At 42.7% G+C, this 115,343-nt stretch carries 93 protein-coding genes and 11 pseudogenes (2 of these 104 only partly in view); 58 read left to right on the top strand and 46 right to left on the bottom strand.

What is annotated here, in order from left to right:
- Nucleotides 1-780, bottom strand: partial view of a DUF4221 family protein gene (locus C825_RS04390; protein ID WP_010801543.1) — the 5' portion only. It extends 372 nt beyond the left edge of the window; 780 of the gene's 1,152 nt are visible here — the first part of the coding sequence; the start codon lies at nucleotides 778-780; the stop codon falls past the left edge of the window.
- A gap of 253 nt (nucleotides 781-1,033) precedes the next feature.
- Between C825_RS04390 and C825_RS04395 the strand changes: the two genes are divergently transcribed.
- The gene (locus tag C825_RS04395) at nucleotides 1,034-1,873 is read left to right on the top strand and encodes an Rpn family recombination-promoting nuclease/putative transposase (protein WP_010801544.1); all 840 of its coding nucleotides are present in this window, start codon (nucleotides 1,034-1,036) and stop codon (nucleotides 1,871-1,873) included.
- 128 nt (nucleotides 1,874-2,001) lie between these two features.
- On the opposite strand, the gene C825_RS04400 is transcribed toward C825_RS04395, so the two are convergent.
- The 3 genes from C825_RS04400 to C825_RS04410 all read right to left on the bottom strand — a co-directional run bounded on the left by C825_RS04400 (nucleotide 2,002) and on the right by C825_RS04410 (nucleotide 6,184).
- Nucleotides 2,002-3,144 carry a DUF4221 family protein gene (locus tag C825_RS04400; protein WP_010801545.1) on the bottom strand — a complete coding sequence of 381 codons (1,143 nt, stop codon included), beginning with the start codon at nucleotides 3,142-3,144 and terminating at the stop codon, nucleotides 2,002-2,004.
- 123 nt (nucleotides 3,145-3,267) lie between these two features.
- The gene (locus C825_RS04405; protein ID WP_010801546.1) at nucleotides 3,268-4,959 is read right to left on the bottom strand and encodes a right-handed parallel beta-helix repeat-containing protein; all 1,692 of its coding nucleotides are present in this window, start codon (nucleotides 4,957-4,959) and stop codon (nucleotides 3,268-3,270) included.
- Nucleotides 4,960-5,053: 94 nt separating this feature from the next.
- Nucleotides 5,054-6,184 (bottom strand): DUF4934 domain-containing protein, encoded by a 1,131-nt coding sequence (locus C825_RS04410; RefSeq protein WP_010801547.1) that lies wholly within the window; start codon nucleotides 6,182-6,184, stop codon nucleotides 5,054-5,056.
- 74 nt (nucleotides 6,185-6,258) lie between these two features.
- Here C825_RS04410 and C825_RS04415 point away from each other — a divergent pair, with 74 nt between their 5' ends.
- Together C825_RS04415 and C825_RS04420 are read left to right on the top strand one after the other, a co-directional pair.
- Nucleotides 6,259-7,137, top strand: coding sequence for an ion transporter (locus tag C825_RS04415; protein WP_007655588.1), 879 nt, complete (start codon nucleotides 6,259-6,261; stop codon nucleotides 7,135-7,137).
- A 53-nt stretch (nucleotides 7,138-7,190) separates the two neighbouring features.
- A complete protein-coding gene (locus C825_RS04420) occupies nucleotides 7,191-7,418 on the top strand; it encodes a hypothetical protein (protein ID WP_007655587.1) in 228 nt (75 codons plus the stop codon).
- On the opposite strand, the gene C825_RS27595 is transcribed toward C825_RS04420, so the two are convergent.
- A complete protein-coding gene (locus C825_RS27595) occupies nucleotides 7,407-7,535 on the bottom strand; it encodes a hypothetical protein (protein WP_010801548.1) in 129 nt (42 codons plus the stop codon). The genes C825_RS04420 and C825_RS27595 overlap by 12 nt on opposite strands.
- Nucleotides 7,536-7,700: 165 nt before the next feature.
- Between C825_RS27595 and C825_RS04425 the strand changes: the two genes are divergently transcribed.
- From C825_RS04425 to trpS, 9 genes and pseudogenes are all read left to right on the top strand, one after another.
- A complete protein-coding gene (locus C825_RS04425) occupies nucleotides 7,701-8,261 on the top strand; it encodes an RNA polymerase sigma-70 factor (RefSeq protein ID WP_010801549.1) in 561 nt (186 codons plus the stop codon).
- 66 nt (nucleotides 8,262-8,327) lie between these two features.
- Complete coding sequence (locus C825_RS04430) at nucleotides 8,328-9,320, top strand: FecR family protein (protein ID WP_010801550.1); 993 nt, start codon at nucleotides 8,328-8,330, stop codon at nucleotides 9,318-9,320.
- 156 nt (nucleotides 9,321-9,476) lie between these two features.
- Nucleotides 9,477-12,821: a TonB-dependent receptor gene (locus tag C825_RS04435; protein ID WP_010801551.1), complete on the top strand. Its 3,345-nt coding sequence runs from the start codon at nucleotides 9,477-9,479 to the stop codon at nucleotides 12,819-12,821.
- A gap of 12 nt (nucleotides 12,822-12,833) precedes the next feature.
- Nucleotides 12,834-14,375 (top strand): RagB/SusD family nutrient uptake outer membrane protein, encoded by a 1,542-nt coding sequence (locus tag C825_RS04440; protein WP_010801552.1) that lies wholly within the window; start codon nucleotides 12,834-12,836, stop codon nucleotides 14,373-14,375.
- Nucleotides 14,376-14,384: 9 nt separating this feature from the next.
- Nucleotides 14,385-15,926: a sulfatase family protein gene (locus C825_RS04445; RefSeq protein ID WP_010801553.1), complete on the top strand. Its 1,542-nt coding sequence runs from the start codon at nucleotides 14,385-14,387 to the stop codon at nucleotides 15,924-15,926.
- A gap of 217 nt (nucleotides 15,927-16,143) precedes the next feature.
- A complete protein-coding gene (locus C825_RS04450) occupies nucleotides 16,144-18,291 on the top strand; it encodes an alpha-L-fucosidase (RefSeq protein ID WP_010801554.1) in 2,148 nt (715 codons plus the stop codon).
- Between the two features lie 89 nt (nucleotides 18,292-18,380).
- Nucleotides 18,381-20,926, top strand: a pseudogene (locus tag C825_RS04455) (glycoside hydrolase family 95 protein).
- A 210-nt stretch (nucleotides 20,927-21,136) separates the two neighbouring features.
- Nucleotides 21,137-22,582 (top strand): sulfatase family protein, encoded by a 1,446-nt coding sequence (locus C825_RS04460; RefSeq protein WP_010801556.1) that lies wholly within the window; start codon nucleotides 21,137-21,139, stop codon nucleotides 22,580-22,582.
- A gap of 45 nt (nucleotides 22,583-22,627) precedes the next feature.
- The gene (gene trpS / locus C825_RS04465; protein WP_007655568.1) at nucleotides 22,628-23,683 is read left to right on the top strand and encodes a tryptophan--tRNA ligase; all 1,056 of its coding nucleotides are present in this window, start codon (nucleotides 22,628-22,630) and stop codon (nucleotides 23,681-23,683) included.
- 57 nt (nucleotides 23,684-23,740) lie between these two features.
- On the opposite strand, the gene C825_RS04470 is transcribed toward trpS, so the two are convergent.
- Both C825_RS04470 and C825_RS04475 read right to left on the bottom strand, forming a co-directional pair.
- Entirely contained in the window at nucleotides 23,741-24,088 is a 348-nt protein-coding gene (locus tag C825_RS04470; protein ID WP_010801557.1) for a HepT-like ribonuclease domain-containing protein, read from the bottom strand.
- Nucleotides 24,078-24,386: a nucleotidyltransferase family protein gene (locus tag C825_RS04475; protein ID WP_007655564.1), complete on the bottom strand. Its 309-nt coding sequence runs from the start codon at nucleotides 24,384-24,386 to the stop codon at nucleotides 24,078-24,080. Before C825_RS04475 ends, C825_RS04470 begins: the two co-directional genes overlap by 11 nt.
- A gap of 188 nt (nucleotides 24,387-24,574) precedes the next feature.
- On the opposite strand from C825_RS04475, the gene C825_RS04480 reads away from it, so the two are divergent.
- From C825_RS04480 to C825_RS04500, 5 genes are all read left to right on the top strand, one after another.
- On the top strand, nucleotides 24,575-25,093 hold the full coding sequence (locus tag C825_RS04480; RefSeq protein WP_044215195.1) for an RNA polymerase sigma-70 factor: 519 nt from the start codon (nucleotides 24,575-24,577) through the stop codon (nucleotides 25,091-25,093).
- Between the two features lie 100 nt (nucleotides 25,094-25,193).
- On the top strand, nucleotides 25,194-25,982 hold the full coding sequence (locus C825_RS04485; protein WP_010801559.1) for a porin family protein: 789 nt from the start codon (nucleotides 25,194-25,196) through the stop codon (nucleotides 25,980-25,982).
- A gap of 12 nt (nucleotides 25,983-25,994) precedes the next feature.
- A complete protein-coding gene (locus C825_RS04490; protein ID WP_010801560.1) occupies nucleotides 25,995-26,840 on the top strand; it encodes a FecR family protein in 846 nt (281 codons plus the stop codon).
- Nucleotides 26,841-26,847: 7 nt separating this feature from the next.
- Nucleotides 26,848-29,547, top strand: coding sequence for a TonB-dependent receptor (locus tag C825_RS04495; RefSeq protein ID WP_010801561.1), 2,700 nt, complete (start codon nucleotides 26,848-26,850; stop codon nucleotides 29,545-29,547).
- Between the two features lie 5 nt (nucleotides 29,548-29,552).
- Nucleotides 29,553-30,611, top strand: a complete 1,059-nt coding sequence (locus C825_RS04500) for a DUF4249 domain-containing protein (protein WP_010801562.1) — start codon at nucleotides 29,553-29,555, stop codon at nucleotides 30,609-30,611.
- 24 nt (nucleotides 30,612-30,635) lie between these two features.
- Here the strand turns inward: C825_RS04500 and C825_RS04505 are convergent, their stop codons facing one another.
- Together C825_RS04505 and C825_RS04510 are read right to left on the bottom strand one after the other, a co-directional pair.
- On the bottom strand, nucleotides 30,636-30,845 hold the full coding sequence (locus tag C825_RS04505) for a hypothetical protein (protein WP_007655555.1): 210 nt from the start codon (nucleotides 30,843-30,845) through the stop codon (nucleotides 30,636-30,638).
- Between the two features lie 18 nt (nucleotides 30,846-30,863).
- Nucleotides 30,864-31,346: a cold-shock protein gene (locus C825_RS04510; protein ID WP_007655554.1), complete on the bottom strand. Its 483-nt coding sequence runs from the start codon at nucleotides 31,344-31,346 to the stop codon at nucleotides 30,864-30,866.
- 226 nt (nucleotides 31,347-31,572) lie between these two features.
- Between C825_RS04510 and C825_RS04515 the strand changes: the two genes are divergently transcribed.
- Both C825_RS04515 and C825_RS04520 read left to right on the top strand, forming a co-directional pair.
- Entirely contained in the window at nucleotides 31,573-34,308 is a 2,736-nt protein-coding gene (locus C825_RS04515; RefSeq protein WP_010801563.1) for a TonB-dependent receptor, read from the top strand.
- 17 nt (nucleotides 34,309-34,325) lie between these two features.
- Nucleotides 34,326-35,345 carry a DUF4249 domain-containing protein gene (locus tag C825_RS04520; protein ID WP_228100134.1) on the top strand — a complete coding sequence of 340 codons (1,020 nt, stop codon included), beginning with the start codon at nucleotides 34,326-34,328 and terminating at the stop codon, nucleotides 35,343-35,345.
- Here the strand turns inward: C825_RS04520 and C825_RS04525 are convergent.
- From C825_RS04525 to C825_RS04590, 14 genes and pseudogenes are all read right to left on the bottom strand, one after another.
- Complete coding sequence (locus tag C825_RS04525; protein ID WP_010801565.1) at nucleotides 35,342-36,553, bottom strand: glycoside hydrolase family 130 protein; 1,212 nt, start codon at nucleotides 36,551-36,553, stop codon at nucleotides 35,342-35,344. The genes C825_RS04520 and C825_RS04525 overlap by 4 nt on opposite strands.
- A 59-nt stretch (nucleotides 36,554-36,612) precedes the next feature.
- Nucleotides 36,613-37,068 carry an HU family DNA-binding protein gene (locus tag C825_RS04530; protein ID WP_010801566.1) on the bottom strand — a complete coding sequence of 152 codons (456 nt, stop codon included), beginning with the start codon at nucleotides 37,066-37,068 and terminating at the stop codon, nucleotides 36,613-36,615.
- Nucleotides 37,069-37,189: 121 nt separating this feature from the next.
- On the bottom strand, nucleotides 37,190-38,989 hold the full coding sequence (locus C825_RS04535; protein ID WP_010801567.1) for an aryl-sulfate sulfotransferase: 1,800 nt from the start codon (nucleotides 38,987-38,989) through the stop codon (nucleotides 37,190-37,192).
- Between the two features lie 98 nt (nucleotides 38,990-39,087).
- Nucleotides 39,088-40,716, bottom strand: a complete 1,629-nt coding sequence (locus C825_RS04540; RefSeq protein ID WP_010801568.1) for a RagB/SusD family nutrient uptake outer membrane protein — start codon at nucleotides 40,714-40,716, stop codon at nucleotides 39,088-39,090.
- Between the two features lie 20 nt (nucleotides 40,717-40,736).
- A complete protein-coding gene (locus tag C825_RS04545; RefSeq protein ID WP_010801569.1) occupies nucleotides 40,737-43,760 on the bottom strand; it encodes a SusC/RagA family TonB-linked outer membrane protein in 3,024 nt (1,007 codons plus the stop codon).
- A gap of 46 nt (nucleotides 43,761-43,806) precedes the next feature.
- Nucleotides 43,807-44,217 carry a hypothetical protein gene (locus C825_RS04550; protein ID WP_010801570.1) on the bottom strand — a complete coding sequence of 137 codons (411 nt, stop codon included), beginning with the start codon at nucleotides 44,215-44,217 and terminating at the stop codon, nucleotides 43,807-43,809.
- 88 nt (nucleotides 44,218-44,305) lie between these two features.
- Nucleotides 44,306-45,334, bottom strand: a complete 1,029-nt coding sequence (locus C825_RS04555; protein WP_010801571.1) for a T9SS type A sorting domain-containing protein — start codon at nucleotides 45,332-45,334, stop codon at nucleotides 44,306-44,308.
- Nucleotides 45,335-45,621: 287 nt separating this feature from the next.
- Entirely contained in the window at nucleotides 45,622-45,930 is a 309-nt protein-coding gene (locus C825_RS04560) for a hypothetical protein (protein WP_007657317.1), read from the bottom strand.
- On the bottom strand, nucleotides 45,927-46,880 hold the full coding sequence (locus C825_RS04565) for an IS110 family RNA-guided transposase (RefSeq protein ID WP_010800681.1): 954 nt from the start codon (nucleotides 46,878-46,880) through the stop codon (nucleotides 45,927-45,929). The genes C825_RS04560 and C825_RS04565 overlap by 4 nt, the downstream gene beginning before the upstream one ends.
- A 110-nt stretch (nucleotides 46,881-46,990) precedes the next feature.
- Nucleotides 46,991-48,502 (bottom strand): glycoside hydrolase, encoded by a 1,512-nt coding sequence (locus tag C825_RS04570; RefSeq protein WP_010801572.1) that lies wholly within the window; start codon nucleotides 48,500-48,502, stop codon nucleotides 46,991-46,993.
- Nucleotides 48,503-48,887: 385 nt separating this feature from the next.
- The gene (locus C825_RS04575) at nucleotides 48,888-49,763 is read right to left on the bottom strand and encodes an AraC family transcriptional regulator (protein WP_007655540.1); all 876 of its coding nucleotides are present in this window, start codon (nucleotides 49,761-49,763) and stop codon (nucleotides 48,888-48,890) included.
- A gap of 80 nt (nucleotides 49,764-49,843) precedes the next feature.
- A pseudogene (locus C825_RS04580) lies at nucleotides 49,844-50,209 on the bottom strand (TolB-like translocation protein); the annotation flags it as partial.
- A 105-nt stretch (nucleotides 50,210-50,314) separates the two neighbouring features.
- Nucleotides 50,315-50,542 (bottom strand): annotated as a pseudogene (locus tag C825_RS04585) (DUF6057 family protein); the annotation flags it as partial.
- 2 nt (nucleotides 50,543-50,544) lie between these two features.
- Entirely contained in the window at nucleotides 50,545-51,588 is a 1,044-nt protein-coding gene (locus tag C825_RS04590) for an endonuclease/exonuclease/phosphatase family protein (RefSeq protein ID WP_010801574.1), read from the bottom strand.
- A 145-nt stretch (nucleotides 51,589-51,733) separates the two neighbouring features.
- Between C825_RS04590 and C825_RS04595 the strand changes: the two genes are divergently transcribed.
- Nucleotides 51,734-52,474, top strand: coding sequence for an SDR family NAD(P)-dependent oxidoreductase (locus C825_RS04595; protein WP_010801575.1), 741 nt, complete (start codon nucleotides 51,734-51,736; stop codon nucleotides 52,472-52,474).
- Between the two features lie 8 nt (nucleotides 52,475-52,482).
- On the opposite strand, the gene C825_RS04600 is transcribed toward C825_RS04595, so the two are convergent.
- Together C825_RS04600 and C825_RS04605 are read right to left on the bottom strand one after the other, a co-directional pair.
- Nucleotides 52,483-52,668, bottom strand: a complete 186-nt coding sequence (locus C825_RS04600; RefSeq protein ID WP_250690561.1) for a hypothetical protein — start codon at nucleotides 52,666-52,668, stop codon at nucleotides 52,483-52,485.
- Nucleotides 52,659-53,306 carry a hypothetical protein gene (locus C825_RS04605; RefSeq protein ID WP_250690562.1) on the bottom strand — a complete coding sequence of 216 codons (648 nt, stop codon included), beginning with the start codon at nucleotides 53,304-53,306 and terminating at the stop codon, nucleotides 52,659-52,661. Before C825_RS04605 ends, C825_RS04600 begins: the two co-directional genes overlap by 10 nt.
- Before the next feature lie 177 nt (nucleotides 53,307-53,483).
- On the opposite strand from C825_RS04605, the gene C825_RS04610 reads away from it, so the two are divergent.
- The 4 genes from C825_RS04610 (at nucleotide 53,484) to C825_RS04625 (ending at nucleotide 58,083) form a co-directional block, all read left to right on the top strand.
- Nucleotides 53,484-54,869: a S41 family peptidase gene (locus C825_RS04610; protein ID WP_044215208.1), complete on the top strand. Its 1,386-nt coding sequence runs from the start codon at nucleotides 53,484-53,486 to the stop codon at nucleotides 54,867-54,869.
- An 85-nt stretch (nucleotides 54,870-54,954) separates the two neighbouring features.
- A complete protein-coding gene (locus C825_RS04615; RefSeq protein WP_010801577.1) occupies nucleotides 54,955-55,503 on the top strand; it encodes an RNA polymerase sigma factor in 549 nt (182 codons plus the stop codon).
- On the top strand, nucleotides 55,487-56,776 hold the full coding sequence (locus C825_RS04620) for an outer membrane beta-barrel protein (RefSeq protein ID WP_228110493.1): 1,290 nt from the start codon (nucleotides 55,487-55,489) through the stop codon (nucleotides 56,774-56,776). Before C825_RS04615 ends, C825_RS04620 begins: the two co-directional genes overlap by 17 nt.
- A 41-nt stretch (nucleotides 56,777-56,817) precedes the next feature.
- The gene (locus tag C825_RS04625; RefSeq protein ID WP_010801579.1) at nucleotides 56,818-58,083 is read left to right on the top strand and encodes an LVIVD repeat-containing protein; all 1,266 of its coding nucleotides are present in this window, start codon (nucleotides 56,818-56,820) and stop codon (nucleotides 58,081-58,083) included.
- Between the two features lie 90 nt (nucleotides 58,084-58,173).
- Here the strand turns inward: C825_RS04625 and C825_RS04630 are convergent, their stop codons facing one another.
- The 8 genes from C825_RS04630 to C825_RS04665 form a co-directional block, all read right to left on the bottom strand.
- Nucleotides 58,174-60,705, bottom strand: a complete 2,532-nt coding sequence (locus C825_RS04630) for a glycosyl hydrolase family 95 catalytic domain-containing protein (RefSeq protein WP_010801580.1) — start codon at nucleotides 60,703-60,705, stop codon at nucleotides 58,174-58,176.
- A 9-nt stretch (nucleotides 60,706-60,714) separates the two neighbouring features.
- Nucleotides 60,715-61,128, bottom strand: coding sequence for a hypothetical protein (locus C825_RS04635; protein WP_010801581.1), 414 nt, complete (start codon nucleotides 61,126-61,128; stop codon nucleotides 60,715-60,717).
- 412 nt (nucleotides 61,129-61,540) lie between these two features.
- Nucleotides 61,541-63,454: a RagB/SusD family nutrient uptake outer membrane protein gene (locus C825_RS04640; protein ID WP_010801582.1), complete on the bottom strand. Its 1,914-nt coding sequence runs from the start codon at nucleotides 63,452-63,454 to the stop codon at nucleotides 61,541-61,543.
- A gap of 20 nt (nucleotides 63,455-63,474) precedes the next feature.
- Nucleotides 63,475-66,918, bottom strand: a complete 3,444-nt coding sequence (locus C825_RS04645) for a TonB-dependent receptor (protein WP_010801583.1) — start codon at nucleotides 66,916-66,918, stop codon at nucleotides 63,475-63,477.
- Nucleotides 66,919-67,301: 383 nt separating this feature from the next.
- On the bottom strand, nucleotides 67,302-67,610 hold the full coding sequence (locus C825_RS04650) for a hypothetical protein (protein ID WP_007657317.1): 309 nt from the start codon (nucleotides 67,608-67,610) through the stop codon (nucleotides 67,302-67,304).
- On the bottom strand, nucleotides 67,607-68,560 hold the full coding sequence (locus C825_RS04655) for an IS110 family RNA-guided transposase (protein WP_010800681.1): 954 nt from the start codon (nucleotides 68,558-68,560) through the stop codon (nucleotides 67,607-67,609). The genes C825_RS04650 and C825_RS04655 overlap by 4 nt, the downstream gene beginning before the upstream one ends.
- 101 nt (nucleotides 68,561-68,661) lie before the next feature.
- Nucleotides 68,662-69,831: a FecR family protein gene (locus tag C825_RS04660; protein ID WP_010801584.1), complete on the bottom strand. Its 1,170-nt coding sequence runs from the start codon at nucleotides 69,829-69,831 to the stop codon at nucleotides 68,662-68,664.
- A gap of 26 nt (nucleotides 69,832-69,857) precedes the next feature.
- Nucleotides 69,858-70,406 (bottom strand): RNA polymerase sigma-70 factor, encoded by a 549-nt coding sequence (locus C825_RS04665; protein WP_016213076.1) that lies wholly within the window; start codon nucleotides 70,404-70,406, stop codon nucleotides 69,858-69,860.
- A 414-nt stretch (nucleotides 70,407-70,820) separates the two neighbouring features.
- Here C825_RS04665 and fsa point away from each other — a divergent pair, with 414 nt between their 5' ends.
- The 4 genes from fsa to C825_RS04685 all read left to right on the top strand — a co-directional run bounded on the left by fsa (nucleotide 70,821) and on the right by C825_RS04685 (nucleotide 73,871).
- Complete coding sequence (gene fsa / locus C825_RS04670) at nucleotides 70,821-71,477, top strand: fructose-6-phosphate aldolase (protein WP_010801586.1); 657 nt, start codon at nucleotides 70,821-70,823, stop codon at nucleotides 71,475-71,477.
- Between the two features lie 313 nt (nucleotides 71,478-71,790).
- Nucleotides 71,791-72,699 (top strand): Rpn family recombination-promoting nuclease/putative transposase, encoded by a 909-nt coding sequence (locus tag C825_RS04675; RefSeq protein WP_010801587.1) that lies wholly within the window; start codon nucleotides 71,791-71,793, stop codon nucleotides 72,697-72,699.
- A 540-nt stretch (nucleotides 72,700-73,239) separates the two neighbouring features.
- Nucleotides 73,240-73,536, top strand: coding sequence for a helix-turn-helix domain-containing protein (locus C825_RS04680; RefSeq protein WP_010801588.1), 297 nt, complete (start codon nucleotides 73,240-73,242; stop codon nucleotides 73,534-73,536).
- Between the two features lie 5 nt (nucleotides 73,537-73,541).
- Nucleotides 73,542-73,871 (top strand): hypothetical protein, encoded by a 330-nt coding sequence (locus tag C825_RS04685; RefSeq protein WP_010801589.1) that lies wholly within the window; start codon nucleotides 73,542-73,544, stop codon nucleotides 73,869-73,871.
- Between the two features lie 389 nt (nucleotides 73,872-74,260).
- On the opposite strand, the gene C825_RS04690 is transcribed toward C825_RS04685, so the two are convergent.
- Both C825_RS04690 and C825_RS04695 read right to left on the bottom strand, forming a co-directional pair.
- Nucleotides 74,261-74,704 (bottom strand): radical SAM family protein, encoded by a 444-nt coding sequence (locus C825_RS04690; RefSeq protein ID WP_341461536.1) that lies wholly within the window; start codon nucleotides 74,702-74,704, stop codon nucleotides 74,261-74,263.
- Between the two features lie 314 nt (nucleotides 74,705-75,018).
- Complete coding sequence (locus C825_RS04695) at nucleotides 75,019-76,308, bottom strand: DUF3945 domain-containing protein (protein WP_010801591.1); 1,290 nt, start codon at nucleotides 76,306-76,308, stop codon at nucleotides 75,019-75,021.
- Between the two features lie 377 nt (nucleotides 76,309-76,685).
- Between C825_RS04695 and C825_RS04700 the strand changes: the two genes are divergently transcribed.
- The 5 genes from C825_RS04700 to C825_RS04720 are packed head-to-tail and all read left to right on the top strand — an operon-like array spanning nucleotide 76,686 to nucleotide 82,625.
- A complete protein-coding gene (locus C825_RS04700; protein ID WP_010801592.1) occupies nucleotides 76,686-77,951 on the top strand; it encodes a metallophosphoesterase family protein in 1,266 nt (421 codons plus the stop codon).
- 1 nt (nucleotide 77,952) lies between these two features.
- Complete coding sequence (locus tag C825_RS04705; protein WP_010801593.1) at nucleotides 77,953-78,894, top strand: hypothetical protein; 942 nt, start codon at nucleotides 77,953-77,955, stop codon at nucleotides 78,892-78,894.
- A gap of 1 nt (nucleotide 78,895) precedes the next feature.
- Nucleotides 78,896-79,801, top strand: a complete 906-nt coding sequence (locus C825_RS04710; RefSeq protein WP_010801594.1) for a TRAFAC clade GTPase domain-containing protein — start codon at nucleotides 78,896-78,898, stop codon at nucleotides 79,799-79,801.
- Entirely contained in the window at nucleotides 79,798-80,628 is an 831-nt protein-coding gene (locus C825_RS04715; protein ID WP_044215197.1) for a TRAFAC clade GTPase domain-containing protein, read from the top strand. Before C825_RS04710 ends, C825_RS04715 begins: the two co-directional genes overlap by 4 nt.
- A gap of 2 nt (nucleotides 80,629-80,630) precedes the next feature.
- Nucleotides 80,631-82,625 carry a GAP1-N1 domain-containing protein gene (locus C825_RS04720; RefSeq protein ID WP_010801596.1) on the top strand — a complete coding sequence of 665 codons (1,995 nt, stop codon included), beginning with the start codon at nucleotides 80,631-80,633 and terminating at the stop codon, nucleotides 82,623-82,625.
- Nucleotides 82,626-82,776: 151 nt separating this feature from the next.
- Here the strand turns inward: C825_RS04720 and mobC are convergent.
- From mobC to mobA, 3 genes and pseudogenes are all read right to left on the bottom strand, one after another.
- Nucleotides 82,777-84,783, bottom strand: a pseudogene (gene mobC, locus C825_RS04725) (conjugal transfer protein MobC).
- A gap of 47 nt (nucleotides 84,784-84,830) precedes the next feature.
- Entirely contained in the window at nucleotides 84,831-86,054 is a 1,224-nt protein-coding gene (mobB, locus tag C825_RS04730; protein WP_278836384.1) for a conjugal transfer protein MobB, read from the bottom strand.
- A 106-nt stretch (nucleotides 86,055-86,160) separates the two neighbouring features.
- Nucleotides 86,161-86,595, bottom strand: a pseudogene (gene mobA / locus C825_RS04735) (conjugal transfer protein MobA).
- 115 nt (nucleotides 86,596-86,710) lie between these two features.
- On the opposite strand from mobA, the gene C825_RS04740 reads away from it, so the two are divergent.
- The 23 genes and pseudogenes from C825_RS04740 (at nucleotide 86,711) to C825_RS04850 (ending at nucleotide 105,467) form a co-directional block, all read left to right on the top strand.
- A complete protein-coding gene (locus C825_RS04740; protein WP_025726208.1) occupies nucleotides 86,711-86,950 on the top strand; it encodes a hypothetical protein in 240 nt (79 codons plus the stop codon).
- Nucleotides 86,951-87,451: 501 nt separating this feature from the next.
- On the top strand, nucleotides 87,452-87,646 hold the full coding sequence (locus C825_RS04745) for a conjugal transfer protein TraA (protein ID WP_231501810.1): 195 nt from the start codon (nucleotides 87,452-87,454) through the stop codon (nucleotides 87,644-87,646).
- Nucleotides 87,647-87,709: 63 nt separating this feature from the next.
- Nucleotides 87,710-88,120: a ParA family protein gene (locus C825_RS04750; RefSeq protein WP_010801601.1), complete on the top strand. Its 411-nt coding sequence runs from the start codon at nucleotides 87,710-87,712 to the stop codon at nucleotides 88,118-88,120.
- A 2-nt stretch (nucleotides 88,121-88,122) separates the two neighbouring features.
- Nucleotides 88,123-88,617: a DUF3408 domain-containing protein gene (locus C825_RS04755; protein ID WP_010801602.1), complete on the top strand. Its 495-nt coding sequence runs from the start codon at nucleotides 88,123-88,125 to the stop codon at nucleotides 88,615-88,617.
- A gap of 3 nt (nucleotides 88,618-88,620) precedes the next feature.
- Nucleotides 88,621-89,559 (top strand): hypothetical protein, encoded by a 939-nt coding sequence (locus C825_RS04760; protein WP_010801603.1) that lies wholly within the window; start codon nucleotides 88,621-88,623, stop codon nucleotides 89,557-89,559.
- A gap of 474 nt (nucleotides 89,560-90,033) precedes the next feature.
- On the top strand, nucleotides 90,034-90,333 hold the full coding sequence (locus C825_RS04765) for a DUF4134 domain-containing protein (RefSeq protein WP_010801604.1): 300 nt from the start codon (nucleotides 90,034-90,036) through the stop codon (nucleotides 90,331-90,333).
- 23 nt (nucleotides 90,334-90,356) lie between these two features.
- Nucleotides 90,357-90,677: pseudogene (locus tag C825_RS04770) on the top strand (DUF4133 domain-containing protein).
- Nucleotides 90,678-90,682: 5 nt separating this feature from the next.
- Nucleotides 90,683-93,079: pseudogene (locus C825_RS04780) on the top strand (TraG family conjugative transposon ATPase).
- A gap of 568 nt (nucleotides 93,080-93,647) precedes the next feature.
- Nucleotides 93,648-95,471, top strand: coding sequence for a reverse transcriptase/maturase family protein (locus C825_RS04785; protein ID WP_005680466.1), 1,824 nt, complete (start codon nucleotides 93,648-93,650; stop codon nucleotides 95,469-95,471).
- A 244-nt stretch (nucleotides 95,472-95,715) separates the two neighbouring features.
- Nucleotides 95,716-95,847 (top strand): hypothetical protein, encoded by a 132-nt coding sequence (locus tag C825_RS27600; protein ID WP_010801608.1) that lies wholly within the window; start codon nucleotides 95,716-95,718, stop codon nucleotides 95,845-95,847.
- Nucleotides 95,848-96,123: a hypothetical protein gene (locus C825_RS04790; protein ID WP_010801609.1), complete on the top strand. Its 276-nt coding sequence runs from the start codon at nucleotides 95,848-95,850 to the stop codon at nucleotides 96,121-96,123. It begins immediately after the preceding gene.
- A gap of 4 nt (nucleotides 96,124-96,127) precedes the next feature.
- Nucleotides 96,128-96,325: pseudogene (locus C825_RS04795) on the top strand (DUF4141 domain-containing protein); the annotation flags it as partial.
- 638 nt (nucleotides 96,326-96,963) lie between these two features.
- Nucleotides 96,964-98,646 (top strand): group II intron reverse transcriptase/maturase, encoded by a 1,683-nt coding sequence (gene ltrA, locus C825_RS04800; protein ID WP_010801611.1) that lies wholly within the window; start codon nucleotides 96,964-96,966, stop codon nucleotides 98,644-98,646.
- 94 nt (nucleotides 98,647-98,740) lie between these two features.
- Nucleotides 98,741-99,172, top strand: a pseudogene (locus C825_RS04805) (DUF4141 domain-containing protein); the annotation flags it as partial.
- A 23-nt stretch (nucleotides 99,173-99,195) separates the two neighbouring features.
- Nucleotides 99,196-100,209 (top strand): conjugative transposon protein TraJ, encoded by a 1,014-nt coding sequence (gene traJ, locus C825_RS04810; RefSeq protein WP_007655455.1) that lies wholly within the window; start codon nucleotides 99,196-99,198, stop codon nucleotides 100,207-100,209.
- Nucleotides 100,210-100,237: 28 nt separating this feature from the next.
- Nucleotides 100,238-100,861, top strand: a pseudogene (gene traK, locus C825_RS04815) (conjugative transposon protein TraK).
- Nucleotides 100,851-101,141: a hypothetical protein gene (locus C825_RS04820; RefSeq protein ID WP_025726204.1), complete on the top strand. Its 291-nt coding sequence runs from the start codon at nucleotides 100,851-100,853 to the stop codon at nucleotides 101,139-101,141. The pseudogene traK and the gene C825_RS04820 overlap by 11 nt, the downstream one beginning before the upstream one ends.
- The gene (locus C825_RS04825) at nucleotides 101,125-101,976 is read left to right on the top strand and encodes a conjugative transposon protein TraM (protein ID WP_010801612.1); all 852 of its coding nucleotides are present in this window, start codon (nucleotides 101,125-101,127) and stop codon (nucleotides 101,974-101,976) included. The genes C825_RS04820 and C825_RS04825 overlap by 17 nt, the downstream gene beginning before the upstream one ends.
- Nucleotides 101,977-101,988: 12 nt before the next feature.
- Nucleotides 101,989-102,393: a conjugative transposon protein TraM gene (traM, locus tag C825_RS04830; protein ID WP_016213046.1), complete on the top strand. Its 405-nt coding sequence runs from the start codon at nucleotides 101,989-101,991 to the stop codon at nucleotides 102,391-102,393.
- 4 nt (nucleotides 102,394-102,397) lie between these two features.
- Nucleotides 102,398-103,297: a conjugative transposon protein TraN gene (traN, locus tag C825_RS04835; RefSeq protein WP_010801613.1), complete on the top strand. Its 900-nt coding sequence runs from the start codon at nucleotides 102,398-102,400 to the stop codon at nucleotides 103,295-103,297.
- 19 nt (nucleotides 103,298-103,316) lie between these two features.
- The gene (locus C825_RS04840) at nucleotides 103,317-103,910 is read left to right on the top strand and encodes a conjugal transfer protein TraO (protein WP_081615928.1); all 594 of its coding nucleotides are present in this window, start codon (nucleotides 103,317-103,319) and stop codon (nucleotides 103,908-103,910) included.
- A 26-nt stretch (nucleotides 103,911-103,936) separates the two neighbouring features.
- On the top strand, nucleotides 103,937-104,398 hold the full coding sequence (locus C825_RS04845; RefSeq protein WP_010801615.1) for a TraQ conjugal transfer family protein: 462 nt from the start codon (nucleotides 103,937-103,939) through the stop codon (nucleotides 104,396-104,398).
- A 157-nt stretch (nucleotides 104,399-104,555) separates the two neighbouring features.
- A complete protein-coding gene (locus tag C825_RS04850) occupies nucleotides 104,556-105,467 on the top strand; it encodes a M48 family metalloprotease (RefSeq protein ID WP_010801616.1) in 912 nt (303 codons plus the stop codon).
- Between the two features lie 21 nt (nucleotides 105,468-105,488).
- Here the strand turns inward: C825_RS04850 and C825_RS04855 are convergent, their stop codons facing one another.
- From C825_RS04855 to C825_RS04890, 8 genes and pseudogenes are all read right to left on the bottom strand, one after another.
- Nucleotides 105,489-105,950, bottom strand: a complete 462-nt coding sequence (locus tag C825_RS04855) for a hypothetical protein (protein ID WP_007655468.1) — start codon at nucleotides 105,948-105,950, stop codon at nucleotides 105,489-105,491.
- 368 nt (nucleotides 105,951-106,318) lie between these two features.
- Complete coding sequence (locus C825_RS04860) at nucleotides 106,319-106,558, bottom strand: hypothetical protein (RefSeq protein WP_025726198.1); 240 nt, start codon at nucleotides 106,556-106,558, stop codon at nucleotides 106,319-106,321.
- 122 nt (nucleotides 106,559-106,680) lie between these two features.
- The gene (locus tag C825_RS04865; RefSeq protein ID WP_010801617.1) at nucleotides 106,681-106,905 is read right to left on the bottom strand and encodes a hypothetical protein; all 225 of its coding nucleotides are present in this window, start codon (nucleotides 106,903-106,905) and stop codon (nucleotides 106,681-106,683) included.
- Nucleotides 106,906-106,987: 82 nt separating this feature from the next.
- Nucleotides 106,988-108,891 (bottom strand): annotated as a pseudogene (locus C825_RS04870) (ParB/RepB/Spo0J family partition protein).
- A 26-nt stretch (nucleotides 108,892-108,917) separates the two neighbouring features.
- Nucleotides 108,918-109,508 (bottom strand): hypothetical protein, encoded by a 591-nt coding sequence (locus C825_RS04875; protein WP_010801619.1) that lies wholly within the window; start codon nucleotides 109,506-109,508, stop codon nucleotides 108,918-108,920.
- A gap of 64 nt (nucleotides 109,509-109,572) precedes the next feature.
- The gene (locus C825_RS04880; protein ID WP_010801620.1) at nucleotides 109,573-110,586 is read right to left on the bottom strand and encodes a hypothetical protein; all 1,014 of its coding nucleotides are present in this window, start codon (nucleotides 110,584-110,586) and stop codon (nucleotides 109,573-109,575) included.
- A 33-nt stretch (nucleotides 110,587-110,619) separates the two neighbouring features.
- Nucleotides 110,620-110,913, bottom strand: a complete 294-nt coding sequence (locus C825_RS04885) for a hypothetical protein (RefSeq protein ID WP_007655476.1) — start codon at nucleotides 110,911-110,913, stop codon at nucleotides 110,620-110,622.
- Nucleotides 110,914-111,796: 883 nt separating this feature from the next.
- Nucleotides 111,797-113,548 (bottom strand): AraC family transcriptional regulator, encoded by a 1,752-nt coding sequence (locus tag C825_RS04890; protein ID WP_010801622.1) that lies wholly within the window; start codon nucleotides 113,546-113,548, stop codon nucleotides 111,797-111,799.
- A gap of 450 nt (nucleotides 113,549-113,998) precedes the next feature.
- On the opposite strand from C825_RS04890, the gene C825_RS04895 reads away from it, so the two are divergent.
- Both C825_RS04895 and C825_RS04900 read left to right on the top strand, forming a co-directional pair.
- Nucleotides 113,999-115,144: a hypothetical protein gene (locus tag C825_RS04895; protein ID WP_010801623.1), complete on the top strand. Its 1,146-nt coding sequence runs from the start codon at nucleotides 113,999-114,001 to the stop codon at nucleotides 115,142-115,144.
- Nucleotides 115,145-115,159: 15 nt separating this feature from the next.
- A protein-coding gene (locus C825_RS04900; RefSeq protein ID WP_010801624.1) for a hypothetical protein crosses the window boundary here: on the top strand, nucleotides 115,160-115,343 show its beginning. Its footprint extends 602 nt past the window's final position; 184 of the gene's 786 nt are visible here — the first part of the coding sequence; its start codon is at nucleotides 115,160-115,162; its stop codon lies beyond the right edge, outside the window.

Consider the following 115,343-nt stretch of genomic DNA (forward strand, 5'->3'; position numbering starts at 1 on the left):
GTTTATATATCGGCTTTTGCATGGATATTCTTTGAATGTCTTGTTGTCGTTGGTGACATGAATAGAGTTACTGATGAAAAAGGAATAGACAAAATTTGTTCCGTCATAGTCTCTGCTGCATGTGAAGATACCGTTTTCATTTTTTGCTTCCCACAATCTGGGATAGGTAAGTGGCAGAGTTTTCGTTTGTTTTGTTTGCATATTGACTTTTATACATAATGGATATTTCTCAAGATCGTCTCCGCTATAATGTTTGTCGGAAAACTTTAAAGCCTGATATAAATAGATAGAGGAATCCTGTAGGATCATAGGTGTGTAAACTTTGGACGTAGGAGGGTGGGCGAGAGCCATTTGAGTGTCGGTTATCAGGTCATATTTATCCAGAATTTTTCCGGATTTATTAATCTTAGATATTTTGAATTGATTAAATATCAGGATATTGTCGAGATCGATAACTGTGTGACCGATGAAGCGTCCGACTGCATCGGGACCTTCCATGGCTATTTTGATCTTGTGGGATAGTTTGCAGGAATCGAGCCGATAAAAGTTTAGTTCATTGGTTTGTTCATTTTCATAACTCAGATAGGGAATCCCTTCAGGAGTAATGTAAGAAAACATGGACATGCTATAGCAACTTGTATTATCATCTATCGGGATGACGATACGTTTTTCTCCCGGTTGGAGTGAATAGGAATTACTTTTGTTTGTATTTTCGTGGCAGGAAGAAAGCACAAGACATACCGTATGGATTAGCAACAGGTATTTTAATATGTTTTTCATACAAGTCCCGATTTAGAATGTTTGATATTGTAAATATAGAGACAATTACGAGATGTTCGTAGTTTTGACGGGGAATTCTGATTTTTTAAGAACTGTTTTGAATTTATAATATGGTTAACTATTTATCAGATAGTTCAATTTTTTCTTACATCTGAGTCAAATAATCCCTTTCTCCGTTTGGAATAAATAAAATATTGCCTACATTTGTCCCGTTACCTGTTATTAGGTAATAAACAACTAAAACTATTGACTTATGGAAAAGTATGTGAACATCATGCTCGACAAGGCTTTTAAAACCGTGTTTGGTGAAAAGCAAGTAGCAATCGACTTTATCAATGCCACGCTCGAGGGCGAACGTCAGGTGAAAGACCTGACCTATCTCGATAAAGAAATCCAACCGGAAGTAATAGAACAGCGCACGGTGATCTTCGACCTCCTTTGTGAAGATGTGGACGGGAGTAAATTTATACTCGAAATGCAGAATTGTCCCCAACATTATTTCTTTAACCGCGGATTTTATTACATTTGTCGACTAGTCTCCCGTCAGGGAGAGAGCGGAGCTGACTGGAAGTATAGTTTGCTTCCGGTATATGGCATCTACCTGTTGAACTTTAGTCTGCCAGAATTTCAGAGTTGGCGCACCGATGTGGTGCTGGCCAATGAGGCGACAGGTAAAACTTTTGGCGAGGTCAAACTGAAACAGATTTATCTGTCGTTCGATCTGTTCAATCTAAGAGAAGAGGAATGCAAAACGCCTCTTGAAAATATGGTTTATATATTGAAGAATATGAATTTATTTGATATGTCTCCGTTTAAGGAGAAAAACGATGCCTTCAAGCGCCTGCTCGACGTGGCAAACCTGAATGCAATGACTCCTCACGAACGGGCAGTTTACGATGAGAACCTGAAGATTTATCGCGACTGGCGCAATACACTGGAATATGCGGTGGAAGAGGCTGAAATGAAAGGTTTGAAAAAAGGAAAAGCAGAAGAACAACGCCAGATTGCTGCAAATTTTAAAAAGCAGGGAGTTAATGTCGAAACGATCGCTCAATGTACCGGTCTGTCTGTCGAAGAAATAGATGAATTGTAGTTTATTTATGCGATATTGAATCAACAAAGTGCTCCGAATCCTCGGAACATTTTGTTGATTGCTTGTTTTAGTTATTATCAGTTTTGAACTATTGCAATGCTGATCTGTGTCATCTGTGCGCCATTGCTTTATATTTGTGGCTTGAATATAACTAGTTGAAAAGCTTCAAAGTCTTTATTTTCATCCAGTAGGTTGTCTTCAGTAATAAACAAGCCATTATCCAAGACTCCCCAACTGTTATAATGGGTATATATGTTATTTTCCAATTTGGTTTCGGAAGTGATGCGGAAGTTTTTATCGAAGCTGGTTAGATATAATTCCTTGCTGTCAGATAAGGTTCTAAAAGGAGTGGTAGAGATGTTCTCTGCTTTGTCGAGATGCAATCGGTAATAGATGTTTTTATAAGGATCATGCTGGATTTCAAAGAAATGAATATTTTCTATGTGATGCTTACTGGCATCTTTCATATCGTAAGGCATGGTTAACTCAGACGCCAGGTTGGGTGTGTATCGGCTCTTTCCTCCAAAAGCTGTTTCTTTGTCGGTCTCGATGTTGATCCGGTATATATTCGAACTGATAGGGAAATTATATAAGATATCCTGATCGGTATAAGTGACATTCGGGAATTGTTTGAATCCGAATCTTTTTCCGGCGAATTTTTCTGTTTCAGATCCTTTTAGTTCAAAGGTTTTGAATGTGCCTGAATTGAGGGAATACTCATAAACGATATAGGTGGCGCTCTCTTCTGTGGGGGTAACGGTCAGGTAGAAAACTGAGTTTCTTTGCGGGTGGTAGAATAATTTGATTGTCGCCATAGAGAAATTAGTCTCGACCATGATGAATCCCCCTTCCGGAAACGGGAGTTCATATTTCCCTTTCACTTCTCCTTCGTTGTTAACCAGATACAGGAATCCCTGGCTGTAAAGCCATAAGCTGTCTTCTTGATGAACATATAGTCCGGATACATTTTTTAGAATTCCGTTTTCTCCTTCCTTATTCAATGGGAGATGCGATATGCTCTGGTCGTTGAGATTGAAAATATCCAGCGAGTGCATGGGACTGTTGTAAGCATAAACTAAATTGTTTTCATTTTCCTGAAAGCATGAAATGACTTGATATGAAGTCAAGGTCTTATCATCTATCGGTATATTAATCTCTTCTTTTTCAAAAGAAATCGCTTTACCATATTGTGATTCGATTAATCTGTCTTGTGATTTTGCACAAGACAAAAACAGGCATATAAGGAGGAAACTTGTTAGTATTTCTTTCATGTTTGTTTTTGTGGTAAATATAATTCTTTTCTGATTATAAATTCTTGTAAATTATCTATTAGTCAGCCTGATTGTTGTCGGTAAATCGGTTCAGCAGTTGGTGCTTCGCCGGGTCTTTCACCGTTATTGAACGATATTTCCTTCCATGAAAACATTTTCGCAATCCTGTGTCTTTATCAGATTCGATATTTCGGCAGGAGTTGGCGACAGGAACAGGTTGTCCGTGATTTTTAATCCGTCGACTGATTTGGCGAAGATAGCGTTTGTGCCTGTCAATTGGAAACGGTTGTTCGTTATGGCGATGTTGCGGTGAACATAGCCTTCGTTGCGGTCGTTTTCCGGAGAAATGAGGATGACCGGTCCGCCGCATTCCATGAAATTGTTGTTGCGGATGGTTACATCGCGTACCATACCTGATTCGAACCAACTGCGGGCATCGTCGGCTATCAGGATACCACTCATTTGCATACGGAAGAAGGTGTTGTTCTCTATCAATACCTTGCGACGGGTGGAAACAAGGATTCCGCGTGTCGGTATGCGGGCAAAATAGTTATTGCGAATGAGGACTTCCGGTGTATAGGTTACGTTTTCAACGACCAGTTCTTTTTTATCCCGGATCGTTTGAGGGATATTCCTGTCGAGGGTTATGAGTATTTCCCGTTCGTTTTTCATTTCCGCCTTTTTTACCTTTGCCGGTGCAAGGCTCATCAGCGAATGGGCATCGATAAATTCGATCTGGTTGCCGGGAAGGAACGATTGGAAGCCATATGTCTGCGGGTGCATGTATTTTACTGATACCTGGTTGGGGGCCGGGTAGCCGGTGACAGCCAGGTGGGTTCCGTGTATATTGATTGGATCGTCGTGCGCTCCGAGGAAACGGGAGTTTTCGATCGTGATCTTACCTTTGCAGCCTGACATCTGTACGAAATCGGCAAAACCGGCACTGGTACGTCCGCTTCCGGCCTCCGGTTCGAATGTCAGATTCCGGTAAGTGATATTTTCTGTCATTTGCCCGACAATTCCGAAGTTACCCAGGAATGCCAGATGTACTCCTTCCAGTGTGACGTTTTTACTGTATTGGATAAGTCCGCAAGCCTGGTCACGGATACCGTCACGCATCTGGAATACCGTACCTTGTTTGGCCTGTGGCGGGGTGTCATATACGAAACGGAGTAGGTTGGTGTCCAGCTCTATTGCCTTGCGAAGGCCGGAAAGCGGCGACCAGCTACGCCAGGTTATATCTTTTTCTTTGTCATAGCTTTGGGCGATACCTCCGGATAGTTCCCAGTTGTCACCGACAAAAGCAAAATGCCCGTCTTTAACAGTGTAGCGTGATTGCGGGTGGATGCGTACGGTCATAAAGTTTTCGCCTACTTCCGTAACGGTCAGTTCCGGGACGGTGGGGTCGGAAGCTGTAACGGTAAAGTCCCGTAGAGTGATATTTTCGCACTGGTCGATTACGAAGCTGGTCATTTCGCCATGGGTGACGAAGCGGGCTCCCTGACCGTCTATTGTCACGTTTTTCAGGTCTTTCAACCACAAACCGATATGTTTTGTCTGATCGGGGTTTTCTTTTTCGGAGGCTGTATTGGAGATATGGTAAAGGATCTGTGACGAACTTTCGCGATGGAGGTTATAATCTGCATTTTGCAGTTTGATGACAACCGCTTTCCCGTTATAACTCCGGGCCTGTTCGATTGCTGCCTGGATTTTCTTTGTCATATCTCCGTTTTCCGGGGCAATCCGGATTACATGTTGTGCGTTTGCTATGAATCCCGAAAAGAGACATAGTGCAATAAGGATCGTTTTTTTCATGGTGTAATTAAGAATTTAGAATAATAAATTGACGCAAAAGTAAGAAATAATGCGTCAATATTGTCGGATTACTGCTGGTTTTACGAATAGAACATTATTTAAAATAGTATTTTACCAGACAGAGATTATCGTCTTCCTGTAAATTTTTTACTTTACTGAACTCTTCCGGCGGAAGAATATTATGCAATGTCCCGATCTCCTCCGGTGATACGATGCAGATCATATATTCATCGGTGAAAAGACTTGTTTTCTTGACCTTTGCGCCTCCTTCCAGCGTGTCGAAAACAAAGGATTTTCCATCTTTTTTACGGTAGAAAACATTGCGCCATTTATCTATGTTCCAGGTGTTCAGGACTGTGTAATAATAGTCTTTGTTTTGAAACTGTCGGAAGAAAAAGTAGGGAACTTCGTGTGAATCTACCAGTTGAGGAAATACATTGGGATCTTCTTTTATTCTTTCCTTAAAGGGGTCAAGGTTGATATTGCCGGAACCGAAGTCCCATTTATATGCTAATTCTACGGCCTCTTTCGTGAACCGGTATACCTCATTGGAATATTGAGTGGAAAAGTAATTTTCATTGTTATATTTGTAAAAAACATCGATGCACATGTTGGTCATAAAATTGTCATCTGTCGTTTTCCAGAAACCGCCGGCTATTTCCTCTGTGTTTGTATCATAGAATGTGATTAAGTTTTCTGTCGGATCGCCCGCTGTTGTCAGAGTCCAGTAAGCAATCAGCCCTTTGTCGATTTCTATCATATCCGTTTGCCCTCCGCCTCCTGGCAGCAGGTGCCTTTTTATGAATTGTCCGTCTGTTGTATAAGTATATATAGCTCCCATCGGACTTAACATATGAATAAGGTTCTCTTCCGGATTGACAATGACTTCATAGATCATATTATATTCACCCGGACCGTTACCGGTCTTATCTATTTTAGATAGAAATTTGCCTTGTTTATCAAAACAGAAAAGTATCCCCATCTCCCTGTCATCATCGAGAATATAATATTTGTTATCAGCTTCGATAACTCGTCCGATCGTTTTGAGCAGGCATTGTTCGTTTGTTTCCAAAGGGATCACTTCTATCTTTTTGAACAGGGTGGAGGCTACCAGGTCTTTGGGTGAGAGTTCTACCTGCAAAATTTTCTGTTCCGTTTTGCTGTTTTGTTTGTTACAAGAGAGTAGTAACATACAGAGAAGTGATATGAAAAAGTATTTATTCATGGCAGTACTTGATTTTATTCATTGGGCCAATGTAAGTAATATTTTTTATTTTTGTATTCAAACACGGGGTTATTATGGAAGAGAAGAAAACAGGTCTTTGGAAGGCTCTTACAAATAAGATAAATACCTTTCTTCACAATAAAGAGTTGAAGGAGAAATTGTATGTGATCATTTTTGAATCGGATACGCCGAAAGGGAAGTTATTCGATGTCTTTCTGATCGGTTTTATCATTATGAGTGTTCTGGTGGTCATCCTGGAGAGTGTGGTCACTTTTTCCGACCATTTCAGGCTGGCGCTTCAGATACTGGAATATGTGTTCACTGCTTTTTTTACTTTCGAGTATCTGGTGCGTATTTATTGTTCGCCGAAGCCGAAGAAATATATTTTCAGCTTTTTCGGTATTGTCGATTTGCTGGCAACCTTGCCGTTGTATCTGGGATTCCTTTTTACCAGTGCACGTTATTTACTTATTATCCGGACATTCCGCCTGATCCGCGTTTTTCGTGTGTTCAAGCTGTTTAACTTTCTGGAGGAGGGGAATTTACTGTTGGTATCCCTGCGGTTGAGTAGCCGGAAGATTTTTGTTTTCTTCTTTTTTGTACTGATCCTGGTGACTTCGATCGGTACGATCATGTTTATGGTGGAAGGTACGCAACCGGATACTCAATTCAATAATATTCCCAACTGTATTTACTGGGCGATTGTAACCATGACGACCGTGGGGTATGGAGATATAACCCCTGTGACTCCTGTCGGCCGTTTTATCTCGGCTTGTGTGATGCTGATCGGTTATACGATCATTGCTGTGCCTACGGGTATCGTTTCTGCCACGATGATCAAGGAACACCGGCGGCGGAGCGAATTGAGATGCCCCCATTGTTTCCGCACGGGACACGAGGAAGAAGCTAAATACTGTAAATACTGTGGTGGAAAGTTAGATGAGTTTTCATGATTTTTTCTATATTTGCGCTCTAAGAAGGGGGAAGGAATATGAAAAAAGTATCTATGAAAACACTACTGGCTACTATTGTGGCCGCATTATTTATTACACTGTTTTTTGTTGGCGGAGTGTATTGCTTATATACTCAGGTAGCAGATCCGGCTTTGTTTATCGTCGCTTTAGGGAGTGCCTGGGCGGTTTCGTTATGGTTGTTATTGTCTACTGTTTTCAGTAAAAGACGGAAAGGGTCTGTTTCTTTTCATTTTCATGACAGGAGTCTGTTAGTCTTTTGAGCTGTTGTTAATATCTTTCCAGGTATCTTTTACAACATACCATATTACACATACGATCATAACCAGCATGATCGCACTGCCGCCTACACTGATGACTGTTTTTATGTATTGATCCATTTTTTCCGGTGTTAGATTTATAAATGTTGTTATTTGATTGGCTAAAGATAGGAATAAGAATATCAATAATTTGAGTTTTGTCGAAAGAATGATGCTGTGTCCGGTAAATTTACGTTTTATATCGTAAGATATTATCTGTTCTTAAATAATATCTATATTTGCGATATGATGGAGGTCGATCGGGAATCTGAATATCTGGAAAAATTGGGGCAGGGGGATCATAAGTCCTTTGATGCCCTGTTTATGTTGTACCATCCGCGGGTAAAGAACTTTCTCAAAGGTTTCATTAAGGATGAGGAAGAGGCGTGCGATATGGCTCAGGATATTTTCTTCAAGGTCTGGACAAACCGGGAAAGCATTTCTAAGGTCAGTTCCCTGAAAGCTTATTTATTTCGTATGGCTCGTAATATGGTCTACGATTATTATGAACACAGCCTTGTAAAAGAGTCTTACGAACAGAAATTACAATCTTCATCCTCTGCTTATACCGACCTGATAGAAGAGGATATCTATGCAAAAGAATTATCGATACTGATCGATATTGCCATCGAACAAATGCCGGAGCAACGCCGGCGTATTTTTAAGATGAGCCGGAAAGAAGGGTTATCGAATGAAGAAATTTCACAGAAGTTGCAAATTAATAAACGGACTGTTGAAAACCATGTGACTCAGGCGTTGGCGGACCTTCGTGAAGTCGTGCGCGGAGCTTTTTTATTACTTTTTTGAAAAAAATCTCTTTTGGACTGTGTGTGCCTGCTCCTTGTCCCGTCTTCAATATAAACAGGGGATAAAATGGCGAATAAAACGATACATACATTAATCACTAAATTCTTCGGAAATGATCTTCCGGATGCAATCCAGATGTCTTTCCGGAAGTGGTTTGTCGGCGGAACCCATCAGCAGGAAAAGGAAGAGGCAATGCGGGAACTTTGGGAACAGGTTCCGGCAGAAGCAGACGGTCGGACTGTACAGGAACTGGACAGGTTACGTTATCGTATGGAAGCAGTTGGCCGTCCGGTTGTTAAGCGATCTATATATCAACAGGTTCTCCGGATTGCCGCCATATTGCTGTTACCTCTGATCGGTGCCGCCAGTGCCTGGTTTGTGATGCAGGGCGAGCCGAAGGTTATAGAGCCGGAATGGACGGAATGTTTTGTGCCGAACGGCGAGAGAAAGCATATTACTTTATCGGACGGTTCTGTGGTATGGTTGAATTCAGGATCGCTATTGGTATATGCCGCAAAGTTTGAAGGTAGCAAACGAGCTATTTACTTGAATGGGGAAGCGAGCTTCAATGTGGCTAAAGATCCGGAAAAACCTTTCATTGTAAAGACAAGCCATATGGATGTGGAGGCGCTGGGGACGGTATTTAATGTAGAGGCTTATTCGGATTCGGAATTGACCGTTGCGACACTGGAGGAAGGGAAAGTTCGTGTAAGTACTGACCTAACAGCAGATAAACCGATCATTCTTCATCCGGACGAACAGGTTGTATATAACAGTTTGTTGCGGACCGTTTCCAAAGAGGTTGTCGATGCCGGCAAAATCATGCAGTGGAAACACGGATACCTCACCTTTCAGGGGGCTTCGTTCGATTATATCGTGAAGACGATAGAAAGGCGTTTCGATGTGACGATCAATTATGAGACCGGCAAATTTGCAGGACGTAGTTTCACAATGAAATTCCGGCCGGATGAAGGCTTGAACCAGGTACTGGATATTCTGAAAGAAATGGTGAACGGATTAAATTACAGGATTAAAGATAATGTGATATACATAAACTAAAAAACGGAGGATACATTATGAAAAAAAGAACCCGGGAAGACGACGCCAATCAGAACTCCCCGGATTTGAAATCGTGGTGAACACCAATTAATAAATCGCCTGAAACAGGTGGTAAATAATATAGTATTCAACTTTAAAATCTAATTTTACAAAGGTATGGAAATAAACCTGAAAACACAATGGAATAAACTGAATAGTTTGTTCCGGGTAGCAATAATACTTTTTCTTTTCCTTTTTTCGCAATTTACGGTTATATGGTCTCAGACCATAACGTTTTCCGAAAATAGTCTGACGATCAAAAAAGCATTTGCCGAGATCGAGAAACAGACAGACATGTCGGTTGACTATGATGAATCGGTTTTGAATATTCATAAGAAGATAGAGCTTGGAACAGGTAATAAAAATCTGGATGAAACATTAAATCAGATTTTACAGGGAACGAATTGCTCTTATGTAATTAAAAATAATCATATTGTTATTTCTGCCGAGAATAAAAAGCAGGAAAAGGAGAATCTGGTGGTAACCGGGACAATCACAGATGAACATGGCGAACCGATTATCGGTGCGAATGTGATGGAAAGAGGAACAACAAATGGTTGTATCTCCGACATCGACGGCAATTATTCATTAAGCGTAAAAGGAAATTCGGTCCTTTTATTTTCCTATATCGGATATATATCCAAAGAAATAGCCGTGAATAACCAGAAGATGATAAATGTGAGATTGATGGAAGACACACAAAAACTGGAGGAAGTGGTTGTCGTAGGTTATGGTGTTCAGAAAAAGGTAAATCTTACCGGTGCTGTTTCTGTAGTGAAAGGGGAAGAGATGACTAAACGTCCTGTTACCAATGCAACTTCCATGTTACAGGGGCAAGTTCCGGGTTTGCGTGTCGTAAACGGTTCCGGACAGTCGGGTAATAATAAAGTGAGTTTACGGGTTCGCGGACAAGGCACGTATTCCGATGCCGGCTCCGATCCGCTGGTGCTGATCAACGGTGTTCCGGGAGATCTGTCAAATCTCGATCCGAATGCGATAGAAAGCATATCGGTATTGAAAGATGCCGCTTCTGCTGCTGTATATGGTGCGCGTGCGGCTAATGGTGTAGTATTGGTGACAACGAAAACAGGTATAAATAAAAAGACATCGATCAGTTATTCCGGAAACTTTGCTATTTATTCTCCGACACGTATGCTGAATGTCGTTACCAATTCCGTGGATTATATGAATTTATGGAATGAGGCTAAAGCGAATTCCGGTATTTCTTCGGGTTTGTATCCCCAGGACATTATTGACCAGTATAAAAATGCTAAACCGGGTGATCCGGAATATCCTAATTATGATTGGTTGGGCGAACATATCCACAGTACGTTCTCACATAATCACAATGTAGCTGTTTCCGGCGGATCGGATAAGATGTCATACAATGTCTCTATGTATTATGCCGATGAAAACGGAACAATGGACGGACACGGATATAAGAAGTATAATTTTACGGCAGATCTGCAAAGCCAGATAACCAAATGGATGAAATTCGGTTCGTATGTGGGGTTTATGAGAGGGGATAGAAAACGTCCTTATGAGGGAGGCACAGACGGCAGCTTTACTTCTATTTTTGCACAGGCACCCACCTATGCACCTCAACGTTCCGACGGTTCATGGGTGTACAAAGCTTATCCGTGGGAAAGTAATAACAAGAATGTGATTGCTTTGGTCGGTAATGATGCATTACGTAAAAATACGAGTTATGATGTGAATGCACAGGCCTGGTTGACAATAGATATTGTTAAAGGGTTGTCCTGGCATACAAAGGGAGCGGTTCGCATGATCGCAGAAAGAGAGAAAGAATGGCGTCCGTTGGTAAAACTTTATAATTATCACTCCGGTGAATATATGAATGAACTGGATGTGGGTGCAAAAGGTCTGAATTCGAATGATTATCATACATTCTATACTTATTTGTATTCTTATCTGAAGTATGATGTGTCAACAAAAGACCAGAATCATAATTTCGGTCTGCAATTGGGTTATTCTCAGGAAACAAATGATTATGATTGGCTGAAGGGGTATAGAAAAGATTTTCCGTTCCCATTGACAGAGATTGATGCCGGTTCGAAAGAATTACAGGAGGCAGAAGGAAATCTTGAGCAATGGTCGTTAATGGGTATTTTCGGACGTTTCAATTATAACTATAAGGAACGTTATTTGTTTGAGGCCAACTTCCGTTATGATGGCTCTTCCCGCATTAATCCCGACGACAGATGGGGTATATTCCCTTCTTTCTCTGCCGGTTGGAGAATGACAGAAGAACAGTTTATGCAGGATTTGCATTGGTCATGGTTGAATAGTATGAAGATCAGGGCTTCCTGGGGACAGTTAGGTAATCAGAATATTGGTATATACCCTTATCAGGCAGTCATGGAAAATGAGGGGAACTATACATTTGATAATTCTTCTTTGTCGACCGGTTATGCACAAACCAAGTATGCAAACCGGAATATAACATGGGAGACTACTACCGTTACTGATATAGGTTTGGAGGCAACTGTATTCAATGGTCTTAATGTTACGCTTGACTGGTATAAAAAGAAAACAAAAAATATTCTCCGGGATGCCCAGGTTACAGGGGCTTTAGGATTGGATGCACCTGTTATAAATAACGGTGAGATGGAGAATAAAGGCTTTGAAATTAATGCGCAATATGTAAATAATATTAAAGGCGGTCTTTTCAAGGGATTAAATTATAATGTAGGTTTCTATTTTGACCGTAACAGGAACAAGGTGACAAAGTTTGGTGCTGATGAAATATCCGGACATTATTTGCGTCAGGAAGGTTTGCCTTACAATTCTTATTATATGCTGGATTGTATCGGTATTTTTAGGGATGAGGATGATGTGAAAAATTCACCCAAACAGTTTAATGATAATACATTGCCGGGCGACCTGAAATATCGTGATGCCAATAATGACGGTGTGATAGATAATAATGACCGTGTAGTGATTGACGGACGATTCCCTAAATTTGAGTATGCATTTAATTTGTCTGCCAGTTGGAAGGGATTTGACGTTTCTCTTCTGCTGCAAGGTGTTGAAGGAAAGAAACATTATGTTACGGATTGGGGATTACAGCCATTCCGTCAGGGTAGTGCTCCGACAATTGATTATGTAAAATATCGCTGGACAGAGGATAATCCGGATAACGCAAAGTATCCGAGAATGTATTTTGATGATTTCGGCGGTAGCAAGAATACAAGAAAGAATTCTTACTTTTTGAAAGATGCTTCTTATTTGCGTCTCAAGAATCTGACAATAGGCTATACTATTCCTGTAGAGTTGACAAGGAAAATGTTGGTTGAAAGGATACGTATATTCTTCTCCGGTGATAATCTGGCGACAATTACCAATTATCCGGAATTGGATCCGGAAAGAGAAGAAGACGGTCGTTTTGTCGCTTATCCGCAAAATAAGATTTGTTCATTTGGTATTAACGTCCAATTTTAATTCGATATGGTTATGAAGAAAGCTAAATATTATTTGCTGCTGGCATTGGTTGTTATCATGAGCGGATGTGATGATTTTCTGGAAAAGAATCCGCCGTCCAAACCTTCGGAGAATACATTCTGGAAACAAAAAAGCGATTTGGATATGGCTCTGACCGCCTGTTACGGGACAATGACGAAATTTAGCCATGGTTATTTTTCATTCGGTACTCCTCAATGGGATAGCTTTGTTGATAATTGTCATAGTGTGGGTGAAGGAATCACTTTTGATGTATTCCAAGGGAATATAGACCCGTCAACTGTAGGCATAATTCAAGATGTATATAAAGGTTCGTATGTCGGGATTACCCGTATGAATTTATTTCTTTATCAATTGGACCGGTACGAAAATACCGACTTATCGGAAACAGAGAGAGATTTTTATAAAGGACAGGTACTTTTCCTCAGAGCATTTTATTATTCATTCTTGTATAGATGTTATGGAGATGTTCCTTTGATCCTTGAACCCCTCGATCTTGAAACACAATATCAGCCGAAAGTTGAAGCTACAAAAATCTTAGAACAGATCTATTCGGATCTGGATGATGCCATTGGACTGTTGCCGGACAATACCTATTTGGAATTACCCGGAAGAGTGACAAAAGGTGCGGCTCTTGCTTTAAAGGTCAGAATTATGTTATATGACGCATATAATGACAACGGAAAAGCTGATATTGGAAAAATGGGGAATATACTGACTGTAGCTGAGCAAATAAAAGGCTATTCGTTAAGTAATGATTTTGAAAGTATTTTTCAGGGTGCAGGGCAGGAAACGAATACGGAGATCATTTTCTCGACGAAATATCTGGCTCCCAATAATTGGCATACGAGTGATCTATGGTTTGGCGCATGGTTACGTTGTGCTCCTTTGACGAACCTGGTGAGTGAATTTGAGTTTAAGGACGGTACGCCTTTTTCTAAAGAAAGTGCTTTGTATAATCCGGAAAACCCGATCGAAAACCGAGATCCCCGTTTGGATATGTCCGCTTTTTATCAGCAATTGGTTATGGGAGATGTCGAACAGCCTGTTACGGGCGTTTTGCCGACCGGTTACGGACTGAAGAAATTTGTAACCCGCGACAAGACGCAGTATCCGATCGGGTATAATACGCGTAGTGATCAGGACTGGGTACATTTCAGATATGCCGAAATATTGCTGGCTATAGCGGAAGCAGAGAATGAAGTGAATGGCCCGACTCAGAAAGCATATGATGCGATTAACAGTATCCGTGCCCGTAAAGGTGTTGATATGCCGCCGTTACCGACAGGTTTGAATCAGACACAGATGCGCGAAAAGATACGTCATGAAAGGCGGATAGAATTAGCATTTGAAGGGCATCGCTATTTTGATCTGAAACGATGGCGTATTATTGGAGAAATTATGAATAACTTTGACGAGCCGACATTGCCATTGTATAAATCTGTATTTGAAGATCGTTTTTATTTGTGGCCGATACCGCAAAGTGAGATTGACAAGAACAATGGCGTTTTGGTTCAGAACCCGAATTACAAATAAAACAGAGATATGAATAAGTTAATCAAAAATCGCGGGCTGCTTCTTTCTTTAGGCAGCCTGGCAGTCTTTAGCAGTTGTGCCCAACAACAGCCACAGGAAGCAAAGAAGCCGAATATCGTGTTCATCTTTGCGGATGATATGGGATATGGAGATGTTTCTGCATTGAATGAAAACTCCAAGATAAAAACGACTAATATCGACCGGATTGCTAATGAAGGAGTTGTTTTTACAGATGCACATTCCAGTTCGTCTGTCAGCACACCTTCGCGTTACGGCGTGTTGACCGGACGGTATAACTGGCGTTCCGATCTCAAATCCGGTGTATTGATGGGATACAATAAGGCTTTGATCGCTCCGGACCGCCGAACGATCGCTTCTGTGCTGAGGGATCAGGGGTATCAGACGGCATGTATCGGTAAATGGCACCTCGGATGGGATTGGAATAATATAGAAGCAGGGCCGGATAGTGTGGATTTTAGCAAACCTATCTCCAACGGGCCTACGACAAGAGGTTTCGATTATTTCTATGGGATCATTGCTTCCCTGGATATGGCTCCTTATGTTTATGTGGAAAATGATATGCCGACTGCTTTGCCTGACCGGGTGACTGTGAATGACGGTATGAAGTATTGGCGTAAGGGACCGACGGCTTCCGATTTTGATCATGAACAGACGTTACCCAATTTTATCAACAGGGCGGTGGATTATATCCATGATAAATCAAAGGAAGACAAGCCTTTCTATCTGTATCTCCCGTTACCGGCCCCTCATACTCCGATCTTGCCGATCAAGGAGTACCAGGGTAAATCCGGCCTGAATCCTTACGGCGATTTTGTGCTGATGGTGGATGATATGGTTGGCAAAGTAATGAAAGCATTGAAGGATGCCGGTGTTGATGATAATACAATATTGGTATTCAGTACCGACAATGGTTGCAGTCCGCAGGCCAAGTTTGATGAACTACAGGAAAAGGGGCATTATCCGAGTTATATTTATCGCGGGCATAAAGCCGACTTGTTTGACGGCGGTCACCGTATCCCTTGTGTGGTAAGATGGCCGGCACAGGTTAAACCTCATACGGTAAGCCAGACGGTCTGTCTGACTGATTTCTTTGCAACGTTTGCCGCTGTTGCCGATTATCAGTTGAAAGATTCTGAAGGTGAGGACAGCTACAATATCCTGCCTTTGTTGTTGAATGAGAAAGAAAGTAATGTTATCCGTGAGGCTACGGTTCATCATTCGATCAATGGTGATTTCACGATCCGTAAGGGAGAATGGAAACTCTTGTTGTCTCCCGGCTCCGGCGGTTGGAGTTTTCCGAGACCGGGTACGGATGATGATGTAATTAAAACATTGCCGTTGGTTCAGTTGTATAATATGAAGGATGATCCGGCAGAAACAAAAAATGTATATGCAGAACATCCTGAGATTGTGAAAGAGTTGAAGGAGCTGATGATAAAATACGTCAGGGAAGGCCGTAGTACTCCGGGAGTCCCCCAGAAAAATGATGGTCCCGAAGTCTGGAAGCAACTAAGCTGGATAGAAGAATAAATATTTTGAATCGTTGGATAATCCCGGAAAACAGTTACTTTTGTTTTCCGGGATTTTATTAAATACAACAGCGGAAGTGGAATTATAGAAATGATATAATACAACAGGAAAGTCCTACCTTGCAAACCTTTGCGTTGATTTTTCTTGTAACTTATTTTTAAGTCAAAGATTAATACTGTATTTTTGATCGAATTATCATATCATAATAAGCACACACATGAAAAAAATCTATTCTTTTCTGCTTGGGACGATGCTTCTTACGGCATGTTCGCAAACGCAAGAAGGAGGTATGCCTTTTCAAAATACGATTAAGATTGAAGAGGGGGACAGTCAGGAACTCATCATCGAAAAGGCGGCCCATGTCGTTCCGACTCCGAACCAGTTGGCGGCACTGCAAAATGAGTTTATCGCTTTTATTCATTTCGGGCCGAATACGTTTACCCGGATGGAATGGGGGAACGGTATGGAAGATCCGAAAGTGTTCGATCTGAAGGAACTCGATACCGATCAGTGGTGTGAAGCGATGAAAGCTGCCGGCATGAAAATGGTTATTATTACCGTAAAGCATCATGACGGATTTGTCCTTTGGCAAAGCCGTTATACAAAACATGGCATTATGTCGTCGAATTTCCGGGACGGTAAAGGCGATGTCTTAAAAGACTTGTCCGCTTCTTGTCAGAAATACGGATTGAAGCTGGGTGTTTATCTTTCACCGGCCGATTTGTTCCAGATAGAAAGTCCTGACGGATTATATGGAAATCTCAGTGAATATACAAAACGAACCATCCCGCGCGAAGTGCCGGGCAGACCGTTTGCCAACCAAACGAAATTTGAGTTTGTGGTGGACGATTACAATGAATATTTCCTGAACCAGTTGTTTGAAATACTGACTGAATATGGCCCGATACATGAAGTCTGGTTTGACGGTGCACATCCGAAACGGAAAGGTGGCCAGACTTACAACTATCCGGCATGGAAAGAACTGATCCATAAACTGGCTCCGAATGCTGTGATATTCGGTCGTGAAGATGTTCGCTGGTGTGGTAACGAGGCCGGTGGAACCCGTCCTACGGAATGGAACGTAATCACTTACCAGGCAGATCCGGATACAATGACACAGTTTGCCGATATGACAGACCCCGTGCTGGGCGATCGCGAGAAACTATATCAGGCAAAATACCTGCATTATCAGCAGGCAGAAACCAATACGTCTATCCGTGAAGGCTGGTTCTACCGTGATGATACACATCAGAAAGTGAGAAGTGCCGATGACGTGTTCGATATTTACGAACGGGCTGTTGGAGGTAACTCTACCTTCCTGTTGAACATACCGCCTAACCGTGACGGTAAATTCTCTCCGGCAGACGTTGAGTCGTTGAAAGAGGCCGGTAAACGTATTCGCGAGACATACGGCACGGATTTGTTGGCTGGTGCTAAAGGTCCGAAAGAAGTTTTGGATGGAAAGAATGATACTTATTTGTTGATGAAAGAGAAGGAGTTTACCGTTAGAATGCCTTCTCCTGTCACCCTCAACCGTATCATGCTTCAGGAAGCCATTGCCACTCATAGTGAACGTGTGGAGAAACATGCGGTAGACGCCTGGATCGACGGCGCCTGGAAAGAGATTGCCGTATCGACCAATATCGGTTATAAACGTATCCTTCGTTTCCCGGAGGTGACAACTGACAAGCTTCGTTTCCGTTTGTTGGAATCTCGCTTGATTCCGGCTATCAGCCATATCTCAGCCCATTATTACAAATCTCGTCCGCCCCAGTTGAGCTTTAGACGAGATATGGATGGCAAAGTGGCTATCAAGCCTAAGTTGCAAGATTTCGGGTGGAATTCTCACGGACAGAATGCGGCTGAAAACCTGAATGTAGGATATAAGATTTATTATACGACAGATGGTACTGAACCGAGTGAAACTTCTACCGAATATAAAGAACCGGTTGTATTGGATCGTTGTGAATTGAAAGCAGTTGCTGTTTTACATGGTGAAAAAGGAGCTGTGTCCAGTGAACGACTGGGATTGATTAAGAAAGACTGGAAGTTGTCAGAGGTGAAAGGTAATCCGTTGTATCTGACTATTGACTTAGGAAAGAGTCAGGAACTGAGCGGATTGGCTTATACGCCACAGGCCGGTAAGAACTTCAAAGGAGGTGTGACCAAAGTTGTTGTCAAAGTCAGTGATGACGGACAGCAGTGGAAAACAGTGGAAAGTGTGGAGTTTGGGAATTTAGTGAACGACCCGACTAAACGTTTCCATTATTTCAAGAATACTGTTGCTGCCCGTTATGTGCGTATAGAACCTACTGTAATGGCACAGGAAGGCAAGCTTACTTTGGGTAATATAGACCTGCTCTGATTGAAATATTGTAAAAAACTTTTGATGTCTCCGGAAAACAACTACTTTTGTTGTCCGGAGACATTTTTTGTAATTAACATCTAATAATCATGAATATACGCGTTTTATTTTCTCTTCTTCTATGTTTGTGTTGTTTCGCGTGTGCGGAAACACAAAAGAAAGAATCGCTTGTCTTGTGGTATAACGAACCTTCGGAAAACTGGAATGAAGCCCTTCCGATCGGTAACGGCCGTGCCGGAGCCATGGTGTTTGGCGGCGTAGACAAGGAACAGTTGCAACTGAACGAAAACACGCTTTATAGCGGGGAACCTTCGACTGTCTTTAAAGATATCAAAATTACCCCCGAGATGTTCGATAAGGTGGTAGGACTGATGAAGGCGCAAAAGTATGACGAAGCCTCCGACCTTGTCTGCAAACATTGGTTGGGGCGTCTGCACCAGTATTATCAGCCTTTTGGCGATCTGTTTATCGAGAACAACAAGCCGGGAGAAGTATCCGGTTATAAACGTGAACTGAATATCTCGGATGCCGTCACCCGTACGGTTTTCGAACAGAACGGTGTGCAGTATGAACGTGAGATATTTGCTTCCCATCCTGACGATGTTATTATCGTCCACCTGAAAAGCAGTACTCCGGACGGCCTTGATCTGTCTCTTAATTTCACTTCTCCGCACCCGACTGCCAAACAGTCGAAAGGAACCGACCGTCTGGTTCTTCACGGACAGGCTCCGGGATATGTGGAACGCCGTACTTTTGAACAGATGGAAGCCTGGGGCGATCAATATAAGCATCCGGAATTATATGATGAAAAAGGGAACCGTAAATTCGATAAACGTGTTCTTTACGGCGACGAGATTGATAACAAGGGTATGTTCTTCGAAGCCCAGTTGAAGCCTGTTCTTCCTAAAGGTGGCGATTATGAAATAACCGATGCGGGCGTACATGTGTATAATACCAATGAAGTTTACTTCGTATTAAGTATGGCCACCAGTTTCAATGGTTTCGATAAAAGTCCGAGCCGTGAAGGCGTAGACCCTTCCGCTAAAGCTGCCGGTATTCTGGATAAAGCCCTTGCTTATGATTATAAGCAATTGAAACAACGCCATATGGCAGATTACCAGAAGCTGTTCGACCGCGTTGACTTGCAACTGCCTTCTTCTCCGGAACAAAAGGCAATGCCTACCGATCAACGTATTGCTCAGTTTGAGACGATGGGGGATCCCGATCTTGCAGCCCTGTTGTTTCAGTTCGGCCGTTACCTGATGATCAGTGGTTCGCGTCCCGGAGGACAACCGTTGAACTTACAAGGAATATGGAATAAAGATGTTGTTCCTGCCTGGAACAGTGGATATACAATCAATATCAATACCGAAATGAATTATTGGCCGGCAGAAGTGACCAACCTGTCCGAATGCCACGAACCTCTTTTCCGCCTGATCGACGAACTGGCGGTTTCCGGAGCCGAAACAGCCCGCAACATGTATAACAGGCGCGGTTGGGTAGGGCATCATAATACATCTATCTGGCGTGAATCCGTACCCAATGATAATGTGCCGACTGCCTCTTTCTGGCCGATGGTGCAAGGTTGGTTATGCAGCCATCTTTGGGAGCATTATCTTTACACGCAGGATCAGGACTTTTTGAAGAACAGGGCTTACCCGTTGATGAAAGGAGCAGCCGAGTTCTTTGCCGACTGGCTGATAGATGATGGTAACGGACGTTTGGTAACTCCTGTCGGCGTTTCTCCTGAAAACCGTTTTATCATGGATAACGGTAAACAGGGAGCTATGACGATGGGGCCGACTATGGATATGGCTATTGTCCGCGAGACTTTCACCCGTACGCTTCAAGCTGCGGAAATGCTGGGTTTGGACGAATCGCTTCAGGCTGAACTGAAAGATAAACTTCCCCGCCTGTTACCTTATCAGATCGGTGCACGGGCCAATTACAGGAATGGATGTATGATTTTAAGGAATGGGAACCGAAACACCGTCATTTCTCCCATTTGTACGGACTTCATCCCGGTAATCAGATCACTGCGGACGGAACTCCTGATTTGTTCGATGCAGTCAAACAAACCTTGATCTTGCGTGGCGACGAAGCCACCGGCTGGTCGATGGGATGGAAAATCAACTGTTGGGCCCGTTTGCAGGATGGAAACCATGCTTATAAAATTGTTTCAAACTTATTCAACCCGGTCGGTTTTGGCAATGGACGTAAAGGAGGCGGCCTGTTTAAGAATATGCTGGATGCTCATCCTCCTTTCCAGATCGACGGTAACTTCGGATATACAGCCGGTGTAGCCGAAATGTTGATGCAGAGCCATGCCGGATTTATCCAACTGTTGCCTGCCCTGCCCGATGTATGGGGCGAAGGCTCTGTATCCGGTCTGAAAGCACGTGGAAATTTCGAAGTAGCCATGAATTGGAAACAAGGTCATTTGTCAGAAGCGACGATTCTTTCCGGAAGTGGTAACGAGTGCCGGTTAAGGACTTCGGTTCCTGTTACGATTAAAGAGGGTGGTAAAGAGGTGACTACTTCTTCTCCGGTTACTTCCAACGGGAAAGAATATTACGAAACAACCTTTGCCACGGTTGCCGGAAAGAGTTACCGGGTGAATCCGGCTACTCTTTGAGGCAATCTGTAAGATCCTGAGGAATTCTCTTTTTATCGATGCTGGCATCGGTGTGAATAGCTCCCTGGGTAAAAAGTGTTTCTAAGTAATGAAACAACTGTTTCAATAGGGAGAAACAACTGTTTCATTATGATGAAACACTTCCAACAATGCAACTCTGGTAAGAGCCAATCAGAACAATAAAGAATATACAAACTAAGTAAAACTTTTATGAATAAGAAATTAACTTTATTAAGTACGGCCATGCTTTCAGCAACCAGCCTGTTTGCTGCCGATAAGAATCCCAATATCATCCTGATACTGGCGGATGACATGCGTGGAACGGCAATGGATTTCCTGGGTGTCGAGGACATACACACTCCCAATCTGGATAAACTGGCTGCCGAGAGTACCGTCTTTACGAACGCTCATATCATGGGCGGAACCTCCGGCGCAGTCAGTATGCCGAGCCGTGCCATGCTGATGACCGGTAAATATCTCTACACTCTGGAAAAGCAGGGGGCAACTGTTCCGGAAGACCATAAACTGATTGGTGAAACATTGCAGCAGTCCGGTTATAATTCCTTCCATACCGGCAAATGGCATAACGGCTATCAGGCAATGAACCGTTGCTTCAATGATGGTAAAGGCATCTACTTCGGTGGCATGTGGGACCACTGGAACGTACCGCTCTACGACTACAATGCTGATTGCGATTATAGCAATAAACGCCCTGTCGTAAAAGATTGGGCAAAAAGCAATGTCATTACGTATGAAAAAGGCGAATATATGCTCTCCGGCAAACACTCGGTAGATATCTTTACCGAAGATGCCGTCGAATATATCGAAAAACAAAAGGAAGCCGGCAAACCCTTCTTCCTCTCCGTTGCCTATATGTCGCCGCACGACCCGCGTACCATGCCGGACGAATACATGCGCCAGTACGACTTCGACAATATCCAGTTGCCACCGAACTATATGGATAAGCATCCGTTCGACAACGGCGAACTGGTGATCCGTGACGAGGTACTCGCCGCCATTCCCCGTGTGCCGGACGAAATCAAGAAACATATCATGGAATACTACGCCATGGTCACCCATGTGGACCGCCGCGTGGGCGATATCGTGAAAGCCTTGAAAGAAACGGGCGAATATGAAAATACAATTATCGTCTTTGCCGGCGATAACGGATTGGCTGTCGGACAACACGGTCTGATGGGCAAGCAGAATGTGTATGAACATAGTGTCCGTGTACCTCTGATGATTAAACAGGCAGGCAAAGACGTCAAAGGACAGAAGAGCGATAAGCTGTGTTACCTGATCGACGTTTTCCCGACTTTGTGCGAGATGGTCGGTGCGAATATCCCTTCTTCGGTAGACGGCGTGAGCCTTGTCCCCGCCATCAAAGAAGACAAACCCGTGCGCGATTATCTCTATTACAGCTATATGGATAACCAGCGTGCCGTATCCGATGGCGAATGGAAGCTGTGCGAATATAATGTAAAAGGCGTGCGTACCACCCAACTGTTCAATCTGAAGGCCGACCCTTGGGAGATGAATAACCTGGCAGGAGAAAAGAAACATGCCAAACTGATTAAGAAACTGCGCAACCAAATGACTTTGGAGCAGGAGAAAACGAAAGACAATTCGTCTTTCTGGAACGGATTTGTATTCTAAAATTACTATCTTTGCGGCTGTTTGAATAAAATAAAGAATTTAGAAATGGAAACAGTAGTAAGTGGCATCAGGCCAACAGGTAATTTGCATCTGGGGAATTACTTCGGAGCAGTAAAGAGTTTTCTGCAAATGCAGAATGAGTATAATTGCTTTTTCTTTATTGCAGACTGGCACTCCCTGACTACGCATCCGCGTCCGGAAAATATCCGTAACAGCGCGAAGACAATCCTGGCTGAATATCTGGCCTGCGGCATCGATCCCGAAAAGGCGACTATCTATATACAGAGCGACGTGCGTGAAGTGGCAGAGTTGTATCTCTACCTCAATATGAATGCCGGTATCGGCGAATTGATGCGTACGACTTCTTTCAAGGATAAGGCGCGTCAGATGCTTCATATCGACCGTGTAAATACGGCGGAAGGTGACGTGGAAAAAGAAATCTTCAACGAAGGAAACCGTCATAGCGTAAGTGCAGGCTTGCTGACTTACCCGACTTTGATGGCCGGCGATATCATCATCCACAAAGCTGTGAAAGTGCCGGTAGGGAAAGACCAGGAACAGAATATGGAGATGGCCCGTCGTTTTGCCCGCCGCTTCAATTCAACGTTTGAAGTCGATTTCTTCCCCGAACCGGCATCATTCCACCTGACAGAGAAGGCAGTAAAAGTGCCTGGTCTGGACGGTTCCGGTAAGATGGGTAAGAGCGAAGGCAATGCCATCTATCTGATCGATGATGAAAAAGCAATCAAGAAAAAGGTCATGAAGGCAGTCACCGATGCCGGTCCTACGGAACCGAACAGTGTGAAGCCCGAACCGATTGCCAACTTGTTTGCCATGATGGATATCGTTTCAACGAAAGATACATACGATTTCTTCAACGAAAAGTACAATAACTGCGAAATTCGTTACGGCGATTTGAAGAAGCAGCTGGCAGAAGATATCAACAACTTCTGTGCACCGATCCGCGAAAAGATTATCGACATCCGTTCCAACGAGGAATACATGGAGAAAGTAGCCCGCATGGGAGCCGAAAAAGCCCGCGAAAGCGCCGCTAAAACATTAGCGGAAGTCCGTGAAATTATCGGGTTCCGGCCGTATTGATTTCAGGATAGTTTAGAAGAAAAAAGAGAGGCACGCAGAGATCTATTCTGTGTGCCTTTATAATATGGTGAAACCTCCTAATAGGTCTTCAACTTGCTCTTTTAGTTTCGGCAGATTTTTGTTAACTACTCCCCAGATAATGACGTTGTCGACTTTATCATAGCCATGAATTACAAAGTTACGCAGGTCAACAATCTTTCTGGCGTCATCTATCTGAATGTCGGGTTCCATATCTAATATGTGCTTTGCTGCTTCACCGATAATTTCCAGTTCCCGTTCTACTGCTCTACGCAATAGTTTGTTTTGTTCATAAGCGAAGAAATCTCTTTTCTCACCCAGATACTCCTCGATCGATGAGATCGATTGTTGTATATCATATAGATATTTCTGAATACTACGCGCCATAAAGAAGCTGTTTTGTCTGTTCTACATCGGCAATAAAGAATGGGTTTGAGAGTGAACGATGAGTGACAAGATCGATTTTCCTTCGAAACAACTCTGTTAGTTTATTATGTAAAAGAAAATAATTATCGGTATATTCTTCAATAGAAATATCCGGCTCGAACTCTATCAGTAGGTCGATATCGCTTTTTTCGGTAAATCGGGGTGTATTTACCGAACCAAAAGCATAAAGGCTTTTTACTTTATACCGCCGACAAAGCTCCTTTAGAGCTTCCAGTTTATTGTGTAAAATGTGGTTCATACTACCTCCTGTCTTTTTTGTTACACAACAAAGATAACAATCTTGCAATAAATCGTGCTGGATTTGATAATAGATTAACTATCCTTTAGCCCATAATTTCTTAAATATGTGATAAAGATGTTGAAATTATATCTGACTATCAAGAAATCTGCTTTACTTTGTGGCGAATAGTTACAGATAGCAAACGTATGGCAATCATTTCCAGCGGAGAGTTTGAACAGTATTTCAGGGATTTGTATAAACCTCTGTGCTTGTTTGCACTCCGTTTCACTGAACGGTTAGATGATGCGGAGGATATTGTACAGCAAGCCTTTGCCGATGTATGGGATAAGAATATCAATAATGTGTTGATTGAGAATCTTAAATCCTATATGTACCAGGCAGTACGCAACCGTTCCCTGTCGCTGGTGACTCAGCCGGTCGAATTGCAGACTACCGACCAGTTTCCGGATATGGAAGACTCGTCGGAAGAGGAGCAGATGTATAATGCCGAACGCGATGCCCGGCTGTGGAATGCTATCGACGGTTTACCTCCCGAACGCAAAAAAATCTTTTTACTTTCCAAACGCGACGGCCTGAAGTACCAGGAGATTGCGGAAGAACTGAATATCTCAATCAAGACGGTTGAGAATCAGATGGGTAAGGCTTTGAAAGCGTTGCGGGAAACAGCTGTGCGTATCTATAACTTTCTCTTGGGGCTGGCGTGACCTGAGAAAAAAGTTTTATCCGGAGTAGGGGTTTTTTCCATTAACTCTGTCTTAGAGACAAAAGGTATTACAAATTTTTGTTTCACTAAGAATGAGAGAAATGATGATGAAGAAGATTACATCTTGCGTGATGTTGATGATGATGTTGATGTGTGTGACGGAGGTTAGTGCACAATGGTCTGTAACTCCTGAGGCCGGAATGAATGTGACGAAGTACAAGGATTCGCCTGCTGCTGTCGGTTTTAAAGCCGGTGCGGCTGTGAGTTATACTTTTGGTTCAGGATTGTTTTCACTTCAATCCGGCCTGTATTATGTACAACGCGGAGCGGGGAAAAGTTCATACGGAGGAGCTGTAGGTAAAGCAATGGATAAAGATGGAAATTGGAATGACTGTTATTTAAGTTTCGCCTCAAGGAATTCGGATATTATATGGCAAATGGACGGCTACTACGGTTTTTATGGACAAGGAGGAAGTTTAAGCCTTCCAACCGATATGCGAATAGAGCGAATTTATGTGAATGAAGGAAGTACTCGTCGAGATTATTTGCAATTACCGGTACTTGCCCGCTTTAATTGGAAAATTGGAGATGATATAAAAATGCATGTCGCAGTCGGTCCTTATCTTGCTTATGGCATTGGAGGAAAGTACAAGTCAAAGTTTTTGGAAGTATCCGAAAAAGGTACATGGCATGTAGATGAGTCTGTTAATCCGTTCAAAAACAGCAGTCTTCAACGTTTTGACTGGGGGCTTGCGCTGAATGCCGGAGTTGATGTGAAACGCTTTTCCTTTAATGTCGCTTACGATATGGGATTGGGCAAGCAGTACGAATATGAAAATGTAGCTTTAAACTATCATACTGTAAGCTTTACAGTAGGATATAGGTTTTAGAAAATAATATATATGAACAACGAGCAGGAACATAAACTGGAACAACGCATTCGTTTCGTAGCGAAACACTACGAGGAAGGACGTCTGGATACTGATAAGGCTTGGCAAAAGTTTGCCGGCAAGCATCAGGTGCGCCGTACGGTCTCTTTCCGTCGCTACTGGATGGCGGCTGCGTCGGTGTTGTTGCTGCTCATTGGTTTTGGTACTTATTTTATGACCGATCGTAATTCTCCCGAATGGGTTGCTGTTACGACCGAACCGGGACAAATCATGGAAGTTTACCTGCCCGACAGCACATTGATTTCGATGGCTGGTAATTCTTCTATCCGATATGATAAAAAAGCTTACGGAAAGGAACGGCGTGTAGTGGAGATGAAAGGAAAAGCCTTTTTCCAGGTGACGCGGAATGAAGCACGCCCCTTCTCTGTATATACTGAACGGACGGAAGTCACCGTGCTCGGCACCAGTTTTCAGATAGATGAACAGCCGGACGGGACGGATGTGGATGTGATGACCGGTAAAGTCAGCTTTGGCGTTACCGGCAGTGAAACGGACAAAGTGATATTAACCGCTGGAATGTCGGCCTCCTATTCTATGGAAAGTAAAGGAATCACGATACTGGAAGAAGAAGACCTTAATACCCTGTCGTGGAAAACCCGGCAGTTGCGCTTCAACGACACCCCGTTGGAGAAGGTGGTCAGCGATCTGAGTGAATACTATCAGGTGAATATAATCAATAAAGCAGAAACTCCGAATCTGAAACTGACGGCCACTTTCAATGATCTTCCGCTGGAAGATGTTTTATTGGTTATCAACCAGACACTCGATACCCGCCTGGCTCCTGACCCCAATAAATAAGTAATCTATGGAACGTATATGGATATTGCTGACAGGGCTTCTTATGCTTTTTTCCCAGGTAAAAGCCGGGGAAGAAGCCTTTGTTGTCGATCTTCCGGTGGAACCGACGCCTACGGTTACGATGGACAAACGACAGGTCCCTTTGTTGGAAATCTTACAGGAACTGGAAAAGCAAACCGGAATCTTTTTCTCCTATGAATCGTCTCTGCTGGATGAGTTTCCGAAAATCTCATTCAAGGCACAGGACGAATCGCTTTCCTATTGCCTGAGAAGATTATTTTCCACCTTACCTCTTACTTACCGGCAGACAGGGCAGATCGTGATACTGAAACGGAAGCCGCGGCTGTATACGATCAGTGGCTTTGTCCGCGATTCGGTGTCGTATGAGAGTCTGATCAATGCCAATGTCTTTGAACGTAAATCCAGAACCGGTACGACTACCAATAATTATGGTTTTTACAGTATCACGCTTCCACCCGGAAAAGTAACCTTGCGGGCCTCTTATGTCGGATACGAAGCGAAAGAGGTTACATTTGAATTGTCTTGCGATACATTGATAGATATACCTTTGCTTTCATCGAGGGCATTGGGCGAAGTGGTCGTGGAGGGGCTGAATCCCCGATCGGAGGTATTAAGCACGCGAACCGGGGTTGTGGAGGTGCCTGCCCAGCGCATCAAGTCGATGCCCGCCCTGCTGGGGGAGACGGATGTGGTGAAAACCCTGCAACGACTGCCCGGTGTTGCAGTGGGGACCGAAGGGATGACCGGACTTCATGTCCGGGGAGGTGATGCGGATGGGAACCTCTTTTTGCTGGATGGCAATCCGGTTTATCACACCAACCATCTGCTCGGTTTCTTTTCCGCCTTTAACCCGGATGCCGTCAAAAATGCAACATTTTATAAAGGAAGCTTTCCTGCCGAATACGGAGGAAGGCTTTCGTCCGTAGTAGACGTAAGGACCAATGATGGCGACCGGTATGAATATCATGGTAATCTTTCGATTGGTCTGCTGGCTTTGCGGGGCAACCTGGAGGGGCCTATCGTAAAAGGAAAATCCTCTTTCAATGTGTCTGTCAGGCGTACCTGGATGGAGCTGATTACCTGGCCTTTGCTGAAAGCTCTCAACAGCGGGGAAGAGAAGAAGATCAGGGGTGGTTATCATTTCTTCGATATGAATGCGAAAGTAAACCACTCCTTTAGTGACCGGACACGTGGTTATATGAGTTTTTATATGGGAAGCGACAGTTATCTGAACGGAGAGGAGAAAGACGAAGAAGATCGTGTAGGTAAAGATTTCCGTTGGCGTTGGGGAAACCTGATCGGTTCGGCCGGGATCAGCCATGTGTTCAGTAATAAATTGTTTGCTACGTTTACGGCAGGCTATACGCGTTATCGTTCGCATATCCAGCAGGATAAGGAAGGGTATACTTTATCGCCCAATCGGAAGGACCGGCAGTTATTCAGCCAGGAAAACCATTACCGTTCGGCGATGGAAGATGTCAGCCTGCGTGCGTCTTTCGATTATCGTCTGCATGAGAAACATCGTCTGAAGTTCGGGGGAGACTATCTTTTCCATAATTTCCGTCCGGAGCAGAATACGATGAAGAGTTTATACAAAGATTCTGTCAAATCGCAGAAGACCAATACGGTCTATGCAAACTCGCTGATCCGCGGTCACGAAGTGTCTCTGTTTGCGGAAGAAGAGATGCATGTGATAGAACGCCTGACCGCTAATGTCGGTTTGCGTGCAACGACCTTTCATGTGCAGGGGGAGACTTATTTCTCTTTGCAACCTCGTTTATCCGCCCGTTATTTGCTGGCGCGTAATTTATCGGCAAAACTGTCGTATACGAAAATGAACCAGTATATCCATTTGCTTTCCAATTCTTATATCAGCCAGCCTACGGATATTTGGGTGCCCGTTACCCGTAATATCAGGCCGATGAATGCCCACCAGTTTACAGCAGGTCTTTATTATACGTTACACAGGCAGTATAATTTTTCCGTGGAAGGATATTTCAAGCGGATGAATAATCTGATAGAATATAAAGACCGCATTCCGGTCGGTACGGATTATTCTAACTGGGAAGAGCGGGTTGGTATGGGATATGGTCGTGCGTATGGCATGGAGTTGATGGCCCAGAAAAAGTCCGGACGCCTTTCCGGTTGGATCGGTTATACGTTGTCCTGGTCTGACCGCCGGTTTCCGGACGGTAGTGTGAACAAAGGGCGCCGTTTCCCATCCAAATATGATAATCGCCATAAGGTTGATCTGGTGGCAACTTATAAAATTTCCCGTAAAGTAGAGTTGACTGCCGCCTGGATGTTTGCCTCTGGTAATCATATTACTATCATGGATCAGATCTATCATGGAGGAACCGGGCAGACCGACCATGGCTATATGCAGGGAGAAGACGTTATACTAAAGGAGGGCGAAGGTGTCGCTTATGCTGCCAGTTCGCGTAATAACTATCAACTATCACCTTATCATCGTCTTGACCTGGGGGTGAACTTTTATCGTTATAAAAAGAAAGGACGTCTGGGAGTCTGGAACCTGAGCCTTTGCAATGCGTATCTCCATCCGAATCCGTTTTCTGTGAGAACTCATTATTATATGGACGGTGAGACAGGAAAGAAAAATATATATCTGGAACAATCCATCCTGTTTCTGTTCCTGCCTTCTGTGTCTTATACTTATAAATTCTGATCGTTATGAAAAAGATATTATTGTTCCCGTTGTCTCTGCTGCTATTATTCATATGTCTCTCGTGTACACGCGATGTGATATTAAAACTTGACCCTGCACCTCCAGTGTTGGTACTGAATGCGTCCATAACGCCGGAACGGGAAGTGGCGGCTTTTTTGTCAAAAAGCTGGTTTTTGCTGGATAGTGTCCCGGAATATGATTTACCGGAAGAAGGGGTGAAGGTTGATGTTTACGTGAATGAGACTTTCCGGGGAACCATGCAGCGATCCGACGATCCGGCCGATAGCACGGCATATAAAGGGCAGTTCAGACTACCGGGTTGTCACGTGCAGGCTGGTGACAAAGTACGGCTTGAAGCCCAGGCTCCGGGATTTGATCCGGTAAAGGGTGAAACCATTATTCCTTCAAAAACAGATATATTATCACTCGATACAGCCAGTGTGATTACCTCTGATTATAGTTCGGCGCGTACGCGGATATATCTGACGTTGAAAGATGATCCTTCTGTCCGGAATTATTATCGTTTGGTGGTGGAACGTCTGGTCGAATATCGTAAAGGGGATAAGGTGATGTGGGTAAGTTCATTTAACGATAATTGGGGAGACTCTGTAATTTCCGGTGACAGTGTAGAGGTCGTAATTGTATCTTATGACTTCAGGCTGGTTTATGATGATCCTGCATTTCAGCAAGGCATTCCATCTCCCGCTCTGGAGGAGTATGACGGGACTTATTGCCGGGGTGTTTTATCCGATGAGATGTTTGATGGAAAAGAGTACACGTTGACCAGTTCCTTTTTCCCGGAAAGTTCTTTTAAGAATGATTCGATAGAAGCTATTGTACATTATGATATCCATCTGATGTCTATTTCGGAAGCTTATTATAACTACTTGAAAAAGATTCGCGGTTTCTCTATCTCTTTAGGAGATGCTTTTCTGGATGGTTTGCTGGAACCGACTGCCGTTTATTCAAACGTAACCGACGGTTTCGGAGTAGTGACAGGTTATCAGATTTCCACACGCCGCCTTACAATGCCTTTCGGTGATCGGACGCACGTGTGGTACTAGGTTGTATCCATCTGATTGAGATTTTTAGATCTTCGAACTATGTAATTTTTTATAGATCTCGATACGGGCTTCTCTCTCTGCCTGTGTCAGACTGGCCGGTAATTCAATAGTTGTTCGCGGACCTACTGAAACGAGTATTACCTCGCCAATGCTTTTTTTATACTCTTTCAGTGAATTTTCAATTAATTGATTGGCCTGATTCCTGTCTGACCGCATGTTGATTTCCCTTTTCATACTTTTGTCTATTTAATATTAAGTGATATCGTCTTCCGGATTTTTATTTTCCGGTTCGTTCTCCAAAGATATATTGATTGCATTCATTCCCTTCAAACCACGTTCCAGGTCGAATGTAACAATATCACCTTCTTCAACCTTTGAAAGTAAATTGTTTACGTGGAAAAAGTATCTTTCACCTCTTACCAGTTCTTTGATAAAACCGAATCCTTTGGATGTATTGAAGAAATCGACTTTACCTTTTAAAACGACCGGTTCCTCTTTTTCCTTTTTAGGTACCGAGATCAGTATTTCTTCCTGGTTGATCTCTTCTTTTTTGATATTTTCCGCGGGCGGGGTTGAAGTAATTACTCCATTCTCATCGACATAAGCAATCATATCCTCGAAACTGCTTGCCTTGCCGGATAACTTCTTTTCTTCTTTTTTCTTTTGCTTTTCTGCTCGTTTAGCGAGTCTTTTCTTTTCATTTTCACGTTTGTCAACTGTCATTGATCTTGCCATATAACTTTTTTTATAAGATAAATACTAAGTGGAGTGAGGAGTATAATTAAAGGAGAGACCTGCTTAAAATGATAAGGAGAACTATGCAATAATGATTTATATCTCTAACTCTTCTACAAAGATAAGCAAAAAAGGGGAATATTCCTAGGTTTAATTTTTTTTGTCTTACCTGATAGGGGTATTTCCGGAAAATCTGTCTTAAAAACAGATATCAACAAATAACAAGATGAAGAAAGTATACCCTGCAAAACAATTTGCCCGTGTTACCTTGGTAGTAATGATGATGATTTTTAGTTTGTCCGGCCTTCAGGCACAGACAAATAGAGTGGATGAAACACGGATGGTTACGTTGAACATGCAAAAGGCCTCTGTTCGGGAAATCCTGGACGAAATCCAGAAGCAAACCGGAGTAACCTTTTCTTACGAATCATCTTTGTTGAGTGGACTTCAGAAAACAACGTTCCGTGCGGATGATGAAGCACTGACGGATTGCCTGACGCGTTTGTTCGCGAATCTTCCGGTAGTGTACAAGATGACAGGAAACGTAGTGGTTCTGAAGCGTAAACCCAAGCAGGTAACGGTCAGTGGTTTTGTGCGTGATAAAAGATCCGCCGAATCTCTGATCGGGGCCTCGGTTTATGAAGCCCATAGTCGTGTGGGAACAGCTTCCAATAATTTCGGTTTTTTCAGCCTGACACTGCCACCAGGGAATATTACAATTCGTTCTTCTTATATTGGTTATACCAGTCATCAGCATATTCTTAACGGACTTGAGCGCGATACAGTGCTTACTATCGAACTGGAGCCTTCGGCTTCGTTGCAGGAAGTTGTCATAACCGGACAAAGTAATGACAAGCAATCTGTGCTAAGTACCCAGATGGGAGCATTGGAAATTAATCAGCAAACGATCCGCTCTACTCCCGTAATGTTTGGGGAGGCTGATATTATCAAGACTTTGCAGTTGACGCCAGGCGTGTCGGCCGGTACGGAAGGAACGGCAGGAATGTATGTCCGTGGCGGTAATGTGGATGAAAACTTATTCCTGATCGATGGTAACCCGGTGTATCAGATCAATCATATCGGCGGTATCTTCTCGGCATTTAATCCGGAAGCGATCAGCGGTATGGATTTCTTCAAATCCGGTTTCCCCTCGCGTTATGGCGGACGACTTTCGTCTGTAGTGGATGTGCATACAAAAGAGGGTAATATGAAGGAATATCACGGTAGTGCTTCAATTGGCTTGATTTCCGGTAATCTAAATTTCGAAGGGCCTATCATAAAAGACCGTACTTCTTTTAATATAGGTTTGCGACGTACCTGGCTGGATGTACTTTCAGCTCCGGCTGTAGCTATCGCCAATAAGATAACGAAGAAGGATGGAACACGTCTGCGGGCCCGTTACGCTTTTCATGATCTGAACCTGAAGGTGAATCATATATTTAACGACCGTAGCCGTATGTATCTGAGTCTTTACAATGGTAATGATGTGTTGAAAGGAGGAAGTACAGATTTCCCGGATCAAGATAGTGACAATAATTATAATTATGATTCCGATGTATCCCTCCGTTGGGGGAATATCATGGCTACTGCCGGTTGGACTTATGTGTTTAATAACCGTTTGTTTGGTAAAGTGTCAGGAGTTTTTACCCGTTATCATTCCAGATTGAGGAATACAGAACACGATGTGGTAGGAAACGAAGGAGATGAGGATTATTCTGATTCGTTCAGGGAGAATGAAACAAATACGGGTATTACAGATTTTGGGTTGCGCACTTCATTCGATTATCTGCCGGCATCTGCTCATCATATCCGTTTTGGAGGTGATTATCTGGTACACCGTTTTCATCCGGAATACAATCGTTCGGTAGCTTATGAAAAGAATGAAGAAACATCGGTCGAGATAGGACAGGAATTTGCAAACGATTTGTTGTGGGGGCATGAAGCCGGAGTCTATGCCGAAGATGACTGGACATTATCGTCTGCCGTAAGATTGAATGCCGGATTGCGTTTCAGTCTTTTCAATGTGCAGGGAAAGACTTATACCGGACTGGAACCGCGGGTATCTCTTCGTTGGTTGCTGGATGATAATCTGAGTTTTAAAGCTTCTTATTCCCGAATGAATCAATATGTTCATCTGATTAGTAATAGTTTTATCAGTTTACCGACCGATGCCTGGATGCCGGTTACACGAAAATTGAAACCGCTGATAAGTGACCAGGTCTCTGCCGGTTTCTACTACAATCTTAATAAAGAATATAATTTCTCTGTCGAAGGATATTATAAAACATTGGATAATCTGTTGGAATATCGTGACGGACATACCTTTACTCCTTCCTTTGTCAATTGGGAAGACAAACTGACGGCTGGTGAGGGAAGTTCTTATGGAGCAGAATTTATGGTGCGTAAAGAAACCGGTCGTACGACGGGTTGGGTGGGTTATGGTCTGTCCTGGTCCGACCGACAGTTTGACGAACTGAATCAGGGAGCACGTTATCCGGCTCGTTTTGACAACCGGCATAAATTGAATATAGTGGTGATGCATAAGATATCTCCTAAAGTCGAACTTTCTGCAGCCTGGTCGTATGCTTCCGGAAACCATGTGACGTTATCTTTGGAAAACTATTATGAAAATGGAACAGGTTCTCCAACGAATAATGATAACCATTATATGGATGCAAGCGAGTCAATCGATTATTACGAAGGACGAAATAATTATCAGTTGCCAGCCTATCATCGACTCGATTTAGGAATCAAGATATATCGTCCTAAAAAGAAAGGGCGGATGGGTATCTGGACAGTTAGCATATATAATGTCTATTCCCGCATGAATCCTTTTATGATTTATAAAAGTGATAAGACGGTTCCTGATCCAGGCAGTTCTTACGGTAAGAATGTACCGGTCTTTAAAACTATTGGAATAATGCCTATAATTCCTTCTATTTCTTATACCTATAAATTTTAATGATTATGAGTATGCATATGAAACATATATTTCTTTTAGCTCTTCTTTTATTAGTTACTTCCTGTATGAAAGAGATTGATCTGGAGCATTTACGTCCGGAGCCTAAGCTTGTATTGAACTGTGTCATTATACAGGACAAACCGATAATTGCTTCCTTGTCACGTACTTGGTTTTACACGGAGGGCGGAGTTAACCTTCTTATGGAAAACGCGGATGTCAAGTTATACGTAAATGACCGTTTTGTAGAACAGTTATCATTTAATCTAAATGCGTATAATTATAATACATTTGGAGGCTATGTAGCTACTTATGTCCCGGTTGTCGGAGATAAAATACGTATTGAAGCGAAAATGGATGGGTATAAACCGGTTATGGCAGAAGATGTAATACCGGGTCCTCCTACATTACTTAATTTTGCAGTGGAAAATTATTATAATCAGAATCCTTATTATAGCTATTTTCAGGAACGTTTGAAAGTTACATTCCGGGATGATCCCTCTGCTGGAAACTGCTATCTTATTCGTTTTACCAGAGGCTATCCGGAGTATGATTATGTGGGAGACGACTGGGAGAAAACGGAGGTTTACAAGGGGGCTTATAAATGGTATTCGCAGTATGTTGATTTTGCTTCTGAACCGATATTTGCAAATAAAATTACTATTCTGGATAAAGTAATGGGAAATGACTGGTTGTCTGGCGGGCAAGGACGGCCTTTTTCGGATGAATTGTTTAACGGGAAGGAGTATACAATGAAGTTGGATAATGGTTATTCTTATTCATCTGAAAGTTCTGAGCCTATTATGCCGGATTCAATGAGGGTTTATCTATACGCTATATCTGAATCTTATTATAAATATATGTTAGCTTTGGCTTCCTTACAAGACGAATCATTGAATAACGACCTTGCGGATATTGGTCTTGCCGAACCGGTTCGTGTATTCAATAATATCGAAGGAGGAGTAGGCATATTGGGAACAGCTTGTGTGGATAGTCTCACTGTTGCTATTCCCAATAAAGTTTTGCCGGATAATGATTAGAGATCTACGTTCCTTAATTTCAACTTTTGACACATCATCTTGTATTGTTTATTCTTGTCAATCAGCTCGTTGATCTTTGCCACGGAAGTGGCAGAACGCAGACCGTCTTCCGGGGTATTCATACAATAATCAACCAGTATTTCTACAGTAGAAACTGCTACATGCATCCGGGTGTCGCTGGATGCATAATATATAAATATCTTTCCATCTTCATCGGCAATCCATCCGTTGGAAAATAGCACATTCGACACATCCCCGATCCGTTCTCCCCCCCACGGAGCGAGGAAGTAGCCTCCAGGCTGTGCGATGACTTTGGTCGGATCTTCCAGCGATGTCATGTACAGATAAAGTACATAGCGCAATCCGGCAGCACATCCCCTGACTCCGTGGGCCAGATGTAACCAGCCCGCCGGAGTCTTGATAGGATGTGGTCCCTCCCCATTCTTGACCTCTTTGATTGTATGATAGTGGCGTTTGTCTATAATTTGTTCAGAGAGAATAGACGCGTTTGTTATATCATCGATCAGGCTCCAACCTATGCCGCCACCGCTACCGGCATCGATAAAGCCATCCTGCGGACGGGTATATAATGCATATTTCCCATCCACGAATTCCGGATGCAGCACAACATTGCGTTGCTGGCTTTTCGATTTCAGATCGGGTAACCTTTCCCAGTCGATCAAATTTTTGGTACGGACAATCCCGGCTTTGGCCACAGCCGAAGACAGATCACCCAGGGCAGCTGTCCGGTCATGCCGTTCACTGCAAAAGATACCGTATATCCACCCGTCTTCATGTGCCGTCAGGCGCATATCATACACGTTGGTTTCTTCCGGGTCGATATCCGGCAGATTGACCGGACGTTCCCAAAACCGAAAGTTATCTACCCCGTTCGGACTCTCGGCAATGGCGAAGAACGATTTGCGGTCGAATCCCTCTACGCGTACCATCAGCAGGTATTTACCGTTCCATTTGATGGCACCTGAATTCATACAGGCATTTACCCCGATGCGTTCCAGGCAATACGGGTTGGTTTCCGGATTCAGGTCGTAACGCCATTCGAGCGGCACATGTGATGCTGTAACGACAGGGTTTTTATAACGTGTAGCGATGCTGCGGGGAGCATCCAGAGGGACATTCTCTGCAGATAGAAGCATTTCGTGTTGTATCTGCAACTTTTCGATCGTATCTGAGAAATTGATTTCCATTATCGTATTGTTCTTTATTTATCTATGTAATTTACCGGTATGCGGCAATGTGTTCTGTTCTATTCGATCTCCGGACGGTCGCCTTCGCCACCATCGCCGGGAGTCGTATCTTCCGTTTCGGGCGAAAGTTCGATCCATTCCAGTTCGTCGCTGTCCACCAGGGCACGACTGTAATTGCCGCCTGCCATTTTCGTACGTTCGGGAATAAATTCAACGTGGACGGCTTTTACCTGTTTGGCGAAGTTGAAATCCTTGATATCTTTTACGCCTACCGTGTTAAGGGTGTAGCGGAAATAGCCCAATCCTTTGATATGAACGCTCTTGCCTTGTGCCATACGAGTGTGCATCACACCGGCGATATCGCCAAGTACGGCCTGAACGTCCGAGTTGCTGACTGTGGAGATTTTCGCCAAGTCTTTGGCAATCGTTTCCGTTTCTACTGGCTTACCTTGCACGATGGCGCGAGGGTAATGCACTTTTTGTTTTGAGTTGTACGCTTTCTTGTAGAATGGCATAGCTTTTTGTTTTTTAATTAATAAATATGTTAATTTCTCGATACGCCGTATTGACGCGCTCAATACGTCATATTGACGTCCTCAATACGGCGTATTGAGAATGGCAGTTCGGAATAATGTTTTAAAGACCTTCGGGATAGAGGGAGATGCGGTTGGCACGGTGGAAAGCCAAATAGTTGGGTACTGAAAAATGAAATTCAGAGATAACCTCTTTGGTCTTGTAATCTACTTCAATGATTCTGCCTCCACGTCCATTGACTGTAGGAGTACCAACTCCCGGACAAAATAACACATGGTTCGTTTTCGGAAGATAATCTGTTGAAGATACTCCCATGGCGAAACAGGATTTTCCTCTTTCTTTCCCATATTCCCATACTTGTTGTATTGTTTTTTGCTCTTCATTAATCTTGTATTCAACGGAACGTGTATACGCTTTTTCCCTGTCTTTATCGTAGGTCTGGTAGTTACGGTAGAAACCATTGTCAAGGAGCAATATATTTCCGTTAGGCATGAATACGGGACAATGTTGTCCCCAGCACCATTCGAAATCATCATGATTCTTTTCTCCGTTAAGGATTTCTATATCTGCTATCTTCTCGCCCTTTGCATCTAAAGGCTTCAGAAGGGTGAGCGAATTTTTCCATTCTTTATGAGGTGTCATAATCCATTTAAGCTGATTGTTTCGGGTCAATTTGGCGACTCCCTGATAGCGACAGGACACGATGATGCAATCATCGTCTTCTGAATAAATGACAGCATTACCATGAGCCCAGTTACCAAAAACCGCGATCGTGTCACCTGCCGGAACAAAAGTCTTACGAGTTTCATCCAGCGACTTTTTTAGATCCCATTCATTGACAATGGCACCGGTTTCATTGTCTACTTCCACCACATAGTCGTAAGTCGTTACTTTCCCGTCTTGTCCAATGCTGCCATCTTTACTAGCTGTAGCAATCAGATGGCCGTTAGGTATTTCAATGACATCATGATGGAATGAATATCCTTTTTCTTGTATGTTCCATGTATTTAGTATATTGCCGACCATGTCAAACTCCAGGATTCTTCCTGTCTTTACATCTCCGCAGTAGAAATTTCCTTTCTTGTTTCGTTTTAAGCCGGTATGGGCTGTTATTCTCATTTCCGGATGATCTTTCAGGCGTAACAGCCACCGGATATCGCCATAGTTATCTATAATGAACGGGCGATGTGTATCGTATTCGTTGTCTCCCAAGAAATTGATTAATGTCACTCCGGGCTCCATTTTTTCTCGTTGAGCGATAATCATTGATATTTGGGGATATTGGGTGTTAAGTTGCAAGTCGGGGACTGTTATCTTGACTGAGTCGGTCAGTCGTACCTTTCCCTGCTTGTTTGTTTGGGTGATATAGACCGTATTGGTATGATTCTCATATAGACCGTGTACGTTTACCCGGTATGCAGAGCCGTATTTCTTGAATGTATGTGACAAGTCGGCACCATCGTGTTTTCCCTTGACACAGACGGTCAGGTAACCGCTTGTCGGTAAAAGCAAATTGAGCTCTGCACTTAAAGGGGCATAGCCGGTAGGATCGAGTTTGATGTTTTTATCGCTAAGATGGAAAGAGGTTCCTAAGGTCGGAATCTCCAATATCGTGTTGTCTGCGAAAAGCAGTGTTGTTTTCCAGTTGTCAATGTCGGGTGTTAGTTGAATAATTTTATGGTAGGGGATAACTAACGTGTCTGTTTCAAAATAGAAAAGGTGTTTATCCTCATTTTGTTCGGTTTTTATTAACAGGCTGCCTTCTTCCATTAATGAACGGATAGTCGTTATTTCTTCACCTGTTTCTGTTTCCAGAGAATCAATCTCTTCGTTACATCCGGTACATACTCCCAGTAAAAGAGCAAGCAGGACCGTTCTTGTGTTATGGATATATTTCTTCATGCGATTATTTTCTATTTACAGACAGAAAGGGGAAGGACACGCACTGTGTTTGTCAGGGTGTCACTTCCCCCATAGCTATTCTATTCAATTATTTCGGTTTATCTCCACATCGGATGCTGTTCGATAGCTTCATTTGTATTCAATTCATTTTGCGGAATAGGCAAATAGAAATGTTTCGGCTGGAAGTTCTCTGCACCTTGTTTTTTGTTTTTGACGAAAATCTGCTTCATCTCTTCGTAAGAATACCAGCGTTTCAAGTCAAAGAAACGGTGACCTTCAAAGAAGAATTCAAGTTCGTTTTGATGAACCATTTCTTCCCACAATTCATCGGCTCCGTTCCAAGTCTTTTTCGCAAGTCCGGCACGGTCGCGAATACGTGTCAGGTCAGCAGCTGCTTCTGCCAGTTTATTGGTTTTGATACAGGCTTCGGCATGTAGCAATAATACTTCGGCAAAACGCATCACACGCAGGTTGTTATTCTGGTTTGCCTGGTTGTACATGCTGTTTGCTTCAGCTTCGTTTTTGTAGAAATTGGTGAATTTCTTGATCAAAAAACGACCGGGTTTACCACTGATGGTCGGGTAATCGGGTTCGCCTCTTAAACGTTTGGTAGCACAAGCCTCCCATATCTCATCAAAAGACATATCTCCGAACCATGCACCATCTTCTACGGTCGTTTCATAATCAGAATGTTTCCAGAAGAAACTGGTGTACATACGTTTGTCGAAGCGGGTATCGGAACCTGCCGGACGTTCTTCGACGATGAAATCATCAACGATTGAAGCTGTCGGCATCCATTTGAACCAACCACCTGTTCCCTGTGGACCTGCGAAATTAGGAATTACCCAGCCTTGTGTATCGTTGGGCCCTTCAGCCCCCCAAGTACCTGAACCGTATTTTCCTTCATATACGAGTTCAAATATTGATTCTTTGTTTAACTCTGTATATTCGGTGAAGTTGTCTTCGAAATTTTCAGTCAAGTCATATGTATAAGGGCTTTGCATGATTGTTTTCAATTCAGCTTCTCCTTCTTCGTATCTTTTTAGATAGTTGTATGTCTTACCCAGGTAAGCGATAGCAGTTCCTTTGGTTACACGACCAGCCTCATCGGAAGGACGGGTGATCGGCAAATATTCTTTGGCTGTTTTGAAGTCAGCTTCAACTTGTTTCCATATATCAGCTTCCGGAGAACTCGGCTTCATGGTTTCTTCCAAACTTTCAGCAGCAGAAACCAGACGCAGAGGAACATCACCAAAGTTGGTAACCAACAGGAAGTAAGCGTAACCTCTTAAGAAACTGGCCTCTCCAATCAGTTCGTTCATTTTAGTCTGATCCATATTCACTTTATGAATATTGTTTAAAAGGACATTGGCACGATTGATTGTGTTATAAATTCTGCCGAAATCACTTTCTGCGGTATTCGGAGTGTTGGTGAAAGTGGCAGGTTGCCAATTGTGCGCTTCTTCTCCCAAGATGAACCAAGTATCATCTGCACGGTTCATGGTATGCCATCCGGTGTAGCCTCCGAAATAACCATACATTTGGCTGCGGATAGGAGAATAGATGGTTGCCATAGCAGCTTGTGCATTGGCTTCAGAAGACCAATAGGTATCTTCTACATATTCATTCGGGTTTGTAAAACTTAAAAAATCAGACTCGTTACATCCTGTCATGGCAAGGACAGCAGCCGGAACGAGTACCAGCTTTTTTAATATATTCGTTTTCATATTATGAGCATTTTATTAAATTAGAAATTAAGTTGAACGCCAAAAGTAATTGTTCTTGCCAACGGGAAACGACCGTGGTCACAACCTCTTGTCATGGTACCGTCACCACCACCGTTCTGACCGTCGTTCTGTCCTAAGTCAGGTGTATAGCCGGTGTATTTAGTGGCAGTAAATAGATTGTCCATTGCTGTATATATACGCAAATTGTTCATTCTTAACGGTGTCAACAGATTTTGTGGCAATGTGTAACCGAATTCCAATGTCTTCAAACGGAAGAAAGAACCGTTTTCTAACCAGCGGTCGCTACAACGACGGCGGTTTTCGTTTTTGTCTTCTTGTGTGAAGCGAGGCATATCGGTATTTCTGTTCTGTTCAGTCCATGCATTTAATGTGCTTGTACCGAAGTTGGTGAATTCGTTCATGGATTCCATACGGCAACGTGTATAGTTGTATATTTTGTTACCAATCATACCATCAAAGAACAATCCTAAATCAAATCCTTTGTATTGAACGTTGCCACGGATACCGAAGGTTACATCGGGGAACGGACTTCCTGCATATTGACGGTCATCGTCGCTAATCTGACCATCACCGTTGTAGTCGATGAAACGGATGTCTCCCGGTTGTGCGTCTGGTTGAATCAATTTACCATCGGCAGTGGTATGTGCTTGTATTTCTTGTTCGTTTTGGAAGATACCGTCTGTTTTTACAACGTAGAAAGCACCGATCGGATCACCTACTTTGGCCCAAGTTACAGTACCTTCACCTTGTGGATTGTAACCTGCATACTCTTGTTTGTCACTACCTACGGTGATTTCTTTAATCTTATTGCTAACTGTAGAAATGTTTACTCCGACATTGTAATAAACTTCTCCTACAGTGTTACGGTGATTGACTACAAATTCAAAACCTTTGTTTTGAATCGTACCGGCATTCATTGTCGGGCTACCACCCATACCTACCGATGAGGGCATAGCGATACTTAACAATACGTCTTTGGTTTCCTGAATGAAGTAATCAGCATTGAAAGAAAGTTTTCCGTTGAAGAAACTGGCATCCAAACCAATGTTGGTAGTCCGAGTCTCTTCCCAAGTCAAGTCTTTTGGGGATACCCAATTGATACCAGTGCTACTACCCATCCACCATTGGCCGCCTTGTACGTAGTTGATACCGCTGGTGGCTGTACTTTGTGTTGTATAGTTTCCGATTTCCTGGTTACCCAATACACCATAACTGAGGCGTAGTTTCAACTCATCGACGGTCTTTTTTGCATTTTCAAAGAAGTGTTCGTTCATGATATTCCAACCGGCAGATACTGATGGGAATACGCCATATCTGTGACCATCGGCAAAGCGGGAAGAACCATCACGGCGGATAGAGGCAGAAATCATATAGCGCGAATCGTAACTATACATAGCGCGGGCAAACAGAGAAACCAATGAGTGTTCTTGCAAAGAACCAGAAGTGCTTTGTTCTTTAGTGGCACCAGCTCCGATTGCATTTGTTCCTGCCGGAATATCTTTACGGGAAGCGCCAAACGAACGGTCTTTATTTTCCTGTGCAGAATAACCGAACAAGCCGGATACGGTATGTTTTCCAAATGTATTGTCGTAGTGCAATGTGTTTTCAACCAACCATTGGTCACCGAAAGAAGCACCTTCACTCAGGCTCGATTGAATGGCTCCGGACCCGAAATTGTATTCAGGATTGTAGTTGTAACTACGGCCGTTGTTTTTGTTGTAACCAAAGTTTAGTTTGTATTTTAATCCTTTCAGCCCCAAGTCTACTTCAGCATAGGCATTCAACAACAGTTCCATGTTGTGCCTCTGTCTGTCGTACAATTCGGAAGCACCGACAGGGTTATCCATGTTTTTCATCCAAGGTTCAATGCCTGCATAACCGCCCAGCTGGTCGGGATCCTTCACCTTCATTAACGGGTTCTGACGCAATGGGTCTGTTATGGATAATTCGTTGATCTGTTTGTCGGCTGTTTTCACTAACAATGTATTTCCAACACGGAAATGATCGTTAAAGAAAGAGAATGTGTTTTTGGCTCGAACATTAAAAGCACTGTATCCTGAATTCAATAAGATACCCTGCTGGTTGATATAACCGGCAGACACATTATAGGTCGCCGTTTTTGTACCTCCGCTGATATTTAAATTGGCTTTTGTGACAGGAGCTGTGCGATATACTTCATCCTGCCAGTTTGTTCCGGCACCTTGGAAGTTTTTCACTTCATCAGGTAGGAAACCTGTTTGTTTCATAACAGAAATCCATTGTTGAGCATCTAATACATCCAATTTCTTTGCTATGTTCTGGAAACCGGAATATACGTTTACATCAATAGTCGTAGGAGTTTCTTTTTTACCTCCTTTTGTCGTAATCAATACAACACCATTGGCGGCACGTGAACCGTAGATAGCTGCAGCCGAAGCATCTTTCAGTACTTCAAGTGATGCAATATCTGCCGGATCTACCATATTGATATCACCATAAACGCCATCAATTACATACAACGGTGTATTTGAACCTAAAGAGCTTAATCCACGGATGTTGATGCTCATACCAGAACCGGGTTGACCTCCAACGTTGGAAACACTTACACCGGCAATACGACCTTGCAATGCACCAGCTGCACTTTTGGCAATATTGGCTTGTAGATCTTTAGATGAAACAGAGGCAACGGCACCGGTTAAATCTCTTTTCTTTACTGTACCGTAACCGATTACGACAACCTCATCCAATAATTCGCCATCAGCCATTGTGATATTGATTACATTTTTATCTCCAACAGTGATAGAAGATTGTTGCATACCTACGTAAGAAAATTCCAGGACCTGTCCTGGGGTGACATTGATGGTATAATTCCCATCAATGTCAGTTGTTGTACCTATTGTGGTTCCTTTTACAACAACTGTTGCTCCGATGACTGGATTGTTCTCCGCGTCTTTTACCGTACCTTTTACGGTAACTGCCTGTTGCGCCCAACTGGAAACAGCAAAGGCTCCTAGTAATAGAGAAAAAGCTAGTTTTCTGTTCATGATAAATTATTTAAATGAATTTAATAAATCTATGATTGCTATCTAATTACCACCACCATGGTTGAATATAACCTGTGTCATTTGGATTTGGATCATCAGCATCTATGGCCATTACTTGTTTAGTCAAGATAATATCAAGGTTATCTCCATACACGTGGGCGCTGACTGTTTGTAAACCTTTGGCTTTACCTCTGACAACAACAACATATTGTAAACTTTGAGTTACTTGTTCCAGATCTCCTACTTTCCATTCAACCCTTACATTTGCTGGTTTATCTCCTATAATGGTGAATCGTTTTCCAACTTGGTTATAAACATAATCCAGTCCGTGAATATAATAATCGGAACAACTCTGTTCTACTATTGATAAATTCGTTTTGTTTGGATTTTCAGCATGAATGTTAATCCCTATCCAAAATAGAATAGAGAGTAAAAATGTTAATTTAGAAGTTTTCATAAATGAGTGTTTATTTATCATTAAGTGATTATACAATGTATTTATTATCTAGTATTCGGACTATAAATACATTGTATAGGAGAAATTGTTATTTTTTGATGATCTTGGCTGTCTCTACACCATTTGTTTTTTCGACTTGAATGTAATAGATACCATTTTTATAATTGGAAAGATCGAAGTTGGTTTCAGTGCAGTTGTTACCATACGATTGTGATTTAACCAGATCTCCCATTGTTCCGATAACTCTGATTGATTTAATGGCTGAATCATCGGTTGATTTAATTGTTATATTGGATGCATCGTAATATGAAACTGCGATAGATGACTCTTTTTCTATGGCCCTGGATTTGCTACTTCCGTTTTTGACGCGATACGTACCATTGAATAATTGCTGACCTGAATTTTGAGTATAAACAAAGTAAAAACTAGTAGTAGTACCCAAAGACGCTTCAGTAGTCCAAGGATAAGGTGCCTGAACTACAATTTCTGTACTTTCGGTTTTATATAAAGTAATATTTTCTTTAAGTGTTCCATTTTGGTATACAGAAGTTGTATAAGGATACTCACGATATCCGAATGCTACTTTCAGATTCTTAGTTTCGATGGTTGAGGTTGTGGCAGATGATGTTCTTGCAATTACACATGAGAAAAACAGATCTCCCGTAGTGCTTGTGAAAGTTTTTCCTCCCGCGGATGTGTATTGGTTAATATCAGAGAAGAAACCGGATACCTTATCACTGATTCCTACAACTCTTAAAGTTAATTCATTTTGGGTAGGATCAACTGGGTTTACTGAGGTCGGCTTAACTGCCTCAATGCTTTTACTTACATAGGTCCCATCACTTAATTGGGCAGATAAAGTATAATAACCTTCAGCAGTTTTCCTACCTAATTGAATTGTTGTGCTTGTATAGCTGATCCGATAGAAATCTGAAGGATAATTCCATGTAGCTGTTAATCCGGATGGCAAAGCACTGCCGTCGGTGGTAACAATACTATATACAGCGTTCGTTTCCAGTTTATCCGGTCCGTCAATCTTATAACTGACAGCCTTTGCACTTGTTCCCGCTAATAAAGCGATAACCAGTAAAATTGTTTGTGTAAAAAACTTTTTCATATGTAAATAAATTGCGCTCCCTATCTCAAGAGAGCCGTTTAAACCATTAATAAATTGATTTTTTTAGAGTTCAGACAAAACAAAAGAGAGCACTTGTATAGATACAAATGCGGTTGGCTATTATCTTTGGGCATTTTATAATTTTACAACAGCTAAGAAAAAAAATTTCATACACGCGTTAAAGGACTCGCAGTCTTGACCGCTTAGCAGTTGAGATCAGTTTCATGAGCGACCTCTTGCTGTTTCTTACGACAACAAGCCAGTAAAAATCGACCTTCTCTATGTTTTTAACCTACTTCTGGGATTGGACCATCATCACGGCTGATTTTAACTTTATAGCCAAGTGCTTCCAGCTCTTTCTTCAAGTAATTTTTCCGTTTCTGCTCCATCCTTTGGTTGAGATATTCCGCACCGAGTTCCTTATACTCACAAGCCTCTTTCAGTACATGCCATACCGATTTCAGGATCGAGTGTCCTACTGCTACTAAAGCCCTCTTTTTCCCTCGACGGGCGGCTAAACGGTGATAACGTGCACTGTAAAAGGTGTTCTTGGTACGGGTGGCTGCCCACGCAGCCTCCGTGATTACGGCTTTCAACTGTTTGTTGCCATGGGTGGTTCTACCACTTTTTTTTTACCTGCGCTCTCGTTATTGCCTGGACAGACACCGGCCCACGAAGCCAGGTGCTTTTCGGTTGGAAAGGCTTCCATATCCACACCTATCTCTGCTATCAGGTCTTCAACCGTTTTCCGGCTAAGTCCGGGGATCTTCTGCAAGAGTTCCATCACATTCTCATAAGGAGATAAAACCTCTTTTATACGGCAGGTAAGGTCAGCTATGATGGCTTTCGTCTGTTCCATATCTTTACGGATGGTCTGCAACATATAGATGTGATGCGGTTCTATAAAGCCTTCACAAGCCTGATAAAGAAGTTCCGGACTGGCTTCAAGTTTTTTATGATAGATGCAAGTTATGTCATCCATTGTTACATGACCCTTATCGATCAACATATCTATCAGCTTGTTCGCCACGACTCCGTCCAGGCTGCACACCACGCTGGAAAGTTTGATGTTACAATCTTCCAGGATACGAACAATACGGTTTTTCTCAGAAGATACATGCTGGATCAACTTGTTACGGTAACGGGTTAAATCACGAAGCTCACGTTGTTCACGCTCCGGGATATAACTCGGTTTCAACAAACCTGCTAAAAGCAGTTTGCAAATCCAGGCACTATCCTTTTTATCCGTTTTGTGCCCGGGAACATACTTGATGTGCCGTGCGTTCACGATCCAGACTTTCATATCTGGACATTCAAGAATCTTATAAACCGGCTTCCAGTAAACACCGGTACTTTCCATGGCTACATGCGTAATGCCACTGGATAATAACCATTCTTTTAATTCTGTCAAAGAACTACTGAAGGTCTTGTAACTGCGGGTTTCAGTTTTGAGACCTTCGCCACTTATCGTAGCAACTACCATGTCCTTGTGGACATCTATTCCACAACCCCGGAGGATGACTTGTTCAAAAGGTACTGTTTTCATTGCATTCGTTTTTTCGAGTGAATGACACTAAAGTAAACAATACCCCCCTATTTACATTCTCTTGGACGAAATTTATTTCATGGATGTTTCATGATCTTATAAATTTAAAGTTATTCAACGTTTCCTGTAAAGGTTACAACGCTCTTTGCCGGAAGAGTTATCATATACGTATTACCTATCGGTTGGATAGTTTCCAAGGCTTCCCATTTGTGGGTGGCATCAGTCAGGTAACCGGCAAGTGGGCTAGCTGTTTGGCTGTTGTCTAACGCCAGGTCGATAGTCGTTTCTGTGTCGTTGGTATTGATGGCTACAATCGTAAAGTTATTGCCTTTTTTATAACCGGATACCATATAGCCTTGGTCGGAGTTGTATTCGGCTGAGATGCGGGTACTACCTACAGGAATATAGCGTGTAAAGTTTCCGAAAGTCTCATAACGTTTACCGGTTTCGTAGTCCGTACGATTTTTAGAGATATAAATTAACCCTTCATTAGTACCACTGTCGGGTAGGGCTCCTGCCCACCAGATAATTGAACTTACATTGGCTTCACAAAGGTAACGGTGGAATTTAACTGCCCAGTTAAGTCCATCTTCTATGGAAGTGCTGTATGAATTATGCGGGTCGCTGATTTCAGTTAACCATACCGGTATATTTTTTGATTCAGCCTTCGTAAACGGTTCGATACCTGGATCTTTTTTCGTTACCGGATCCACATAACCGTGTCCGGCTGCGATGATCGGGTAATTGGTAATGCGGGTATTGAGATTTAAAATATCGCGTACATAATTTTTACTACCCATGATAAAACCTAAAATACCTGTCCATTGTGCATTTTCACCGAAGATAATTTTCACATCTGGATGATTGGCGGCAAATGTCGGCCCCATGTTGTTAACAATGAATCGTCCCAAGGTAGTTGTTCCCGGTAACCAGAGACAAGAACTCCAGGGAGCTGCATATTCCGGTTCATTGGCTGGTGATATGGCATAAGGTTTCAAACCTACTGAACTGTAAGCATCACAAAATGCTGACAGATAATCGGCAAATTTTTGATAGTAAGCAGATTTTAAATTCCCTTCCGAATCACTGCCGTTACTTTTCATATAGGCAGGCGGACTCCAGACGGAATAAACGAATTTATCGACGTCATATAATGCTTTGACACGTTGGTTGATCCATAACTGGCCTTTGCGTTGGGCTATTTCTTCTGCTGCTTCATTCCCGTCGGCGCTGTAGTCGATATCGAAGAATGGATCGTCGAGCGGCATATCGATATCTTCATCCAAATGGAAAGAAGTATCTCCTTCGTTTTTCCAATAATGGGAATAGATTTCACCTCTTAATATATTCAGGTGCAATCCCTCTTTTCCGAACATCAGGTCTAATACAGTATCACGTTTTCGGTGTGCATACAGATAATCCGCCCATCCGGCTTGTGCTACACCGAAACCGTCAATGTTTTGTTCTTCTGTATTCCAATGGAGTATTACGTCAGTATTTGCAACGGCTTTTGTCGCAATGGAGCCACCAGTTTTCTGGTCTACAATTTCGCTGTCAGTACAAGATCCTAGCAGGAAAAGACAAGCGAACAATCCTAAGGTTAAATTTCGATGTGTTTTCATAATGAATGGCATTAATGTTAATTTCCATTGCAAATGTATGGAATGACAGAATCCGAGAAGTGTCTTATTCTGTCAAAGTAGTGCACTTTTCTGTCAATTTTATTAAAGTATAACTCTTATAAATATTTTATATTTACATAGATTAACAATACTGTCGTCGGATAGGTGTTTTATTAGTAAATATAAACATTGTAAATGCAAATATATGTATATCGGATTTTTAAGGGACTTATTGTATTAAAATGTTGTTTCTCTGCTGTTTATATGGTTTAGGAGTGTGCTGTAAGGTCAAAAGTGATTGCTCTATTCGGTCAATGGAATAAAGGAGGTTTTCAAATTACTATAACAACAAATCAGCGACCGATAATTATAGCCGCTGATTTGTTTATATGATAACTCGCATTCGTTGGTAGTTCTCACGGTATTCCTGTGGGGTAACACCTTTGAATTTCTTAAATACTTTGTAAAAATAGGATTGGCTGACAAAACCACACCGGGAAGCGATGTCCATGATGCATTCCTTTTCATTATTATTTAGTTCGCGCACAACAGAGTTGATGCGGTATTCCTGCAGGAAGTCTGTGAAATTACGATTTGTGTTCTTTTTGAGGAACCGGGAAAGTGTGGAAAGACTCATACCCATATATTGAGCCAGTTCGTCTATCGTTATAGGGTCGGCCAAATTCTTACTGATATAGTCGAGTATTTTTTTCATTTGGTAGTCTGCCTCCGTATATTGCGGAGATATGTTTTTAGATAAAACGCGTACATCTTCCGACAAAGAGAGCTCATGTAGGAGAATAAAGAATTTTATGACCGAATAGAATCCTTTTTCCGTAGATATCATTCGCATAATAGGCTGTATGCGGTTGATCTCGGCTTGTCCGAATGCCAATCCATGCTCTGCTTTTGCCATCATTTTCATGATTGAATCGAACTGGTTTTTCTGGAATGCAGGGTTAGAAAACAGGGAGGGATGAAACTGGAGAGTGATCTCATGGATGTCGTTCGAACGGCAGTTTCCGTTCATCCAGGCATGTTTTAGTTCTGTATTGGTGATCAGTACAAGGTCTTTTTCGCCGATAGTTTCTTCCGAGTCGCCGACAATACGCAAGGCTCCGCTTGCATTTTCTACAAAGTTGAGTTCCCAAACATTGTGGACATGTATAGGGAAAGTGAAAGAAGATTTTGTGCGTTCGAATAGTATGAAACTGTCCTTAATGGATAGAGGCGACTTTTCTCTGAAAACTTCTGTTATCATGGTATGTAATATTAAAACAGTGTGAGCAAAAGCGAAGATAGTGATAAAAATGAAAATATGAACAGATGGAATCTGTTTTATTACTCGTGTTCCTGATATATCCGGCATATATCGAAGGCGTCGAAGGGTACAGGTGTGGAGGATAGCTCCGGAATATTGTATGATTTGAATGTATAATCGTAATGTTCCGGATCTTTTTGGGGTAAGACGAAAGGTTTTCCTGCTGTTCCGTCGGGAGAGATATAAGCAAAGTAGGGTTTGCCATATTGCCCGTCACCCCGTTTACTGGCAAAGACGAACCAACGGCTGTTCGACGACCAGCTATGATACGTATCTGATCGGTCGGAATTTATTGTAGGCAATGAATCGATTTGGCCGTTTTGTAAATCCATTAGTTTTAAGTCTGTTTCCCTGTGCCAGATGGGAAAAGTGCCGTAATCGGCAATAACTAAGTCAGAAACTGTGTCATATACTTCCAAACGTTTGTCCATTTCCGAAATGCGGCATAACAGATCAGTCCCAATACAAGCATAATCCCCCCCCATCAAAATGGAAGCCGTTACCGGAGTACGAAAGAATTGAGTCAGGTAATCACCGGTCAAACAAGATAATACGGCGGGTTTATTCAAATAAGAATATAAAACTTCTGAGGCATAGACAAAAAGTGTCGTCTGTTCTTTGTGAAGCAAATGATAAGGGCAGGTGTGCAAGTAAAAATAAAAACAGGCAATGCCTACCGGTATAAAGGTTAACCAACTGTATTTATTTGTTTTATTCATTTCTATAGATGTCTAATAAGTTGGAAAGTTGCCAAAATTGCTTTATGGTCGGTAGGCCATACTCCAAGCGGTTCAATAACCGGATCGACTGTTTCTTCTATAATGCGTTCACCACGAAGTATATCTCCTTTAGGACCGATAATTGTTACATCAGTCAGGCTCAGTCCATTGAATGGTGAATACATGATAAAGTCAATACGATCGCGATCATCGGCTTCCGGTGACCAGACCAGTTTTTTTAAGGCAATATCCGGGCAATCAGCCGGGCAGGTAAATCCGGGATGAGTGACGGGATCCGGATATTTTTCGCGATAGGAGTCTTTATATCCTGCTTTTTCAAGCATAACGGACACATCCCAGGGAACAACCAGGCCATAATGGTCACGCATATCTTTAGTTGCTTCCGTCCAGTCCAGATGAGAAGGCTCGTTGAAGTCACCTCCCAGGATAACGATACGACCTGCCGCTTTGTCTTTTTCTGCTTCTTTGATGAAACGGGCGATAGCATCGTCACGAACGGATGCACGGTTCAGTACCAGAATCGAGTCCAGATTCGTAACCGGTTCTATTTTATTCCAATTGTTACCGTCATATCCACGGGCATCATAGTAAGCGCAATTGCGGTAATCCAGATGGGCAGTGTATACGGCAAATTCCTGGTCCCCTTTTTTCGTTACCAGGCGATAGATGCTTCCCCGGTCGTCGTTCAAAGGATAAACAGTGCTGCTGTCGCTGATGGGATAGCGGCTTAGTAATCCGGAATCTTCCGTGTAGAAAGAATAATATGTTTGTCCGCGTTTTTGGAGAGCTTCAACGATACGGTCGCAGAAACGTGTGTTGTGGTAATTTCGTACCTCGCTCAATGTAACGAAATCGGCATCGCTGCGAACAATTTCATCTGCAACGGCATCAAATCCGTTTTCTACTACGGTTCCTTCCTGCCAGATATTAAACTGGAGAACTTTAAATGTTTCTGTTTTCTGACAGGACGAGAAGCAGAGAGTGATTATAAACAGTAGAACTGTTGTGAATAGACTTTTTTTCATGGTGTTTATGCTTTTTTGTTTAGCTCTGCGAAATTAATTAAATTTCGGATAAATTGGGGTGGATTTTTTTATTTATTAGTGTTACAACGGTTTTACAAGACTCTTTTGTTATCTTTGCAGCAGACAATCAAACACAGAACAGAGTATGGACGGTAAGAGAGTATTTGTCACCGGTGGTGCTAAGGGGATCGGTGCAGCTATTGTAACTGCATTTTGTAATGTGGGAGCAAGGGTCGCTTTTTGTGATACAGATGAAAAAGCGGCTTCGCGTCTTTGCGATCTATTACCTACTTTCGTCCAGTTCTTCCAGGCTGATGCAAGTGATCCGGAAGCTCTTCAAAAAGTTATCAACAGGCTTTTCAACATGTGGGGAGATATAGATGTGATTGTTAATAATGTGGGAATCAGTGAATTCTCTCCATTGGTCGAAACGAGTATTGAACAGTTCAATAAAGTGTTGTCAACAAACCTGCGACCGGTGTTTATAACTTCACGGGCATTGGCTATCCATCGGAATAATGAGGAAGGGAAACAGCGTTACGGTCGGATCATCAATATTGCCTCTACCCGTTATCTCCAAAGCGAACCCGGTTCGGAATGTTATGCAGCTTCCAAAGGGGGGATTGTTTCGTTGACACATGCACTTGCATTGTCTTTCAGTGATTATAATATTACTGTAAACAGTATCAGTCCGGGATGGATACAGAATGAAGACTACCGTTTGCTGAAACGGTCAGACCATAACCAACATCCGTCAGGACGTGTGGGGCGTCCTTCAGATATAGCAAGCGCCTGCCTTTTCCTGGCTGCCCCGGAAAATGATTTCATCAACGGCCAGAATATTGTAATAGACGGCGGGATGACTAAGAAGATGATTTATGAATAATCGGTACGTTAATTAATGCCTATCCTGATATTTTTGCCTTTAAACGCCGGATAGAACAGGAACTGTGGATCCATACGTTTGTTCCAGGGATTATATTCATAATTTACTCCGACACCGAAGCTGAAATTATCCTTTACTTTAAATTCAAAAGCACCTCCTACGCTTGTATGATTATAATAGGGATTCAGCAGCATATGAGGATTCGTACGTTCTCCTTTCTGATAGAAAGCATATTGCCCCAACCTTTGACAGTCATCCAGTCGACCACCTCGATGCTGACAGTGGCGTTAACACCTCCCATAAAGTCAGGACTGTAGTTGAACGGCGTGAAGTAACGTCCGGCAAATGCACCTCCTGTAAGTGTCCACCGGTCCTGGTGCCAGACTAATGATGAACTAACCCTTGTAAGTCCTCCTACTCCTGGCCAGGTAAATTGTTCTCCGACTGTCAGCAGACCGGTTGTTTCGCTGATCGGGGTAAAACTAGCCTCCTGAAAATCGAGTGCCATTGGAGATACGCGGCGTAGCATTGGAGTAAACGGATTAAAGAATGGGCGATAGGCGGCTGACAGAACCTGCATATCCATCGGACGTTGATCTTGAATTTCAGGAAAATCCGGAGTGAATTCCCTGAGTTTTTTCTCCAACTCCGTCCTTAGAGAAGGAGTATATGTTTTATAGGAAAATTCAGGAATATTGAAATTGAATTTTTGAAACTTGGGAATAGCAATCATTTTCCCATCACCATTCAGAACATAGTCAAAAACAGACTGTGCGTGCCCACAGCATACACATGTCACTAGTGCTATAATTATAAAATATCCCCGCTTCATACACAACATCATTTTATTGACGCTAAGATAGATTATTTACTTAAAATAAGATATTTATTGATCTTGTTTTTACTTAAAATAGTAGAAAAACTACATATTAATTCTTGTAGGGGCTGCTAGCAGGAGAAAATATAGCATATCTTTGCCTTTAATAAGAAAAAGAAAGGAATGTTACGTATGAAAATTAAAAGTTATATACTGGTTATTTTATTTTCGCTGTCATTTGCAGCTTGCGAGAAAGAGGATAACAATGGACCAAAAACAGATAATGATGTGAATCTGTGGATAGAAAGGATTATGAGAGAAAACTATCTTTGGTATTCTGAACTTCCTGAAAAAAATAAGTTGAATTTTGATGCGGAACCGGAGGATTTCTTACTTTCTTTATTATCAGATAAAGACGGTAAAGACCTGCCCGAAGGCCATCATTATTATTCAACTCTGGAAAAGGCGGTAGCGACGAAAAGTATTTTTAATGATAGAGATTCGTATGGATTCGATTTCGCTACTTCCAATTTAAAAAGTGGGAATAACATTTATAAAATAGCTGTTGTCCTTTATGTCTTAAAGGACTCACCGGCCGAGGAAGCCGGGTTGAAACGTGGTGACTGGATTCTGGGTGTAAATGGGGCAGAAGGCACGATTCAAAATTATGATATATTGAGAGGCGGAGGCAGTGTGTCTCTTCAACTGGCACGATATGATGAGGATAGGGAGGTTATTATTCCGACCAGAGAAATAGCTTTGGGAGCATCTCGTGTTGTGGAAGATACCCCTTTTCTGAAAGATTCGGTTTATACTATCGGTAATAGCTGTATCGGTTATTTGATGTATAATCATTTTACTATCGGTCCGGATGGACGTGACGATATGAGTTATAATCTTTACCTGCAACAATTATTTGAAAAGTTCAAAAGCCGGAATGTAAATGAGTTTGTGCTCGATTTACGGTATAATGGCGGTGGTGATGTGAGGTGTGCCCAGTTACTGGCCTCTTTACTTGCTCCTGAAAGTGTGTTGGGAGATACATTTTGTAAACTGGAATATAATGACAAAAACGAAAGTAAGAATAATGTGATACCTCTCCTGAAAACATCAGAGGTCCGATCTGGAAATCTCAACTTGAAACGGTTGTTCGTTCTGACAGGAAGCAATACTGCTTCATCTTCTGAACTTGTTATCAATTCTTTGAAGCCTTATCTGGGTAATAATGTTCGTCTGATCGGTGTACAAACTTTCGGTAAAACGGTAGGGATGAGTGTTTATGACGAATCGGAGAAATATGGTTGGATTTTTTCACCTGTTACATTCCGTAGTTATAATAAGGAAGGTAAGGCTGATTATGCAGATGGTTTTTCTCCTGATATAAGGATCAATGAGTTTAATTGGAACTTGGTAAGTTTTGGAGAAACGAATGAACCTTTGTTGGCAGAGGCTATCTACGAAATAACAGGTCGGTCTTCATTGAAATCGGTGCGTTCTGCTTCAAAGCCTGTTCCTTTGGATATTTTTTATTCTCCCCAACAGAGTATTAGAAATAATATGGTATTATATATCGAGTGATAATTATTTATTTTTATTTTTCTCCACTATAGCTGCAACATTAGGAGAGGCTTTTTCATCATACAGATAGAGAGTAATATTACCTATGGACGAACAGCTGTTAATTGCCGGATGCAAACGTGGGGAGTCATGGGCTCGTAAAGAAGTCTACGAGCTGTATGCTCCTGCCATGATGAGTGTGTGTATGCGGTATGTCAATAACAGGGAAACTGCTCGCGACTTGTTGCAGGACGGATTTATCAAGATATTCACAAAGATCGGAAGTTATACGGGAACCGGTGCGTTTCCCGGTTGGGTACGCAGGGTGTTCGTTACTACTGCTCTTGAATATCTCCGAAAAAATGATGCAATCCGGTTAAGCGTAAACTTTGATGATTGCGGGGATTTGGCTGATGAGGTCGATGTGTCGGCTTTAGACCGTTTGTCGGCAGATGACTTGCATGCTTGTATTGCCCGTTTGCCGAATGGCTACCGGACGGTGTTCAACCTCTATGCGATAGAGGGATATTCTCACAGTGAAATAGCAGAAATGCTACATATAAGCGAAGTAACCTCGCGAACACAGTTCATCAGGGCGCGGAAAGTGTTACAGAAAAGTGTTCAATCATTAATTATGCATGAAGATGCGCAGTGATACGGATCATAGAGAACAGTTGGATGATTTCAGCGAATTCATGAAGCAGAAACTGGAAGATCACCGGTTGCCTGTCGATGATCTTTGCTGGGAGGATATCGAGCCTCGTATGAAGCCCCGCGGACAGAAATGGTTGTGGTGGGCCGGAAGTTCTGTGGCTGCAGCTGTCATTGCATTACTGTTTTTGTTTTCACCCTTTCGGGCAGGGGACGGCTCCTATGACGGCGTGGTGCCGCCGGTGGCTTCCGTTCAGGATGAAGAGAAAATATATCAGGAGACTCAGGAGAACATTCCGGAAGAAACGAAACCATTTGTTACTGAGTCTGTACCAACGAAGAAATTGATTGCTGCCGCAAGACCTGACAAACCGTTACAAATAACTGGAAATGAAGTACCGGAAACGGAAGTCGTTGAGGAAATACAGGAACAGGAAAAAACGGTGCTGCAGCCGGATATTGAGAAAAGTACAAAGGAGACTAAGGAGCAGCCGGAAAAGAAACAGAAGCAACAGGATTTGTATAGTTATGAATCGAAAAAATATAATTTCTCTTCTGCCGGTAAGAAAAAGACAGCGGAAGGCGGATGGTCTATCAATGCCGGTTTCGGTACTGGTGGTCATGTCTCGCTAGGACTTGGTAATGGAGATCTTGTAATGGATATGGATAATCCTTCGAGTAGTATAACTCCGGGTAATCCGGGAGAGGTATCTCCTCCACCGGTCAAGCCACCTTTGTTTGAAAATTCGAATGTATTGCCTCCTGAACAATATACAGAGGTGGATGCAGCGTTGCCTCTCTCTTTCGGTGTGACGGTTCGGAAAGATTTCAATCGTTATATCGGGGTGGAGACAGGGTTGGTATATACTTATTTATCTTCCAATTTGTCAACATGGGATAAAGTTCAGTATAAGTCCCGCCTGGAACTTCACTATCTGGGTATACCTGTCAATCTGGTTGTATCCCTTTGGCAAAATCCACGATGGAAAATATACCTGTCGGGCGGCTTTATGATGGAAAAAGGGTTACGGTCCAAACAGACGGAGAATAGGTTCTGGCAGTTTGAACAGGTGAATAATGTTGAGAAGAAAGGCATAAACGGCCTGCAATGGTCATTGAATGCTTCTGCCGGTGTGTCCTATCGTTTTTACAGGGATTGGAGTTTTTATTTCGAACCACGTATTTCGCATTATTTTGATAATGACCAGCCGCCGAGTATCCGGACAGAGAATTCTGTGATTATCGGACTTGGTGCAGGTATTCGTTTTGATTTTTAATTGAAAGAACTATAAGTATTTATCCACTAAATGTATTGAAGATGAAAAAACTAATGAGTCTGTTTTGTGTGTCGTTGATCTGTTTGTTTTGCGGATGCAACGATGATATGAAAGTGAGGGAGACGATCACTTATACAGTGAACAAACCGGTATATATGTCTGCTGATGTATTCCGTTCTTCCGTGAAAGTAACCACTCAGCCGGAAGAGATAACCCAGAAGGGGAAGATTTGTTTTTATGAAGGTTATTTGTATGTGTCGGAGCGAGGAAAAGGAATTCATATTATTGATAACCGTAATCCGTCATCGCCAGCTTCGGTTGGTTTTATTGAATTGATGGGGAATGCCGACCTGGCAATACGCAACAATCTGTTATATGCGGATTCGTATGTTGATCTGGTGTGGTTCGATATCAGTAATCCTGCTTTACCTGCGTTGAAGAATCGATTGGAAAATGTATTTCTCCAGAGCTTTCCACCGATTGAGGAAGGCATAATCGATTCCGAAGTTTTTTCTGAAGCAGGTAGAGCGAAAGGTGTTGTTGTCGGCTGGACACAGGAGGAGGTAACAGAAACCTATGAGTATTATAAAGATGAAATCTATTATAATGATATGGGGGCCATTTCTGAAAGTAGCAGTGGTGGCGGCTCCACCGGTGTGAATGGCTCTATGTCTCGTTTCGGTCTTTATAAGGATTATCTGTATGTTGTATTGAATAATCAGATGGACATTTTCGATCTTTCCGGTGCGGAACCTGTTGTAGCGGCGGAAACGATTCCTGTCGGATGGAATGTGGAAACTATTTTCAGTTATAAGGATTGTATGTTTATGGGAACGCCGACCGGAATGTTGATTTATTCCGTAAAAGATCCGTTAAAACCTGAATATCAGTCGTCATTGACTCATGTATATGGCTGTGACCCGGTTGTGGTGGAGGATGATATTGCCTATGTAACCGTTCATTCTGGTAATAACTGCGGACAAAACTTCAATGAGTTGATCATTATTAATGTCAGTGACGTGAAACGTCCCCAGCCGATAGTTTCCTATACAATGACTAAACCGAAAGGATTGGGAATCGATAACGGTACGCTTTTCCTTTGTGACGATGGTTTGAAGATCTATAATGCCAATGACCCTCAGACTCTGATGGCCAACCGCCTGGCCCATTATTCCGGTATGGAAGGTTATGATGTAATCCCTTATAATAATGTATTGATGATGATTGCCGAAGACGGTATTTACCAGTATGATTATTCGGATTTGGAGGAGATCCGGTTGCTGAGTAAGATTGCGGTGAAGAAGTAAAATCTATTATTAATCATAAAAAGGAGACTGTTTTTTGTAACCTCCTTTTTATGATTATTATCTATTGGGACGTTATTATTGTTAAGTGAGTTATCTATCAGAATCATTCCATCCGCTGAGTTTTCCTAAAATACGATTACCAGAATGTTTTACTTTCTCATTCAGAGTTCCTGAATAGGTAGTGTCAGTATGTGTATATTTTTTCTTATTTACTCTGATAATATATTCTGTATTTGGTTTAGTCGCAAAAGAGATAACGTTTCCGACTTCGATTTTGTATTTTATTTTCTTTCCGTTCTTTTCTTGCTGGACAATGATATTTTCTTTATCAATCCATGGATTTTGAATTTTGCAAATGTTACCTTTTAAGCTTTTTATTCCGATTTGGGTTACTTGAGCTTGTTCGTCTCTTTCTGACGATACAATGAATGCTCCTCTGGCTAATAATGTAAAAGCAATTCTGGTAGTATCCCATGCCGACGGTATAGCCGGAAATACTCTGATTTTATTCTCATTGCTTTGGAGTATCATTTCGTTTATGGTGGTTCCGTAATTGCTGATAGATTCCATTCCACACTGGAAGAAATCGTGGGAGCGTATCGTATAAGTATGATTCAGAAGATCATGAATAGATTTGAGATCGTAGATATTATCAGGATAACCAGTTACATTATGCATTAATCCTTGAGGATACATTTGATGAATGTTTACACCATTGATTAAGTATTGTAAAGCCTGATCTCCTAATCCCATTCGGGCTGCTATTTCCGGCATTGGATAATGTGCATTTGCTTCATCTCTGAATTTTACCAGATTGATTACAGCTTTGCCTAAACGCGTATTTTTTTCATCAATACCGATTAAATTGGCAGGAAAAGCGATTGAACCTCCGCATCCCCAATTCCAGGCGGAATAGCGTTTATCCGTGTAATATTCTTCCGCTGGTGCAATTACTTCGCTACCATTTTCGAATTGTTCGAATGATCTTTTCCACAAGTGTTTTAAAACATGCTCCCATCGGATTGTTTTATCTTTATCGACATTTAGTAAAGATGCGGTTTTAATACAATTTTTAAAGAGTTGTTCAATACAATTCCGGTCGCTGATTGCGTTCTTTACATAGTCGATATCGGCAGATTCGTATACGGAAGAAAGTAAATAATATTCTTTTTTTTCAGCATCCCATTGCAACTTATCCAAATAAAAGTTAGCTGCTTTTTTCATAAAGGGATATGCCTTGTTTTCAAGAAATTTTTTGTCTCCTGTAAAAGCATAATAATCCCAGAAAAGAGAGGCTATCTGAGACGCAGGTGTAAAGTTATGTTTCATGTCTCCTCTGTTTTTACTCACTTGTTCTCCGGAAAAACAATGAGCTTCAGTGATTAGCAAGGCATCGTTTGTAGCACCTTTCTCCTTTGCCAGAGCTTCCCCGGAAGGGATCATTTTAAAGTAAGTATTTAAATAGGGAAGCATTAACTGGCAATCGTTTTGTGCACATAATCCCCAATATTGTTGTTGTGTATTCCAATGGTGGGGAGTAACCCAGTTCAGCACATCACGATTCCAGCGCCACAAACCTCCGTTAAATGCAACAGGAAATTCACCTTGTGAACCGGCTGCCATCAAATATCGACGTAAATAATATATATTTTCAAGATAATCATTGCCTAATTTAATAAAAGAATTGGACCAGAAGTTTTTATACCATTGATCTTTTTCTTTTTTGAGTTCCTCGATCCCTATTGCTTCAGCTTCGTTTAATAATTGTTTAGCTGCAATAACAGGTTGGGTATTTTCTCTGTTTGTGACGACGCTTATTAAAATCGTAAATTTATTTTTGTTTGTTTTCTGTTCTATTCGATGTGTGTTGATAGTTATTGGTAATGTTGGTTCTTTTATGATCCTGCAAACAGTCGCAAAGTGTAATCCATCTCCTTTTTCTTCAATAATCATATCATGATCATTGATGGAAGATTGCGTTTTACCGATTCCGACTGTTGTGCTGGCTGGGAAATATCCGGCGTACCATCCGGCAAATGCACGACTTCCCAACCGCTCAAGAGAAATCGTCGCTATTAAATTGTTTCCTAAAATAGCTTCATTAGGTAGGTTGTCACATTCCAGAACCCATATATTTTTACCATGTGCTAACCAGGTATTAATATGAGTTGTTGAATATGCTGTCTTAGCTTTATAGGTAGTTTCTCCTTTTTGCAATGATAATCTACCTTCGAAGTTGTTAAGATGTATCCAATTGAAAACAGGAATGCCGAAATCTATTTTTAAACGGGCTGCATGCCTGAGTACGGAAGTATTTCCTTCTTCCGGTATTAAATCTGTCCATAAATCATTTTTATTGATTTGTAATTCGATGCCGTTATCATGATTCCAAATCATTCCACCGAGATTCCCGTTTCCCATAGGGAAACCTTCAGCTTCAAGTTGTGTAGGGGAGAAATATACGATATCGTGTTTGGAAAGATAACTTTCATCTACCTTAAAAGGAGAGGATTTCAATTGGAGATATTCATAAGTTGTATTTTCCTGGGCTCTTGAGAATAGACTTGTGAGTATGAAAAAAAATAATGTGATATTTTTTTGTATTTTATTTTTGTGTACCATATAATGTAATTATCTGTGATATTTATATTTGACAAAGTCGAATAGTCCGTAGTTCTCTTGTTGGGGAATTTGATCTCCGATAAATTTGAGATTTTCTACGCTGCAAAAGATGTAGAAGGAAATTTCGTTTCCGAACCCCAACTGAATTCCATGAGTTTTTTCTTTGTCAATGTACCAAGTTGCGTAATATTTACCCTCTTTTATAGACAAATCGATTTCGAAAATATGCCATCCTGTTTTTAACTTCACCGGAACGGAAGAGTATGGAAAATCCTGCGATGTCATGTAAGCAATCATGTCATCGGGCGAAGCATTCAGTTTTTTCCTGACATCTGTGTTCCCGTATCCCACTTCGAAATCCAGTTCATGATGGTCGTCACAATAGATCCATGAGCCGACACTCGCTTGGTCTTTTTCTCCCATTTGCGGAATGTAAGTTCTCCATGTATATCTTCCGGATGTGTATTGCTTACCTGCTGTCCTAATCTTTTTTCGATCCCAGGATTGAGCCCGTGTATAGATTTTCAGGATGCCATTTTTTAATTCGCATTAATTTAAAGGGTTGTCATCTTGATGACCATAGACCCATCCGTCCAGATTGTCAAAATTCCATCTCTGGTTATTCTCTTTTTGAGAGTAACTGTGTGTGTAGATAAGGAGTAACAGGTTTATAATTATAATCTTATTCATTTTAACCAATATTCTGTTTGAGATTTTACTTATGATTCCATTTATTAAAAAGAGAGAAATGTTTCACTTTGTACTTAAATACATAAGGTTACATTTCTCTCATATACATTATATTTGTGATGAAATATATCTTTTATCAGCTATTTTACCATAAAGGGTTTTGTACTAGACTTGGGGATTTCTCAATTTCATTGTGAGGAATCGGATATAGATACATTGCTCTAACCCATTGGTGGTTACGGATCAGTTTCCGGTGAAAGAATGAATTTGGGTCTGAAGGTGGTAAACTGGCTTCGCCATCTACATTCATTCCATAAAATACAGTTTGATCGGCTTCTTCTCCGGCATCACAGATCATCCAGCGGCGGATGTCAAAATAGCGTTGGCCTTCAGAGAAAAATTCTACTTGACGTTCTCTGCGGATGGCATAAGCTTGTGCTTCATAATTTCCGATTACTCCTTTTTTCTTACCAGAATTTTGTAGTTCCTGATATCCGGGAATACCGGCCCTGTCTCTTACCATATCCAAATATTTGATAATGTTCGGATCAGAAGGGTTAATTTCATTACAAACTTCTGCATAATACAGGTAAAAATCAGCTAAGCGAAGTAAAATGGAAGGGCGTGCATATTTTTGTAAATAAGATCCCGCCGGATATAATTCTTGATTACATCTTTTGTATAGAAGATAACCTGTGTAATGTTCACGCCAAGCAATGTTGGTGGAATTGTTTCCATTCACAGAGAAGTCTACAGCCCACCCCTCTTTCTGCTGGATGTGCCAGCTTTTTCCCTGATAGGTAACAGAATGATAGAAACGGGGTTCTCTGTCAACATACATATTAAAGATTTGTTTGTCAATTTGTGGTTTCTTGTAAGCACAAGGATTTTCGATATCAGTAAAACCGGTTTCATCATGTTCCTGATCCTCAAAGATATCCAGACCATTTTTAGTAAAAAATGCATCCACTGCTTGCTGAGAAACTCCGACTCCGCTCCAACCATCCATAATGTCTGTAGGACGGCATCTTCTGTCAAATGAGCCGTTTCCATCTAGCATGTAACCTTCTGTATCTGCCCAAATGATTTCCTTATTGTATTCCTGAAATAAACGATAAACGGATTGACTATGGTTTTCTGCTCCGCTATTTTTGTCGAAAACACGGAAAAGCTGATAACCTTCGTTTTCAGCAAAACGTAAAAAGGTTTCGAGATGTTTTTTTGCAGTTTCCCATTTGGATGCGTTATATTCAGGGAACAGCCGTGTCCCGTCTTCATTGGTTAAATCCAATGCTTCTTTATATCCTCCGTTAAATAATTTGCTGGCTGCATATACCCATAGTTTGGCTCGCATAGCTAATACAACAGCACGGGTCGGACGAACTATTTCATTCATATTTTCAACTTCTTCACCTGTCATGTTGGTACTTCTCAGCGTAGTAGGTAAATAGTTTTCGTCTAATACTTCTTGATAAAGACCGTCTATATAGTTAATCATTTCATCGACCGTGGCTCTTGAAAAATCAAAAGAAGTACTGGATGATTCTATTGCACTTTCAACAATGGGAACAGGACCGTACAATTCAAACAGTGAAAAATAAGAATAAGCAATGAGAAATTTGGCTTCGGATTTCATGCGGTTAATATCGTCTTCCGTTAATTTCTCCTGGTCACTTGCCACACCGATCGGCTTGGCATTATCAAGGAATAAATAAGCTTGCCTGATATATTGGTAAATAGTATTAAACCTATGAAACCCTGCGTTACTAGCATTGAAACCGTTCGTCATCTCGGTTTTTGCAGTGTTATGATTAACACACCCTTCTCCGCATAAAGAATACCATGGGTTTGAAAAACCTGTAGGAGAGTCGAATATACGGGAATATTCAGAAATACAATTAAAAATGTTGGCGTGCCAACGTCTGGTATATTTAACATTGTTGAAGGTCTGTTCAATAGTCAAATTACTAGCTAGTTCGTCAGAAACATCCAAAAAGTCGCTACATGCAGAAAATATCAAACATGCACCGATCATCATAGAAATAATTATCTTTTTCATATATGTATCTGTTTTAATTGTTAGAAGCCAAATTCAAGACCTACGGTCCAAGTTTGATTGAGAGGGTATTTAGAACTACCAGCAGAACCTAATTCAGGGTCCCACATTTTAATTTTATCCCAAACCGCCAGATTATTACCCTGAACATATATTCTGGCATTTTTCATCCCTATCTTGTTCAACATTTTGTTTTCGAACACGTAACCAAATTCCACGTTCTTTAAGCGAAGAAAATTGGCATTTTTATACCACCATGTACTGGCATATGTATTATGCTGGAAATAGTTATCATGTAAACGGGGTAATAATACATTTTGATTATCAGGATTGCGGCTACTCCAATGATTCAGAGTTTCTACACGGGCTGCGCTGGTTTGACCTTGACTAAAAGGTAGTACGCTGCTCACATTCATAGATGTATTTGCTACTCCCTGGAAAAATATACCGGCATAAAAACCTTTATATTCGGCATTGAGTCCGAATCCGTATACCCATTCTGGATTAGCCGCATACACATTATGATTGTAAGTTTGATCATAACTGTCTATTTTTCCGTCTCCGTTTAAATCGCGATATTTAATATCACCCGGGGAAACACCGGCGCTAGGTATGGGTAATCCTTCTTTTAATGTATAATTTTTACTGCCATCCGTTTGATTCTCTGTGATATTGAAATCATCATTTGTATACAAGCCGTCTGCAATATATAAATATGGAGTATTTAGACTGTGTCCAGTATATCTTTGATATTCATAACGAGGGCTGACTTCATCATATTCTGTGATTTTATTGGTTGCGTATGTGAGATTTCCTCTGAAAGATAAGTTGACTTCTTGAATGCTTTGTTTTATAACGATATTTCCATCAAAGCCTTTGTTAGTTACCTTTCCGAAATTTTGCCATGGACTTTGTCTGAATCCGGTTACGTTACTTACTGTTTTTCGTTGCATCAAGATATCCCGGCGATCGTTTTTAAAGAAATCGATACTCATATCCACTCTGCCTCGTAACAATCCCATATCTATACCTATGTTTTTCTTTTCTTCCACCTCCCATGATAGATAAGGTGCAGAAAAAGTACCTTCGATGATACCTTTGCCAGGATTATTCGTGCCTCCGCCATTTGCTCCGACATTAAAACCGAAAGAGTAGCCATCACCACCGTTGTTCAAAGATCCTCGGTAAGGGAATCGGGTTCCGCCGACATCGTCATTACCGGTAATACCGTAAGAAGCACGTAGTTTGAGTTTGTTAATGATATCTTCAGTTGTTTCCATAAATTTCTCATTACTGATGTACCAAGCTAAACCGACGGCTGGAAAGATGCCATAACGATGTCCTTTTGCAAAGTTTTCACTACCTGTTAATCCAAAACTTCCTTCTACCATATAACGGCTATCATAACCGTAAGAAACACGAGCTACGACACTCTGTTTTTTATAAGGTAAACCGCTACCTTGGGTTTGTCTTTCTTTTTGCATGTAAAGCAAAAGTCCGGAGATGTCATGTACATCATTGAAAATGCGTTTATAATTTAAAGAACCTTCCAAATAGATACGTTTTTCACCTCCGTTATCTCCTTTTTGGTGGTCGGTTAGATCCGGAGATCCTTCATTTACCTGAATATATTCTTTTTCGCCGTTTTCGTTTAATATCATTCTGTAACTTGTAGGTGTTTTAGTACGCTTCGTTATAGAAAAATAATCGGCATCAAAACTCCCGGATAATTTTAAGCTTAAACCTTGGGTAATAAAATCCAGTTTTTGATTTAAAGATATTTTAGATTGGATATAAGCATTCCATTGTTTTTGGTAACCAGATTCATTCAGGAAATTATATGGATTTCCGTCTTCTCCATTATAAATAGATGGTTCGGAAAATGTGCCATCAGAAAAAATAAGCGGGAAAAGGTGAGGTGCATAAGCAAACATACGACCGAAAATGACATCCGAACTTTTTCCCGGATAACTGGAGTCTACATATTGTCCACTCATGTCTATGGTCAGATCGGTAGTTTTTGTCACTGCGATGTCAATATTGGAGCGAATGTTATAACGGCTTAAACCAATATTAGCATTATATTTATCAATAGCTTTTGAATCAAATATACCATTTTCATGATAAAATGCACCAGATACGAAATATTTCACTCTTTCTCCACCCCCCCGCAAATTTAATGTAACACGTTCATTCATGGTGTTGTCTTGTAGTAGACTTAAAAAATCAGCATCAGGGTATAAATCCGGATCGGCTCCTGTACGATATAGTTCCATGATATTTTCTGGATATGGAGCAGTAAAGTTTGTTGGATTTCCTCTGGATTCCCAAGTTGCATCATTAAACAGTGATAAATAATCGTACGATCTTAGCATTTGAGGCAGCCTTGTTGGTTTTGCAACACTGAATTCTGCTCTTACATCTAATGTTGGCTTGGAACTTGTACCGCGTTTGGTTGTAATCAAAACAACACCGTTTGCACCTTCCGCACCATAGACAGCAGTGGCAGAAGCATCTTTCAATACAGTGAACGATTCGATCTCATCAACAGTAATATCATTCATGCTCCTGGGGACTCCATCGACTAATACCAGAGGATTGGTTCCACCAGCGAAGGAGCTGACGCCACGAATCCAAAATTCGGAATTATCTTTTCCCGGTTCTCCCGAACGCTGTACTGCTAATACACCTGCAATCTGTCCTGCCAGGTTATTGGTAAGACTTCGTGTAGGCATTGACAACTCTTTGGAAGAAATAGTATTTAAAGAGGAAACAACACTTTCTTTTTTCTGCTGTCCATAACCGATCACAACAACGTCTTCCAAGCCAACTGAAGTTTCCATCATACGAATGTTGATGTTTTTTTCTCCTTTATAAATTTTCTCTTCCGTGTTGTAACCAATGTATCGATACTCGATAATATCACCTTCGTTCACATTATTGAGTGTATATTTACCATCTATATCAGTTGTAACACCTTGAGTTGTACCTTTGATTGAAACAGTTGCTCCGATCACCGGATTGCCATCGGCGTCAGTCAATAAACCGGAGACGGATTGTTTTTTTTGCTGTACTACGGTAAGTGTGTTTGCTTTTTGGGTATTTTCATTTTTAGCAATCGCAATGTAGTCGTCAATTTGTTTAAAAGTATATCCATCTCCCAGAACAGCAAGAAGGGCTTCTTCTATGTCTGAAGTCTGTATATTTACAGACACATTTTTATTTGTGGTTACTTCACTGTTGCTGTAAGCTATTTTAATTCCTGATTGTTTGGATATAGCATCCAGCACTTGTTCGATCTTTGTATTTTTGAAAGATAGATTTAAAGTGAACTTTTGTTCGAAAATGGTACCGGCTGATAGATTTAGGGCCGTTCCAAGGAATAAACATAGAAATGTTTTACGGTAGGAATCCCTTTTTAATACTTTTTGTAGAATAAAGGATCCTATTGAATGTTTAATTTTCATAACTTTGCATTTAGCAGGTTAAATAAAAAATGAATTTGTTTCTGATTAATCTGTACGGAGGTAGTATCTGATCCATACTGCCTCTGTTTTTTTCATATGTAAATAAATTGCGCTCCCTATCTCAAGAGAGCCGTTTAAACCATTAATAAATTGATTTTTTTAGAGTTCAGACAAAACAAAAGAGAGCACTTGTATAGATACAAATGCGGTTGGCTATTATCTTTGGGCATTTTATAATTTTACAACAGCTAAGAAAAAAAATTTCATACACGCGTTAAAGGACTCGCAGTCTTGACCGCTTAGCAGTTGAGATCAGTTTCATGAGCGACCTCTTGCTGTTTCTTACGACAACAAGCCAGTAAAAATCGACCTTCTCTATGTTTTTAACCTACTTCTGGGATTGGACCATCATCACGGCTGATTTTAACTTTATAGCCAAGTGCTTCCAGCTCTTTCTTCAAGTAATTTTTCCGTTTCTGCTCCATCCTTTGGTTGAGATATTCCGCACCGAGTTCCTTATACTCACAAGCCTCTTTCAGTACATGCCATACCGATTTCAGGATCGAGTGTCCTACTGCTACTAAAGCCCTCTTTTTCCCTCGACGGGCGGCTAAACGGTGATAACGTGCACTGTAAAAGGTGTTCTTGGTACGGGTGGCTGCCCACGCAGCCTCCGTGATTACGGCTTTCAACTGTTTGTTGCCATGGGTGGTTCTACCACTTTTTTTTTACCTGCGCTCTCGTTATTGCCTGGACAGACACCGGCCCACGAAGCCAGGTGCTTTTCGGTTGGAAAGGCTTCCATATCCACACCTATCTCTGCTATCAGGTCTTCAACCGTTTTCCGGCTAAGTCCGGGGATCTTCTGCAAGAGTTCCATCACATTCTCATAAGGAGATAAAACCTCTTTTATACGGCAGGTAAGGTCAGCTATGATGGCTTTCGTCTGTTCCATATCTTTACGGATGGTCTGCAACATATAGATGTGATGCGGTTCTATAAAGCCTTCACAAGCCTGATAAAGAAGTTCCGGACTGGCTTCAAGTTTTTTATGATAGATGCAAGTTATGTCATCCATTGTTACATGACCCTTATCGATCAACATATCTATCAGCTTGTTCGCCACGACTCCGTCCAGGCTGCACACCACGCTGGAAAGTTTGATGTTACAATCTTCCAGGATACGAACAATACGGTTTTTCTCAGAAGATACATGCTGGATCAACTTGTTACGGTAACGGGTTAAATCACGAAGCTCACGTTGTTCACGCTCCGGGATATAACTCGGTTTCAACAAACCTGCTAAAAGCAGTTTGCAAATCCAGGCACTATCCTTTTTATCCGTTTTGTGCCCGGGAACATACTTGATGTGCCGTGCGTTCACGATCCAGACTTTCATATCTGGACATTCAAGAATCTTATAAACCGGCTTCCAGTAAACACCGGTACTTTCCATTGCTACATGCGTAATGCCACTGGATAATAACCATTCTTTTAATTCTGTCAAAGAACTACTGAAGGTCTTGTAACTGCGGGTTTCAGTTTTGAGACCTTCGCCACTTATCGTAGCAACTACCATGTCCTTGTGGACATCTATTCCACAACCCCGGAGGATGACTTGTTCAAAAGGTACTGTTTTCATTGCATTCGTTTTTTCGAGTGAATGACACTAAAGTAAACAATACCCCCCTATTTACATTCTCTTGGACGAAATTTATTTCATGGATGTTTCATGGTGTTATTTCATAATTTTTCCTCCTTCCTCTTTTTTATGTTAATACTATTGTTTACCCTTTCAAGCTTGATGTCTGATGTGTAGCTTATGATTTCTAATATTTTATCAAGTTCGGTATTTCTTTCTGCGATTAATGAATAACGGTTGTTTTTCAAATTTTCATCTTCGTAATTGACAGAGAAATCATACCAACGTTGAAGCTTCTCCATAATTTCTTCCAGAGTTGTATTCTTGAAAATGTATCTACCGTTAATCCATGATGTAAATATTTCTGTGTTAACAGTTTGTATTGTTGTTTGATGGTTTTCGGTGTTGTAAGTGAGTTGTTCCGAAGGAATGATTGTTTGTTGTTTCTCTTTTTCCGGTTTTACTGCAACAGAACCTTCAACTAAGGTTGTACTTATTGTTTTATCATTTGTGTAACATGATACATTAAATGAGGTTCCTAAGACTTTAATATCTGCCCCATTTACTTTTACTATGAAAGGTTTGCTATCGTTTTTTGCTACTTTAAAAAAAGCTTCTCCTATGAGACTAACTTCTCGTTTATTTCCTATAAACTGGCTTGGATAGGTTAGTTCTGTTTCTGAATTTAGCCAGATTCGGGTTCCATCCGAAAGCTGAAGTTGATATGTTTTTCCTTTAGGAATTATTAAAAGATTGTTTTTTATGGTTATTTCTTTTGTTTTTGATTGATATGTTTCATACGTAAGTTTATTTCTTGCATCGTTCTTGATTACCACTTGTTGGTCCTGTCTGGAAAAGGATTCTTCTGTAAGTGCAATTTTTTCTCCATCACCCAGTAATAGTGTAGGTTCATCGAATTCTTCCATTTTTATTTCACTGACAATCGCAATCTGAGGAGATCTGGGAAAGAAAAATAGGCTAATTGAGATTATAACAGTTATCATTGCTGCATAGCGTGTCCATATAGGGAAATGGAATGCTTTCTTCTTGTTGATTGTATGTTGACTGACTTTTAACCAAGCAGAATCTGTATCGAACGTTTTTTCTTTAACTGTATGGGAAGTTACCTGATATAACCGTTTGAGCTTGGTATATTCTTTCCGGTTTGCTTCAGATGCATTCAACCATTCCGTAAAGATATGGTGTTCTTTATCCGTTGCCTCGTCAGCGAGTACGGCATATATGATTTGATATATTGTTTCAATACTCATTTTCTATCCTTTTGTATTTATTACAATCAGGGAGGCCAAAATGGGTAGGTGAATTCAGAAAAAAATAGAAAAAAAATAAATATGAGATGCTTCAACTCCTCTTTCATGATACGGAATGCTTCCCCCAAGTGATATTTGACTGTATTGGTCGAGATTCCGGTTATCTCTGCTATTTCTTTGTATTTCAGTCCTGTTAAGCATCTTAAAAGAAATACTTTTCGGCATTTTTTCGGTAATTTCTGTAGAGCGTCTCTCACCTCTTTCTGATAGATGAAATCTTCTTCTTCATTTAGTTGTTCTTTCCATTCTTCAACCAGATTAGCCAAGAACTCTTCTTTAAAAATTTCTGATTTATAATAATTAATACAACTATTTCTGATTGAGCGGTAGGCATAAGGCAAGAAAGTTTCTTCTGTAACGGACAGATGTTTCTTTTCCCAAATGGAGATAAAATAATTCTGGACAATGTCTTCTCTTACTTGGTAGTCTGTAATAAATCGACCTGCATAATTGCATAAAAGAGAATAATAGTCCCGAAATAATTTTTCGAAAATCTGTTTATCCGCTATTATCATAAGTGTCGTAGTATCTTTGTTTTTACGTTCGTATACCTCATTTGATTTTATATTAGTTCTGCTAGAACTTATGTACTTTTTAGAGGTTTTATCTGATTGTTGCCTAATAAAAAGGTCTATAGTAGGAAAGTTTGTTGTTTATAACCCAACTTTGTATATAATAATTAACAGTTATGAAGTGATTGTTCCAGTATTTTTTCAGCATTTAACCTCTTATTTTAAAAAAAGGCTATATTTGCATTCTTTGTAGTGTAGTTCTAGCAGAACTAATTCGAATTTTCATGAACATTGAGTGTTTGTGATGAACTATTGACTATTGCTGTATCTAGTCTTAAGAAGAACAGTCTTATTGATAATAAACTATCTGTCCATATATATGTTACTTAAATAGGAACTAATTAAATACATAAGGCGATGAAATTTTTTATAGACACAGCGAACCTGGATCAGATCCGGGAAGCGAATGATTTGGGCGTGTTGGATGGTGTGACGACCAATCCGTCATTGATGGCCAAAGAAGGAATTAAAGGAGTGGAAAACCAACGGGCACATTATTTAAAGATTTGCGAGATCGTGGATGGCGATGTGAGTGCCGAGGTGATCTCTACCGATTATGAAGGAATGATCAAAGAAGGGGAGGAACTGGCTGCCCTGAATCCGCATATCGTAGTAAAAGTTCCTTGCATTGAAGCTGGAATTAAGGCAATCAAATATTTTACAGATAAAGGAATCCGTACGAACTGTACGTTGGTCTTTTCCCGCGGTCAGGCCCTTTTGGCGGCAAAGGCCGGGGCTACCTATGTCTCTCCGTTTGTCGGACGTCTGGACGATATATCCAGTGACGGTATTGAACTGGTCGCAAAAATAGTAGAGATGTATGCCTATTATGGTTATGAAACGGAGGTGCTTGCTGCTTCTATCCGTAGCACACAACATATTATCCAATGTATCGAGGCGGGAGCCGATGTGGCAACTTGCCCGTTGGCTGCTATCAAAGGTTTGTTGAAACACCCGCTTACCGATAGCGGACTGGCAACCTTCCTGGCCGACTATAAAAAGGTGAACGGATAGGCCGTCGGTGACAAATTATATTTTCTTTGTTTTATAGGGGGTAGCAAAAAGTTTGTCACGGCTGATTATTAGTGTGTTAGGCCGGAAATGGCTTACAACCGGGGTAAAAAAGTACCTACTTTCGACCTCGAGTTTGTCATAGTTAACATTTGTTGGGTTTTTCTCCCGGTTGTAATAAAAACATAGAAAACGGATTCGGCGGTAGGATCGGGATGTTTATGAATTGTCATGTTCTCAGAAAAATAAAGAGGATGGAATTCTTTATTTCATTGAAGAATACTTATCTTTGCATATCAACTTAAAAGAATTAACTATGAAGTATTTAAATCCAAGAGCAGATCTTACGTTTAAACGTATTTTTGGCGAACATCCCGATTTGGTGATCAGTTTACTCAATGCCTTGTTGCCCCTGAAAGCGGGTGAGGAGATTAGAGAGATCGAATACCTCCCTTCCGAGATGGTGCCGGACAATCCCTTGCGTAAATTCAGTATTGTAGACGTTCGTTGCTGTGATGTGAAAGGGCGTCAGTTTTTGGTAGAGATGCAGATGCTTTGGTCGCCGGAGTTTCGCGAGCGAGTTCTTTTCAATGCCTCAAAAGCTTATGTGCGTCAGTTAGATGCAGGCGAAGGCTACGAATTGTTGCAGCCGGTTTATTCGCTCAACCTGGTGAACGAGGTTTTCGAACCGGCTCTGGATGGTTATTACCATCATTATGCAATGGTGCATGTGGAGCATACGGATCATATCATCGACGGTTTGCAATTGATTTTTGTCGAGCTGCCTAAGTTTACTCCCCATACCTATAGTGAGAAACGTATGCATGTCCTTTGGCTCCGTTTTCTGACTGAGATAGGTGAATCGACGCGTGTCGTCCCTCATGAATTACTGGAAGCCCCTGAAATATCGAAAGCTCTGACAGTGTTGGAAGAATCAGCCTTTACAGACGAGGAGTTAGCCGGTTACGAGTATTTCTGGGATGGTATCAGTGTTGAAAAAACTCTTTATAATAGTGCAAGACGTGAAGGGCTTGCCGAAGGAAGGGCTGAAGGTATTGTCAAAGGAAAAGCTGAAGGTATTGCTGAAGGAAGAGCCGAAGGTCTTGCCGAAGGAGAAGCGAAGGGTAAACGCCTTATTGCTGCCAACATGAAAAAGTCAGGTATTGATCCACTTATCATTGTACAATGTACCGGTTTGTCAATAGAAGAGATTGAACGACTTTAAGAGTTACTGGATAGATGCGAACATGATTTATGTCTTAATAGTTCGCATTAAAATATGATCCCGATGATATTCGGATACCATCCCGGTGATGATGAAACGTCACCGAGGTGGTATGATGCAAAAGCTATAGCTTTCGAGATTAGAAACAATATATTTTGATGTAACTCTCTGAAGATAAATTAAATATAGAGAGTTTAAAAGATGCAGGTAACAATTTGGATATGGAAGTCCTGCTTCGGGTTACACTGCTTTGCATAGTTTCAAATAACTCATGTACAAATGTAGGCAATATTTGGAATATAGCAAAATATACTGCTATTTATTTTTGTATAAATCTGATTATTAATATATTAAGAATTTAAGGTGTAATTTATTGATGCCTATTTATTATTGGATAGCCGGGAATAGTATCTCCTGGCTATTTTTTGTCCCAAATTGGCGTTTTCTGTCTTTTTTTGGCGGTTGCTCAACGGTTGAGTAACCAATGGCCTTATAATATCTCCGTAATATTGCACCATAAACAATAAAAATAAGGTCATTATGAATAACAGAAGAACTGCACCGGGTGGACAGACAACCCACATGCTTAGTGCCATACTTGCCAAAGTTACCAACATTGAAAAGTTATTGGCTCCTGCCGTACATAATTTGCCTGACAGTGAGATACTGGATTCAAAAGGCGTGCGCCTGCTCACCAAGATGTCGGACAGGACACTTTTAAGACGACGCAATGACGGGACACTCCCCTTTCACAGAGACAAGGGGAAGATATATTACCGCCGTTCAGATGTACTCCGTGCCATGCTGCTGGAAAAAGAAGAATACTCTAAAAAATAAGCGTTATGAAGAAGATGATTAAAATTGAAAGCGGTTCTTTCGCTGCACTCGTGAGAAGTTATAAGAAGTCGTTGAACATGTTTGCCATCCTGCAACATATCTGCCAGGAAAATGACGTGGCGCTTTCCATGCTGCCCGATGAAGTCTGCGAACTGATAAATCTCGATCCGGCAGAGATTGAGAAACAGCGTTTGAGCGGAAGGCTACGTTTTGCAGAAGAAGAGAACGGGACAAAGCATTATTCGATTGTGGACATTATCAACCTGAAAGACTCGATTGACTGGAAGGTAATCAACAGGCAGGTGGAAAGCCTTTCCTTCGAGGAAGAGGAATGATGTGATTTGCGGCTGACAGACAAGGGTACGGCCGGCAAGGTCGGATTTATCCGGGCGCCGGCCGTGCCTTTGTCCTTTCCTGAAAAGCGGCTCTTTGCTGTAACCTGCGGAAGTGGAGCTTGCGTAGCTTCCGGGGGTTACAGCAATGTGCCGTGGGAAACATACCTATATTAAGGTTATCTTTTGCTGAGATTGCAACAATCAAGGGGATTCGGATTTATTTTGTTTTTCCAGTATTCGTAATGTTCCGTCACATCTTCACAAACAGTCAACTGCTTAAATCCGCTGATTTGTCCGAGGTATTTAATCTTCAGTTCAAGCGGCAGGTGCTGATAACCACTTTGTTTGAAAGTATATTCTGAATAGTCAATATTGAACCATTGTTTTATTCAGGTATTCACTCGTAGAAATTCTACTAATATTTTGTTACATTTGATTGTATTCAATTTCTTGAAATCTATGTATTGCGGAATAAAAGGTGATAATCTTAAAGATACGTCAAAATTACATTGCTGTAATTTTTCAAGCGCATTTATTCTTTGTGACGGCACGCAGGCCCTTTCATATGTCCGTGACAGGTCATCGTCCATCGTTGTTATGGATATTTGGATATGTGCAAGTTTTTTATCCATTAATCTGATATATTTATCATCCGCCACCATTGATGACTTGGTGACTATCAGATAGCCGATACCTTGTTTGTTCAGTTCTTTTATAGCCTCATAGGTTATGTGACAGCGGCTTTCAATGGGCTGAAGACAATCAGTCATACCTCCAAGCCTGACAATGGAACCGGATGGAATTTTACGGATAACTTTTAACACCTTGTCAATATCCGCGACTGCCGGATGTTCCGCATCTCATAGTTTGCGAAAATTCAACAAGGATTTTGCATAGCAATAGGAACAATCATGATAACAGCCTTTCCCATAAAGGTCTAAACGTGTCGGATAATTACATTTTTCTCCTTCATTTCCTCCGACTGATTTATAAAAGGATTTATATTCGGAATACCCCGGAGAAGGTTGGGTATTCTTTTGTTTTTTCAATTCCATAATTATTAAGTTATTAGATGATACATTAAATATATACCCGACATCCATAACGACAATCGGGTATATAATAGAGTAAGCCGGTTCCCTGTCGGCTATGCGACAGAAAAACTATTTTTCTTGCCTTTAGGCCTGAAGGCAGTAGCATGCCGGGGTGTCTGCCTGGTCTCTTGTTGTTTGCCCTTTTTCGGTTCATCCAACTTCGGTTTGTATTCACGGGCATTGCGTCCTATCAGCAGTTGGTTGCTCTTGTTGCTGAAACGTACATCATCGGAAAATACCCTGCCTTTGTAGCGCATATTCTCAACGAACACCATTTCATGGTTCTGGAGCATCTTCTTTTGCTCAGGCGTGATTTTGGCACCCATGATAGTGTCGTTGACCTTCAGTTGTTCACCAGACTGCTTGAATGCGATGTCCATTATTCTCGGATCGACGAAAGCAACTCCGGAAAGCAGCGTATCGTTTTTGCGCTGTATGTCGTTGATGGGAAGCTGGCCTCCTGACGCAAGGATTTGCTTCTGTTTGTCATCCAACCTTTTCCCGTAGATATAATCGGGTATCTTGATGGCATCCACGGGCATGGTAATGATACGGTTGCTCGGTTCATGGAAAGATACATAACAGTTACAGACGGTTCCCGTATGGGTATCCTTCATCTCCTTGACTGCCCCCAAAGTTCCGGTGTCTTTAAGCGACTGCTTTTCCTCGTCCGTGAATACTCCTTTATAGGCAGGCAGGTCATACTGCGGTTTGTCAAGTCTGCTTAAAGTTTTCAGTTGCACCTTGCCGTCCTCCCCTTTGACACAGAGGAAACAGGCTTCCCCCATATCCTTCTTTTCACCATTCACTTCCTTACTGATGGGGAAAGCCATAGAGGTAATCCTTCCTTTTAGCATCTCACCCATGCAGTGGTTATCAAACAAGAGTTGCTTGTCAACTCCCAATGCGGCAAGTTCTTTCCACGGAAGCTGGTGTTCGTCAAACTTATACCGACGGGCAAGTTTGGCGATACGTCCTTCATCGTTGAGTTCGCTGTTCTCCACCAGTTTTTTACCTTCTACTCCGGGGTCTTCCCCTTTTCGGATTTGGACTACGGCATTCAGTGTCTTTTCCAAAAGGACAAGAGGTACAAGGAAAAAACTGAAACTCGTGGGATTTTCGTACTGGTTCTTGAAATTGGTGAAGAATAGTTCCAGCGGTGAGGTACGATCCAGTTTGAGGAAACTGCTGCTATTCTTCTTGTCGGGTGGCACGATTTCGAGACTGCCGTCCTGCTCGTTCATTTTGGAAACGACTGCGGTTTTGTTCGTTCGCTTGTCAAGGATGGCCATTACATGCTCGTCCTGACTCTGTTCTTGTTGTTCTTGCTTTTTCTTAGCCATAAAATCAATAATTTAAATGATACAATAATTAATCAATACCGGGTAAACTTTAGCCCGTCGGTGCGAATGTAGAGCTTTAACTGATAACATATTATAGTTTTTCTACCAGCAGTAATGGATGGCGGAGATTGGCGGGAGTTGTCCGTAAGTATAATCCTCTTCAAAGATTATTGTTTGCTTCAAAAACATAATCTACAATTTTCTGAAAACAAATTTTCACATATCAATAAATCTCATTCTCTTTGTATAAGAGAAAAAATGCATATTCCTGAAATACTTATAGTAAAGAAAAAAATGGCGACTAAGTATATGAAGGCAGGAAAAATATGGAATGCTGATAAAGTTCTTTCATATGGACTCATAAAGAATTTAAAGATATGATACGATTTTTACAATTTTCCGACATACATTTCCTCTTTTGCGAAGAGACTGAAGATGATTATGCGCAAATGCGTATACGTTTTATTGAAGACTTGGAGAACGTAAAGCAACAATTTGGAACCATTGACTATGTTTTAATTTGTGGAGACATTGCTTGTAAAGGACAAAAGGAGGAATTTAACAAAGCTAAAGAATTTATAGATACGGTAAGTAATGTTCTTGAAGTAAATGGGAAAAGACCTAATGTTTTTGTAGTTCCAGGTAATCATGATATTAACAGAAAAAGCTATGAAGTAACACGTAATCTGTTAAGACCTTTATTATTGGATAAGAAAAATAACAATATTTTTTTACAGACAATCAAGCATACAGAGCCTGATACGCTAAAAATACTTTATGCTCCTTTATCTGCCTATAATGAGTTTGCACAACCATATTTCATTGATGAAGTGAGTGAAACTATTATGATTGATGATATGGATGAGCTTTGTTTCGACAACAAGAATTATTATTGGAAATTTAGCTTAGGTAAAGAAGGCGATTATAAAGTTAATTTGTATGGTCTAAATAGTACTCTTACATGTGATGGTAAAGAAAGAGCGAAAAAAGATTTAAAAGAGGACAATCATCTCACATTCCTTCCCAGACCTGCTTATAATATTCAAGCATACTCTAATGAGATAAACATTTCGATGATACATCATCCTTTAGATTGGCTCATAGATGAAAATCATGTTTGTAAGATATTTGATGACCGTTTTAAATTACAGTTTTTTGGTCATATGCATATCCAAAGTTCTCAAAATGACAAAACTATTAAAATATTTTCCGGAGCTTTTCAGCCTGACCAAGAGGCAGATATAATGGATTGTCCTCCTGTTTATAATGTTATAGAACTTAGTGTGGAAGACGCTATTATGACTGTAAAACTTGAATCTCGTAAATGGGACGGAGCTTATTTCATTAAATATGTAGAAGAATCTAAAACAATGTCTGTATCTTTAGCTTCTCCCGATAATTGGTCAGAAATTGCACAAGAAGAAGCAAAAAAAGATCCAATAGCAATAGAAGATATTATGATACCAATTAATGAAATCAATTACATGTTCATCAATAGTGACAATCAAAGAGAAATTATTGAGAAACTCTTGCCGGAAACTTATGATGACAAAAGGTCAGATCGTGCTAATTGCCTCATATTTTTAAAAGCAGTCAAAGAAAAAGGTCTTTACCAACAATTATTAAACGAATTAAACAAGTAATATGGATGCTGTGTTAGAAAAAATGCTTAATAGCGTATTAGTCATTCCTTTCCAAAAGGATTTGACATCAAAACTTGCGTCTCTTGGTAAGAGTTATGCAAAAACTGCCGATCGCCATAAAGTAGAAGATTGCGTTTCTGCTTTTATATGTGGAACACAAAATACTACTTTACGCTCATATATCATGAAACAATATCGAGAGCAGTTTAATGAGAATATAAAGTTACCTCCTGCTGTTTATAAAATCTTATCTGAATATGTAGTGTATATTTTGATTATAGATACAGATAAAGAGTATAATAATACAGATAGAATGATATATTCATTAATAGTACGTAATATGATGGTTATTCGCAAGAATTCGTATAATAAGCTTCTTGCGCCAGCATTTATAACTCCAATGTATCCATTTTCTGATTCATATAGAAAGAATGAAAATCATATAGAAGAGTGTTCTGATACACAAATAGTTCCAGATATCTTTGAATATGACAGTTTCGAAGATATGGACGTAACACTTGATGAAGATAATTTTAGTGAAATAAAACAGTTAGCACAACAAGCAGCAATGTTGAAGTATCAAGAGTTAATCTGTGATATAAAATCCAAAAGTATTGAAGACCCATTTGTTTTGGCATATTATGCTGCAAATATGCTTGCCGTTGAGCCCCAGTGGAAGTATGTTGATTCTAATCCTGTAAAAACACTTATGAACATTCTTCCTTCAAGTCGTAAAAATGCAAAATTGAAGAATATTAAACCAAAATTGAAAGACTCTGAATGGTATATTAGCTATGAGTCTGATTCAAAGTCGTCACTTCTTCTAAATTACATTAAAGACTCCAACTTGACTGATGAAATAGGTGAATTACCATTATCAGACCTTGAATTTGCAATTTATATGTATTACGAACTTTTCCTTGAGGAATTAATAACAGATTAACATGGATAATCAAGATACAAATGAGCTTCTTTTAGATAACCCTAAAGAAGCAAAAAGTCCTACAAAAGAAAATATTATTGAACAGTTGGCAGCGATGAAGGAAACTCCATTTTATACTGACGCTCTAAATGAGGTAAATATTAATAATATTATCACTAATCAAAAACCTGAACTTATAGTCCTATTTGGACTTAATGATTTGGGTAAGACCACATTTGTCGGTTCATTATATCATTTGCTTAGAGTCAGTGGCAAAATGGCTAATTATAAGTTTGTCAATTCCGACACCTTTGCAGGCTTTGAGCGCAGAGTTTTTCTACGTAAATGTAGTAAAGATGGTCGATCAAATACTAATCGTACCCTTCGTTCTGAAAATCCATTTCTTACTCTTCATATGGAACATGAAACCACTAATGAAAAACGTCTTATTGTGTTATCTGATAGAGCCGGAGAACGCTATCGTGACTATATATCCAAGGATGAAGAACTTCTTAAAGATAAAACTATCAAATATGCTGATCGCATTTTACTCTTTATTAATGCAGAGGAATTGGTTGGACGTTCTTATTCAAATATGAAAGATGAACTCAAAACTCTTCTTCGTAGGCTTAAAGAGAAAGACATGTTACCATTATTCGCAACAAAATATATTATCTTTAATAAATACGATAAAGTTGTAGATATTGAAAATCAAAAATTCAAAGAACATAAGCAAGAGATTGTTGAGCTAATTGAGGACATGTTTGAAGTAAAGGATATCCCCCAACACTGTATCAATTCTAAAAATCTTGATGGTAATGTAGAACTTGAGAAGTTGTTCTGCATGCTTATACGACCGCTTGATTCAAAAAAAGTAGATTCAGCTTTAGATTGGGTTAAAACATCAATTAAAAATAATAAAGCATGATGGAAAATACAAAGAAATGTCTTATCGTAGGTCTTCCAAATGCAGGAAAATCTACTTATATCGGAGCTTTTTGGGCTATAGAGAAAGATGGTGGCACAGGTCATAAGCTTACTTGTAAAGAATATCCTTCTGATACCACTTACTTAGATGCTCTGAAGAAAAGTTGGTTGGAACAAACGGTCGTTAGCCGGACTGTAAATATAGAACCACAAGAAATTCATTTAAAACTTCATTCTGAAACTACGGGAAATGCCCTTGAACTTCACATTCCAGATTTTAAAGGTGAAGTCTTTCAACGCATACTTTCTAATAATGTGATAGAGAAGGCAGTTCAATGGTGTGGGGAAACAGATTGTATTCTATATTTCATTAAATATGCAAAAGAAGACATATTGCAAGACGAAATCCCCCAAACATCAGAATCTATAGAACCCGTTCAAACAGAATTTGCTCGAACTGAATCTACGACTATGCAAATTGAAGATATTTCTGAGTGGACACAAAATATTATGTTGCTTAAATATCTTCATACTCAAGTAGATCACAATATTCCTTTAGCTATTTGTATCTCTGCATGGGATAAGGTGAATACAAACCTTCCTATTGAATCATGGATTGAGTCTAAACACCCGTTTCTTTATAACTTTATTCGGCATCATTTCACTAATGTGAAATATTACGGTGTCAGTGCTCAAGGATTAGAGTATAAAGACGAAAAGTTTGACGAATATCAACGACTTACAGAACTTAAGCAACGGGCTTATGTTTATACTGATAATAAGTCTCATGACATTACAGAACCATTTGATTTTTTAATAACTCAGTAAAAATGAAAATACAAATTCATCAAATGTTGCATGGATACAACCAAGGTCATAATTTGATCCAAGGTTCTATTGTACTACCCTCAAGCGAGGATATGGATTGCATGGCAACATTAAGCGATTGGTCAGAGTATATCAATCCACAAGATGAAGCCGACTATATTACTATATATCCACTCAAAAATAGTGAATACTATGTAATTTCCAAGACATGGTATGCTAACGAAATGAAACGTCCTGGATGTGTTTGGACTCACAGCCTTCTGATTTCATTTCATCAGTTGTCACAAATAGCTGATTATCGAGTTTTTATAGATATGTTTATACGTCCACAGAACGGAAATTATAAGTTTTATGCAACACCTCTTCAGGTTGAGTCTACTTTAGAATATGAGAGTTCATTATTTACCAATAAGCTTATTATTCCATCATTGCCAATTATATATAATGAACTTCTTAATCGGCATCCGCAGGTCTTCAGTATAGAAAACAAATCACGGTTTTATCAATATTTTTGTTTACTGTTGATGAATTATTTTCCGTATCAAATACTTTGTCAATTATCATTTTGCTCAGGTAGTTCAGGACTTCGGACATTATATGGTAAACCATTCTTTTTGCAATTTATCAATACCCAACATGATATTGTTAAATCAATTATTGTTTACGATGAATCTGAACTTAACGCCATTCCATCATGGATTAAATTGGCTACTCAAGATATTGCGTTAGAAAAACTCCAGTTAAGTCGTCTTCTCCATACATTTGCAGATGATATAGGCTCCGACAGTCAACATCTCAATGGATTCTTAATTTTAGTAGAACTTATCAATAAGAATTACGAAGCTAACGAAGAAAAACAAAAAGCAATACAACTCATTATTGCAGAACTTGCTACCCTATTTCCACATCGTGAAGATGGAAAACTTTTGAAAGAGCGTTTTCTTCAAAAACGAATGACTGATAAGTTTGTACCTGAATATGAATTTTTATACTATATGTGTGTAAGTGAATTCATTGATTCCTTTTCAGTACATTACATTAATTTTTGGCAAAGATTTGATGAAATAGCACACAATGATAATCGCCAATTATATTATCAATTGCTTCAGAAACTTTGTCAAGCATCCCAACTTAATGATTGGGGTGAAAGTATTCTTGCAAAAAGTAATGAGTATCTCACAATATCAGACCTCAATGTTATAGCGGATAATGATTGGTCATTATTCCAATCGTTAGCTTCAGCTTGTCCTGAATTACTAAATCAGGGTAGTTGGATTACATATTCATATAATCAAATAGAAGATATACTTCGTATTATTCTCACTTCACATGCATCAAGTGTATTTATAAAATGGAAAGAATTACTCTTTAAAATTCTTAATACACAAATCAGAGTGTATGCAGATTTGAGTAATCTTATTTTTCAGAAGGATAAAGATGCTGTTTATTATGTACTTGACTATCTAAATGACTCAGCCGAACATGTAGTTCCAAAATCTATTGAAAAGCTATGCCAACAGGAAAACTCAAAAATACTAACCTGGATGGAAACGATGAATGTATTGACACCCAATGTCGGTTTACTTATAATGAAGTCTATTCTACCAATTTCTGTGCAAGTACAATCAAAAGGTAGTGGGCGCTGGATAGCTTTTAGTAAACTCTCAATAAAATCAATGCCTATTGAATACTATGCCTATTTATATTTACTATCATTTAATTGGCCTTATGATAATCATGCTATAGAATTCATGCGTATAGCCTTTTATCCACTTCACAAAGCTGCTTCAGAAGGGCGATTAGATTATGATATTTGGAAATATATTTCACCATATACGGAAGAACTCCCTATATGGCTTGACTGGGATAGATGTAAAAAATTACGTAAGGCAATTGTGAAACGTATCAAGAATTCATATCTTGACGTAAACTTCATTAAAGATTTTACCCCTGACAAAGAATTGAATAAAGAACTAATTAAAATTTGGAAGAAATAAATAATTTAATTTTGACTATATAATTATATTCAAAACTGAAAATAAGAATATATATTGGAAAGGAAGGGTAAAACTTATTAGAAAATAAATAAGAGCATGAGCTGGTTAATTCCCCAATCATCATGCTCTTATTCTGATATGAGCGATAATTTTAACTTTCCCCTAACAGATATTTGAGTTCCGGATCATTCTCTATGCGAAGCAATTCGTTTTCCACCAGTTCGACAATATCCTGTTTGATTTGCCGATAATTGGCCTGTATTTGCTGTTCCATTGTATCATTGCCGTTCTCGTCCAGAAAGCTGCTGATTTCGGGTATGGGTTGGTAGGCCGCCGTCTCTTTCTGTACAGCTTCATTGTCAACAACTATCTGCGCATGGAAAATTTTCTGTTCTATTGTCTCTCCGAAGTTATCTGCTACGGCACCGACAAACATACCTTGCGATAACGTACTGATTTTGCTGGCAGGTATCAGACTGTCCAGTTGCGTGTTGATGGAAGTTGATGTATCATTGCGATTGATGCTCATAGACTCTCTTTTTTGTAGGATTTTCCCGAATCTTTCCGACAATGTTTTAGCTGTTTCACCCACCACTTGACCGCTAAAAACATTGCCCACAGTTGACATGATTACGGCGGCCTCCTTGTCTCCGTAATCGCGCTTTAACTGGCTGAAATCCTGAAAACCTAACACAACCGCCACTTTGTTGCTTCGTGCCGTGGCAATCAGATTGTCCAAACCTTTAAAGAAAATCGTGGGTAATTCGTCAATAATTACACAACTTTTGAGTTGCTTCTTCTTATTTATTAGTTTAACGATTCTCGAATTATAAAGACCCAATGCTGCTCCATAGATTGAAATTCTATCGGGATTGTTGCCCACACATAATACTTTCGGTTCTTGGGGATTATTAATATCCAGCGTAAAGTCACTGCCGGACATTACCCAATAGAGTTGCGGACTTATCAGTCTGGATAACGGGATTTTAGCACTTGCAATCTGGCCCTGGAGCTGCTCACTCGCTCCCCCTTTCCATGCGTCAATAAACGGACTTAGATAGTTTTCCAAATCAGGGTAACTTGTCAGAATAGTAAAGACGTCTTCATACCTTTTATTAAGCAATTCAATAGCATGTGGGAACGTACAGAACTTGCCACCTTCATAGATTTTCAAAAACCAAATTATGGCCGTAAACAATACAATTGGAGATTCTACAAAGAAATCTCCCTGTTTTTGTACCCAACTTTTATTGAGGTTCAACATGATGGTATAACTGGATTCATACGCATCCGAAATATCAGTCATCAATTCGGGAGCCAACGGATTACAGCGGTGACTTTTTCTTGGATTATCGAAGTTGATTACATAAAATTTAGGTGGTATCTTATAACGGTGTCTATACTTAATCAGATGGTTATAAGCAATAACTGACAGGTCATCAAACTTAAAATCGTATATGTAGAGTGCATAGGACTTCTCAATTGCCTGCTTTATATAATTGTTGACTACGGCATACGACTTACCGCTACCCGGTGTACCCAAAATCATGCTTGCCCGGAACGGATTCACTACATTAATCCAACCTTTCCATTCTTTGCCTTTATACCAGAACTTCGTCGGCAGATTGACGGAATACTCGTTTTCCATGAGTTTTATTTCCTGCATGAAGGATTCATTTTCCCGGTTGAAAACATCCTCCAACAAGTTGTTCTTCAACAAACGACTTATCCATAAACCGGATGCCAGCAGACAGAAGAAACCACAGGTCAGTGTTGTGGTATAAAGTACCGCACACACACCGGATGATGCACTAATGGATAACAACCACCAGTTCAGGAAAAAGAGTATGGTACCCGCAATCGCCGCAATGATAATCTGCCTTCATGTGATTTCATGTTTCTTCACTCCCTTGTTGCCCATGCAGGACAGACCGAGAAAAAGGACACAAAACAACTTTGTGTAAAGCAAGGATGAAAACAGCCCGGTGGTGCGTTGGAAATTGGATAGTATCTTATTTACTATATCGAGCGTTCAGCCCATTTCGTGGAGCCAGCCGTAACAAAACCAATAAATGTGTATCGCCAAAAATAAAAAACTAATGGCCCGCATAAAGTCTGTGACTTTGGCAAGACCTCTTAAATCATCTTCATTCTGCATAATTGTAACTATTAAAATTAAACTTCTTGGTTCTATACATTATTATATTATAACCTGCGCCTGCGCTTCTTCTTTTTCCTGCGCCCATAACGGAAAGCCGGATCAATGTACTCGTGCGTATGGTCGTCTTCCATGAGTATGGAGAAAATATCAACGGCACCGAGTGCGGATATATCAATCAGACTGTCGGAAGATTCACTTTGATGTTGGCTTTGATTTTCCTGTTGCCGGTATTCTACCCCTTCCTGCCTTTCTTCCGCTTTCGCTTCCCTTCCCTGCCGGGACGGTTCCTTCTCCGGTTGCGGTATAAGTCTTTCACGGTCTGCATCCGGGTTGTTGAACAATTCGTTAAACACATTGGCTGAAAAGACTTTGCCCAGACGAGAGCCGTTGAACACCGTCCGGGTGGTATGGTCTATGAAGGTGATGCCATACAAACGTCCTTCGGGATTGATACGGTAAACGACTTCTATATCAGCCTCTTTCAGCCTGCTGGCAAAATCTTCTTTCGTACCGATATTCTGCATGGCTTTGATGATTTTCTGCCGTGCCCTTTCGGTAAGGTTATTCTTTTTCACCTTTTCAGTAGAAGCGGTAAACATCTTTTGCAGTGCTTCATAGCCGAATGCCTTTCCGAACTTGCTGGATTTGAAAGGTGTGCCTATCTGCTGTCCGTTATCATCCAAAGCTCCGTACATGATGCCGTGGTATTCCTTTCCGTCCACACTTCCCCTGACTTCATAAGCGGTCATGTTATACAAGTTCAGAAGGGTGTTGTATTCGGCAAGTGAATGACAGTTGTAACATTCCAGCAAAGTTCGGGCGGTATGCTTTACCTGCGTTTTCACGTCACCTTTCGGATAATCCACTTTTTGCAAGGCCAACAATTCCCGCTCACCGTGTTCTCCGAGTGTGGGATGAAGCCCATACTTCACTTCCATATCCCGACAGATATTCTGTGCCCGGATAGCCTCACGATTGTGGTCTATCTTTTCTCCTTTCTCGTTGATGCGCACCGAAACAATGTGCATGTGCTTGCGGTCTATGTCTTCATGCAGCCATACGATATAAGGCTGGTTCCCATAACCGAACTTTTCCATAAACTCCTGCGCCAGTACGATCATTTGTTCTTCCGAAAGAATGTCTTTGGGAGACGGATTCAATGAAATATGGATAACCGATTTCCTGACGTGCGAGTTGAGTGCGATATAAGGTTCAAAAGCCTGCACGCAGTTTTCAATCGGCACATTGCCCGAAGTATCGACTGCAATTTTCGGATGTCACAATACCTTTGCCGTACCGTCATCCACCTTTATCTTATTGTAGGCAATCACTCCATAGAATGAACTGCCCGATGTGATATTCGGCACCATGATGTTATTCCTTTTTAGTGAGATACTCCTTTTCGTACCGCTTTGTCAGTTCGATGACCTGCTTGCATACTTCTTCCAGTTTACGGGTTTCTTCGGCAAGTTTGTAGAGAAACGCAAGCGATTTCTTCTCCCCGTAAATGGTATGGATGGTTTTTACACATTGGTTGTAGTTGTTTCCTATTCTTCGGAACTGCTGATAGAAGGCGGTAAGCTGGGCGTAATATTCCTGTGCTTCTTTATCAATTTTCACTACCTTGAACTCTCAACCGAAGATACGGGCAAAGATAAATTCGGCCTTATTCTTCATGCCGGACTGCTCGAACATGGAGATAAACTTTTCGTCTTCCTCGTCATTAAGACAGAGGTAATAGCGGTGCGTGCGCGGGTCTGCCAGCACCTTGCGCCCTGCGGCGCCACGGATTCTTGTTTCATCTTTCATAACATGAAAATTTTAAAAGGTTCGACTTGGGAGAACCTTTGCCCCCGAAACACCTTTCGGGCGAGACTTTCAGCGGTTGGAAATATTTTCAACCGCTGAAAGTACACCTCGCTATATGCTGACGCATATTAAAATCCGGCTGGGCCGGATTATAGGTCTGAAGGATTGTCTTACGTTCTCTGCCGAGAACGAACTGCGCTCTCCCGGCGACAAAGGTAGAGAGTTTTTTCTGTCCGTGCATTATGGCGGTTCCCGCCAACAGCCGCCAATAAATGACTTTGAAACGGGGGATACTACACAGATGCTCTTTTTGAGGTTTATTTGTAGCCGGATAGCTATTCGATTATCCATTTGAACGGATAAACAGTCTGGTATTCGGATCACTATCTGAATAACTATATGGATAGCAGTCTGAATGGATAAACAGATATTCAGACCGGTATCTATTCAGATATGTAGTTATACACATATATTAATGTATGGACGAATAAACAGGTATCCGAATATATAAGCACCTGAATATGTACTTAGCTATTTAGCTATTCAGATGAATAGACTGGCTGCATAGATGAATAGTTTTATAGCTACATCATCAAACAGCTATATGCGCAGATAGCCGGATAGCTAAACAGCTATGTAGATAACTGTATAAGCAGGCTATGAAACAAGTAACCGGACAGACAGCCGCATGGATAAGCGGCTATCCGTCCGGAAATCAATAAATCCGATTATTCACTTACTTAAATTTGTAACAATGGAAAAGGAAAAGAACACAGTATTCGTTTCATTCGCTACCCAGAAGGGCGGCGTGGGTAAATCAACATTTACCATTTATGCGGCATCATGACTGCATTATGTGAAAGGACTAAACGTAGCGGTGGTGGATTGTGACTATCCGCAACATTCGATTATGAAACAGAAAAAACGGGATATGGAAGTGGTAAAGACCACACCCGTTTATCAGAACCTCTTGGTGGAGCAGGCCGGACGGTTGAAGAAAAAGGCCTACCCGGTCATCGGAAGCACTCCGGCCAACGGCATGGCGGACTGAAGGGCATTTGAGGAAAAAGCGGATACTCTTTATGATGTTGTACTATTCGACCTGCCCGGCACAATGGGCAGCGACGGGGTTATCGCCGCAATCAGTGCGCTCGATTATCTGTTCGTGCCTATAAAGGCAGACCGCCTGGTGCTGGAAAGCACACTGAACTTTGCAACCACCATTAATGACCGGCTGATAAAAACCGGCGTATCCTCCCTGAAAAGGCTGTGCCTGTTTTGGAACATGGTGGACCGAAGGGAACGCACGGCCTTGTATGACATCTATCAGCAAGGATTCTCCCTGTTGGGGCTGGACTGTCTCCAAACACGCATTCCCGTGCGCAGTAACTTCACCAGAGACTTGTCCGCTACGGGCGGCCCCGTTTACCGGAGTACGCTGTTCGCTCCCGATGCGGCATTCACCAAAGAGTGCGGCTTCGATACGTTCATGGATGAAATCATATCTATACTTAAAACCGAATAGTCATGGCGAAGAAAACAAGCGGACAAAATCCGGTGGATGAAGCGTATCTGCGAAGCCTGATGGCGGGTGTTCCTTCGGAACCTCCTTTATCTCCGTCACCTTCTGTGACCGGAGAGAGCGACGAAAATAGAGAAACCGCTTTATCCGGTGAGAAGGGAAAAGCGGATAACAACGTGAATGAAACTGTAAGGTGTGTTCCTGATGTGGATGATACCGACTGTCCGGAAGTGATTGCGGTAAAACCGTCACCGAAAACGATACGCACGGCACTGGCCGACTTTATCCGCAGATTCCTTACCCCCTATAAATGCGAAGGCAGGCAGGGAGTGTATATCGACAAGGAACTGCACCAGAAAATATCGGTTATTGTCGGGATTGCGGGAAAACGGCAGCTGACGGTCGGCAACTATATAGATAATGTGTTGAAGGAACATTTCGAGAAACATTCGGAAGAGGTGAAGACCTACCTTCAAAAGAGTTATAACAAAATATTTTAGGTTATGGATATACAATCAGGTTACTATGAAGCCGGGATCGTTCTGTTCTGGCTGCTGTTCGCCTATCTGTTCATGGACAAGTTCCTGTTCAGGGGACAGCTTGGCGAGATATGCTTCGGGAAGGCACGCCGCCGCATGGCAAAAGCTCTGCGGGGTGCTGCCGGATGGTTCGACCCGGTGAAAGAGGACCAGAAGAAGGGACGCAAACGCACGAAAGGAAAAACAGAAAAGAAAGAGAGTCCGGCAGTGCTGGCAGCTGAAAAGAGGGACATGCCGGCTGTGAAAACAGAAGTGAGGAATAAAGAAAAGCAGGAAATGAAGGATAAAGAGAAGGCGGAAGGCGGGAATATGGAAAATTCACCTCAAAAACGGCCTGAAACGGACAGCCTTGTCGTTACAAAAAGCTACGGTACACGCCAACATCCGCCAATAAACGCCACCGATTCCGGGGCTATTGCGGGTAAGGAAAATGCCTCTACATTTGCTGGCAGAAACGAGGAAACAGTGTCACAACAGGCAGCACAAGTGCCGCCGGAGCGCATCCCGGAACTGTTCCGGGACAAGCGTGTGGAAGAGTGGCGGGCTTCTGAGGCCGACAGTTCCGGCAGGTTTGAGGATGATGAAGGACGGACTGGAAACAGTGACGACGTGGATACGGACGAACTGAATGAGGAACTGGAAGATTTGAACTGTGCCCGTGACGGTTATCCGGATGGCACAGCCGGTATCGGGCCGGAAGAGATTGACCTGATCATCGACTTGTGCAACGGCAAGGATATTCCTACGGACAAACGGCTGGCCCTTTTGAAGGCTATCCATCATATCAAGGATACGCAGATTGAGCGCTCGATACTGGAAAGTATCAATGGCAGCGACAGCCGTATCAGTAAATTTCTGGATGAAGCCGAACATTTGAATAAGGCTGTTCCGGACAGTAATTAACCGATTAAAGAAGGAGGTAACGATGGTAAGAGGTTATTTTGATACGGGTTGATAGCCCGTATCACTGTAAAGAGAGAGATTCGCTATGGCATGAATGACTGAATAAACCAACAAAGCATGTATATGACTTATTTCGATTCGGGATGACAAATTGATGTTCCCGCCTGATAAGAGGACATTCCCACCAGGAAGAGACAATTTCTTGAAGTAACTTACTTATAAAACAGAATGGCTATGACAAAAGGCTATTACGATTCGGGATGATTTGCATCCCCTTTTTAAGAGAGCATTAACACCCATGTTTCACCACTAAACCAAGTAACGATGCGAATGGCATATTATGACTCCGGCTGATTCCCCGCCGGAACTTACCCCCTGAACCAGTAAACCATAAAGCGGCTGCGGGCAGCCTTGTGGGGATAGTGAAAAGGGGCGGTCCGTGGCTTTTTTATTCATTTAAAAATCACGGAATTAATGAAAAAGAAAAGATTGATTATGATGCTTGCCGCCGTTGCGGCGGCAAGTGCGGCAATGGGCCAGGGTAACGGCTCTGCCGGTATCACGGAGGCTACCCAGATGGTGACATCGTATTTTGATCCCGGCACAAAATTGGCGTATGCGGTGGGAGCTGTGATCGGACTCGTGGGAGGGATCAAGGTCTACCAGAAGTTCAGTTCGGGCGATCCCGACACCTCGAAAACGGCAAGCAGTTGGTTCGGAGCCTGTATCTTCCTGATAGTCGCCGCTACCATTCTGAGGTCGTTCTTCCTCTAAAAAATTAAAAACAACAGTAACTTATGGCTGATTTTGAAATAAATAAGGGTGTGGGCCGTGAGGTGGAGTTCAAGGGACTCCGGGCGCAATACCTGTTTATCTTCGCTGCCGGCCTGCTTGCCGTATTTGTGATGTTCGTCATCATGTATATGGCAGGCATCGGCCAGTGAATCTGCATCGGTTTCGGGGTTTCGGCAGCTACCGTGCTGGTATGGCTGACCTTCACGCTGAACCGTAAATACGGCAGCCACGGGCTGATGAAACTGTTCGCGGCCCGGCAGCATCCCCGGAGAATCCTCTCACGAAAACGTATCACACGTCTGATTAAAGAACAACAATCGTAAATCATATGAGAAGTATATTAAAAGCATCCACACTGGAAAGCAAGTTCCCCATTATGGCGGTGGAACACGGCTGCATCGTCAGCAAGGACGCCGACATCACGGTCGCTTTCCGGGTCACACTGCCGGAAGTGTTTTCGGTATCATCCGCAGATTATGAGGCGATGCACGCCACATGAGCGAAGGCAATCAAGGTATTGCCGAATTTTTCAATCGTCCACAAACAGGATATTTTCATCACGGAGAAATATGAACCGGACATCCGCAGGGATGAATTGAGCTTCCTTTCCCGCAGTTTCGAGCGGCACTTCAACGAAAGACCCTACCTGCACCACACCTGTTATCTGTTCCTTACCAAGACCACAAAGGAACGCTCCCGGCAAAAAAGCAACTGGAACACGCTCTGCCGTGGTTTTCTGGTGCCGAAGGAAATCAGGAACAAGGAAACGGTGGAGCGCTTCATGGAAGCGGTGGGACAGTTTGAAAGTATCGTCAATGACAGCGGGCTGGTAAGGCTGGAACGCCTCACCACGAAAGAGATTACGGGAACGGAAAGCGAACCGGGCATTATCGAGCGGTACCTCACGCTGTCGGCAGACGGAAGCCGTATGTTGCAGGACATGCAGCTGAACCCGGACGGGATGCGTATCGGTGACAAGCGGCTCTGCCTGCATACGCTCTCCGACCTCGACGACCTTCCGGGAAGGATCAGGACGGACGGGCGGTATGAGCGCCTCTCGACCGACCGCTCGGACTGCCGCCTGAGCTATGCCGCCCCCGTGGGCGTGATGCTCTCCTGCGACCATGTCTACAACCAGTGGATATTCATAGACGACAGTAGCGAGAACCTCTCCCGTTTTGAGAAGATGGCCAAAAACATGCAGTCGCTTTCCCGTTACAGCCGCAGCAACCAGATAAACAAGGAGTGGCTGGACGAATACCTGAACGAGGCACATACCAACGGATTGCAGTCCGTGCGCTGTCATTGCAACATCATCGCATGGGCGGAAAACGGGGATGAACTCCGAAGGGTGAAGAATGACGTGGGAAGTGCGCTGGCATTGATGGAATGTACCCCGCGTCATAACACGACCGACCTTCCGGCCCTCTATTGGGCAGGCATACCGGGAAACGAGGCGGACTTCCCCTCTGAAGAGACGTTCTACACGTTTACCGGGCAGGCGCTCTGCTTCTTCACGGCCGAGACATGTTACCGGAACTCGCTGTCCCCCTTCGGTATCCGTATGGTGGACAGGCTGACGGGCAAGCCGGTCTTTCTGGACATCTCGGACCTGCCCATGAAGAAAGGGGTGGTGACTAATAGAAACAAGTTCATACTCGGCCCCAGTGGAAGCGGAAAGAGTTTCTTTACCAACCATCTTGTCAGACAGTATTGGGAACAGGGAACCCATATCCTGCTGGTGGATACCGGAAACTCGTACAAGGGACTTTGCGACCTGATACATCAGAAGAGTGGCGGAGACGACGGGATTTATTTTACATACAAGGAAGATGACCCGATTTCATTCAATCCGTTTTTCACGGAGAATTACCAGTATGACATCGAGAAACGGGACAGTATCAAGACCCTGATACTCACTCTTTGGAAAAGGGAGGACGAACCTCCCCGACGCTCGGAAGAGGTGGCGCTGTCAAATGCGGTCAGCCTGTATATCGAGAAGATAAAGAAGAACCGCAAGATAAAGCCCAACTTCAACTCGTTCTATGACTTTGTAAGGAAGGATTACCGCAAGGTGCTGGCCGATAAGAACGTGCGGGAGAAAGATTTTGACGTGGACGGTTTTCTGAACGTGCTGGAACCCTATTACAAGAACGGTGAATATGGCTATCTGCTGAACTCGGACAAGGAACTGGATTTACTGAACAAACGGTTTATCGTATTCGAGCTGGACGTTGTGAAGGATAATCCCATCCTTTTTCCGGTTGTCACGATTATCATCATGGAGACGTTCATCAACAAGATGCGCCGTTTGCAGGGTATCCGCAAGATGATACTGATTGAGGAGGCATGAAAGGCAATCGCCAAGGAAGGGATGGCATCCTATATAAAATATCTCTTTAAGACGGTCAGAAAGTTCTATGGAGAGGCGGTTGTGGTGACGCAGGAAGTGGATGACATTATCTCTTCACCCGTTGTAAAAGAGACGATTATCAACAACAGCGATTGCAAAATATTGCTCGACCAGCGGAAGTATCAAAATAAATTCGACCAGATACAGAACCTGCTCGGCCTGACGGACAAGGAACGCAGCCAGATACTCTCGATCAACCTTGCCAATACCGCGAACCGGCTGTATAAAGAGGTCTGGATAGGGCTTGGCGGTACGCAGAGCGCGGTATATGCGACAGAAGTTTCGGGAGAAGAATATCTGGTGCGCCCGTAAAGGGAATTTGACGAATGTCGCTTTGGCAAGCGACTGGGCAAGTGTTTAAAATGCCCATTAACAACCGCTAACCGGAGGGGAAAACCCCACAAGGGAACATAGCACGTTGGTAAAGCCATAAGTCAGCCAACTGTCAGGCTGCGACCGAATGGCAAGTTAAAATGATAGATATGAGGATAAAGCCTGCATTGGTTGAACGATAGTCCGAGCAGTCGTATCCTTGGGCAATGACGGAAGACAGTTGAATAATTCTTCGGAATTATACCGTTATGTTGCGGTACTACACTGATGACACGTAGCAGGAGTAGCATAAACTTACCGCAAGGCAACTACCATAAGTAGTAAAGGACGAAAGTCGTATCCGACAATCTATCGAGCCAAATAGTCGTCAAATTTCTAAACGGGGATTGCCTAAACCGGAAAGCCAGTTGTAGGGCTATGGGGTCTGCCCCTGAATATCCGGCATGGCAACGGAGCTTCCATAGTAGTCTGAGCAGGGTAACGCCCTGTACATGGCGAAGGGGAGCAGCTAATTAAGTTTAACAATTTAAAGGAAGATGTGAGAGACATGAGAAATCCAGAAAATGTGTTGAACAGTCTGAGTAAACACAGCGGTAACTTGAACTATAAGTTTGAGCGGCTGTATAGAGTGCTGTTTAACGAGGAAATGTTTTATGTAGCCTATCAGAATATTTACAGCAAGACAGGCAACATGACGGCAGGAGCCGATGGTAAAACCATTGACGGAATGAGTATTGACCGAGTTGAACAACTGATTGGCAGTCTTAAAAATGAGACTTATCAGCCTAATCCGTCCAAAAGGACGTACATACCTAAGAAAAACGGGAAAAAACGTCCGCTTGGCATACCCTCTTTTGATGATAAGCTGGTACAGGAAGTAGTCAGAATGATACTTGAAGCAATCTATGAAGGTAGTTTTGAACATACTTCACATGGGTTTCGTCCCAAACGAAGTTGTCATACTGCTCTTATAGATATACAAAAGACATTCACTGCCGTGAAATGGTTTATTGAAGGCGATATTAAAGGATTCTTCGACAATATCAATCATGACGTACTGATTAATATTCTTCGGGAACGTATCGCCGACGAGAGATTTTTGCGGCTTATCAGAAAATTCCTGAATGCCGGATATGTGGAAGACTGGGTATTTCATAGAACGTACAGTGGAACTCCGCAAGGCGGGATTATCAGCCCAATACTGGCTAACATCTACCTTGACAAGTTCGACAAGTACATCAAGGAATACATCAATCGGTTCAATAAAGGGGTAACAAGAAAAGGCGACGCTCGATACAAGCTCTACGAACAGCGAAGATACCGACTGGCAAAGAAACTAAAGAATGAGAAAGATGTAAAGGTAAGGAAACAGATGACCGCCGAAATTAAGCGGCTACGAGAAGAACGGAACAACTATCCGGCACGTAATGAAATGGACAGCAGTATCAAACGGTTAAAATACGTGAGATACGCAGATGACTTTCTGATTGGAATTACCGGTAATCTTGAAGACTGCAAAACAGTAAAAGAGGATATTAAGAATTATTTGAATGAAGCTCTTAAACTGGAACTGTCAGACGAAAAGACACTGATAACCAATGCGCAGAAACCAGCGAAATTTCTCGGATATGACGTATTTATACGTAGGTGTAACGATTTACGTAAGGATAAGTACGGTAAAACGGTTCGTGCATTCGGACACAAGCCTGTATTGTACCTGAATTTTGAAACGATGCGGAAGAAACTCTTTGATTATAAAGCCGCAAGAATCGCGGTCGTCAATGGCAAAGAGGTTTGGAAATCCATCGTCAGAACGTACATGCTGAACTTGGATGACTTGGAAATAGTCAGTCAGTTCAATGCCGAAATCCGAGGGTTCTATAATTACTACTCAATAGCCAATAACAGCTATGTCATCAATTCTTTCTATCACATTATGTCATACAGCATGTATAAGGTATTTGCGAACAAATACAAATCATCTGTAAAGAAAATACTTCTGAAATATAAAAAGAACAAGGTTTTCCAAGTGGCATATGAAAATAGCAAGGGTAAGACACTTTACCAATCATTTTATCATGATGGTTTCAAACGCAAAAAGGTTGCAGGGAATATTTACTGTGACACTATTCCACGGACAGTTTCCATAACAGGTGGACGTAACAGCCTTATGGAAAGGCTGAAGCTCCAAGTTTGCGAATTATGCGGTGCTACCGATAAACTCGAAATGCATCACGTTCGCAAACTTAAAGACCTGAAAGGTAAATCCGACTGGGAAAAGAAAATGATAGCTCGAAGACGAAAAACTTTGGCTGTCTGCTCAAAGTGTCATGCAAAAATAGACCCCGACCGAAGAATCAGACTGAATTAATTAGTGGAGAGCCGGATACAGGGAGACTTGTAAGTCCGGTTCGGAGGCGAGTACTCGGAAACCTACCATAGAAATATGACAAGGCGCTGGGTGCTTAGCCTACTGCTACACCACCGAAGAGACTGAAAAACTGGAACTTACCCGGCTTACTGAAAAGCTGGGCGGAAACATAGAGTTAGCTATCAAACAACTTGCCGAACGTAAGCGGCAGGAAAAAAAGTAACCATTTTAAACATAGATGACAATGAACAAAAAGGATTTATTAAACCAATGCAGGGAAGCTCTCGGAGATGCGACCCTGACCAATCTGGATCTGTTGAACCTGATTGGGGAGATGAAGAAGGAACTGGAACATGACCGCATCTGCGGGCACTGAATGAACAAGGAGGGCGGTTCGTCGCTGACTGTCCGTAAATCCAACCATGTGACGGACGGCTTCAAGGGATACAAGGCCACGCTGTTTATCGGAGAAAAAAGTTATACTGAAATCAATATCCCGCTCCGAAAAGGTGACGACCTTTTCCTGCACGGGAACAGGGATGCCGGATGCATCGGGTATTTCAGTGGCAGCGAGGTATTGCTGTTCGGCAGTTACGGGCTGTTTGCCCGTGATGACGACAGCCGGTATTTACTTTCCAAAGAAAGGAGATAGATGCATGAAAAAGAAAATGACGATTCTGTTTATGGCCCTGTTGTCCCTTTCGGTGACAAGCAAGGCACAATGGGCGGTAATAGACCCCACAAACCTTGCCCAAAGCATCGTGAACTCGGCCAATGAAATCGTGCAGACTTCCACAACGGCACAGAACATGTGGAGTAACTTTCAGGAGACGGTGAAGATTTACCAGCAGGGAGTGCGACACGTATAGTTGCATAAATGATTGTTTAACAAGCGGCTAACCGTCGGGAACGGTAAGCCAAAGTTTAAACCCACTGTTCCGTCAGTGGTAGCCTACGGGCACGTGCATCACGAGTAATTGTTTTGTACGAAGCTGCTCCGGACAAAGTAACCCACCCGAAAGGGGAAGCCGAAGCCGTAAGGTGGACGCAACGACCGCCAGCATCAGGAGGTTAGGGAGCGAGGCTGAGTGATATGGCTAACGAGAGTGAACTGTTTTTGACGCATCGTAAGGTATGAAACGAGCTAAAGATGCTATAAGGCTTGAACCAAAATGGTAAGCAGCCGGATAACCCCGAACCTTGTGGGGCTACACGGACACTAGAGCTGCCGGTGTATAGACAGAGCCTAAGTCATTCGAAAGTCATTTATGTAAAACGTGGTAAGCCCGTATTTCTCCTATCATTCGATAGGTAAGTGAGCCGCAAGGCAAGCCGAACGGGATGCGGGTATAGGATTGCGGAGAAAGCGAATGCCATTCTGTAATGGGATGGATAGAGGTTTAAACGTCACCTCACGGGAAACCGGGCAGACTTCCGCGTTAGGTAACTCTTTACAAGAAACTTGTTGAACTATAAAAAAGGAGGAAAGCAAATGAACGAGATTAGAACATCGTGTGCGCCTACTGACCAAACAATCAGCAATTGGGAAAGTATCGACTGGAACAAATGCGAGTTAGAGGTTAGAAAGCTGCAAGCACGTATTGTAAAGGCTCAGAAGGAAGGTCGCTACGGCAAGGTGAAAGCCCTGCAATGGCTACTGACCCACTCGTTCGCGGCTAAAGCATTAGCCGTAAAACGGGTGACTTCCAACAAAGGGAAGAACACATCGGGAGTAGATAAGGTTTTATGGTCTACTCCCATCGCTAAGGCGAACGCTATCACAGAGTTGAAAAGGCGGGACTACAATCCCATGCCTTTGAAACGGGTAAACATTCGTAAGAGTAACGGGAAATTGCGCCCGTTAGGAATACCTACAATGAAAGACAGAGCGATGCAGGCATTGTACCTTATGGCATTAGACCCCGTTGCCGAAACCACAGCGGACAACCATTCATACGGTTTCCGTAGGGAAAGATGCACGGGCGACGCCATACATCAGTGCTACATCAACCTGTCCAAAGAGTCATCCCCGCAGTGGATTTTAGAGGGCGACATCAAAGGATGCTTCGACCACATCAACCACGAATGGTTGCTGAACAATATCCCGATGGATAAAGTGATGCTCCGTAAGTGGCTGAAAAGCGGTTTTATTTTCAATAAACAGCTTTTCCCCACCGAGGAAGGTACTCCGCAGGGCGGTATTATCTCGCCGACGCTTGCGAATATGGCACTTGACGGTCTGCAAACAATGCTTGAAGCAAAGTTTCACAGGGTTGATTTGTACAGCCCTAAGAGATCATACTATCCGAAAGTGCATCTTATACGGTATGCCGATGATTTTATAATCACCAGTATAAGTAAGGAGATGCTCGAACAGGAAATCATGCCGATGGTCAAAGAGTTTCTTCAGGCACGGGGGCTTACCCTATCAGAAGAAAAGACGAAGATTACTCACATCGACGAAGGTTTTGATTTTCTTGGATTCAACATTAGGAAGTATAAAGGCAAGTTTCTAATTACGCCGTCAAAGGAGAGCCAAAAGAAATTTCAGCGGAAGATTAACGAGATTGTCAATTCTCACAAAACTATCCCGCAGGAATCGCTTATTAGGCTTCTTAATCCGGTCATTACCGGATGGGCGAATTATTACCAACACGTGGTATCGGGCAAAGTGTTCCAAAAAATGGACTTCCATATCTACCAGAAACTTTTGCAATGGTCGCTCCGACGACATCCAGCGAAAGGGAAATGGTGGGTAGCAGAGAGGTATTTCCATAAACACAGGGGCAGGTCTTGGGTTTTCGCCGCACCTTTCGACAAGGACGGTAGGCAAGAACTGTACCCGATTAAGTGGCTGACGGATACTAAAATTACCCGCTATGCAAAGCTTAAATGTGATGCAAACCCCTACGACCCAGATTGGACAGAGTATTTTGAAAAACGGGAAACCCGTCTGATGCTCCAGTCTGCAAAAGGTAGGAATACGATAGTCCGTATTTGGAAACGCCAACAGCGAAAATGTCCCTACTGTGGGGAACCCATTACCCGGAATACTCCTTGGCGGGTATCCGAAAAAGTGGTTCACGGTAAAACCGAGCGAATGCTCGTGCATAGCTACTGCGGTAGAAATAATGTTCAACCTTTTAATAACGAAGAATATGAGCCGGTTTCATAACAGAAATTTTGAGTTGCTTGAGCCGTATGATGCGAAAGTATCATGTACGGTTCTTAGGGGGGAAAGGGGTAGCAATACCCCCGACCTACCCGACAAAGCCTATTACGACGCACTGAAATCGGTACATGACCTTGTGAAAGGTGCCCGAAAAGTGCAACAGACCATCCTGCTTGTAGGGGACATCAGCGATATTTACGTGACCAATTTCAATACGATGATGGGCGACCCGAACTTTACCGTGGAGGAACTCTCGGCCATCGCTTTCGGGTATAACCGGCTGCTCGAAGAAAGCAGCAATCTGCTGCTGGACTTGAAGGAAGTGACTACGGCTACCGGACTCTCGATGACCGACAAGGAACGGCTGGACATCATCAACCGGATATACGGTGAGGTGCTGGAATACAAGAACCTGACATGGTATTATACCCGCAAGAATATCGGAATATCGTACCTGCGCAGCAAGAAGAAGGGAGACTCCCAGAGGGTACTCGCCCTGTACGGGACACACGAACAGCGTTACTGGTAATATACTAAAAAAACGGATTGACTATGGTATTACTATCAATAGACTGGACGAACCTGCATGAGCTGCTGCGTTCGCTTTACGATGAGATGATGCCGCTGTGCGAGGATATGGCAAGCGTGGCGAAAGGTGTGGCCGGTATCGGCGCCCTGTTCTACGTGGCCTACCGGGTGTGGCAGTCCCTTGCAAGGGCGGAAGAAATTGACGTGTTCCCGCTTTTCAGGCCCTTCGTGCTGGGACTTTGCATCATGTTCTTTCCCACTCTTGTGCTGGGGACCATCAACGGGATTCTTTCCCCCGTGTGCAGTGCGACTTCTTCACTGGTCGAACAGCAGACCTTCGACATGAAGAAGTATCAGGAAGAGAAGGACGAACTGGAACGGGAGGCGATGCTGCGTGACCCGGCAAAGGCCTTTCTGGTAAGCGACGAGGAGTTTGACAAGAAGATAGACGAACTGGGCTGGTCGCTGGGCGACATGGACACGATGATAAACATGTACGGGCAGAAGGCTGTGTATGACATGGGGGAGAAAGTGCGGCAATGGTTCCGGGAGCTGCTGGAACTGTTCTTTCAGGCCGCATCGCTATTGATAGACACGCTGAGAACTTTCTTTCTGATTGTCCTGTCCATACTGGGGCCGATTTCCTTTGCGCTGGCCGTCTATGACGGATTCCAGAGTACGCTCACCACATGGCTGTCGCGCTACATCTGTATTTACTTATGGCTACCGGTGGGTGACTTGTTCGGGGCTATCCTCTCACGCATACAGATCCTGATGTTGCAGCAGGACATCCAGCAGATGCAGGACCCGACATTCATACCGGACGCATCGAACAGTGTTTATTGCATATTCATGATAATCGGTATCATCGGTTATTTCTGCGTGCCCACGGTTTCCTCGTGGATCATTCAGGCAGGCGGTGCGGGGGCTTTCGGACAGAAGACCAACGGTGCCGGGAAGATGGCCGGGAACGGTGCGGCGGCAGTCGCTGGTGCGGTCGGTGGATCGGTAGCCGGACGCATCAAGAAAATGTTTTAAACGTATCACATTAAAAAACAGAAAAAACATGGAATTTAAATCATTAAAAAACATCGAGACATCGTTCCGGCAGCTACGGCTGTTCGGAATGGTATTCTTGGGAGTTTGCGCACTGGTAACGGTTTTCTCCACCTGAAAGGCATACGACTTTGCGGAAGCGCAGCGGCAGAAAATCTATGTGCTGGACAGCGGGAAATCGCTGATGCTGGCCCTCTCGCAGGATGCGCAGCAGAACCGCCCGGTAGAGGCGAGGGAGCATATCAGGCGTTTTCACGAACTGTTCTTTACCCTGTCACCGGACAAGAATGCCATTGAAAGCAATGTGCAGCGTGCCCTTTACCTCTCGGATGAAAGCGCCATCTGTTACTACCGGAACTTGCAGGAGAAAGGCTACTTCAACCGGATGATAGCGGGGAATATCTCACAGACCCTGACGGTGGACAGCATCGGGGGGAACTTTGACAGCTATCCGTACGAGATGAGGGCCTATTGCCGGCAGCACATCATCCGTTCGAGCAGCGTTACCGAAAGGTCGCTTGTCACCACCTGCCGCCTGAGAAATGTGACCCGGAGCGACAACAATCCGCAGGGTTTCCTGATAGAAGGCTTTACAATCATCGAAAACAGGGACATCGGACAGTATGAAAGATAACGGGCTGAAAAAGGTCTTCCAGTCGTTCAGAACGGGGAAAGACCGCCATATAGCAAAACTCCGCAGACGCTGGCAGCGGTTGAGTTACAGGCAGCAAAGGGTTATCATCCTTTACCTGCTCGGACTCTTCGCCGCCATCGACCTTGCCTACATCGTGGGCGGTTTCTGCGGGACAGACAAATTTCCGATTGAGGTGCGGCATCTCCAAAGGGTGGCGCTTCCCCGGACGGACAGTATCCAACCATTCAAAAACAATGTATCCAATGAAACAATCCGATAAGAAAGAAGAAGTAAAGGAAAAGGAGACGCTGAAAGCGGAGCCGGTATCCCAAAAGGAGAAAAAGTTAAGCGGCAAGACCGCCGGAAAGCTGAAATTTTATGGAGTAGTGGCATTCCTCTCCCTGCTGTGTGCCGGATTTATCTTGTTCCTTTTCAAACCGGATGCGGCTGACACGGTGGAAGGGACAGCGGGCATCAACACCACGATACCCGACGCTATCGCGCCCGAAACGATGGTCGACAAACAGAAGGCTTACGAACTGGAAGAGATGAAGAAACGCAGGCAGGAGAAGGTAAGAACCTTGCAGGACATGGCCGGCGATTTGACACCGGACACACCGGACGGGCTGAAGCCGGAAGAGGACACACCGAAAGCGGATGCTATCCGGGAGTCTAGGGAAAAGCAACGGCAGATTTCAAGGCAGATCACCGCGTTCTATCAGGAACCGAAGGAGAGTCCGAGGGTGGACGAACTGGAACGGCAGGTGAAAGAGCTTAATGAAAAACTGGAACGCGAGCGCAAGGGACAAGACCCGCTGGAACTGATGGAGAAGTCGTATGAAATGGCGGCACGCTATTTCCCCGGACAGACGGGCGGGCAGGTGAAGAACATACAGCCCGCGGACGGCACGGGCAGTTCATCGGGTAATCCTGCGGCGATAGTCGCAGGACGTGCCACGGAGAATGTGGTCTCGTCGCTGGCCTCGCCTCCGCTGCCGGATTCAATCCCACGCAATTATGGTTTTGCCACTGCCGTAGGAGGCGGACAGCTTGCCGGAGCCAATACAATACGGGCCTGCGTGGCCGAAGACCAGACGGTGACTACCGGGGCATGACTGAAATTCCGATTGCTGGAACCGCTGCAAGTGGGCGGCGTGCTTGTACCGGCCAACACCCCGTTATACGGTACGGTGCGTATCGAGGGGCAGCGGATGGCGGTCACGGTGAAATCCATTGAAAGCGGCGGCAATATCCTGCCGGTGGAACTGGCGGCATACGACATGGACGGGCAGGACGGGCTTTTCGTCCCGAATACCGCAGAGCGTACTGCCATGAAGGAAGCCGCCGCCAATATCGGGGGCAGTTTCGGGACAAGCATCTCGTTTGCACGCAGCGCCTCGCAACAACTTGTCATGGACGCGACAAGGGGCGTGCTTAGCGGCGGATCACAATACCTCGCCACAAAGATGCGTGAGGTGAAGGTGGCCGTGAAAGCGAATTATCAACTTTTATTCATATCCAAAAAACAGTAATCAGATGAAGACAAGAATTATTTTATCAATAGTCATGCTTTTCTCCCTGCTGGGGGCAAAAGCGCAGGAGGCGGTGGAAACAAAGATATTTCCCACCAACCAGATTATCGCACCGCACCGGATTGAGGTGACTTTCCAGAAAACCGTGCATATCCTTTTCCCTTCCGAAGTGAAATATGTGGATCTGGGTTCGTTCGACATCATAGCGGACAAGGCGACGAGAGCGGAAAACGTGGTACGCATCAAGGCAGCGGTAAAAGGCTTTGAGGGGGAAACAAACTTCTCCGTCATCACTGCCGACGGCTGTTTCTATTCCTTTAATGTGGTTTACAAGGACGAACCGGCACAGCTCTCTATCGAGATGGAGGACTGGCTCCGGGACAATCCCGAAGGCGGCATTGCCGGTGACCGCATGTTCGTGAAGCTGAAGGAACTGGGCGGGGAAACACCACTGGTGGTGAACCGCATCATGTACACGCTGTATAAGAAGAACAAAAGGAACATCAGGCATATCGGCTGCAAGAAGTATGGCATACAGACGCTGCTCAAAGGGATTTATATCAATAACGACCTGCTGTACCTGCATACTTCCGTGCGCAACAGTTCGGACATATCGTTTGACATCGACTATATCCGTTTTAAAGTCATCGACAAGAAAGTGGCCAAGCGTACGGCCATGCAGGAGAATTTCATCGAGCCGGTAAGGACATACAACCGCCTGGTGACGGTAGATGGAAAAGCCACGGTGCGCAATGTGTTCGTACTGCCCAAACTGACACTGCCGGATGACAAGCTGCTGGTGGTGGAAATCTATGAGAAGGGCGGCGCACGGCACCAGTCGTTCCGCATAGAGAACACCGACCTTGTGGCGGCAAAACCTGTCAGTGAACTGCATTTGAAGTAATAACCCCTATAATATATAATTGTATATGCAAAGAATGCTATTCATATTGGCGTTAGCCGCGACGTTGCTCTTCGGAGCGGACAAGGCATATGCGCAGCGTGACCTGCCGGGGCAGACAGGCATACAGTTTACAACAGGGGGAGTGAATCATTTCCTTTCATGGAAGAGCGGTGGTGAGCGTCACTACTTCACCTCGCTGGCCTTTACCCGTACCAATCGTAACCGCACCTATTGGCAGTACGGTCTGGACTATCAAATAAAGGAGTACACCTATGAGAACAAGGCAATACCGAAAGCGCAGTTCACCGGGGAACTCGGCTACTTCATCCCCGTATTGTCGGACAAGAGGCGGAACGTCTGCTTCCGTATCGGGCTTTCTGCTTTAGGCGGCTTCGAGACAGTCAATTGGGGAACCTCCCTGCTTCCCGACGGGGCGGCAGTGACCAATGGGGACAGTTTTATTTATGGCGGCGCCCTCACGGCAGCTTTCGATGTCTATCTGACAGACCGGATCGTCCTCCTGCTGCAAGTCAAGGAAAGGGCATTGTTCGGGACGGATGCGGGGAATTTTCATACACAGATAGGGCTGGGTGTCCGTTTTGTCATCAACTAACGAAAAAAGAAAGGAGAAACAATAAAATGAAAAACGTAATCTATATATGTATAGGCGCACTGGTTGCAGTGCTGGCATTCGGTTCATGTAACGATGAGATAGACATCCGGCAGGACTATGATTTCAGTCTCTCGTCATGGTATCTGCAAAAGCAGATTGCTACGGATGAAACGGTGGAGATACGCTTTTATCTGGACCGTGAAGGGGACTATGAAAAGGCAGAGTATGAAATCGGCTACATTCAGATGGAAGGCAAGGGAGAGGTGACGGACTGCGAAGGCGTGAAACTCGTCAATCGGGAAGTGAGGCCGCTGGCAGAAGTGCCGAGGCTGGATGCGGAAAATCCGGTGAGGCAGGTATTCACTCTCTTTTACCGCTCGACAAGTGCCAAACGCTCGGAACTGAAATTCTTTGTCCGGGATAATTTCGGACGGGAAAGTGAACTGACAGTGACGTTTGACGTGGAAAGCGGTACGGCAGAAAAATAGCTGTTATCAGTACCTATCAGGAAGTACGGCGGGGCATCCCGCCGTCTCTTGTTTTATGAAATTTGCTTAATGAAAATAAATGAATAAGTAATTGTTCCGGATTGCGCAAAATTTGTTTCTATATTTAGCCGGAAGTTAATAAATTAATCATATACGCATGAAAACAACACTCAGAATATTCCGCATCATCAGCAAGTTGTTGCTGATGGCCTATGTCACGATAGTGAATTTTGTCTTTATTACGGTGTTTTACGCATTGCTGCTTTCTATCTTGCGCCATATATGGCCTGCATACATACCGGGTCTGTTTGATGAGGGGCTGGTTCCCTATTTAGTCAATACGTTACCGTACTATCTTTTACTGCTATTCATCCTTTATTCCATTTCTCCGCTTAATGTGTGGATGCTACGCAGAAAAGAAGGGTATCGTCCTTTGAACAGTTCCGACCGCATGAGGCTGGAACGGTTGCTTTCGGAAATGGGTGTGAACCGGAAACTGAAACTTTATCGTAACAATGACGCGCGGGTAAATGCCGCCGCATTCGGTTTCAACACGATAGGATTAACAGGTGGAGTACTCGCCACCGCTTCGGATGAGGAACTGAAGGGCATCATCAGCCATGAAGTGGGACATATTTCCCATTACGACTTTGTCTATCAAGTGCTTTTATTCTCGATGGAGTCGTTCGGTTACCGCTGCCTTTACGGTATATTTCTTATTCCGGCTTTGATATTCGGGATAATCGGCAGCATGGTGTTTGCATTAGTTCCGGCATTGGGTTTTGTGGGTGAACTTATAGCGAAGATATGGTGGGCCGTTTATAAACTGCTTCATCGGATTATTTACGGTATCAGCCGGATAGCTGACGTGAATATCAATAAATATGCCGAGTACCGTTGCGACACGTATGCCGTGCGTTATGGCTGCGGCGAAGGACTGCTTTCTTTCCTCCGCCGGTTGAAAAGAACGGAAGACGTTTACAGTGAACGCCCGACTTTTACCGAATATATTATGAGTACGCATCCGTCAACCGAAAGACGGATTGAACGGCTGGAAAAACTGCTGTAAGGTACGGGAAGGCATATATGCCTATATCATTTTACGGATATTGGCATAGGGAATACCAGACGCACGCACCTGCCCGATTTCCGGACAAAGGTCATTATAATAACAGATGATATGGCAACCGGACAGCACCTTTACGGTGTTGCCTTTTTCAGAAAGTTGTTCTTTGCTGTCCGCCTGCTTTATCAAATCGTCGTATAAGGCACAGTACAGCCTGTCGGTATCTGCCGGAAAACCAGTTTCCGGTATAACTGCCGAGAGGATTATCTCCGGGCATCTGCCCGTATCGCGCAGCATGACTATCGTATCCGCGCCCAACAGTCCGATATAGGAATGTAGATTGCAGGTGAATGTGCGGCAGCCATCACTATAAAGCGAAAGGATGATCCGGTAGAGTTCCATCCGGATTTTGTCTTCCCTGAAGTAGTCGTATTTTGTTGTCTTTTCAATGGTACAGCCTGTTATGGCAACGTTCTTGTTGTACATCTTGCTATGATTTTTTAATTAATACCTTGTCCGTAACTTCCTGCTATGTACCGGACAGAAAAAAGCACGGTACTTAACAAGTCTGAACACAGGCACGACCAAGCGCCTCGCAGGAGACGAGTTAAGCCCGTGCCATAAGTGTACGACAAGGACCTTACCCGTTTATCCTCCTGCATTAAAATTGGTCGTTTCGTGTTCGGGAATAAACAGCTAAAAGCTATTCTAATATGTTATCATTCAATTATTTCTAATCTTATAATATTCTTGATTTTATATTCAACTACGCAAAAGTAGAAAAAAGCCGGGCAATCACGTAAGGATTGCCCGACTTTTTTAAGGGAAGCTGTTCAGGTGTGGGGTATGGCAGGTCAATCCACCGGTTCGCCGCCATAGCACAGGCGGCAGATGTCCTTGTGGATTTCACGCATGATGTCCAGTTGCATCCGTTTGCTGATATGACGGTTCTCGGAACGCATGAACAAACGGTTTTCAATCAGACTGCAAAACTTCGTGCCTTCCTTGCTTACAATGCAAATGATTTGATTTTCGAGGAAAAAATCCGTATCGGTGGAATATTCCACATTCGGGGAGATTCTTATGTATTTCATATATTCACGGTTTGGATGATAATTACGGTGGCGGTGTGGGTGGGGTCGTCCGGCCCTGCCCTCTGTTCTTTCAAGACGGGGAAAAATATGTGCCGGCTGATAGTTTCCGGCACATGAAACAGTTACCCGCATACGAACAGTTCATCTACATTCTTTCCCGATAAACGGATAAGCCTATCTTCGTACCTATCGTATAACTTGTTAAATTCATCTTGATATTTAGAATGATATGTCCCTCCTTTAGTCATCAGTTGTTCGGGTAATTTCCCGTATTTATCTGCCAGTTCTTTTTCTGCCAAAGAACACGCAAATTGTTTGATGGTATCAATTATTTCTTCTTTCTCCATAATGTTACAATCTTATAGGGTTAAATTAAAAATCGGATTGGATATTGAAAGGTGAAAAATTTCACCTTTCAATATTATACATTCAAGCTGCCTTATCATCATGGGGCAATGAAGGGGATACTTTTTGCTTTTCATCCTTTTTTGCTGCCGCCTTTTCCGCTTTCTTCATCTCCTTTATCCTCTCTCCCAAACGTTCGTGCCTTTTCTGATATTCTTCCTCGTGGGTGGCTTTGGCAAGTCCGTACTGGTCGGGGAAGTGCATGTTTGCGAAGTCCCTTAACAGTTTGGATGCACTGTTGTCTCCGTAAGCGTTCTCACAAAGAAAATGGTTGATAAAATCACGTTTGATGACCGTCCTTTGCACGTCCGTCAGTTTGGCTACAATCTTCATGCGCTGCTTCTCGTCTAACGGCATCGGCTGGTCTTTGATACCGCAAAGCGGATAATGCTTTCTTTGCAACCAAGTCAGTATGATGAAATAAAGCATTCCGTCCTCGTACTGTGTAAACGGACTTTCGGGATAGTCATTTTCACGGACAACTTTCTTTGTGTCGGCTACAATCTTTTCAACGGAAAGTTGCTTGAAACGCTTGTCCCGTTCCTGCAATGTCTCAATGGTGACGGGGCGGTTTCCTTCCTGTTTATCTCCACGTAGCAAAGTTCGGGTTCTGTCTGTCCCACTTTGACATATGTCTTTATCCTGCCCTCTTCCTTTTTACGGTTGAGTTCTTCCACCTTTCGGGTGTATTCCTCGTTTTTCTGTTCAAAGGTCTGTACCGCTTGTTCATACTCTGTCGGTTCGGTGAACTGCTCCTTTTGCGGTGCTACGGGTGCTTTGGGAAATTCCCTTGCCGACACGTTGTAATCGAAATCTTTGATTTCATGCCCTTTCTTGTCCAATTTTTGGAGTGCCGTGTCGTTACGGCTTCCGTAATAAGGTCGGGCGATCACCAACTTTGGGTCGGATTTCAGAAGTTTCTCCGTTTCCTTTGCCACATGCGCTGCGTTCTTGGCTTCCAGACATTTGCGGTTGGTACAATGTCCGCATCCGTTATGCTCGGCAAAAAGGTTATAATTCGCTGCGTTGTGTACACACGCCTTACATTCCGTCTTGTCGAACTTGTATTGTTCAAGGTCGGTGGTATAGCATTTCTCAAAATGCTTTCTAAAAAGGTTCAATGTGTATCCCGTCCAATTATCTCCGCTGTCTTCCTTGAGGTGTTTCTCGTAAACGTCTTTTTGGATATTGGGTTCATAGGTGCTTATTTCCTCGGCTACGCTGACGATGATTGTTTCATTGTCCAGCAGTTCACCGATAGGCGCATACAGTTCGTTCAGTTTCAGACGGGTATAGATATACTTTTCACTCCGTCCGAAACGGCTGACAAGTGAATACATATCATACCTGCCCTTTTCAAGCAGGCGTTTGAACGCTTTCGCTTCTTCGGTGGGGCGCACCTGCTCACGCTGTAAATTTTCACTTAGTGACATATCCTCCGCTTCATTGTCTGTTACATTATTATATATAGTTGCCTTTATCGTCTTTGCTCCTGCAAGCAATGAGGCACGGTAGCGGCGTTCACCGTAGATGATTTCATAATCTCCTGCCGTGCGTGGACGTACCGCAATGGCCTGCAAAACACCTACTTCCCGAATGCTGTCGGCAAGTTCCTGCAAAGAAGTGTCATTGAAGGTCTTGCGGTGGTTGTCTGCGCTCGGAAACACGGCTGTAATGTCAAGGTCGGTTTCGGCTGTAGCCGTTGCAAGCGGTGCTTTAAGCGTGGTTTGCTGCGGTGCTTCTTCCAGAACGGTGGGAACGGTTGCCGTTTCGGGTGCTTCCGTTATTCCGGCAGTCGTGGGCATGTTTTGCGGTGAAAGTAATATCATCGGTTTGGGGATGATTGCCAAAGCGGTTACTTTTACTGCCGTTTCTTTCTCTGATTTCTGAACGCTGTTCATTTTCTGTACTTTTTTGTTCATTTTCATAATGATAAGTTTTTAAATGTTGATAGTTAATTGAATAGTTTTCCGTCCGAAAGGTATTCCCAATTGTTGGCGTTACTTTCTTCCGTGAAGTATTCCAATGTTTGGGTACTCTCCATATCATCCCGACAAGCACGGAAAAAGCTGTCGAGACAATCGTTCATAAGGCTGTCAAACGTGACTGTTTCGGTGGGCGATTCCAAAAACTTATAAATCGGATCGAGAATACAGTCATCTATGTAATAGCCCGTAAGGGGGCAACAGGTATCTACAAGTATTCTGCTTTTTCTGCCTTTCCTTCCGTTCCAATAGAATTTGGGCGTATATAGGTCGCTCCAATGGTTGTTTGTCAGATAGGTTGCCAACCGCCAGCCGCTTAACTTGTCTATATAGTCTTTCTGCCTGCTCCGATAGTCATAACTATAATGGATTTCATCATATCTCCAATGACCGCACACAATGCCGAAGCATTCGCAAAAGGTATCGAGCGTTTTACGGTTCTCGTCCGTCCAACCGTAAAAGTATCGGTTGCATAACCATTCGTTATGTGCCTTTTCTTTGGCTTCCCCGGATAACTCGGTTATCTGATAAAGGGTATATGTTCTTGTTTCTGTTCTCATATCATCGTATGTTTAGAAGTTCTTTGATAATATGGCGGATTGCTCCGCCATACTTTGTGTATAGTCATGCGTGGATGCACGCTGCGAGCGTCTCACGTACTTTCTGTTCCTGCTTCCTGCTGTAAATCCACCCTGCACGCCTTTCACCGTTGTAGGTGAGGTTTGCACGGAACAGACCGTTTAAATCTTTCAATACGTCCTTTATCGGCTTGGTGTCCCCGAATACGGCTATCGCCTTTTCGCTGTACTCCACAATTTCAATATTGAGCGTTGAGAGGTCTGCGGATGTTGTCGGCTGCTGCGTTTCGTCTTCCCTTTGCGGTGCTTTTAGACAAATGTTGGCTTCATCCCCTGCGGTGCGGGCGTATCTCTCCATGAACTTGCCAAGGTCGTAAATCGGCTCTTTTGAAATCGTCCAACCGCTGTACTTGTTGCGTCCCAAATACATGCCGTCCCCCATGCTGTAATTCTCACGGTGCTCGTATTCCTTGTTGTTCTCTGCCAAATAAGCCGTTCCCTCAAAATTGACGGCATACTTGCGCATCTCTGAAAAGAGGTTGCGTGTATGGGTGGAAAAGCCTAAAATCACGGTTCTTTCTATACGGTAGTCGTAGTAGTCCGTATAGCTGTCGCACTCGCTCATCCGTAGTTCACCGATAATCACGGCTTTTGCATCCGACGGGATAAGGGGGCGCAGGCGTTCCGCACCGATTTTTGCGGTGCGTTCGTTCCTCTGCCGTTCTTCCTCCGCTTTTCTGTCATCCTCCGTTTTCTTCTCCGTTGCCTTAGTGAGTAAGACTGCGGTTTCCAACGGATCTAAAAACTTGGGGTTCGCATCATCGTAATAGATGCCTATCCCGAATTTTTCCGACAAAGGTCGGATAAGGTCGGAAGTGTGAAATTCGTAGGTTCGTAAGTTGATAAGATGATAGGTTATTCCCCACTTGCTGCGGCTCACTTCATACACTACATAACTGTCGTAGCTGTAGCCTTCCAATACTACCACTTGATTGACTGAAACGGTCTGTTCGTCTCTGTTGTAACTTCTGTTCGCTCTTAATAAATGTACGTTGTTCATAATGAGTTGTTTTTTAATGATTAATATTTCGTTTCAGAGTATCACGCATAAAAGGATGATGAAAAGGGCAAGCACGAAAAGAGAGAGGAAAGAGGAAAGGATGCGCCATACGGCACGGATGAGGAAACCCACCACCGCCAAACCTGCCAACATGGGCAGAATACCGCCTAAACCCGTCACCACACCACCCACGAAGGCACACATGAAACGCATCGCCACATACGCAATGAAACCGACCAACGACCACTTCACCAAAATTTTTATGCCGGTTGGAGCGGAGCCGAAGCCTCGTTTCAAATCTTGCTGTATTTCCGTTCTCTTTTTCATAACATTGACTTTTTTTTTATGCCTTGTCGGTGGCTTCACCTTGCTCGTTTCAGGGGGCAGATACGGACGGGGAGAAAATATGCAAGGCTTTTGGTGAAAAATTTTCAACCGCCCCGCTGGACGGATTGAAAAATTTTCGCCAAAACCCGGAGGGCGCGAAGCGGCCTTGCAGATTTTTAGGGGCCCGGACGTAGCTTCGCACCCTGAACCATGCAAGGGGAAGTCATGACGGGGTAATAAAAATGAGGAAATTGTTATATCGGGAAAAAGAGATAAGGAAATATGGCAAGATTCAAAAAACCGTGCTGACAGGAATAAACATTCATTTCCTCTCTAAAATTCTACGATATATAAAAAATAAGGGAAATTACAAGGATGTAATTCCAAATGACTAATATACATGCTAAGAAAATGCGGAAATGTCCTATTTTAAAAACAAAAAAGCTTATTCAGCGACTTGCGGATGGAAGAGAGACTACCGCAATAATGATGAAAAAATACATAACACAAGGAACAACCTGCTGATATGGGGGAACTTTGGGATTATATGTTTCATCAGGCAAAATCAAGTTTATGTATATGGATATGTGATGAAGAAACTGTTTTATTTTCTAAAAGAATCAGACTTTGATAAGATACTGTTTTCGTTGAATACAGATCGGATGGTATTGAAATATGCATACCCCCAAAAACACTTGCGTTACTTGATACCCTAAGCAGTGCAAACTGATGAACAGTTCCAATATCAACCACCTAAGATATCTTACCAGCCATAACAGCTTTTGCAAATTACGGACTGAAAGTATATTTTATTATAGAAAAGAAAAATGTATTGTAACAGTTAATGCTTAAAATATTTGTATAACATCAAGAATAAACTAGCCTACTCTATTTTAGTACGCATATATTGTGCAGGCGTCATTCCCGAAATCTTGACAAAAGCCCTGTAGAATGTGCTACGGCTGTTGAAATTGGCCTCTTCGGCAATCGCATCAACAGAAAGATAAGGCTTTTCTTTCATCAGTTTGATGGAATACTCTATTTTCAGACTGTTCAGATAATCGTTGAAATTGTCGGAGTCCGCATATTTACGCAACAGGGGGCTGAGGTCATTCTTGTTGATACCTGCGACACGTGTTAAGTCGTCACGACCGAATCCGGGTTTCAAGAAAAGCTTCTGTTCGACAAGCAGGCTTTCCATCTTCATGAAACGTGCATAATCCTCATCGCTTTTCGTCTCCGAAACTTCCACCTCCGTTTCCGTAACGGTTGCAGATGTCTCCTCCTCCAGCTGGCCGGCTTCGCCTCCTTCCGTTGTTCCGTGGGTGTCCTTGGGTTGTGCAAACACCTTTCGCAACTCTTCACGTTGTGCCAGCAGTTCATCTATCTGTTTGGCTGCAATGCGGTTACGTTTCTTTGTCTTTTGCAAATTCACAAAAGTCGTCCAAAGGATGATAAAGAGCAGAACCGTCAGGACACACGACGCTGCCAGCAGAAGCATACGCCGTTCAGACAAGGCATGGGCTTTGGTCAACAGCAACTCTTTCTCTTTCAGTTCGAACTTAGAAGCGAACTCTTGTGCCTTGCTCTTGCTCTCACGGGTATAAATGCTGTCTTGCACCACCCAGCCACGCAGGGTGAAGGCATCGGCCAGGTCGAAACGTTTCATTCCACGGCTGGCACGTGCACGGTAGTTGAGCAAAATCAGATATTCATAGCTTACGGTGTCATTCGTAAAAGCGGAAAGACATGTGTCGCTCAGATCAGCCGCTTCCGCATATTGCTTGACTTTCAGAAGATAAGGTACACTATACTGTTTTCCGGTAAGGGTTTGCGAAAAGCTGGTAGACCAGTATTTCCTGAATATTTCCGCCGCCTCTTCTTTCTTCCCTTCATCGTGCAACAACACGGCCATTTTGGCATAAAGGAACCCATACTGCTGGTCAATATACCCCGGAGGAGGCCCAGGAAGCCCGCTCATGCGCTGTATAAGGGCCTCACGGCGGTAGCCTATTTCAATGGCCTCTGCTATCCGGTCCCGGTTGATATGGAAGGACATGTAGTCACCATAAATAGTCGAGAGACGGGACATCTCACGTACGTTCTCCGTATCTTCCAGCAGCTTCACAGCCTGTTCAAAGTACTCCTGTGCCTTTTCGTCGTTTGTCATGCCGATGCAGACGCACGCCATTGCGGAGTACATTTCTGCTTCTTCTTGCTTGTTCGACAGGCTGCGTGCCAGCTCAATGCCTTCCTGACACACGCTGATGCACTCCTCATACTGGTCCAGCCTTGTCAGGATATTCGCCAGCATCACTATGGATGAAAGTCTGCGCTCCGGCACCAGGCATACCGAATCGTTTTGCAACGAACGGCGCACACATTGTTCCTTAGCAGTCAGGTCGTGCTTGATTTCATAACACATGGCCCGCAACAAGTCGATCCGGAAAGGGGCGATGCCGGAAGCCGAGCTTTTCTCCGCTTCGTCCAGCAGCCGTAACGCACTGTCCGGGTTGTTTACATATATGGAACGAACCGTGCGTTCGGTCAGCAGGCTGTCGGGAACGGCTGCACCCGCACGAAAAGCATCAACCGCCCAAAGGAGGAGGAATGCCAGGAAACAACTTAATCTCATTTTTATCCTATTTAAAAAACAGCGGCAAATGTAATAAATCGACTTGACTAAGCCAAAAGAGGCTCTCTGCGACCGGATAGTTTTTCGCTCTGTTTTCCGGTTTGAACCAGCATTGAGTATTCGTCATAACAAACTATATATCAACGTGTACAGACAATTTGAGATATACTTGGACAATTTGCGACAAACCCTTTTGGATAGTTCGCTTACTTTTGTCCAAGTAAAAAAACATCCCGAGTCATTATGAAACGAAGTAGGTTACCATTCAGACAATTCTTTTCTATGGACACAGATATTGTGCCCATTATCCAAATAGTCTCCACAATCATCTCCTTGGTAATTGTGGTGGTGTCTATTGTATTTTTAGTGGTCGGATAATGTGCGGGAATGATACGAAAGCAATAAAACAATAAGAAGTAAAACAAATACTAATCAAAAAAAGAATCAAAAATGAAAAGAAGTAATTTATGGAGAAGTGTATCTGCCCTGTTGATGGCAGGTTGTATCTGTTGCACCATGCCGTCATGCAGTGACGACGACGGACCGGCAGTCATTGAAGCCGCACAGCCGACCGCATCCGATTATGAACTGAATGAAGCGGGCGAGGTTGCCTTGGAATTTGAAGTAGTCCCCGGAGACGCCCAAGTAGACGAGGTGACGATTGTAGGAGGAAACAGCGCGTTCGAATCAAAAGGTTTCACATCCAAAGGAAATGGCAAATGGGTATTGAATGCCAAAGTAACCGACTTTACACAAATCAAGCAAGAAAACGCCATTACTCTGTCCATAGCCCAGACCGGTGGAACACCCAGCAACGTCTTGTTTTCCGTGTACGACCCGTTTGCCATCGAAAACAAGTTCCAACTGGAACAGCCCAAAGGGTTCAACTACTACAGTGCCGACAAAGAAAACTTGTATGCAACCGGCCTGCCGGTAGCCCTCAAGCCTCTGCTGCCGGAAAACCTCGACCTGATCGATACAGAAAACATCAAGGTGGTTGACGGAACTCCATCCCATCCGATAGGCGTTGCCCACTTCATCAAAACTCCCTTGGCTGGCGAGGTTGGCTTCACACTGAGGATAAACCCCGAAAAACTGGAAGAGGTGCAGAAAGCTATCCCGACATTCAGCCCGCTTGACTTCAACGTGCTGCTCACTTCCAAGAACAACCGTGTAGCCAGCCTGCCGCTGACAACGACAGCTTGCACACCGCTGACAACCGTGGAAGACGATGCGCTGACCGTATCGGTAGCCGAACTGAGCAACCCGGACTTCGAAAAGGAATTCGACATCGATGTAACCCACAAACTCAGACACATCGGTATATTGAGAAAGGAACCATTCCAAGCCGTAGAATTCGGCCTGCTGAACGCGAACGGTGAACCGGTAGACGACGCGCCTTTCATCGTGGGCTTGTTTGACACAGATGCCAACGGCAATACCAAATGTAGCGTGAGCCTGATGGGAGATGCTGAATTCAACTACGCTCCGGGCACCTACTACTACGTACAGCGTTGCAGCCAGCCTTGGAAATACAACGGCAAGACATACAACCCTGTTTGTGCCGACATGAGATTCAAAATCGTCATCGAGTAAACGGATTACCAAAGGATGAAACAATTCTTTGATACGGATTGGTGGAAAAACACGACCGGATGTACGGTGGGTACCATAATCGGTATCCTCCTCACATTCGGGACGAGTTTCCATTTGGAGAACCGGAGCAAAGCTGAGATGGCACGGAAGACCGTGCTGCTCACCTTGCACAACCTGGATGCCTCAACCCGGAACATGC

Origin of the sequence: Parabacteroides sp. ASF519, assembly GCF_000364265.2 — a bacterium.
Lineage (GTDB): Bacteria > Bacteroidota > Bacteroidia > Bacteroidales > Tannerellaceae > Parabacteroides > Parabacteroides goldsteinii.

Excerpts from the sequence above, each read along its gene's own strand:
- C825_RS04395 (WP_010801544.1), top strand. The coding sequence starts at position 1,034 with ATGGAAAAGTATGTGAACATCATGCTCGACAAGGCTTTTAAAACCGTG.
- C825_RS04400 (WP_010801545.1), bottom strand. The coding sequence starts at position 3,144 with ATGAAAGAAATACTAACAAGTTTCCTCCTTATATGCCTGTTTTTGTCT.
- C825_RS04405 (WP_010801546.1), bottom strand. The coding sequence starts at position 4,959 with ATGAAAAAAACGATCCTTATTGCACTATGTCTCTTTTCGGGATTCATA.
- C825_RS04410 (WP_010801547.1), bottom strand. The coding sequence starts at position 6,184 with ATGAATAAATACTTTTTCATATCACTTCTCTGTATGTTACTACTCTCT.
- C825_RS04415 (WP_007655588.1), top strand. The coding sequence starts at position 6,259 with ATGGAAGAGAAGAAAACAGGTCTTTGGAAGGCTCTTACAAATAAGATA.
- C825_RS04420 (WP_007655587.1), top strand. The coding sequence starts at position 7,191 with ATGAAAACACTACTGGCTACTATTGTGGCCGCATTATTTATTACACTG.
- C825_RS27595 (WP_010801548.1), bottom strand. The coding sequence starts at position 7,535 with ATGGATCAATACATAAAAACAGTCATCAGTGTAGGCGGCAGTGCGATC.
- C825_RS04425 (WP_010801549.1), top strand. The coding sequence starts at position 7,701 with ATGATGGAGGTCGATCGGGAATCTGAATATCTGGAAAAATTGGGGCAG.
- C825_RS04430 (WP_010801550.1), top strand. The coding sequence starts at position 8,328 with ATGGCGAATAAAACGATACATACATTAATCACTAAATTCTTCGGAAAT.
- C825_RS04435 (WP_010801551.1), top strand. The coding sequence starts at position 9,477 with ATGGAAATAAACCTGAAAACACAATGGAATAAACTGAATAGTTTGTTC.
- C825_RS04440 (WP_010801552.1), top strand. The coding sequence starts at position 12,834 with ATGAAGAAAGCTAAATATTATTTGCTGCTGGCATTGGTTGTTATCATG.
- C825_RS04445 (WP_010801553.1), top strand. The coding sequence starts at position 14,385 with ATGAATAAGTTAATCAAAAATCGCGGGCTGCTTCTTTCTTTAGGCAGC.
- C825_RS04450 (WP_010801554.1), top strand. The coding sequence starts at position 16,144 with ATGAAAAAAATCTATTCTTTTCTGCTTGGGACGATGCTTCTTACGGCA.
- C825_RS04460 (WP_010801556.1), top strand. The coding sequence starts at position 21,137 with ATGAATAAGAAATTAACTTTATTAAGTACGGCCATGCTTTCAGCAACC.
- trpS (WP_007655568.1), top strand. The coding sequence starts at position 22,628 with ATGGAAACAGTAGTAAGTGGCATCAGGCCAACAGGTAATTTGCATCTG.
- C825_RS04470 (WP_010801557.1), bottom strand. The coding sequence starts at position 24,088 with ATGGCGCGTAGTATTCAGAAATATCTATATGATATACAACAATCGATC.
- C825_RS04475 (WP_007655564.1), bottom strand. The coding sequence starts at position 24,386 with ATGAACCACATTTTACACAATAAACTGGAAGCTCTAAAGGAGCTTTGT.
- C825_RS04480 (WP_044215195.1), top strand. The coding sequence starts at position 24,575 with ATGGCAATCATTTCCAGCGGAGAGTTTGAACAGTATTTCAGGGATTTG.
- C825_RS04485 (WP_010801559.1), top strand. The coding sequence starts at position 25,194 with ATGATGATGAAGAAGATTACATCTTGCGTGATGTTGATGATGATGTTG.
- C825_RS04490 (WP_010801560.1), top strand. The coding sequence starts at position 25,995 with ATGAACAACGAGCAGGAACATAAACTGGAACAACGCATTCGTTTCGTA.
- C825_RS04495 (WP_010801561.1), top strand. The coding sequence starts at position 26,848 with ATGGAACGTATATGGATATTGCTGACAGGGCTTCTTATGCTTTTTTCC.
- C825_RS04500 (WP_010801562.1), top strand. The coding sequence starts at position 29,553 with ATGAAAAAGATATTATTGTTCCCGTTGTCTCTGCTGCTATTATTCATA.
- C825_RS04505 (WP_007655555.1), bottom strand. The coding sequence starts at position 30,845 with ATGAAAAGGGAAATCAACATGCGGTCAGACAGGAATCAGGCCAATCAA.
- C825_RS04510 (WP_007655554.1), bottom strand. The coding sequence starts at position 31,346 with ATGGCAAGATCAATGACAGTTGACAAACGTGAAAATGAAAAGAAAAGA.
- C825_RS04515 (WP_010801563.1), top strand. The coding sequence starts at position 31,573 with ATGAAGAAAGTATACCCTGCAAAACAATTTGCCCGTGTTACCTTGGTA.
- C825_RS04520 (WP_228100134.1), top strand. The coding sequence starts at position 34,326 with ATGAAACATATATTTCTTTTAGCTCTTCTTTTATTAGTTACTTCCTGT.
- C825_RS04525 (WP_010801565.1), bottom strand. The coding sequence starts at position 36,553 with ATGGAAATCAATTTCTCAGATACGATCGAAAAGTTGCAGATACAACAC.
- C825_RS04530 (WP_010801566.1), bottom strand. The coding sequence starts at position 37,068 with ATGCCATTCTACAAGAAAGCGTACAACTCAAAACAAAAAGTGCATTAC.
- C825_RS04535 (WP_010801567.1), bottom strand. The coding sequence starts at position 38,989 with ATGAAGAAATATATCCATAACACAAGAACGGTCCTGCTTGCTCTTTTA.
- C825_RS04540 (WP_010801568.1), bottom strand. The coding sequence starts at position 40,716 with ATGAAAACGAATATATTAAAAAAGCTGGTACTCGTTCCGGCTGCTGTC.
- C825_RS04545 (WP_010801569.1), bottom strand. The coding sequence starts at position 43,760 with ATGAACAGAAAACTAGCTTTTTCTCTATTACTAGGAGCCTTTGCTGTT.
- C825_RS04550 (WP_010801570.1), bottom strand. The coding sequence starts at position 44,217 with ATGAAAACTTCTAAATTAACATTTTTACTCTCTATTCTATTTTGGATA.
- C825_RS04555 (WP_010801571.1), bottom strand. The coding sequence starts at position 45,334 with ATGAAAAAGTTTTTTACACAAACAATTTTACTGGTTATCGCTTTATTA.
- C825_RS04565 (WP_010800681.1), bottom strand. The coding sequence starts at position 46,880 with ATGAAAACAGTACCTTTTGAACAAGTCATCCTCCGGGGTTGTGGAATA.
- C825_RS04570 (WP_010801572.1), bottom strand. The coding sequence starts at position 48,502 with ATGAAAACACATCGAAATTTAACCTTAGGATTGTTCGCTTGTCTTTTC.
- C825_RS04575 (WP_007655540.1), bottom strand. The coding sequence starts at position 49,763 with ATGATAACAGAAGTTTTCAGAGAAAAGTCGCCTCTATCCATTAAGGAC.
- C825_RS04590 (WP_010801574.1), bottom strand. The coding sequence starts at position 51,588 with ATGAAAAAAAGTCTATTCACAACAGTTCTACTGTTTATAATCACTCTC.
- C825_RS04595 (WP_010801575.1), top strand. The coding sequence starts at position 51,734 with ATGGACGGTAAGAGAGTATTTGTCACCGGTGGTGCTAAGGGGATCGGT.
- C825_RS04600 (WP_250690561.1), bottom strand. The coding sequence starts at position 52,668 with ATGCTGCTGAATCCCTATTATAATCATACAAGCGTAGGAGGTGCTTTT.
- C825_RS04605 (WP_250690562.1), bottom strand. The coding sequence starts at position 53,306 with ATGAAGCGGGGATATTTTATAATTATAGCACTAGTGACATGTGTATGC.
- C825_RS04610 (WP_044215208.1), top strand. The coding sequence starts at position 53,484 with ATGAAAATTAAAAGTTATATACTGGTTATTTTATTTTCGCTGTCATTT.
- C825_RS04615 (WP_010801577.1), top strand. The coding sequence starts at position 54,955 with ATGGACGAACAGCTGTTAATTGCCGGATGCAAACGTGGGGAGTCATGG.
- C825_RS04620 (WP_228110493.1), top strand. The coding sequence starts at position 55,487 with ATGAAGATGCGCAGTGATACGGATCATAGAGAACAGTTGGATGATTTC.
- C825_RS04625 (WP_010801579.1), top strand. The coding sequence starts at position 56,818 with ATGAAAAAACTAATGAGTCTGTTTTGTGTGTCGTTGATCTGTTTGTTT.
- C825_RS04630 (WP_010801580.1), bottom strand. The coding sequence starts at position 60,705 with ATGGTACACAAAAATAAAATACAAAAAAATATCACATTATTTTTTTTC.
- C825_RS04635 (WP_010801581.1), bottom strand. The coding sequence starts at position 61,128 with ATGGGAGAAAAAGACCAAGCGAGTGTCGGCTCATGGATCTATTGTGAC.
- C825_RS04640 (WP_010801582.1), bottom strand. The coding sequence starts at position 63,454 with ATGAAAAAGATAATTATTTCTATGATGATCGGTGCATGTTTGATATTT.
- C825_RS04645 (WP_010801583.1), bottom strand. The coding sequence starts at position 66,918 with ATGAAAATTAAACATTCAATAGGATCCTTTATTCTACAAAAAGTATTA.
- C825_RS04655 (WP_010800681.1), bottom strand. The coding sequence starts at position 68,560 with ATGAAAACAGTACCTTTTGAACAAGTCATCCTCCGGGGTTGTGGAATA.
- C825_RS04660 (WP_010801584.1), bottom strand. The coding sequence starts at position 69,831 with ATGAGTATTGAAACAATATATCAAATCATATATGCCGTACTCGCTGAC.
- C825_RS04665 (WP_016213076.1), bottom strand. The coding sequence starts at position 70,406 with ATGATAATAGCGGATAAACAGATTTTCGAAAAATTATTTCGGGACTAT.
- fsa (WP_010801586.1), top strand. The coding sequence starts at position 70,821 with ATGAAATTTTTTATAGACACAGCGAACCTGGATCAGATCCGGGAAGCG.
- C825_RS04675 (WP_010801587.1), top strand. The coding sequence starts at position 71,791 with ATGAAGTATTTAAATCCAAGAGCAGATCTTACGTTTAAACGTATTTTT.
- C825_RS04680 (WP_010801588.1), top strand. The coding sequence starts at position 73,240 with ATGAATAACAGAAGAACTGCACCGGGTGGACAGACAACCCACATGCTT.
- C825_RS04685 (WP_010801589.1), top strand. The coding sequence starts at position 73,542 with ATGAAGAAGATGATTAAAATTGAAAGCGGTTCTTTCGCTGCACTCGTG.
- C825_RS04695 (WP_010801591.1), bottom strand. The coding sequence starts at position 76,308 with ATGGCTAAGAAAAAGCAAGAACAACAAGAACAGAGTCAGGACGAGCAT.
- C825_RS04700 (WP_010801592.1), top strand. The coding sequence starts at position 76,686 with ATGATACGATTTTTACAATTTTCCGACATACATTTCCTCTTTTGCGAA.
- C825_RS04705 (WP_010801593.1), top strand. The coding sequence starts at position 77,953 with ATGGATGCTGTGTTAGAAAAAATGCTTAATAGCGTATTAGTCATTCCT.
- C825_RS04710 (WP_010801594.1), top strand. The coding sequence starts at position 78,896 with ATGGATAATCAAGATACAAATGAGCTTCTTTTAGATAACCCTAAAGAA.
- C825_RS04715 (WP_044215197.1), top strand. The coding sequence starts at position 79,798 with ATGATGGAAAATACAAAGAAATGTCTTATCGTAGGTCTTCCAAATGCA.
- C825_RS04720 (WP_010801596.1), top strand. The coding sequence starts at position 80,631 with ATGAAAATACAAATTCATCAAATGTTGCATGGATACAACCAAGGTCAT.
- C825_RS04740 (WP_025726208.1), top strand. The coding sequence starts at position 86,711 with ATGCTGACGCATATTAAAATCCGGCTGGGCCGGATTATAGGTCTGAAG.
- C825_RS04750 (WP_010801601.1), top strand. The coding sequence starts at position 87,710 with ATGGGCAGCGACGGGGTTATCGCCGCAATCAGTGCGCTCGATTATCTG.
- C825_RS04755 (WP_010801602.1), top strand. The coding sequence starts at position 88,123 with ATGGCGAAGAAAACAAGCGGACAAAATCCGGTGGATGAAGCGTATCTG.
- C825_RS04760 (WP_010801603.1), top strand. The coding sequence starts at position 88,621 with ATGGATATACAATCAGGTTACTATGAAGCCGGGATCGTTCTGTTCTGG.
- C825_RS04765 (WP_010801604.1), top strand. The coding sequence starts at position 90,034 with ATGAAAAAGAAAAGATTGATTATGATGCTTGCCGCCGTTGCGGCGGCA.
- C825_RS04785 (WP_005680466.1), top strand. The coding sequence starts at position 93,648 with ATGAGAAATCCAGAAAATGTGTTGAACAGTCTGAGTAAACACAGCGGT.
- C825_RS27600 (WP_010801608.1), top strand. The coding sequence starts at position 95,716 with ATGAACAAAAAGGATTTATTAAACCAATGCAGGGAAGCTCTCGGAGAT.
- C825_RS04790 (WP_010801609.1), top strand. The coding sequence starts at position 95,848 with ATGAACAAGGAGGGCGGTTCGTCGCTGACTGTCCGTAAATCCAACCAT.
- ltrA (WP_010801611.1), top strand. The coding sequence starts at position 96,964 with ATGAACGAGATTAGAACATCGTGTGCGCCTACTGACCAAACAATCAGC.
- traJ (WP_007655455.1), top strand. The coding sequence starts at position 99,196 with ATGGTATTACTATCAATAGACTGGACGAACCTGCATGAGCTGCTGCGT.
- C825_RS04820 (WP_025726204.1), top strand. The coding sequence starts at position 100,851 with ATGAAAGATAACGGGCTGAAAAAGGTCTTCCAGTCGTTCAGAACGGGG.
- C825_RS04825 (WP_010801612.1), top strand. The coding sequence starts at position 101,125 with ATGAAACAATCCGATAAGAAAGAAGAAGTAAAGGAAAAGGAGACGCTG.
- traN (WP_010801613.1), top strand. The coding sequence starts at position 102,398 with ATGAAGACAAGAATTATTTTATCAATAGTCATGCTTTTCTCCCTGCTG.
- C825_RS04845 (WP_010801615.1), top strand. The coding sequence starts at position 103,937 with ATGAAAAACGTAATCTATATATGTATAGGCGCACTGGTTGCAGTGCTG.
- C825_RS04850 (WP_010801616.1), top strand. The coding sequence starts at position 104,556 with ATGAAAACAACACTCAGAATATTCCGCATCATCAGCAAGTTGTTGCTG.
- C825_RS04855 (WP_007655468.1), bottom strand. The coding sequence starts at position 105,950 with ATGTACAACAAGAACGTTGCCATAACAGGCTGTACCATTGAAAAGACA.
- C825_RS04860 (WP_025726198.1), bottom strand. The coding sequence starts at position 106,558 with ATGAAATACATAAGAATCTCCCCGAATGTGGAATATTCCACCGATACG.
- C825_RS04865 (WP_010801617.1), bottom strand. The coding sequence starts at position 106,905 with ATGGAGAAAGAAGAAATAATTGATACCATCAAACAATTTGCGTGTTCT.
- C825_RS04875 (WP_010801619.1), bottom strand. The coding sequence starts at position 109,508 with ATGAGAACAGAAACAAGAACATATACCCTTTATCAGATAACCGAGTTA.
- C825_RS04880 (WP_010801620.1), bottom strand. The coding sequence starts at position 110,586 with ATGAACAACGTACATTTATTAAGAGCGAACAGAAGTTACAACAGAGAC.
- C825_RS04885 (WP_007655476.1), bottom strand. The coding sequence starts at position 110,913 with ATGAAAAAGAGAACGGAAATACAGCAAGATTTGAAACGAGGCTTCGGC.
- C825_RS04890 (WP_010801622.1), bottom strand. The coding sequence starts at position 113,548 with ATGAGATTAAGTTGTTTCCTGGCATTCCTCCTCCTTTGGGCGGTTGAT.
- C825_RS04895 (WP_010801623.1), top strand. The coding sequence starts at position 113,999 with ATGAAAAGAAGTAATTTATGGAGAAGTGTATCTGCCCTGTTGATGGCA.